Here is a 111,807-nt window from a genome sequence, read left to right on the forward strand (position 1 = left end):
TTGACGTTGGCGATGTCGACACCGGTGCCGTCGGACTTGACGCGCACCTTCACGTTGAAATCGACGACCCGCTTGACCGGGACAAGTATCTTCATGGATGGCTCCAGGGATTGAACGAATGAACTGGGTCGAAGAAAAATCAGCGGTGCTTGAACACCGGCTTGCGCTTGGACAAAAAGGCATGCATCCCTTCATGTGCATCCTCGCTGGCAAAACGCGCATGCAGTTGGCGCCGCTCGAAGCCAATGCCCTCCGAGAGCGGGGCCTCCCAGGCGCGGTTCACGGACTCCTTGATCGCCATCAATGCCGGCAGCGAGAAGGCTGCAATGCGGGCGGCGAGATCGATGGTTTCGCCCAGCAGCCGCCCGTCCGCCACCACCCTCGAGACCAGTCCGTAGCGGTCGGCTTCTGCTGCGTCCAGCATGCGGCCCGACAGGCACATGTCCATGGCCTTGGCCTTGCCGATGGCGCGCGGCAGACGCTGGGTACCGCCGGCGCCTGGCAGCATGGCGAGCTTGATCTCGGGCAATGCGAACCGGGCGGATTCGGCGGCAATGATCATGTCGCACGCCATCGCCAATTCGCAGCCTCCGCCCATGGCGAAGCCCGCCACCGCCGCGATCACCGGCTTGCGCACGCGTCGGATGGTTTCCCAGTTGCGTGTGATGAAGTCGGCCTGGTACACATCCATGTAGTTCCAGTCCGCCATCGCTGCAATGTCGGCCCCGGCCGCGAAGGCCTTGTCATTGCCGGTGATCACGATGGCGCCGATGTCTGCGCTGGCGTCGCAGGCCAGCAGCGCTGCGCCCAGAGCGTCCATCAGCGCATCATCCAGCGCGTTCATCTGCTGCGGCCTGTTCAGCGTGATGACGCTGACCCGGCCGTGCGTCTCCACCAGGATGGGTTGTTCTTGCATGACAGGCCGCTTCAATCCACGCTGATGTTCTGTTCCTTGATCAGGGCGGACAGCTGCGCAGTCTCATGGACCAGCAGCTTGCGGAACTCCGCAGTGTCCATCGCGATCGGTTCGGCACCGAGGTCGGCATAGCGCGACTTGACGGCCGGCTGAGCCAAAGCCTTGCCCAGTTCGCGGTTCATGCGGGCCACGATCTCGGGGGAGATCCCGTTGGGTGCCCACATGCCGAACCAGATGTCGAGGTTGGCGCCTGGAAAGCCCTGCTCGCTCACTGTGGGGACGTCGGGGAAGAACGGCGAGCGCTTGGTGCTCACGATGCCCAGCAGCTTGACCTTGCCGGTTCGAATGTGCGCGAAGGCGATGCCCGGGTCGCAGACGAAGTCCGCCTGACCCGACAGTACATCCTGCAGCGCGGGGGCCGCCCCGCGATACGGAATGTGGGTCATGGAGGTCGCGGTGGCCTGCTTGAACAGTTCGCACGCGAGGTGCGGGGGCGTGCCGGAACCGGCAGAAGCGTAGGACAGCGAGCCCGGCTTGGTCTTGGCCAGTGCCACCAGGTCCCGTACGTCCTTGGCCGCCATCTGTGGCTTGGCGACCAGGTACATCTGGGTGCGCCCGACACTGGCCACGGGCGTCAGGTCGCGCGAAGGCAGGATGGTCGACTTGAAGAGCGACGGGTTGGCCGTTTCAACCGAGGTCGGTGCGATCAGGAAAGTGTGGCCGTCCGGCGCGGCCCGCACCACTTCCGAGGCAGCGATATTGCCGCTCGCACCGGGCTTGTTGTCGATGACGACGGGTTGGCCTAGCGAGTCCGAGAGGATCTGCGACAGGATGCGCGCCATGACATCGGTGCTCCCGCCCGGCGCGAAGCCGACGACCACGCGGATGGGCTTCGCGGGCCAGTTGGGGGTCGTCTGCGCCTGCGCGGAACCGGCGACGCCGAAGATGGCGAGAGCGGCGAGCGCGAGGCCTCGGCGTGCGGCCGTTGGGATGGGAATGAACATGGTCTTGTCTCCTTGGATGTGAGGGAAGGTGCGAGGCGTTGTCGTCAGCTCAAGTTCTCGCGCAGCATCTCGCGCAACTTGAACTTCTGGATCTTTCCGGACGGCGTGGCTGGCATCGCGTCGCGCACGACGAGGCGTTCCGGGATGTACTGCATCGCCACCTTCTGCCCCTTCAGGAACTGCACGATCGACTGCAGGTCGACGCGGTGGCCGGGCCTAGGCACCACCACTGCGCAGGCCCGCTCGCCCAGGCGCTCGTCGGGGTAGGCCACGATGGCGGCCATGGCGATGTCAGGGTGCCGATACAGCAGCGACTCGATCTCGACCACCGGAATGTTTTCGCCGCCGCGGATGATCACGTCCTTGCTGCGGCCGGTGATCCGGACGTAGCCCTGGGCATCCATGCGTGCCAGATCGCCGGTATCGAACCAGTCGTCGGCGTCGGTGCCGTTGAGGTGCGAACGCCGCAAGTAGCCGCCGAAGTTCGAGCACGAGCGCACCAGCAGCCGTCCGGGCTGATCGGCCGGCAGCACCTGGTCGCTCTCGTCGACCACCTTGAGTTCGACGCCGGGCAGCGCCAGCCCATCGGTGCTGATCGCGCGCACGTCGTCGTCGTCCAGCTGGATCAGCGTGACGGCGCCGTTCTCGGTCATGCCCCAGGCTGACACGATCTTGGTGCCCAGGACCTGGCGCGCCTGCTCCACCAGCGGGCCCGGTATTGGCGCGCCGGCGCACAGGAAGGTGCGCAGGCTCGGCACCTCGCTGCCTGTCTCGGCCACGGTTTTGGCGAGGTCGGTGAGGAATGGCGTGGAGGCCATCGTGAAGCTGACCCGCTCGGCCCGGATCAATTTGATGGCCTGCTTCGGCTCCCAGATGTCCTGCAGCACGGCGCCGGCCTTGAGCACGATCGGCATCATGAGGCCATACATGAAGCCGGTCTGGTGCGCCATAGGCGAGGCCATCAACACCACGTCGTCAGCGCCGAGGCGCAGGCGCTGCGCATAGGGAATGATGTTGGCCATGGTGGTGTTGGCCGAGTGCATCACGCCCTTGGGTTCGCCGGTGGTGCCGGAGGTGTAGATCATCTGCGTCACGTCATCCGGGCCGGGCCGGCTGCGCGTGAGGATGTCCTGCGCGTCGGGCTCGTTCTCCCATGCCGGGCCGCTGAGCAGCGCTTCGAAACTGTCAGGCCCCGCGCCGCCGACGACAACGATCTGCTTCAGGTCGGGCAAGGCCGGTTGCAGGTCGTTGACCATTCGCTCAAAGTCGAAGCCGCGAAAGGTCTTCGGCACGATCACGACCTTGGCTTCGCCGTGCTTGAGCATGAACGACAGCTCGCGCTCGCGGAAGATGTGCATCAGCGGGTTCATCACGGCGCCGATGCGAGAGCAGGCCAGATAGACCAGCGTGAACTGCCACCAGTTGGGCAACTGGCAGGCCACGACGTCATTGCGGCCCACGCCCAGGCGCGACAGTCCCACCGCGATGCGATCGGCCATGATCGCCATCTCGCGGTAGGTGAAGCGGGTGGTGACGCCCTGCTCCATCTGCAAGGCGGTCAGCGCAAGCTTGTTGGGCAAGTCGGCGACGCAGGCGTCGAGTTCGTCGTTGATGGTGCGCTCGTGCCACAGGCCCTGCGCCACCATTCGGGCGCGGCGCGGCGGCAGCAATACGGCATCGAATTCCATGGTCTTGTCTCCTGGCTTTTCGTCGTTGAGGGTGAGAGGCTCAGGCCGGCACGGCGTCGCGGCCGGCGCGGGTACGCGCCACGATGGTTTTCATGATCTGGGCGGTGCCGTCGCCGATCTGGAAGCCGAGGACGTCGCGCAGACGCTGCTCCATCACGCCGCGGTCATAGCCGCCATGGCCGAACATCAACAGGCATTGGTGGATGGTGTCGTAGGCCAGCTTGGGCGCCCACCATTTGCACATCGCGGCTTCGGCGGTGTGGGGCGCGCCCTTGTCCTTCAGCCACAAGGTCTGCAGGCACAGCAGGCGCGCGGCGGTCACCTGCGTATCGAAATCAGCCAGCGGATGCGACACGCCCTGGAATGCCGACAGCGGCTTGCCGAAGGCTTCGCGCTGTGCCACGTACTCCCAGGTCTCCTCGAGTGCGGTGCGAGCCACTGCCAGTACCTGCAGCCCGATCAGTGCCCTCGAGAAGTCGAAGCCCTGCATCACCTGCACGAAGCCCTTGTTCTCGGCCCCGAGTTGATGGCTCACGGGCACCCGCACGTTCTCGAAGAACAGCGAGCCGCGACCGATCGCTCGCTGGCCGTGGCAATCGAAGCGGTTGCGGGTCACGCCCGGCAGGTCCATTGGCACCAGCAGCGCGGTCACGCCGTGGGCCGCCGATTCGACCGAGCCGGTGCGGCCGAACACCACCGCGGCATCGGCCTGGTCGGCCGCGGAGATGGAAGTCTTCTCACCGTTGATCACGTACTCGTCGCCGACGCGCTCCATGCGCAGGCGCAGGTTGGCCGCGTCGGAGCCTCCGCGCGGCTCGGTCAGCGCGATGGCGAACAAGGCCTCGCCCCGCGTCAGCTTCTGCAGCCACGGCCGGACAACTTCGGGCTTGCCGTGCTGCGAGAGGATCTGGCCATTGAGCGAGGCGAGCAGGTTGATGTAGGACATGCTGAGGTCGGCCCGCGCGATCTCCTCATGGATCACGCCGGCGGCCAGGCAGCCCATCCCCTGGCCGCCATGCGCTTCGGGCAACTCGGGCGCGATGAACCCCATCTCGCCCATCTCGCGCATCAGCTTGCGCTCGAGCACGCGGGTCTTGTCGCGTTCCAGGAAGCCGGGGGCGATGCGCTCGGTTGCGAAGCGGCGCGCATGGTCGCCAAGCGCTGTCAGGTCGTCATCAAGATACGGATTCATGACATGTCTCCAGGGTGCGCTGCGCCCCGGCGCAATACCGATTGCGCCGCGCGTGCAGAGGATTGAGGGATTTGTCGGGTCTCTACTTCGCGTACTTGCGGAAGTCGGGCTTGCGCTTTTCCTTCAGCGCATCGACGCCCTCGCGCGATTCTTCCGTGTCGTAGTAGAGCTTGAGTGCGTACATGCCGAGGCCCGCGATACCCGCCTGGTGCGCGGTGTCGGCGTTGAAGCTGCGCTTGGCGATGGCCAGCGCCGTGGGACTGCGCTCGCAGATTTCCTCGGCCCACTTCTGCACCTCGGCGTCGAGCTGGTCGTGCGGAACCACGGCGTTGGCCAGGCCCATGGCCACGGCCTCGGCGCCGCTGTAGCGGCGGTTCAGGTACCAGATTTCGCGCGCCTTCTTCTCGCCAACTACGCGCGCCAGGAAGGCGGTGCCATAGCCCGGATCGACCGATCCCATCTTCGGGCCCACCTGGCCGAAGATGGCCTTGTCGGAGGCGATGGTCAGGTCGCAGATGGTGCAAAGCACGTTGCCCCCGCCGATGGCGAAGCCCTGCACGCGGGCAATCACCGGCTTTGGCACGTTGCGGATCGTGTCGTGCAGCTCCTCCATCGGCAGGCCGATGGTTCCGCGGCCGTCGTAGTTGCCATTGTGCGCGGACTGGTCACCGCCGGTACAGAAGGCACGGTCGCCGGCGCCCGCCAGCACGATGGCACCGACGCCGCGGTCATAGCCGGCACGGTTCATTGCCTTGATGATCTCGTCGCAGGTCTGGCCGCGAAACGAGTTCATCTTGTCGGGCCGGTTGATCGTGATCCAGGCCACGCCGTTGCGTACTTCGTAAAGGATGTCTTCGAATTCCATGGTGTTCTTTCCTGTGGGTTGAAGGGCAGAAATGCCGAGCTCAGCCGTTCATCGTCAGGCCGCCGGAGACGCTCAGCACCTGGCCGGTGACAAAGCCGGCGTCGTCGCTGGCGAAAAAAAGAATGGCGCCGGGCAGGTCGTCCGGCTGGCCGATGCGACCCAGCGGAATCGAGCGCGTGAACGCTTCCATCAGCTTCTCGGGATTGCCGGCGCCTTCCTTGTAGTCGGCGAACAAGGCGGTGTCGGTCGGCCCTGGGCACACCACGTTGACCGTGATGCCGTGGCGCGCATGTTCGCGGGCGATGGTCTTGGAGAACGCCACCAGGCCGCCCTTGCATGCCGCGTACACCGCTTCGCCCGAGGATCCGACGCGCGCCGCATCGGACGCGATGTTCACGATACGCCCGGCCTTGCGCGCCGCCATGCCCGGCAGCACTGCGTGATGCATGTGCAGTGCACCCGTCAGGTTGATCGCGATTAGCTTGTCCCACTGCGCCGGCTGGGTCTTGGTGAACGGCGTGAACACGTCCCAGCCGGCGTTGTTGACGAGCACGTCGATCGTGCCCAGGTTCTGCTGCGTGGCCTCCACCGCCAGGTCGACGCTTGCGCGGTCGGTGATGTCGCAGCGGAACGCCTGCGCCTGCCCGCCCGCATCGCGGATACCGGAGGCGACCTTCTCGGCCGCCTCCAGGTTCATGTCGTACACCGCGACCCTGGCGCCTTCGCGGGCGAAGCGCCGGCAGGTTGCCCCGCCAATACCGCCGCCACCGCCGGTGACCACCACTGTCTTGCTTTCGAATCTCCGCATCAGGCTCTCCATCAGGTTTTAAGCTTGCTATCGTCGACGCATCGTTGCTCGAACGTCGCTGACCATATGTCAATGTGTTGACGTATTATGCGGCGACGGGCATCACATACGCAAGGCATTTCGAAGAGAGATTAATCTATGGTTTACCCTGATAAAGCAGAAGAAACTACACGGATCGAGCTGGCCAACCGGGTGTTCTTCCGTCTCTATCAATGTGCCAACATGTTGCACAAAACAGGTACAAAGGCCGTCGAGTCTGAGGGCCTGACGACGCAGCAGTGGGCGGTGCTTGGTGCGCTGTCCAGGCCGGCTGTGAGCGGAGGCATGAGCGTGGGCGATCTGGCGCGCTACCTCAAGGTCAGCAGGCAGAACCTCTCCGGTCTGCTCAGCCGCATGGAAAGGGATGGGCGAATCACGACTGCGGCCGACGAGCGCGACCGCCGGTCGCGTCTCGTGTCAATGACGGCGGCAGGGATGCGCGTGTGGCAGGACGAGGCCTTGCCGAAAATTCACGGCTATTACGCGCAGGTGCTCGAGGGCTTTTCCGTGAACGACATCACCCACACCCTGCACTACTTACTCAAGCTTCTGGACAACATGCAACTGGTTGACGATCGGCAAGGAGGTGGCGACGAGGCAGTTGAAGACCGCTGACGGGGCCGTAACCAACGCGAACGACCGCGATCCGTCCTACTCTGCCCTTCGCGAGCGACTGTCGTATGGCAGGTGTGGTCTAGGGTTGTCCGACACCTGTCCGTGCACGACGACAGCGCCGAGCTCGCCAACGGCTTGAGGGCAGGTGTTGGACAAGCCTCCATGGAGGAAACCGCGGAATGCGCCACTGAGGCCTGAGAAGGCTACGAAGCTATGGGGATTCGGTCGGTGTGAGTCGGACTCGTGGCGGCGACGCAGGTCAAGAGTTCGGCCGATGGCGTGGTTGAGGCGCAGCGGATCGATCGCGGCGCACTCAGTTGCCCAGCGACGCCACCGGCGGCGATGCCTTCGTCGAGTGCGAAGGCAAGACTGCGCATCGGCCCAGAAGGATGAAGGGCCGAAGCTCGGAATGGACGCTGATGCAGATGTGCACTCATGGTGCCCGAGCCTGCTGAGGCGGCGCGCGGATGGGTTGCCCACGAACGAAGGTCTGCAGGATGATCATCTGGCCGCCGCAGTGCGGGCAGAAGAAGGTCGGTCGCACGGGTTCGGGCTCGGAGTCAACATCCGATGTGCGCGCAGCGGCATCGACTTGCAGCAGCAGCAGCTCGCGAATGCGTGCGAGGCAGGCGGTTCGATTGCCGTTGGCCAGGAGCCCGTAGTGGCGGATGCGGTGGAAGCCGCCCGGCAGGACGTGCAGCAGGAAGCGGCGCATGAACTCGTCGGCATCGAGCGTCATCGTGTTGCGGCGTGTGCGGCCCTTGGCCCGGTAGTCCTTCCAGCGGAAGGTGACGCCTCGTTCGTCCATGGCCAGGAGCCGGCTGTTGGAGATGGCAACCCGATGGGTGTAGCGCGACAGATAGGCCAGCACTGCTTCGGGTCCGGCGAACGGGCGCTTGGCATAGACGACCCATTCGCACTTGTGCAGCGGTGCGAGCCAGTCGGCGAAGGCGTGCGCATCAGCCAGGGCGGCGAACTCGCCGAAGAACTGCAGCGGACCGGCGCGATGAACGTGTTCGAGTTGTTCAAGGAAGCGGCGTCGGAACAGCCTCGACAGCACGCGCACGGACAGGAAGAAGCCGGGCCTGCAGGCGATCCATCGCTCGCCGTCGGGCGACAGGCCACCGCCTGGCACGATGCCATGGACGTGAGGGTGATGCGTCAGCGTTGATCCCCACGTGTGCAGCACCAGGGTCACTCCGATGCTGGCACCCAGGCGCTTCGGATCGGCCGCGATGGTCGTCAAGGTCTCGGCGGCCACGTCGAACAGCAGCGTATAGATTGCGGGCCTTGTTGTAGTAGGCGAACGCACTGATGGGCGCCGGCAAGGTGAAGACGACGTGGTAGTAGTCCACCGGCAGCAGATCGGCTTTGCGAGCGTCTAGCCAACGCCGCGCGGCAGCGGCCTGGCACTTCGGGCAATGCCGGTTGCGGCACGAGTTGTAGGCGATCTGATCTTGACCGCAGCCCTCGCAACGCAACACGTGGCCCCCCAGCGCCGCGCTGCGGCACTGTTCGATGGCCGACATGACCTTGAGCTGGCCCAGGCTCAGGTGACCCCGCTGCACCTTGCGCCAGGCGGGACCGTGGGTGCGGAAGATGTCGGCGACTTCCAGGGCGCAGTGCGCCATGGAGATGCCCTATGCGGCCTGCAGCTTCTCCAGCGGGCTGACCACTTCGTGCAGGATCTCGGTGGCCACGTGCGTGTAGACCGATGTCGTCTCCAGCTTCTTGTGGCCCAGCATCACTTGGATCACGCGGATGTCGACCTTCTGCTCCAGCAGGTGCGTGGCAAAGGTGTGGCGCAGCGTGTGCATGGAGACGCGCTTGTCGATCTTGGCCGCCTCGGCGGCGTCGTGAACGGCGCGGTTGAGTTGGCGTGCGGTCAGCGGGTCGACCGGATTCATGCCGGGGTCGTCGTGCACGGTGCACTCCTTTGGGCTACCTGAGTTCGTTCGTGGCGACGTGCGCCGCGTTGGAACGTTCGCTCCGTGCAGGATGCAGGCTGACTGGTGCGCTGGACGGGGTGGATGGTGGTTGGCTCGCGATGATGGGCCGGCCCATGGCCATGGCTCCATCGTTGGCGCGGCACTCGCTGCGGCGCTGATCGTCGAGGAGAGATTCGAGAATCACTGACATGTCATTCTCCTGGCAAGAGTTGCCTAGTTCGACATCTAACTGGGGCAAAACCATCTGCTAGTCAGATGAATATGCATTGCCGACTTCCGGATCGGATTAGCGACTTGTTCAGACCTTCCATAGCACGCACAGCAGTCTTTGTCGATCTCAGAACCGAGTTCGCTCGGAGCCTTTTAGGCCTAGCATTTCGCGGGCTTCTGCCGGCGTGGCGATCTCGAGACCGTGGTCCTCCAACATTCGCTTCACTTTGAGGACCTGCTCGGCGTTGGAGCTGGCAAGTTGCCCTCGCCTAATCAACAGAGAGTCCTCGAGACCAACTCGCACATTGCCGCCCATCGTGGAGGCGGCAACGGCCAAGTCCATCTGCGACGCTCCGGCTCCGAGTACCGACCACCGATATCCATCTCCAAACAGGCGATCGGCAGTGCGCTTCATGAAAACGAGGTTGTCCAGATCTGCGCCGATGCCCCCCAGGATCCCCAGGACGAACTGGATGAACACTGGCGGCTTGAACATGCCCGTGTCCATGCAGAACTTTAGGTTGTAGAGGTGCCCAACGTCATAGCACTCGTGCTCAAACTTGACACCCTCGCCTTCTCCCAGCTCCCGAGCCACCATGGCGATGTCCCGAAACGTATTGCGGAAGATGTAGCTGTCGGAGTTCGCCAGGTAGTCGCGCTCCCAGTCGAACTTCCACTCGCTGTACTTCGCTGCCAACGGGTGCATCGAGAAGTTCATGCTGCCCATGTTCAGCGATGTCATTTCTGGAGAGACCCGCTTGGCTGGTGCGATACGCTCGGCCACTGTGTTCACCAGGCTGCCGCCGGTCGACAGATTGATAATCGCATCTGTGGCTTCCTTGATCTGCGGCAAGAACGCCATGAAGTGTTCCGGATCTAGCGACACAGCTCCGTTCGCGGGATTTCTGGCGTGCAGGTGAAGGATAGCCGCGCCGGCCGCGGCGGCATCAATCGACTGGCGGGCAATGTCTTCAGGCTTGTATGGCAGCGCCTCGGACATGGTGGGGGTATGGATGGCGCCGGTAATGGCGCAAGTGATGATCACCTTGCGGGCGGGCTTCTTCATGCTACCTTCTCCTTGAATGTGCGTGCGCAGCTATGAGTTGCCGCTGCAGCGTGAACTTTTGGCGAAGCTTGATCGCTTCGGAGCGGCGCCGAATCAGCCCGCCATCCGTTTTCAATGGGCCGCATCGTCCCGAGGACTCGACCATCATGATGTTGGCGATCACATCGAAGAGCGCCGCCTCAGCGCCAGAAGCGGATGGGGCCGCTAGGGCGCAGGCAGTTGGTTGCTCATGCGTCGCTCTAATCGCGGGCTATTGCGGGGTGATGCCGCTGCGCACCGCGATTGTCCGCAGCTTGTGCAGTTCCGCGCGATAAAAGTCGGCATGCTCGGCCAGCGTACTGGGCTTCACGGGCAATGCGGCGGCGTCTGCGAGGAAGCGCTGGTACTCTACCCCGCGCAGCACGGCATTGACCTTCTCGTTCAGCTGCTTGGCAACAGCCTCTGGCACCTCGCTGGAGCAGAAGATGCCCGCCCAGACGCTGTGCCTAAAGTTGCCCAGCTTCCCGCCGCTTTCCGCGACCGTGTGCACACCCGGCAACTGGCTATTCCGCTGGGAGTTCGCCACTCCGATGGCTTTGATCCTGCCGTTACGGATCAAGTCCACCGTTGCGGGAGACAGCGGAACGAACGCGAAGTCGATTTCGCGTGACAGAAGCGCCTGCGTCACTGGTGCGGCACCTTTGTACGGGACTTCCAACACCCGCACTCCGCTTGAGAACTTGAAGTCGGAACTCACCAGCGACGGAGCCGACCCTGGCCCCCAGGTTCCAAACGTGAACTCCCGTTGCGGTGCTGCGGCCACCATCTCTTCGACCGATTTGACCGGGACCGAATCGTTGGCCACCAGGACGAAGTCGGTCGACAACAAGACCGATACGAGGCGAAATGCTTCAGGCTTGTAGCGCGCGCTGGACAGCGCGAGCGGCGCCAGGATCAGGTCATTGCCGGTCGTTACGAGAACCACTTGTCCGTCAGCGGGCGCCTTTAGCACAGATGCGGCGCCAATGGCCCCGCCCGCGCCGGGAAGGTTCTCCACAATGGTGGGCCCGCCGAGCGCGCCGCCCAGCCCCGCCACCAATTTCCTCGCTGCCACGTCGGCAGGACCGCCGGCCGGATACGCCACCCTCATCACGGTCGTCTTGCTACTTTCCGCCTGGACAAACTGGGGGGCAAGCATGGCGGCGGAGCCACCGACAAGCAGTTGGCGGCGCGTCAAGGTCGAATTCATGATGTTCTCTTGGTGTGGGTTGCGGCAGTCAGTCGGACGACGCCCTTGCGGCCGTCGTGGAGTTACCCTTCTTCAATACGCCCGCCAGCGTGAGCTCATCAATCGCGCTCGCGCTGAGGCCGAGTTGCGAGAGCACTTCTTCGTTGCTCTCGCCCTGGAAATAGGGGATGCCCGGTGGGGGAAGTTCCGACTTGCTGAAATGCCACGGCGCACCCGGCATTCGGAAAGACCCTCCTGCACGGTCATCGACATCAACAACGGCTCCCCACTCGCGCGTCCATTCAGACTCAGCAAATTCCTCAAGCGTGCGCAGTTGTCCGACCGCAAGCCCCGACTCGCTCACCTGAGCCTGCAGCTGGTCCAGATCGGTGAACGACAGAACCCACGCCCGGACCTCCTTATAGAGGTGCTCCAGGTTCAGCTTTCGCAAGCTTGCGGTTGCGAACCGAGGATCCTTGAGCAGGTCGCTCCGGCGCATCATGGCGCAGTAGCGCACAAATATTGGAGAGAACACGGGACTCGCGGCGATGGTGACCGAGCGCCCATCGGGTAGCTCGAAGATCGGCGACTCGTTCGCACTAAGGGCCAGAGGTTCGTCCTCGACATCGATGCCGCTGAGAATCGCGCCCGCTCGCTCATTGACCGAAAGCATAGTCGCCGCCATCGCAACATCGACGTGCTGGCCCTCGCCCGTTTGTGACCGGTATTGAAGTGCGGCGAGCACCGCGATCACCCCGTGCAAGCCGGTGTACACATCCGCGTGGCTGCACGCATCGTTTTGTGCCCGTGCGAGAACACCGTCATAGTGATTGTGAACAATGTTCGTGTGACCGGTCTCGGCATGGACAGTCGGCGCGAACGCGGGCCGATTCTTCCAGGGTCCCGTCTGCCCATAACCACTGATCGAGACATAAATGACGCCAGGATTTGTGGCAGCAACATCGGCGTACGCGAGTCCGAAGCGGCTCAACGTTCCGGGTCTGAAGTTCTCTACGATCACATCCGCGGATGCGCAAAGCTTCTTGACGATTTCGCGCGCTTCGGGCCAGTTCAGGTCCAAGCACAGGTTGCGCTTGCCTGCGTTCAGCTGGGCATAGTACGTGGACATCCCGGACACGTGAGGCACACCGACGCGGCCTAGGTCTCCAGCAGGTGGTTCGATTTTCAACACGTCCGCACCGAGGTCGCGCAGCGCCTTGGTACAACCGGGGCCGGAGAGGACTCGCGTGAAATCGATCACCCGTAGGCCTTCGAGAGGGGCGTTCATTTAGGTCCCCTCGAACACAGCGGAGCCGGGTGAACCGGTGGCCGAGAATGCGGCAAGCCCACGCGCCTGATCGCCGCTCTTCCACATCATGGAGTTAACAGCTTCCTGCATGCCGTCGGCGCCGCTAGCACCCGTGGCAGCGGTTGCATTGGCCAGAACCTTGATGCCCTTGATCGCAACCGTAGCTCCCGCCGCGAGTTGCCGGGCCCACGACATGGAAACGGTGTGGAGCTCCGACTCCGGCACCACCTGGTTGATGACCCCCCAGCGCTCGAGCGTCTTCGGATCCTGGCGGCGACCGAGCATCGCCATCTCCTTGGCTCGGGCAAGACCTGCCCGCTGCACCACACGTTGAACGCCGCCCAGCAGTGGAAGCAGGCCGAGTGACACCTCCGCCATTCCGAACGATGCTGTGTCGGCCGCGAGGATGATGTCGCACATGAGGGCCAACTCAAAGCCACCGCCAAGTGCCGCCCCATGCACTGCCGCCACGGTCGGGATCGGTACGTTTTCAAGCGATTCCCAAATCGCTTTCAGAGCGTCCTGGTCCCAGGTACCGCCGGCGATCGTGCCCAGGTCTGCGCCGGCGCAGAAATGGCGCATGGAACTGCGCAGGAGCAGGGCGCGACAGCCTTCGCCAACAGCCCGGGCATAGACACTTGCGAGCTCATCCAGCATTGCGTTATCCATGAGGTTGTGCGGCGGCTTCGCTAATATCACGATGCCAACTGCGCCATCCTTCTCGTACACGATTGAAGTCATGTAAATGTCCTTTTGATGGCCCAATGGTAAACGGTGTTAACTGCCTTGCTATCAGTGTTAACCCGTAGAGAATTTTTATCGCGTATAGATGGGGCGTCTAAAATCAGAACGTGAAATCCCGCACTTCCAATCTTCCTAAGCCCCGGCCGCTTCCTGCCCGCGCCGCGGTCATCAAGCGAGAGCCGGGCAGCCTGCACACACGGCTGATCGAAGAAGGCCGAAAGATGTTCGAGGAGAATGGCGCTTCCGAACTGAGCCTGCGCGAGCTCGCGCGGCGCCTCGGCGTCTCGGAGGCCGCACCCTCAAAGCATTTCAGAGGCAAGGAGGAGCTGCTCGCCTCGATCGCTGTGACTGGCTTCGAGGAGCTCGCCGAGGAACGCGTTCGCATCGCTGCGCTCGAGACCAGCCCTGTGAAGCGGGCGCGGGAGATGATGACGAGCTACGTTCGTTTTGCGCGCGCTCACCCCGGCATCTTTCACCTCATGACCGGCCCGCGGCTGCTCGAGGAGTTCGTGCGCGGCGACATCGAGGCAACGAGCAACGTCTCCTACCAATTCTTTGCCCAGTCGATATACGACCTGGCTCGGGCAAGTGGTTGGCCGGAGAAGCAGATGGAGCTGGCCGCGCATGCTGCGTGGTCTATGGAACACGGCTTGGCGACCCTCATTCTCTCTGGCCGCGCTCCGCGCATCGACAGCGACGTCGATCCGGAGATGATGGTTGACTTCGCAATCAACATGTTCCTCGCTGCGGTAGTGGCCGGGCCCGAGGCCTTCAAGAAGGCACTCGGGTTACTCAAGAAGTAGCTGTGCCCCCCCAACTGCGTCGCCTTCACTGCGCCCTACTCGCGCCTGCCGCCGGTGCACGACCTGGCGGCATGCAGCTCGTTGTTCCTAGTGCGAGCTCCTGCTGTGGCACGGGTTGGGTGGGCAGCTTTGACGCTGCCGCCGCAGCCGCTGGTGGAAGCGATTAGAGAATGAATTGGTGGGCCAGGCGGTGCTGCATGCCGACGGCGTCCCAGTAGCGATGCTCGACCCCAGCGCAAGCAAAACGCATAAAGCGCATGCGCGATCTGTGGAGCTACTGCAAGATGGGCTACGCCCTGAACCAGTCGGCAGCCTTGAGCAGCCATACGCCTACGCCTACCTGAAAGGCGCGATCGGACGCTTGCCGACGCAGCCAGCCAGTCGCGTCGGCAAATTGCTGCCGCGTTGCTGGCGCCCTGGGGGCCAACAGCCGGCGCATCAAGACCGGGGCGGGATTGCGGCTCAGCGTTGTAGCTTCGCTTCAGAGCGCCTGTGCGGAAGCCAGATGATGGACAAGGGCGCTCATCATCTGGCCCATTCCCGGGCCTCCGAATGGGGCCATCAGAACCGGTAACCGACTCCCAGGGTAAACACGTCCGGATTGACCTTGGCGTCGACGGTCCGCACGACGTTGACGTTACCCCCGGGTGTAGGCGTCACCGTGGTGAAGGAAGCCGTTGTCTTGATCCAATAGCGCAGATACGAGAAATCGACGACCCAATTCTTGGTGATCGGATACTCGAGACCAAGCCGCGCCACCGGACCCCAGGAGGACTTACCCTTGACCGAAGTGCTGGATCCTCCCACCGCGCTCGTGTATGCGGAAGTAGCTTGCTCATCCGTGAAGCGGGTGTAGTTCACGCCAGCGCCCACATACGGCCGGAAGCCCAAAAAATTGGTGAAGCTGTACGTAGCCATCACGGCAGGAACCCAAATCTTGGCCGAGGCGACCTCCCCGAGCCCAGCCGCAGTGCCAGCCGCAGTGAGGTGAGCATGTGGCGGTTTTGCCCCCTGGAACATGACTGACCATTGATCGGACAAGCGCCGCTCATAACTCAATGCCAGCAGATCGACATCTTCCAGCTTGGCCTTGATCCCCGGAGGCGTGAAGGGGCCTGACAGGTCGCCGGACCGGGTATTAAAGTTGGCACGGGCATAGCCGATTTTCACCGTATTCTCGAGCTCTTCGGCTCGGACGCCTGCGCCTGCGAAAACGATCGACAGGCCTGCGGCCACGGTGGTGAGGGTTTGGTTTCCTTGCATCATTGTCTCCGGTTGCTGTGATTACTCGTACTAAACATCTCGAAGGCGCCGCCCGCGATCGCCACTTCGCTTCCACGGTCAACTAAACCCGCATGGCAACGCCGATAGCCACACCGCCCCTGCGTTGTTTGGCATTGACCGTGCTGAACACGCCGAGCGGCAGGTCCTAAACGGGAAACTCGATGGCAGGCGCGTATGCGCTGGTGAACTACATCCGAACGCTTAGGTCAGCGTGCGATCGACTTCTGAAATCAGGGCGATCACCACCCATTTCCCCGCGGCCGACATGGTCGGCTGGTGCGTCCGTCGACGCCGGGGCGAGGACCACTAGGGGATTCTCTGGCGCGTGCTCGACCAGCATGCCGGCCGCAATGGCGGCCTTGATCCCTTCCGCACTCTTGCCCGGACTCGCGACGAGGCCGTTCGTCACTGCCGTTCTGCCGAACATTCGCGATCATGCCGTTTGAGCAGATCCAACGCCACGTCCACAATCATGTCCTCCTGCCCACCGACCATGCGGCGGTGACCCAGCTCGATCAGGATGTCTACAGTTTTAACGCCATACTTATGGGCGGCCGCTTCGCTGTGGCGTAAAAAGCTCGAATACACGCCGGCATAACCCAGGGCAAGCGTCTCTCGATCCACCCGAACAGGACGATCTTGCAGAGGGCGGACGAGGTCATCCGCTGCGTCCATTAGCCGAAAGAGATCGGCACCATGACTCCAGTTCATCCTGTCAGCCGCAGCGATGAACGCTTCGAGTGGTGCATTGCCGGCGCCTGCTCCCATTCCCGCCAGCGACGCGTCGACGCGGTCGCAGCCTTCCTCCACGGCGACAATGGAATTCGCGACGCCAAGAGACAGATTGTGGTGCGCGTGCATGCCCGTCTCGGTCTTCGGATCGAGCACCGCCTTCAAGGCGCGGAAGCGCTCCCGCACATCTGTCATCGTCAACGCACCACCCGAGTCCACAACGTAGATGCAGGTCGCGCCATAGCCCTCCATCTTTTTCGCTTCGACGGCCAGACGATGCGGCGTCGTCATGTGGCTCATCATCAAGAAGCCGACCGTGTCCATACCTAACTCACGGGCGTATTCGATGTGTTGTTTTGAGATGTCGGCTTCAGTACAGTGCGTAGCCACCCGGACTACACGCGCCCCGGCGTCGTAAGCGGCCTTGAGGTTGTGAATCGTGCCAATGCCCGGTATCAGCAGCGTCGCGATCTTGGCGTGCGACACCACATCAGCGACGGCTTCAATCCACTCCAAGTCGCTATGAGCTCCGAAACCGTAGTTGAAGCTCGAACCTTGAAGGCCGTCGCCATGCGCGACTTCGATGCTGTCTACTTTAGCGCTGTCGAGTGCTTGAGCGATGGTCCGCACCTGCTCGATCGAATATTGATGACGGATCGCATGGCTACCATCGCGCAGCGTGACATCGGAGATGTATATTTTTTTGGTCATGCTGTTTCCTGTTCTTAGGCATTCGCAACCGAACGCACGCGCGATGCCATCGACTCGGCGGTATGCAACGCCGCACTGGTCATGATGTCAAGATTGCCAGCGTACGCAGGAAGGTAGTGAGCGGCGCCCTCGACTTCGAGAAAAATGGAGGTTTTCAGGCCGCTCATACGCTCACCAACGCCTGGAATGTTGATAGGCTGGTTTGTCTCTATCCGGTCAAACTGAACTGCTTGCTTCAGACGGTAGCCTGGCACGTAAGCTTGCACCTCAGCGACCATGCGTTCTATCGAGTCAGCGATCAATTCCTGATCAATGAAGTCACTGAGCGTGTAGACCGTATCGCGCATCGTAAGGGGCGGTTCAGCCGGATTCAATACGATCACAGCCTTGCCTCTGCGAGCACCACCGACCGCCTCAATGGCTTTCGACGTTGTCTCAGTGAACTCGTCGATGTTGGCGCGCGTACCCGGGCCAGCGCTCTTACTCGAAATCGATGCGACGATTTCTCCGTAGTGCACCGTGGCGACGCGCGAAACAGCCGCGACCATTGGGATAGTGGCTTGCCCGCCGCAGGTGACCATGTTGACGTTGGTCGCATCTAGGTGCGCCGCGCCGTTCACGACGGGAATGCAATATGGACCAATGGCTGCCGGCGTAAGGTCAACCATAATGATGCCGGGTTTGAGTGAGCGCAGGAAGGCATCGTGCTTGACATGAGCGCTCGCACTGGTCGCGTCGAAGACAAGGTCGATCTCATCGAACACCGGCAGACGTGTGAGACCTTCGACGCCCTCGTGTGTCGTCGCCACGCCGAGACGCGCGGCTCGGGCAAGGCCGTCGCTCTCCGGGTCGATGCCAACCATGGCCACCATCTCGATTTGACGACCGTGACGCAGGATCTTGATCATCAAATCTGTGCCAATGTTGCCGCTGCCGATAATGGCAGCTTTGAATTTTCGGGTCATGATGTTCCTTAAGTCAGTGTTTGTTTCGCGTTCGGGTGAACGCCCAAGCCTGTGCGAATCAGCTAAGGTTCATCCCACCCGATTGCACTTGCAGGACGCCGCCTTACTCTTTTGCGAACGCCGCGGTTACGGAACCCAGACCGGCAATGCGCACGTCAAATACGTCACCTTTCAACACCGGCACCATGGGCCCGAGCGCACCGGAGAGCACTGTGTCACCGGCGCGCAGTGGATAGCCGGCTCGGGCCATGACTCTCGCCAGCCAAAGTGTGGAATTGAGTGGCGATCCCAGGCACGCCGATCCAGCACCAGACGACACCAAAGCACCGGACCTCCCCATCGTCATGCCTGCATGGCGTGCGTCGAGATCGCATAGCCGCGTGGGCTTGGACCCCAACACATAAAGTCCGGACGATGCGTTATCCGCAATGGTGTCCGTGATGCGAATGTCCCAGTTGAGTACCCTGGAACCCACGATCTCGATAGCTGGCACCGCAAAATCGATGGCCTGAAACAGGTCGGCCACCGTCAGCTGATCCCCGTCAAGATCGCGTCCGAGAACGAACGCAATCTCTGCTTCGACCTTTGGCTGAAGCACGTCCTTGAGCACGATCTCCTCGCCTTCAACGCGCGCCATGTCAGCAAATAGCATGCCGTAGTCCGGCTGCCCTACGCCAAGCTGCTTCTGGACGGCCACGGACGTCAAACCGATTTTTCGACCCACGAGGCGGCGGCCTGCCTCCAGTGCCCGTCGCGTGTTGATTTCCTGCACTGCATAGGCCAGCTTCAAATCGGTTTCTCCGATTAGAGACCGCACCGGAGGTATAGCCGCCCCCTTGAGCTCGGCCTCGTGAAGAAGATCGGCGGCTTCAAGTGCTGTGCGAGCGAACGTAGTGTCCGGTTGATTCATTGAATCCTTCTTGATAAGTTCCTGGTTTTGAGGATCGCCGCGCACGGAATTGCGCAACATCGGTGATGGCAAGCATCTTCTGTCGTGACGCCGAGCCAGGCGATCACGCCGGTGCCTTGGAAGCCACACAGGGCTTAGCCGTAAGAAAACGTTGTGTTCTATATACGACCGACGAACTTGTGTCCCCAAATGCTGATACGGTCGTAGCGGACCACGGACCAGCCGACCTCCACATCGCGAGCGCCCCAGCCAAACTCGACCGCGAAGCCCGATGGCGTCGCCCCATAAAACGAGAACATGTGATCGTTGGTATGGCAGCCGAGCGTCGTAACGAGGGCACCTACAGAATCAAACCGGTCGTAGGCGAAACCGACATCGTTCATCTCCTTGCTTTGCAGCATGAAGTGATGGAGCTTTTTCGCCCCCGGCAGTTTGGCCAAAGCGAGGGTGTGATGACGGCCGTTGCAATGCAGAAAATAAAGGGTGGTGCCCAGATCAGCGTTGATCTTCCAGTCAATGATGTCGGAGAGCTTCATGCCCATCGCATCGGTGTAGAAACTGAGCGCAGCGTCCATGTCCTGAACGTTCAAGACATAGTGACCGAGGCCCTGGTCCCCGGTTTGGAATCCCGATCCGCCGAGCGGAGATGCAAAAGGTTGCTCGAATCGCTCCGTTGCACCGTAGTAGATTTCGACCCGGTTTCCGAATGGATCGGCGCAGGAAAGCAAGCCGAGCACGCCCCGCTTCTTGACCAGCTCGGCACCTTCAACCTTGACCTCGACCCCGTGCGCCTCCAGGCGTTCCTGCACTCGGTAGAGTGCTTTACCATCTTCGACCTCGTAGCCAGCAAAGAGATAATCATCGGAGGGGCCTTGGGTCACGGAGAGCCGCCAGGCGCGCGAATCGATCCGGAACAGCGCCTGCGCTTCGGTGACAGCGCCCTCCATTGCGCCCAGTTTGTCCGTGACGAACGAACGCCAGGCAGACACATCCGTTACTTCGAATCCGAGATACCCGAGGCGTTGAATGCTCATATCCGTGCTTCCTGCTTAAATGAAATGCTTGTCGAGTTGTGCGCCAAGATTCGCGCTGAACAAGCCGCGCGCCCCCATGCCACCGTCATAATTCAGCACGCTGCCCGTCAACGACACGGTGTCCTCGCGCGTCGCGAAGAAGACATAGGCTCCGGCATATTCGTCCGCCGACGCGACGCAACCGGCCGGCAGAACCGGTCCGAGTGCGTCAGCAAGCGGCACTGCCTTGATACTCGTATCCTGAAGATCCAACGTCTTGGGGCCGCGCAAATCGGTACCAAGCACGCCTCCTGGCGCGATGCCATTGACACGGACATGAGGGCCCCACTCGTGGGCGAGTTGCTTGACCAAGCCGATCACGGCCTGCTTGCTGGCGGTATAGAGAACTCCGCCTCCGCCAGCGTAAAACGCGGCACTTGATGCGGTAAAAATCGCGCTGCCTTTGCTTTTGTACAGAGCGGGCAGCGCGGCTTTGGCTGCCAGCACATAGCCCTTGACGTTTACGGCGAACATCTCGTCGAAGGCCTGCTCAAGGCGGTCAGCAGGGATATCCACCAGTTGAGTCGAGAAGTCCCAGACGCCGGCATTGCCGACCAGACAATCGAGCTTGCCGAACGCCTCCGTGCAGCGCGCCACGGCTTCCTGATGACTAGCAAGAAGGCGCACGTCACCCACGATTCCAACCAGCGCGTCGCCATGTTGGTTTCTAAGCTCCTCCAGCCCGGACGCCGATTTGTCCAGCACCGCAACACGAGCCCCTTCGGAGATATAGCGGTTCACGATTGCCCGCCCAAGGCCGGCACTGCCACCGGTGATCAATGCCACTTGTCCTTTGAGTCTCACGCTGCTTCTCCTTGATGTACGCGCAGAAAATCGCGCATGTTGATCGATAGATTCCCCAGTTGCGCCTTGTCGACAGCTGCCCGTGCTTCCACCAGTCTTGTAGCTACAGCGAAGTCGCGCGGCGCGTCCATTGCGACAACGGCCTGGAGCTTCCCGTCTGAAAGACGGAAAAGCAGTGCCGCACCGTCACCGAGGGTTCCGCGCACGATGAACTCGCCCGGTCCTTCGATATCCCCGGCCATCTGCATCCGATGCCCGGCAATCTCTGTCCAGGAAACAGGCACCTGCGGCGCGGGTCTCGCCTTTCCCAGGATCGCTGCAGCCACCGCTGCTGCCTGCCGTTCTGCATTCAGATAAGTCTCGAGTGAGCGCCGCCCACCGTTACGCAGCGGCCAGCTGGCTACATCTCCAACAGCGAAGACACCTTCAGCAGACGTGGCACCACGGTCATCCACGATGACGCCCCGGTCGCAGGTTAGACCAGCCTGCCGCGCCAGTTGGTCCGCCGGTTCGGCGCCGATGCATACAAGAGCGTTGTCGGCAGTGAAGCGGCGTCCATCACTGGCTGTCACAGCATCGAGCCGCTGGGTTCCGGAAAATTCTGCTACGCAGGTACGCAATTCAACCTGCACTCCCATCGCTGAAAGTGCCTCGCGCAGCCGCGCGCCCACACGCCGCCCAAGCACGCGAACCAGCAGCTCGTCTGCAGCCTCCAGGATGGTCACTTCTATACCGAGCTTGCGCGAAGTTGTCGCGACTTCGCATCCAATCAGACCGCCCCCTACGATGACCAGCCGCGTTCCGGCCGTCCAGTTCCGACACAACGGCTGCACATCGTCATAGGTTCGAAGCGTGAGGACGCCACGCAACTGGCTTCCCGGAAGCGGCAGTCCTCGCGCACAACTGCCGGTCGCGAGAACGATGGCATCCGCGGCAAGCGTAGCCCCGTCGTCGAAGCCGATCCTGCGAGCGGCTGCGTCCAGTCTGCTGACAGTCCGGCCGGTCAGTAGCTCGATGCGAGCCTCATCGAACCATTCGGACTCGGCCAGGACCGGAGGGCGCTCCAAGAGTCCACCCAACACCGCCTTCGATAGCGACGGACGGTCGTAGGGCAAATACGCCTCGCTTCCGATTAGCGAGATACGACCGCCGAAACCATCAGCGCGCAGCGCCTGCGCCGTCGAAAAGCCGGCAACGCCCGCGCCAACGATTGCGACATGGGACGTCATTGCTTGACCTCGCCAGCTTCAAGATCGACATGGACCCCGCCCGCTTCCACCTTGATTGGAAAGATCTTGAGCGGCTTGCAGGTCGGCAAGGCCTTGACCTTCCCGGTCCGCACACAAAACTTCCCAAAATGCAGTGAGCACTCGATCACATCGCCATCCAGGTAGCCCTCGGATAACGCCCAGTTCCCATGCGTGCAAGTGTCCTGCACGGCGAAGAATTCGCCGCCGACATTGCAGACCATCACTGGTTCCGGGCCGCCCTCATGGCGTTGCATTTCGCCTGGCGGCAGATCCGACTGCTGCATGACGTACGTCCATGCCATACATTTGCCCTAGAAGAAGAAGCTGAGGTTGTTCGCCAGAATCGTGCTCTGGTCGATCAGGATGGTCCGGTTGACGATTTCGAAGCCTGCGTCGGCGTCCGTGCGGCGCAGGGTATCGCGCCGCTCGCCGGCGAAAATGTCGGTTTGGCGTTCCAGGCGATTTCGATACACGATGAAGGCGCTGGAGATCTCGTATTCGCCGGCGGACGCCCCATTGAGAATCATCACGTTGCTGACGAGATGGCGGGTACGTGACGCCGGATTTTCCGACCAACCGACGTCCGAGACGATTTTCTTCAACCGCCCCTTCATCGTCGCTGCGTCCTCATCGAAATGCGCGTACTCGTTGGCTTTCGAATATTCCTGGGCAGCGTCACGCATGATCCTCGTTGTGCGGATCGGCATGAAGTACCGGATGTCTTTCGCGAGCAGGGCAAACCACTCTTCAAATCGACGATCATTGAGCAGCTTGGCTTCCCAGTAGTAAAACTGCTCGATTTCCTGCTGTAGATCGGGCGGAACAGGTACGGGCTTCCTGGTGAAGATGTCGGCTTTCGTTACGGGATCAGACATGACCATTTCCTCTGATTGTTGATGGCAGGATCGCTGGATCAGACAGGGCTCGAGACCTGGCGCCGGCCCTCAACTGCCGGCCTCGAACCGTGGCGTCGACCGATTCAGCGTGTAGCGTTCAGTGCGGCCCAGTCCGGGGAGATCATCATCCGCGCCCATTGGGTGTAGAGCCCGCGCGCGGCCTCTTCGCTATAGACATAGCTGATTTGCCCGGGGTATTCGGGATCACCTTCCGTGACCTTGCCAAGCCCCATTTCCATATTGAAGGGGCGACTACGCGCCTTGGTACCGCGCAAGATATGCTGGATCTCCACCCAGTTTTCTCCGTCGTCCTGCTCGAATACCCCCCCTGCCGAGAAAGTACGCGACGACTGGCGGCGGAACTCTTCCTTGATATCGTCGGGTGCGTCCGCGTCGACGATCGTGAACGCCCAGACTTCCACCTCGTTCGGCCCACGGGGATGCCATGTGCGAATTGTGTTGATCCCAGGGAGGAAGGAGCAGGTGGGAAAAACGGTCATATGCTGCGCCATGACCCGGGTCCCACGCTCAACACTGCCCAAGCGTTGAGCAGCCTTCTCGGCCGCGGGACCTTGGGTCCAGTAGCTCGCGATTTTCGGCCCCGAGATGGCAATCAGAAGATTGGGATCGCCAATATAGAAGCCTGAACCGTGCCCCCCCCACTTGGCCCGGTACTGCTTGCCGACCGTCGGCGGTGCAAGGTCTGCAAGCTCAACGCCCTCGGGTAAGCCGGCGAGAATGCCGGACAGGTGCGAAGTCGTGCCTGCGTGATACATGTCGCTGCAGAACTGTTCTGCCGCGAATTTCCAGTTGCACGGAATGACCCACTTCTGCACACCTGGAATCGCTTCGGTACCTGCCTCGGTGCGATCCAGCATGTGGTCCATATAGAACCTGGAATCACCCAGATATGTGATCAGGTCGGGGGCGTCGTTGTCCCAGTTGGCGAAGATTAGCCCCTTGTACGTCTCGACGCGCGCCTTCAGCGGGCTCCACTCCTTTTTGTCTAGACACGACGAAAACGCTTCCTCTTCAAAGGGGACGTTGACCAGATTACCGGCCGTGTCGTAGGCCCAGCCGTGGTAGCTGCACGTGAATGCCTTCGCGTTTCCGGAATCCGCGCGGCAAATACGCATGCCGCGGTGGCGGCATTGATTCAGGAAGACGGCAATGGTGCCGTCCTTCTGACGTACTACCAGGACCGGGTCCTCTCCCATGTAGTTGGTGATGTAGTCCCCCGGTTTGCTGATCTGGGTTTCGTGCCCGAGCAACAGCCACGAGCGACCAAAAACCCGTTCCAGCTCTAGCTGGTAGAGATCTTCATCGGTATAGATGCGCGGGTCGAGGCGACCGGTGTCATCGCGTACCAGTGCCTGAATGTCACTGTCTCGCCATGTTTTCTTCAGCTTGATAGGTCGTGTATCGTTGTGACTCATCGTCGTCTCCTGGTTTACTGTCAACTTACCGCTCACCAAATCATTTCGAAATCGCAGAGGACCCGACGTGCGCATTCACTCTGCGGAGAGAAAATTCTCGACCTGGCTGATGAATCCTCGTGTTTGCTCAATCTGCACCCAATGCCCGCACTTGCCGAAAACATGCAGTTGGGACGACTTAAGGAGCCGATTCAGCCGAATCGACGTTTCCACCGGGATCACTTGGTCTTCTCTACCGTGCACCAACAAGGTTTCGTGCGGGATGGTCTGTAGCTCGTGGTCGGGGATTGAGAGTTCATCAAGCCGCACCTGCCTCGGGCTCGGGAACATGGCAGCAAATGACTCCTGATGTCCGGGTCTGACGCTGGCTTCATAGCGCAGCTTGGCCAAGTCATCCGTAACCCGGCTACGGTCGTACGCGAGGTAATCCAGCACGACCCGCATATTGGCCACGGACGGTTCATAACCCCACACTGCCTCCAGCCCCTCGGTAATCGTGCTCTTGGGTCCACCGGAACCCATTAACACTAACCGGCGAACCCTCTGCGGAAACTTGATGGCGAGCGCGAGCGCTACGGCACCGCCGAGTGAATTTCCAACCAGATCCACACGATCGAGTTCCAGCGCGTCCAAAACCCCGATCACGTGGTCCACCCAGGTTTGAAGGCCGTACGAGATTCCTGCCGGCCGCTCGGTAAACCCAAAGCCCACGAGGTCTGGAGCGACAACTCGGCGGGTCTTCGACAGTTCCGGGAGGATCGTTCGCCAGTTCGCCCAGGCGGTGACGCCAGGACCCGAGCCGTGAATCAGGACTACCGGCTGGCCGCTTCCGACATCGTGAAGATTGGTGCCGATGCCACCGGCTCGCACCGTGGTGCCAATTTCTGCATTCGCGTTGCCCATCTATCAACTCCCGTTTTGAACTTCAAATTTGCGAGGGTGGAGAAGCCCGGTAGCGCAGTACGCTAGCGAGATGGATGCGGCGGGATATGGTGTGAATTTCCGACGCGGGCACGACCTGGCTGATGACCTACCAGTGCTCGAGCGTGCTCGGATCCTGTAGCGGCCCAGCATCGCCATTTCCTTGGCTCGGGCAACATTTGCCCGCTGCACCACACGTTGAACGCCGCCCAGCAGTGGAAGTAGGCCGAGTGACGCCTCCGCCATGCCGAACGAGGCTGTGTCGGCCGCAATCGGGACGTTTTTGAGCGACTCCCACGTCGCTTTTGAAGCGTCCTGGTCCCAGGTACCGCCGGCGATCGTTCCCAGCTCTACGCCGGCGCAGACGTGGCGCATGGAACTGCGCAGGAGCACGGCGCGACAGCCTTCGCCGACAGCCCTGGCATAGCCACTCGCGGGCACATCCAGCATGGCGTTGTCCATGAGGTTGTGCGGCGGCTTCGCCAATAACACGATGCCAACTATGCCGTCCTTCTCGTACACGATTGATGCCATGTGAATGCCCTTTCGATCGACCAATGGTAAACGGTGTTAGCTGCCTGGTTATCGGTGTTAACCCGCAGAGATCCTGCTCATCGCGAATGGACGAGGCGTCTAGAATCAAAACGTGAAATCTCGCACTTCCGACCTCCCTCACCCCAGCCGCTTCCCGTGTGGCCAGCGCGCGCCGGATCGAATCGACGGTTCTGCTTCCCTCCCAGAACCCTGCGCGGACATGGCGCACGCGCGCCGATCCGTTGACTGAGGTGTGGACGGTGGAGGTCGTGCCGATGTTGGAGGCGGCCCCGGGGCTGATGGCGGTGACGGTGCTGGAGGAACTGCAGCTTCGATAACCACAGCGCTTTTACGGCGCGGTTTTGCGCACCCTGCAGCGCAGAGTGCGGCAGTGGCGCGCCGAGCACGGTGGCGATCGCGAGATCTTCTTCGCCCAGGAGCATCAGCCTGGCCGGCTCGGCCTGTCGGACTTAACTGTGTGCGACGAGTTGGCCATCACCATCGTCGGCGTGGTCTTGCCGCACCGGCTGTACCAGTTTGCGTTCGCGCACAGCGGCTGGCGTCATGCGCGCATCGTGCTTGGCGGAGAGAGCTTCCAGGCATTGGCGAGCGGGCTTCAGGAGGCGCTATGGATGGCCGGCGGCGTGCCCGAAGAGCATCGCACCGACAGCCTGTCGGCGGCGTTCAACAACTTAGCCGAGCAGGAGGAACTCACCGCCCGCTACCGCGAGCTGTGCGCGAGCCGCAACAATCCGGGCGTGAGCCACGAGAATGGTTCGATCGAAGCGCGCCAGGGCAGCCTGAAGACCGCACTGGATCAGTCGCTGCTGCTGCGCGGCACACGTGAGTTCGCGAGCATCGAGGGTTACGGTCAGTTCGTCGCAGATACCGTGCGGCGGTTGAACGCGCGTTGTGCTCGGACCTGGGAGATCGAGCGTGCCAGCCTTCGTCCTTTGCCCGCTCGACGGACGGTGGACTTCGAAGAGGTCGACGCGCGGGTCAGCAAGTTCGGCCTGATCAGCATCAAGGCCGCCCACTACAGCGTGCCGTCCAGGCTGGTCGGCCATCGGCTGAAGGTACGGCTCTACAGCGCGCACCTCGAAGCCTGGCTGGGTGGCGTGAAGGTGTTCGAGTGCGAGCGGTTGCGCAGCAGCATCCAAATCAAGCATCCCAAGCGCATCGACTGGCGTCACATGCTCCCGTCGCTGCGGCGCAAGCCCGGAGCCTTCGCCCGATGGATGCTGCGCGATGCAATGTTCCCGCGCAGCGAGTACGCCCAAACCTGGGAACGCATGAGCCAGCGACTGAGCGAGCGGGAGGCTTGCCGGTTGATGGTGAATCTGCTCGATCTGGCTGATCGGGCCAATGTGGTGGCCGAGCTCGCCGCGATCCTCAGCGCCCTGGGCGAGCGCAACGAACTCCCCGACATCGATGTGCTGCGGGCGCAGTTCGCGCCCCGTCCGGCACTGATGCCGTTCGTGGAGGTCATGCTTCCGGCCACCGCGGTGTACGACGACCTGCTGGAGGTCGCATGAACACGATCGCATCCACCCGGACCGCGGCCGATGCAGCGCGCCTGCCCCTCATGCTGGGAGAACTGAGACTTCCCACGATGAAGCGGCTGTGGGCCAACCTGGCCGAGCAGTCCAACCGCGAAGGCTGGCCGGCGGAACGCTTCCTTGGCGTGCTGCTCGGGGCAGGAGGTCAACGAGCGCGAGACGCGCCGGCTTGCTCGCGCACGCATCGACAACCAACTGCCACCGGACAAGAGCTTGGCCTTTTGGCGCCAGCCGAAAATTGACCCACCTGTGAGAGTTGTGCCGCTTCCAATTTGACCCGGGTGTTCAGCCTACCCTGCTGCTTTTTTTAGCGGTGGGGGTATGAGGAGTGATCACCATGGCCATGATTGGCAAGGTCCTGCGGATGCACCACCGCGAGAAGAAGTCGGTGCGCGAGATCGTGAGGTCGACGAGCCTGTCGCGCAACACAGTGCAGCAAGTACCTGCGCACCCCCGCGGCGGAGCCGCCGAAGTACCGACGCAAGGCGGCATCGACGAAGCTGGCACCGTTCGTCGAGACGGTGAAGATGGCGTTGTTGGCCGACGCGCGCCGCGCCCGCAAGGAGCGGCGAACCGCCAAGGCGCTACTGCAGCAGATCGCCGAGGCTGGCTACGAAGGCGGCTATATCCAACTGACCGACTTCATCCGTGCGTGGCGAGCGCAGCAAGGCGGTGTGGCGGTCGGCAAGGCGTTCGTGCCGCTGACCTTTGAGCTGGGCGAGGCGTTCCAGTTCGACTGGAGCGACGAGGCGCTGGTGATCGGCGGGATCTACCGCAAGCTGCAGGTCGCGCGCATGAAGCTGGTGCGCGAGCCGGGCGTTCTGGCTGGTGGCCTACCCGAGTCAGGGCCACGAGATGCTGTTCGATGCCCACACCAGGTCCTGCGCCGCGCTGGGCGGTGTGGCGCGCCGCGGGATCTACGACAACATGCGCACCGCCGTGGACAAGGTGCACAAGGGCAAGGGCCGCACCGTCAACGCACGCTTCTCGGTGATGTGCGCGCATTACCTGTACGACCCTGACTTCTGCAACGTGGCCTCGGGGTGGGAGAAGGGGGTCGTCGAGAAGAACGTCCAGGACAGCCGTCGGCGCATCTAGATCGACGCGCGTGAGCGGCGCTTCGCGAGCTTCGACGAGCTCAATGCCTGCGCAGGCTGTCGATCACGCTGAGGCTTGGCACGGGCCGCAGCTGCCCAGGCTCGCCTCGCACGAAAGTGCCGCAGCCGTGCCGGCGTTCGACCAGGCCGAGCGCCGCCAGGTCGCCCAATCGGTCGCTCGATATTGCCCCCGATCTTTGGCTGACCAATATGGCGATGGGGTTGCTCCATGTGGCCGAGCAGCGTCCGGAACAGGGCATAGCTGAAATCAGGCGTGCCGTAACACTATCCGATGCATCCCGCGCCTGGTCTGTGCTGGGCGTGCAGTTGGCGCATCTTGGGAAAACCGGAGAGACTCGGTTGATCCTGAACCAGTTGTTGGATGAATCCAAGAGGCGATTCGTCGCACCGACGTCGATCGCATCGTTGCATGCGGCACTCGGTGAGGTGGGGCCGGCGCTCACGGCCCTGGAGCAGGCTTTCAGAGCGAAAGAAACCCGTGTGGCTTTTTTGAAAGACGATCCCCACTGGACAGGCTTGCGCGCGGAGCCACGCTTTGCGGCACTCGTGAAGAGCTCAAGCTGGATCGCTATGGACCTGGTCTGTCACCTGTGTGATGCAAACGCGAGAACAAGCATTCATCGTGAAGCGACGCGCTGGCGTTTCGTGTGTGGTCGGCGGCATACACCGACGGGCAGCGCCGGCCATCGTCCGCTTGGGAGCGCGGTGAATGTCTCTAGTGGGCCCATTCCTGCCCGTCAGCGGAAATCATGATTGCCAGAAAGCGGTCGTCGGCTGCGCCAGCCCCAAGTGCGATCCCGGGGATGGCGGACAACGTGTTTTCGAGTGGCGCTCAAGAGCCAACCGGCAACTCAATTAAAGATGCACTGCAAAGAAGCCAAGAGAAATGAGATCGTCCATGCAGCGGTGGTTTGCAATGTTTGTCCAACTAGCACTTATCTTTGCGATTGCATTCGCGGTTGGTATTGGGGTGCTTAGGGCGCTCTGGCCCCCCTTCCATGGCTGGCTCATGACTGATACTTGGCGGTGGGAGCCGTTTAGTACTTGGCTGCGCTTTGTGCTCTTGTGCCTACCGGGAGGTGTCATAACGGGTGCGTTCTTGACGAACTACGTCTGGTTGCAGCAAACACATGCTCCATTGTCCAGAAGGGTTTGGGTCACAGCTTTGGTTGTCACCTTGGCAATTGCGCTAGCGGTTGTCTCGCGCGAATATGCTGGACGCATGCTCCCCGGTTAACAATCGTGTCGCCAAAGCATGAGCATGAGCCTCTGAAACCGAACTGACACTGACACCCGCGACCAGGTCATGCGGCCGGCAACCGAAAAATTCAATCTATGGTGAAAAACTCGCCCGAAAATTCAAAGTGTGGTGAACAGCGGGTTCGAGGTAGCGTGCGGAACCGGCGCCTAACACCTTGATGCGCAACGATCGGCGGTCCGTCATGGGCGCTGATCGACATCGGTTTTCAACCTACCTTGAATTTTTTGCAGCTTAGTTTGAATTCGCGCCCGCCCGGCGCGCACCGGGCGGCGGCGGGCCGCTGTGGGCGAGCAGCCTGGTCGCCGCGTGCACGCCTGCGGACCATGGGCGAAGCCGAGCATGCGAAGGTGTTTTAACGGCTAAGAATCCGCAGGCTCCCGGCGATCGGATCACGCTCGGCGGCGAATACCTCGAATCGAGGAGAGAAGTGCCGGGGGCGGGGCCCTCCGATCAACTGACCCATCGCGATTGCCAAGTTTTCGAGCCCCTGGCACTCGAAGGATCGTGCTATGGACGATCACACCGTGGGTCAGAACCCAGCGGCACAGACGTCGAATGAGGGTCAGTTCTCGCTGGTGACAACAGGTGGAGAGTTGTACGACTTCGACTGCCCAGCTTGGCCGTCGGGCAGGTCTTCTTTCTCAAGCCAGGAAAGAAGGACGCGATCTGTTCGATCGACAGGTCGACGAACTTGCGAGGCATGATTAATGGGAGCCGCTCACGCGGCGATCTTGTAATTCCGTTCACGCAGATTGCCCATGGCCGCTTCCTTTTCGAACCTCGCCGAGGCCAGCGCCTGGAGCGTCATCGTTTCCGTCAGCCGCAAGTGCTGCTCCATCAGCGCGGAGGTCGTTGCGATGTCCCTCCGAATGGCGGCATCGGCAATCTCGCTGTGCTCATCTCGCAAGTCGCGACTCTCTGGAGACATGTGCAAGTTGATCCACCGATAGCGTTCGGCTTGCACGAAGAGCTGCTCGCGCACCTGCAGAAGCCACTTGCTGTCACAGGCTTGCACCAGAGCCCGGTGAAATTCCGCATGGACGCCAGCCCAGGCCTCGTCGACGGGGCCCGGCTCTGGATGCGTTCGGACCAGCTGGTGGACAGCCGCAAGGATGTTCGCTTCCCAGGAGACGTCCCCCCGCTCCAGTGAGCGGCGCAGGCACACCATCTCAATCTCGATACGCGCACGCGTGAGGTCCTGGACATCCTCTGCCGTGATGGGCGTCACTCGGAAACCGCGTTGAGGAGTCGCGATGACTACGTTCTCCGCAGTCAGCCGCGACAGCGCCTCTCGGACCAGCGAGGGGCTCACGCCCAGTCGCTGTGCCAAGTCCTGGATCTTCAACTTCTCGCCGGGCGGAAGCCGGCCGGCCAGGATGTCGGCACGCAGCTGTCTATATGTGGAGTACGTAAGGCTCCCGGTGTCATCGTTCCCACTGGACAAAACTGCTGTCATGCAAGGAGCATACCATTTTTCTACATTACCTACTTTGTAGAAAAATATTGATTTTTCGCAATCTCGCCGATATTATTCGATCCGCGTTGAGGAATCTTCAGCTTTTGATGTGCGCAGCCGTCCCGACGGGCCCACAGAAGAGCTCGGTATCTCTGGACTTACACAGCTCATCACTCACCTGCCAGGAGGCAACATGCCGCTCGTCCGAATCTCTCTCATGAAGACCACCACCGAACGTGCTCAACAGATCGGTCGATGTGTGTACGACGCGATGCGCGAGATCATCGGGATCCCCGAGGGCGACAACTTTCAGGTCATCAACCACTGCGGCCCTGGCGAACTCATCTACGACCCCAGCTGGCCTGGGATTGAACGTACAGACGGGTACATGTTCATCGAGATCATGCTGGGACGGGGCCGGGAAACCGCGGTCAAGCAGGCGTTGTTCGCCCGCATCGCCGAACTACTCGAAGAGCGGTGCCAGGTTCGACCGGACGACGTGATGATTGGTTTGGTGGGACTCGGGCTAGACGACATGTCGCTTGGTCAGGGGCGTGCCCAGTTCGTGGAGAACCCGCCCGCCCGGCTGCAATCGCTGACCGCCGACGACGATCGCTAGGGCAGGGCCGCGCCATGACCAGAGGTCCCGCTGACACCTCACACCATCGCAGCCGTGCGCATCGACAACTACGGCGTGTGGATGGCCACCGTTTACCTCGCCGCCCTGTTCCTTGTCTCCCTCGCAGCCTGTCCATGAGCCGTGAGAAAGCGCGGACGGGTCTGCTCACCAGCCCTGCTGCGCAACCGCAGTCCGCAGTCCCTTTCCCCTACTAACCCACAGAAGGAGTTTTATGCCGAATTACCAGTTCACCGTCACGGCCGGATCCACGAGTGCCCTCCGGAAGAAGGAGATCGCTGAGGCCATCACGGAGGCTCACTGCAGGGTCACCGGCGCACCTGCGAACTATGTCAACTGCACCTTCGTCGAGGTGCCCGAGGATTGCCTGTGGCAGGGAGGCAACCTCCTCCCCGGCGCACGAATGGTCGGGCTCATCCGAGAGCGCCCTGAGGCAATGAAGAAGGAGCTGCTGCTCGCCCTTGGCCACGCGTGGGCCAAGGCCACTGGCGAACCGTTCGAGGCTGCGGCGATGGGACTGGTCGCTGTCCCCGGCTACCAGACTCTCGAAAACGGCGCTCTTCTGCCCGAGGCAGAGGACGACTGATAGATGCCGCGGCGTCGGCGAGACCCCAGCGACACCGACTGTGGTCGCTCATGTCGTGCCGATCGCCTGCGATCCCAGCGCCACTAGAAAAGAAGAGAGGCTTCATGAAGATCGTTCGGCACCGCACCGCGAACGGGCCCGCCCTGGCCGTCCAACTCGACGAAGAGACTATCGCGGACATGCCTCACGGGCTGGAGCTGGCCGCACTTCTGGCCACCGACGGCTTGATCCACGACGTCGGTGACCAGGCCCGTCGCACTGGGAAGCGCCGGTCGCTGGCGGATGCCCACTTGATGGCGCCCTTGGACCCACCGACCTTTCGGGACTTTTCCACTTTCCCCGAGCACATCGTGGGCGGTATGAAGCTGCTCGACCCGACGGCCGGACTACCGCCGGAGTTCTACGAGATCCCGACCTTCTACTTCTCTAATCCCTACGCGATCACCGGGCCGCACGACGACGTCCCCGTTCCCCCGGGCTGCAAGCTGTTCGACTACGAGCTCGAAGTTGCCGCTGTGGTGGGACGTGCCGGGTCCAACCTCACCACGGAGGAGGCCGAGGACCACATCGCCGGGTACGTGGCCCTCAACGACTTCTCCGCTCGCGATGTCCAGTTCCACGAGATGCGGATGCACCTGGGGCCCGCCAAGGGCAAGGACACCGCCACTGCTTTGGGCTCTGTGTTCGTCACTGCCGACGAACTACGTCCCTACCGGGCGGGGCCGTCCTTCGATCTGGAGATGCAGGTCTGGGTCAACGACGAGCTCCTGGGGAGCGACCGCCTCAACAACATGGCCTGGTCCTTCCCTGCCTTGGCCGCATACGCCTCCCGTGGCACCGTCATCCGACCTGGGGACCTCCTGGGATCCGGCACCTGCCAAGGCGGGTGTCTGGCTGAACTCTGGGGCCGACACGGTTGGGGACACCTTCCCCCACTGCAGCCTGGCGATGTCGTGACCACGAAGGTCGAAGGCCTCGGCGGAACCCGCAACCGCATCGTTGCAGGCCCCCCGAGCCACCCCATCCATCCGCACGGATATGAGAAGGGCCCGGGTTAGGGAAGGATTCCCTGCCCCGGCAGCCTCTAACCACTTTAAGGAGACATCATGAGATTTTCTAGCATGCGCGCAATCATCGGGACTTTGCTCGTCGCCGCTGCGGCATCCTCCGCGGCCCAAGTTGGCAGAAGCGGCACACTGGTGATGGTCCTGCCAACCCCACCAGGAACCCCGTACGATGTCACGGCCAGAAAGTTGCAACCGGAACTTGCTGCCGCCCTCAACCAGCCAGTGATTGTTGAAAACCTGGGCGGCGGTAGTGGTTCAATTGCAGCGCAAAAGTTGCTGCAGAAGGACGGCGCTAAGAGGGTGCTGTTCGCTTCCGCTCAGGAATTGGTGATGGCACCATTGCTTATACCGGGACTGCGCTACAAGCCGACCGATTTTAAGCTTGTGGCGAAGACCGGCGACGCGCCATTGAACGTGTTCGCCAGGCCTGGCCTTCCGGCGAACGACATGCGCGAGCTGCTTGCGTTAGCAAAGCGATCGGGCAGCGCGCCATTGTCGTATGGAAGTTCTGGGAACGGGTCCCTCTTTCATCTGGTGGGTGCCAGTTTTGCGAAACGCCTGGGAACAGAGATGACTCACATCCCGTACAAGGGTGGTTCGGCCGCCGTCCAGGACCTGATAGGAAACCAATTGGACATCGCCTTTCTCCCGATGACGCCGGGCTACCAGCAGATGGTCAAGGCCGGGCAGCTGAAGCACCTTGCTGTGTTGACGCGCGACAGGCTTCAAACCTTCCCCGGAATCCCGGCAATTGCCGAGTTTGACGGCTTCAAAGACTTCAATTTCTCGATCTGGGGCGGATTCTTCGTCACGGCCGACACGCCCGAGAAGGAGGCAGCCGAACTCGGGGGGACCATTTATAGCGTGGTGACTTCGCCGGCGTTTGTCCAATGGACCATCGAGCAGGGAATTTCGCCGGCGGTGCGCGCGACCCCAAACGAGATTGCCACATTCTGGGCTGAAGAAACGAAGAGGTACCTTGACCTTGCGAAAGGTCTTTGACGCCGGCGTTGAACGGTAGGCGAGCTGCCGACGGCTGGACGGCTTGGCGGCCTTCTTAGAAGCCCTGAGTGCACGGCTCGACGTAGCAAGAACACAGGCAGCGCTGGAGTCGGCGATCGTAGCAGCGACCAAGAGAGCTGCAGAGCTTTCCAGGAGTATCGGCAATTGAGTGAGCCGCCGAAGGCGATTGCGCGATCGATGTCTGCATTGGGGACCATTCCAGCCCGCCAGCGAACACCATGATTGCCGGTAAGCGGTCGTCGGCAGCGCCAGCCAGCCCGCAACCAGGTCGTGCGGCCTGGCAACCCGAAAATTCAATCTATGTTGAAAAACCCGCCCGAAAATTCAAAGTGTGGTGGACAGCGGGTTCAAGGTAGCGTGCGGAACCGGCGCCTAACACCTTGATGCGCAACGGTTGGCGGAACGATCATTGGCGCTGATCGACACTTGAATTATTTGCAGCTTAGTTTGAACTCGCGCCCGCCCGGCGCCGCTCGCTGAGCCTGGCCCCCCTCCAGGTACGGGACTCGATTCACCTGTCACTACTCGCCGGTTGCCCAGCCGCCGCTGTGGGCGAGCAGCCTCGTCGCGCGCGTGCACGCCCGCTGCCCATGGCGAAGCCGGGCAGGCGAAGGAGTTTTAGCGGCTAAAAATCCGCAGGCTCCCGGCGATCGGACCACGCTCGGCGGCGAACCATTCGATCGAGGAGAGGAGGGCCGCGGGCGTGGGCCTCCGATTCAAAGGCGCGCGCAAGGCAGAATGCCGCCACAGCCGGTAACGGCCAACACCAGACCTTTGGCACCCACTCCAAATCTCAAGCGCTATGCCCACGCCACTAGATGTTCGCGACCTCGACGGCGTGCAAGCCCTTCGGATGTTCATTGCCGGGAGGCCCTTGCAGTGCCATCGATGCCGCGCTTTGCTCGAGCCAATCCCCGCGGACGCGGTAGGAGCGAACGTGCTCGGCCTGAAGTGCCCAGTCAGTAGCAACCACTACCTCGTCTATGGCGAGCCAGAAGCAGCGATGAAGGCGATGCGGGCTGGGATGCGCGAAATTTCGAAAGTCTCGGGATAGAGTGCTTGCGTTGAGGCTTCTAGCAGCGACCGGCAGAATCCGGCCATGATCGACGTGTAGCTTCACCGGCGGCGCGCGCGGCGCGCCGCTCCTCAACTAAGGCCTGCCGTCCGGAACGGAAGTGGACGACGCTTTAGACATCGCCGAACAGCTGGACGATCATGGACGCCTTCGTGCGGCGCATCGAGTGCGTCCCATAGGAAGACGAGTCCAGGCCAATGCCTTCAACCCACCCGTGCACGATCCTGGCGTACTGGCGCGTGCCGAGATGCGGTGATGCACCTACTCGGCTAGTAAAGAGAAAGTCATCGGATCGCAAGTGTCCGCGCTGGATCCATGCCTCAACAGATTCTCGGGTCGTCTGCGTGATCTCGCGAACTGAACGGGCCTTTGGGTCTTTCGCTGCATGACCATCGCACGAGTGGTAACCCGATCCCCGTGGCAAACGTCCCGAACGCGCACAGCGACAAGGTCACAGCCGCGCAACTTGCTGTCGAAGGCTAGATTGAACAATGCAAGGTCCCGAATGCGCTTCACCATCTGCAGGTGCGTACGTATGGCCCAAACCTCCTTCGCCTTGAACGGGGCCTTCTGGCCAATCAGCTTTCCCTTGTTCCACGGGCCACTGGTCCTGATGTGCGTTTCCATGTTGCACTCCTTCTCGAACGGACGGCTTTGGCCATCCCCCCAACGAGGCTGCAGCCACCCGCGGTTGCCTACTGGAGCATCAACCTAGTTGAATGCTATGGAACAGCGAGACCTCGTGCCTTACCAAGGTCGTATACAGGTACGTGGGCCACCACACCGCTTGATCCGCCGGATCAGCGGATAGGCTGCCCTCTGCCAGAAGCGGCCGTGCGCGGAGGTTCGCCGCGGCACCGTTTGATTGGAGCCGAACGAGATTTCCGGCACACTGGCGGTCTTCCTTCAAATGGGAGGTGCGTGTCATGGCAAAGCTGGCCGTCATCGGAACAATCGAGGTTCAACCAGGTTCTAGAGCAGAGGTATTGCGCGCTGTCCTTGCTCACCGCGATCGGTGCCTGAAGGACGAACCGGGAACTCTCCAGTTTGAAGTTCTAGTTCCATCTGAGGACTCGGAGAAGCTCATGCTCTACGAGCTCTACGCTGACAGTACCGCCTTCTCGGCCCACATGGACGGCGCGAGCGTGGCGAAGGTGCGTGAGGAAGTTGGAGCCAAAGTCGTAGGTCTTACGGGTATCCGTTGCACGCCGGGCACAGAGTTTTCTGGTTGACGGCCCGGCGCTGCACCAAGACAGCATGGCCAACTGCAGACATCGTTCGACTGTCACTGTTCGTGTCGCTACGTCCGGGCCGGGAAGGCCATGGCGATCACTTCGTCCGCGCTGAGCCGGGAACCCTCGTTGCGAAGGCGTCCGAGCGCCTCGGTGTCGAGACCCGTCTTGATGATGGCGAGGGCGTCTTCGTAGCAGCGCTCTGGCACAGGGGGCAAGCGTTCGTGGTCGGACCCCAAGCAGTTGTCAATGTAGGCCATCGTCTTCGCTGCTTCGAAGAAGCGGCCGTGACGCGCGAGCAGCTGCGCGATCTGGCAAAACAACCCCAGAGTCGGACCTGTCGTATGCGTGATCATGATCGTCGCGGTCCTCAACGAGATCTCAGCCGCTTCGAGATTGCCGAGACCAACGAGCGCGATACTCCGCCAAGCGAGGATATATGCGCGGTTGTAGGTGCTTTCAATCACCGTTGACCCGCCAAGAAGATCGTCACATCGATGCAATGCGGACGCAAAGTCGCCCGCCGCTAGGTCGTAAAGTGGAAGCATGCTTTCACACGCGTCCCCGAAAAAGCTGTCCCCTCGACGATGGCTCTGCAGGACAGCGTTGACGAGTTTTCGTGCCTCCTCCGGCCTGCGCTCGATGAGGTATTCGCAGAATGCCTTGCAAAGGGCGATGAGAAATTGCAGCCACGACGGCCAAGCCGGATCAAGCAGCGCCTCCATCTCGGTCAGCGCTCTTTCCGCCGCAACACCGTCGGCGAGAAATGCGAATGAGGGCACGGTTGTTGCCAATGACCTGAACACCCAGAATCGATCGCCCAGGCTGCGAAACAACTCGGCGGCCCTGAGTCCCGCCTCGGCCTGACGCTTCGTGTCGGTCCACATTCGCAGATTTGCGACAACGAACCAGAAACGTGCCGCCAGTCGAGGCGGCGTCGCTTCGTCCACCCAGGGCTCGACGGCCCGGTACAAGCGCGCACCTTCGTCGTTGCAGCCCTGAGCATCCCAGAGCCTCTCGGTGGCAGCGGCGAGCGCCACGGCGATCTGACGATCGCCACCGTCTCCCATCGCCCAGATTGCGGCCGCGCGGACGTTGTCCAGATCGGGCGCAATGCGGCGCATCCGCGCCAGCGTCTCCTCGAAGGGATCGTCACCGGTCAAGGTGTCGGCGATCGCCTGTGCATGGCGCCTGCGGATCGCTTCGAGCGACCCTGCCGCGGCCAGCCGCTCCAGCGCAAAAGCCCGGCTGCTCGAGAGCAGCCGATAACGCTTTATCTCCCCACCCTCAACGAGGACCAGCGACTTGTCCACCAGGGAGGCCAGGTGATCGAGCACCGCCCAGGTATCGATCGCCTCGTCGGCCGCCACGAGCTGTGCCGCCTCCAGCGAGAACGTGCCCATGAACACGCCGAGCCGATCGAACACCGTCTGCTCCGCTGCCGTCAGCAGCCCGTGGCTCCACTGCAGCGCCGCTCGCAGCGTCTGATGCCGCGGCAGCGCTGTGCGGCTGCCCGCCGTCAGCAGCTTCAACCGCTCGTCCAGCCGCTGACGCACCCCGCGCACTCCCAGCAGCGACACCCGCGCCGCGGCCAGCTCGATCGCGAGTGCCATCCCATCGAGCCGCCGGCAGATCTCGACCACGTCGTCCACGTTCCCGGAGTCCACGGCGAAGCTTGAATCGACGTCCTGGGCGCGCGCGACAAACAGCTGCACCGCGCCGTAGCTGAGCGCTGCACTCGCGTCAGCGCTCGGGGGCACCGCCAGGGCATTGAGCCGACTGATCTGCTCTTGAGCAATGTGCAGCGGTTCCTGGCTCGTGACGAGCAGCCGCACGCCCGGGGCGCCCGCCACGATCTGCGCGGCCAGTTCGGCAACCGCTTCAAGCAGGTGCTCACAGTTGTCCAGCACCAGCAGCAGCCGCTGGTCCCTGAGCACCTGCACCAGGGACGCGAGCGCGGTCTCCTTCACCGCCATGGGGTGCCCGAGCACCCGCGCCACCGTGGGCACCACCAACTGTGCATTTGCCAGCGGAGCCAGTTCCACAAGCCAGGCGCCGTCGGCATAGGTGCCGCGCACGGTGTGGGCCACCGCCTGCGCCGCCCGGGTCTTGCCGATACCTCCAGGGCCCACCACGCTCACCACGCGATGAAGCTCCAACAGCCGGGCCAGTGCCGCGACGTCCTCCGCGCGTCCATACAACGGTGGCAGCTGCGCCGGCAGATTGCCCGAGGCCGGGGCCGATGTGGTTGCCGAGTGAGGCGCTTCCCTCGCAATTCCTGAGTCCGGCGCCACCGCCCCTTCGATGGGGAGTCCAAACGCATGCAGCGGCTGCCCGATGTTGCGCACCGCATGCTGGCCCTGGTCCACGAAGCGATGAGCGGTCGGCTCGCCCAGCGTATTGCGCACCGAGTCCGATACCGAGATGCCGCCCTCGAGCGCCAGCGCCTGCATGCGCGCTGCGACGTTCACCCCGTGGCCGTAGACCGAGCCGTCGGGCTTCTCGATGACGTCGCCCAGGTGGATGCCGATCCGAAAGCGCAGATGTGCAGCCTCGGGTTGGCCAGTGCCCGCGTGCGCAAGCTGTCGCTGTATGGCCACGGCCGCATCCACTGCACCGGCGACTGTCTCGAACACCGCCAGCACCGAGTCGCCTGCCGTGTCGACAATGCGCCCGCGATGTTCGGCGACGCGCTTGCGAAAGACCTGGCGGGCCGCATCGAGCTCGGCAACCGTGGCGAGCTCGTCCTGCGCCATCCGGCGCGAATACCCCGACGCGTCGGCGCAGAGAATCGCCATCAACCGATGCCGCAAGCCCGAATCGTTCACGAGGCACCCCCCCCGTATGCGGAGCAGCATCGTAGTCCTCGCATGGGGCCGTGTCACCCCTGCAGCGCGCGCCGCCCGCCCGGCCGCGCCAGGCTGGCAACGACGCCGGCACGCACCGCGCCGGGTTTAGCCACCGTCACAACGGGTGTCGTGGGACTGGCGGTCATCACGGCGCGCGCCGCCGGACCGGCTCGCCACGACGACAGGATCAACAGCAAGGCGTGTGGATTCGGCCAGCCACGGCCCTACATCGGTGGCTCGCGCGAACCCGGAAGATGACACGACATTGAGGGACCGCTTTCTGGCAGCAAATTCGTCGCCTCGGTTGACCGGGTTGGGCCCCGAGCGGTCAGACGTCCCAAATTGAAGCGGCCGTTTGAGCGGCATCTCATTGCCCGGCTGTACGTCGAGGGGTCATGCGCCAGATCGCCGCCGTGCAGGCGGTGAATCATCTCCTCAACGACGGCGCGGTCGAGTGACGCGTGCGCGCGCGCATGAGTCACTGGCGCTCGCTCTCTTGCGGACCGCCATTCGAGCTCACGAACGACGGCAATGACTTCGGCGCGCACCGTTGCAACGTGCAGTTGGTCGAACTGCCAAACGCTCCGCGCCCACTGGGGGCCAAGGGATCCGGCTACCGGTCGCGCTCGACCATCCGCACTCAGTCCAACCCGATCTGGCGCAGGCAGTCGATCAGGTGCTCGCGACCCTGCAGAAAACGAAGATCGTCTCCCTGGACCATGTTGGTGACGCGGCCGGTGTCAAGACCAGGTGATCGGGCCAGCGGCACGGCCAGAATCGCGCGACCCTCGCCCGGGCGGCCGGCGGCCACCAGGGCGGCGGCTAGCACCAGTGGTGGCATCGGAAGGTGCGGATTGGCCGCTTGGCCCAGACGCGCAGCATGCGCCGCTTCTTCGTAGCGCGCCGACATGAAATGCGCAGTAGCCACGAGGCCGTGCCAAACCCCAGCGCGGAAGTCACTCAGGCTCAGCCGCGCCGCCTGCTGGGCTGCCGCGATGCACTCGTCGAACCGACCCAGGCCCAAAAGCGCCTCACTCTTCATGTAGTGCGCTGTCGGGTTGCCCGCGTTGCGCTCGACCAGCATGTCGGCCAGAAGCAGCGCTGCCGCCCACTCGCCGCGGAGCTGGGCGGCTTTGGACCGCGCCAGCAAAGTCAGCGTGTCCTCCGGGTATTGTTGTTCGAGCCGCTCGGCGGCCTCGAGCGCCCGTCTCCGGCATGCCTCGGGATCAACGGCCCATTCGAAGTCCACATGGCAGGCATTGATGAGACACACCCCGCCCCAGCCGCGAAGCGAGTGCGGATCCTGTGACACGGCCTGTTCGAACCATTGCAGCGCCGCCCGGAGATTCTCCGGACTGATGCCGCGGTACACCGTCCCCCAGCCGAGCATCGCCAAGTCTTCGCCGGACCTGGATTGGCGCTGGGCCGCACGCTCTCCGGCCGATCGGTGCATTTGCACAAGGATTCCCCTGGCGGCCTGAGCGACGAAGTCGTTGATCGCCGCCTGCGACGGCCGCTTGCGATCGAGCGCAATCTGGCCCGCCCAGTGCTGCTGGCCGCCGTCTGCGTCGATCATCACCATCAGTAGCTCCGTCCGGCCTGCATGCGCCCGAAGGTTGCTGCATACGACGTGCCGCACCCCTAGCGCCATGCCGATGTCACGCAGATCAACGTGGTGCTCGCGGTACGTCTTCAACGCGTCGTAGGCGATCACACGCCCACCCGTCAATCCCGATCCGATGGCCAGCGTCAGGTCGGCCACTAAACGGTCGGCCCACCGCCGGGCATCGGCAGACCCTTCCGCCTCGGCTGCCGGCAAGATGGCGATGGACAGCGCTGGCGCTTCAGAGCTTGGTACGTCGCTGCCCTCGGCCTGACTGTCCCACTCGTCGGGTACAAGCATGTAGCCCTGCCGCTTGACGGTTCGCAGCCACCGTTGCTCCTTGTCTCCCAGCGCCTTGCGGATGTCGGCAACGGCCTGCACGAGCGAATCGTCGCCTACGATTACTGTGGGCCAGACACGCTGCATGAGGCTCGGCTTGTCAACCACATGGCCCGCCCGCTCACCCAATACGAGGAGGACCTTCAGCGCTTGGCGGCGCAATGGGACGAGGTTGCCATCGGGGGAGCGCAGTTCGCTCGCATGTAGGTCAAGCACGTGCAGGCCCAGCGGCAACCGGTATCTGGGGCAATCAACGGCGACATCTCGGTCCATCGAGACCTCCGAGTGGACAACGGCATCGTACGTCTTTCGTGGCAGTTTCGGGTTGCCATCAGGACACGGCACGCGATCGGCGCGAGCATGGTGTGAGACCCGTGCAAAGGACGCCATGATGCGCACGACGTTGCTTGCAGTGTTGATCGCGATTGCCACGACCACCGGAGGCGCACAGACCCTCCACGAAGACGATCGTCCGGACCCAGACGTTGCCCAAGCCGGGCTGGCGTGGCTAATCGGCGACCACGGCAAGGCGCTGCGGCATTTTCAGGCTGCCGCCGCGCGCGGTAATGCTCATGGACAGTACAACCTCGCCATGATGCTGCTGCTGGGTGAAGGCACGGCAGCGCAGCCGCGGCAGGCAGTCGCGTGGCTACGCAAGGCGGCCCAGAACGGGCTGGCACGCGCCCAGTACGAACTCGCTGAACTGCACTTCGAGGGTCGGCACGTGCCGCGATCTCTGTCTCGGGCGGCCTGGTGGCACGGCAAGGCTGCGCGGCAAGGCTGGTTGGACTCTCAGCTCAAGCTCGCCGACATGCACATGCGGGGCAGTGGCGTACGCCGCGACCTGCGTGAGGCGCTGCAATGGTACGTCCTGGCCGCCGCCCAAGGGAATGCATACGCCCGGGACAAGGCACTTGAACTCGGGCGACGGTTGGAGGACATCTAGCCACCGCCTGAGAAGCAATCGAGTTCAAGTCGAGTTCTAAATGTTCGTATCGACGGACCGCTCTGCGGTACATCGTCGAGTGTCGCGTTATGGCCGACAACGGTAGTACGCGAGCAAAAGCGCAAGGACTGCTCCCGCTGCAGACCTGCCGCACTGCAGTTGATGGCGACAGGCAGGACTGGGCCCAGACCTGCTGTTCCCATTTCTACGTAGCTGACGTTCAACCCCGTCGTGCACCAGCGTACGGGTTCGCTCCACTCCGTCGGCTCACCCTGGACCAGCTGGCAGGAGGAGTGGTGCGGCGACTGTGCTCTCGCGAAGTTGGGTGCAAGTGGTCGCCAAACGCATGGCCCTGCATGTGCCAGCAGCGGCTGGCCGAAGTTCCGGCGCCCGAGATGTGGGCCTCCCCCCGACCATCTTTATTGTTGCCGACGCACTTTATTCTTCCGCCACAACTGGTCGAGGAAGTAGAGCTCGAGATCGGGGTCTTGGATGGGGGGCAACAATGCGCAGAATTGATCGTCCACCATGCCCACGCCATACCGGCGCATCGATCCGGGTGGCGCATCTTGTCGCCTTTTCAGGTCGTGCGGCGACGATCTGAGCGGTTCGATTCTTGCTGCATTGCACAATCACAAGCAACGAGCCAAGAAATGTCAGAAATATCAAGAAGGATGAGTGAGGTGTCCATCGACCGATCGTCGCCGGTTCCATCGACGATCCCTCGCAGCAACTCGAATCGCGCGCGGCTCATCGTGATCGGCCTGCTGAGCACATGGGTCGCGGCTTGTGGCGGTGGGTCGTCGGGCACTTCGACACAAGCGCCCGTTGCAGGCGCACCCGCACCCGCACCCGCACCCGCACCCGCACGTGCACCTGCACCCGCGTCCGCACCCCCACCTGCGTCCGCACCTGCGCCGGCACCTTCGATCACTACAGCCCTCGGCAAGCCCGGCCGGCTCCTCGTGGGCCTCGGCGCGGCCAGTACTTTCGAGGACATGAAGGCCCAGCAGATCGCTCCGGACATCATCGATACCTATCTCGTGGCGGTCACGGGTTTCAACTCTGGCGGCGGTAACGCATGGCCTCATTGGCTATACGGCGCTCCGGACGGTGGCGTCGTGACAAAATTTTCCAACGACGTCGCGGCCATGGGCGCCGTACCGATGTTCACCCTGTTCCAGATGCCTTCCCTGCGGGGTGGCGACGTCACCGTCATCAACGACGCGCCGTTCATGGCCGCCTACTGGGCGCAAGTCAAGTTGATGTACCAGAAGATCGGCGAGACCGGCCGCCCCACCCTGGTCAACCTCGAGCCTGACTTCTGGGGCTTCGCAGAGGGCAGTGCACCCGGCGGCGACCCGGCGAAGTTGCCGGCGCGCGTGAGCACGGTGCCGGAATGCGCCAGCCAACCGAATACGGCCGTCGGCGTCGTCGGTTGCCTGTTGACGCTCGGACGGACGTACGCGCCCAAGGCGAGGATGGGCTTCCCCCCGTCGTTGTGGGCGGGGGATGCAAACGCCACCGGCAGCTTCATGGCAAAACTCGGTGCAGACAAGGCCGACTTCATCGTGGCGCAGACCAGTGATCGCGATGCAGGTTGCTTTGAAGACCCGATGCCCGTGAAAGAGTGTGCGAATCGCGGCCCCGGCCCGTTCTACCTGGACGAGAACAACATCACCACACCGAATTTCAACCAGAGCCTGGACCAGTGGAGCACGGTGCGACGCCACCTGGGCGGCCTGCCGATCCTCTTCTGGCAGACCCCCATGGGCGTGCCCTCGACGACCCCCGGCGGAACTCCAAAGCACTATCGGGACAACCACGTCCAGTACATGCTGACGCATCCAACGCAGTACACGGGCAACGGCACATTCGCGATCGTCTTCAGTCCCGGGGACGCCACGTCGGCGGACATCACGACCGATGGCGGGCAGTTCGCGCGCCTGTCCCGCGCCTACCTGGCGAACCCGGCTCCGTTTCCCCCCTGAGCTCAACGGCAGAACAAAGAACCGCGATTCTGAGCCGGTCGTCACGCCACCCGCTTCGTGATGGTGCGTACGGGGATCGGCTCGAACTGTGGTTCGCTCAAGCTTGCCGAGCCGCGGCCAATAGCAGAAGCAATGTTCCGCCGCTGTGGTGGCCCTGCAGGATGGAGCGGCAAATGAAGGCTTTCTCAACCTCAAGCTTGGACCGCGGCTGGAGTGGCTCAATTTTGAAACGGCGCCAACAGGGCCCATCACCCGTTCTGGTGCGTGGCGCCCCAGCACTGGATGGCTGCGGCCAGTCGGCCACCACTTGGACGGTGTCTTGTATTGTCTTCACGCCGGACATTTCCTCGTCTTGCCTCGACTTCGAGCGGCGCCACGATGGTATGCGAACGGCGTCGCGTCGGCCCGGTAGACCTCCCGTTAGCGGTCGTCACCGAAGGTCAGCAACTGGCCGACACCAGCTAAGCAGATGGACATCCTTCTTCGTCGACCAAAGTCCAGCTGAGTTCTACACGATGCCGAGCTTTCAGCTCTTGTTCGAACTGAATAACTTTCATTGGGTGCGTAGCCTTGCAAGTCACAATCAGAACCTTACTCGGCTTGATCCGAACCAGTTCATCCACAACGGGTGTGGCAAGCGCAGATTTGACCTCGCCGACTTGATAGGCAGCCGGGGTGTTGCTGGGCCCGCCCGATCACCGATGCTCCTGGCCGTCAGCGGCGCTGACGTTCCATCGCATCAGTGGATGCGACAAACCCTAGTTTGGCAAAGAATTCCGGTGCACCGCTACGGCCGGCACGCAGGACCCAGGTAATGCCAGGCTCCGTACCGACGATGTGATTTACGAGCGCCTTGCCGGCACCTCGCCGCCGATGTGCGTCGGCGACAACAACCATCGACAGGTATCCGTTCGATATGCCGTCCGTGATTGCGCGAGCAAAGCCGACGACTTCGTCGTCGAGTAACGCGACCACTGTGCGTTGCGAAGCAGCGACAAGTCGTAGCAGGTGTTGAGCACTTGAGATGCGATGGCTCCAGCCGCTTGAGACGAGGAGTTGATAAGCCGCATCAAGGTCAGAGGCCGCAAAGTCGCGAACCTGCATCAGACGTCTCCTTTTGGCCCGCATTCTGCCTTCTTAGGTGTGCGCGCATCAGCCCTATGGCCTGAGCCCTTTTTGCATGGGCAGTCCCTCGATGCCGAACGCCCGAACCGGGGGCCCTTGAGCAACGAACCCGTTGCGGAGGTAGAACGTTCGCGCTGTACGTGTGCTCTCCAGGTGCAACACCAGGACCCCAGCTTTGGCCGCCTGCTCTTCGATTGCTGCGAGTAGTGCCGTACCCACCCCCGCGAAGCGCACGGAAGGCGCGACGTAGCACAGCGTCACCTCACCGGTTCCCAAGGCCGACGCGAATCCAACCATTTGCTCGCCGATGCTGGCGACAACGGAGAACGCGTTCGGCGCGAGGATGACCCTGCGCACGAGCTCAGGCGTCTTGTTGCGCAGCCATCCGTCCAGCACCGTGGCATCGCCACGGTGGTCATCCTCACAGCACTCGACGATTGAACTCCGGATGACATTGCAGGCGCCAAGTGCGTCGTCTTCCGTCGCGGGTCGGACCTGAATATCCATGGGCTCCTCAAATGTCGCCTCTTGGCCGACTGTAGCCAATCGAGGGTTTGGGCGGTTCGGGGCCCTAAGCAGCGGTTCATCTGCCCCCAAAGCGGACGCTCGCGAACCGTGTCCGCCAATTTGTACCGACCTTTAGAGTTCCCGGAATCGTGTGGTTAGCTGGGCACCCAAACCAGTGCCTTTCGCTCGCTGACCGCACGTTCACTGAACTCCCGAAGACACCTGAAGCTATCCGGAAAGAAGGATTCTTCGTCATATTCCTCTTCGACATGGTGGCTCAGTTTCCAGTCGTACCAACGCTGTCTAATCGTTGTCTCGTCCAGGGCCTTCAGCGCTGAAAGAAGCGCATTGACATCATCGCTGTTCATCGCCACAGCTTCATCGGTGAGGTACTGGTGCAAGTAGTCGAGTCGGCGAAACCAGGTCTCAAAGACGCCGCATGGGCCGCCGACAAAATCGGTTGTCCCATTCAGAATGAGATGGAATGTCTGCACGTTCAAGTGATTGGGCCCTGGGTAGCACACGTCATCTGCTTGAGTTCGAGCATCGAAGTACTCGGTGACAAGGGCGGGGTTGCCTCGCAGCAAAGGCAGGTCCGCATCCTCCACCAGAAAAAACCCCATATTGGTTGACACGCAGTTGCTCTCCTTTTTCTCATCGGTGATGCGGCCAACCGCCGTTGGCCGCGTGCTGACGAAGCAGTCGACCTAGTCGCTAGCTTCCAGTGCGACTGGAATACTTGAGGACTGCTTCAGTGTGGCCCATGTTCTGGGCAGCGAGCTGCAGCTCTCGCCAGAATTGTGGCGGAGCCTCGCAGATGTCACCCAGCGCTTCCGCCTCCCGCAGCGCCATGCCCAGTTCGTTGTGATGCAGGTAGTGCGCGAGCTCGCGTTCTGCCGCTAGCGCTTCTTCATCGAGAAGCTGCTCCGGTAGATAGTATCTGCACACGGCTAGGTGCCGCAGTGTGATAGCCCATGATTGCACTAGCTCACTACTTGCCATGACATTTGGTTCTGCTTAGATTTTGCTCCGCATCGGGTCTGCTCATGGCCGACTGTTGCCTGTGGCTAGTACACAAAGAGGAAGTAGCCGATGACGGCGCAAGCAAGAGCGACGACTGCCCAGTAGGCCAAGCCCTGTCCCTTCGACAGTGAGTCATACCGCTCCTTGCTCATGTTGGGAACTCCCATCGGGCTCTCCAGGTTGTGTGTTCTGTATGGATTGGGCGGGAGGCGGGAAGGTCCAGTCTTGGCCGATTGTTGCCCGCCGCGTGGTCAGTGCGCACGCGCTTCAGAAGCCGCTTTCGAACGATAGATTTTGGCCGGATTCTGCCGCAGCTATTGACGCTCCGGCGTCGCCTCATTGGTCCCGAAGTGTTTGGCCGCGAGCTCCTTGGCGCGGCGCAGCCCTTCCTCAGTCAGATAGACCGACTCCTGCAGGCCGTGGGGCTCCGTGATGAGCCCCTTTTCATGTAGACCATCCATGGTTGCGAAGTCATAGCGCTTCCAAACGCGTCCGTTCTCGAACTCGAAGACGCCAAGCAATGCCAGAAGCGCCTCTTCGACTTTGGCCATGTCGTATTTCATGGCATCGCCCCCAAGGTTCAGCACGACGATGAACCGTCTGCAAGGGCCCACCACTGATTGGCTGCTGCCGCTGCACGACGGCAGCTGGCCCTACGATAGTACTTTGGTCATCCGGCCTCAACCCAGCCAACATGGTCTGCCCGCCGGGCGGGGAACCTACGGGCTTAGTTTCGGCAGCGTACAGAGATGAAAGCAAGCAAGTCCCAGAAGTCCGCATCCTGGAGCGACGTCAAGGCGAGACTGACTCACTTCGACCACGACGGTCTGGTCGGCCTTGTGCACGACCTGTACCGGGCCAACAAGGACAACCAAGTATTCCTTCACGCCCGTTTTGGGCTGGGGGAAGATGCCCTGGAGCCGTACAAGGCTACCATCAGCCGTTGGCTCTGGCCCGACATGTTCCGGAAACAGAACGCGTCCGTCGCCGAGGCAAAAAAGTCCATTGCGAGCTACAAGAAGGCCATTGGCCAACCGGAGGGCTTGGCAGAACTGATGGTCTTCTACTGCGAGCGCGCGTCAGGTTTCAGCGTCGAGGTCGGCCTGGAGGATGAGGGCTTTTTCGTCGCATTGGTGCGAATGTTCGAGCAGGCATTGCAGGCTATTTCGAGGCTGCCGGATGCGCAGCAGCGCTTGCTCATGGAACGTCTGGCTGCCGTGCATAACATTAGTCAGAACATTGGCTACGGAGTCGCCGATGCCATGAGCGACCTACTGGTCGAGTACGGCACCTACGATTGACGACGACGTTCACTGTCGGCTTCTGGCCGCATTCTGCCGTCGGCGGTTCAGGCGCCGTCTACAAGGTGCGCCACGTCACCACTTGGAGCGAATCCCCCCTCCGCGACGAGGCGTCGAACGCACCGAACTAGGTGGTAGGAGATGTTGCTGTCCATGGTCTCCCCATCGAGCGGCAGGCGAAGGAGGCTCTCAAGGTCGGGCGCGACCGCGACAAGTGAGCCGATAGGCGCGAGGGAAAGGTAGTACGCGGCCTCCATGCGAGGGTCGTTCGTATAGGCGTCGAACGGCTTGCAGACCTCGACGAGGTCACGGACAAACTCCTGGTCGCCAAGCCGGCCGCTCATTCTTGACGCGACGGTCTGGTCGGAATGTAGCGAAGCAATCAGGTCGTCACGGAGGCTGTTGAGGCTGCTACTCATGTGGCTTCATGTTCGAATTGGACGACATCGTCGAATGTCTGGTACTGGCCGAATCCGGGTTTCCGTACGCGCGGCCTACCCGTCTTTGGTCGCGCGCTTGACGGTGGCCAGAAGAGCGCCCGCGCCGATGAAAGTGAAGCCCGATAACTGGTTGAAGGCCTTTGCCCTGCCCTTGACTCGCAACCACGGAGAGAGGCGCGAAGCGAACGCCGCATAGGACATGAGCCAGAACAACTCGAAGAAGACGAAGGTGCCGCCAAGGATGGCGAACTGGTACAGCTGAGGCGCAGCCGGATTGATGAACTGCGGGAAGAACGCAGTGAAGAAAAGCAACGCCTTCGGATTGCTTGCCCCCACGAGGAAGCCCTTCGCGTAGAGCGCCTTCCTGCTGGAGCGGCTGGCCGTGCCGGAAGGAATGTCGAAACTGGTCGTCGTGGAGCGCAGCGTCGCGATACCGATGTACAGCAGGTAGCCGACGCCGAACCACTTGACCGCGTGAAAGAGCGTCTCAGACGCGGCGAGAACGGCACCCACCCCGACAGCGGAGCAGGCCATGATGCCAACTACGGCGGTTACGCTGCCAATGGCTGAAAAGAACGTGCGTTGGAGCCCATGATTCACTGCGTTGGTAACGCACATCAGGACGCTCGGACCGGGCGTGACAGTCAACACGAAGACAGCGACGACGTACAGCAGCCAAGTTTCCAGGGACATGAAGATTCCTAACGGGTAGCCAGACATTGTGAGGGAATTAATGGCACGGCCAGCGCCTCCATGGCTACCGATGTGCGCGCCTCGAATGCCCGCTCCTCAGCGAATTCAGCAGCGCGGTCGACCGGCCGGTTCTGGCCGATAGTACGCGTCCGCGCCGGCGGGACCAGATGTCTGAAGTCAGTCTGGTCTTGAAGTTCGTCAGCATCTCATTCCCAAGCCAGTCGCCTCAGTGAGCGGGTCGTGGAAGTCTGCAATGCGAACCAGTTCAAGCTGAGGTCCAGTGCCGCGAACATCACGGCAGCCGGCCGAAACCTGGCACTCGCAAGGCCAGATCGAGACGTCGATGCCGAAGCCCAGGCCCAGCAAGTTCAGTTCCAAGCCCTCGTCGCGTGCCACCGTCACGCCCGCCAGTCCCATCAGCGACAACTGCCAGCCGGTGCCGCTAGGAGCGTGGTCGATGAAGGTGGTCGAACCGAGATAGTCTTTGCCGATTGCCGTGGGTGGCAGGTCCAAGCGCAGGGCAGGCACCTGCCGGGCCACCCAGGCCACGAAGGTGTTGCTGTTGGGGCCGGGCCAAAGGCGGTACGACGCGCGCCAAGGGTAGGCCGCCACGGCCAGTTCAATCTGATCGATCAGGGCTTCTGCTTGGGCACCCCGGTGGTCCACAAGCAACTGCGGATAGGCGCCGAACCAAAGCATGTCCGGGGCGTCCACTATGCTGGTGACCAAGGCATCTCCGCCGCGGCGGGCCCGCCAGCCGACGATGTGATAGGTGGTGTAAAGCTCCGAGCCGGCGCGTTTGACCGCGATCCAGGGATGAATGCCAAAGGCGCCGCGCCATCGCACAATGCGGGCGCCATAAATCTGCACCACTGCACCGCGCTCGGCTGAAGGGTCGGGCGCCTGCCCGGTGCTCTCACGACTCGTCATGTGCCATGGTGTGTATAAGTCCAGGTTGCCGGAGGCCAGCACGCCGATTGGGCCGAGCAATAGCACCGCAAGAAGGCACAAGAACCCCAGCGGCCAGCGCGACCAGCGCGGCACGCGTCTCCGGACCAAAGGCAAAGATGGAGCATCGGGCATTACTCCCAGTATGCCCTCGGGAGCGGCCCGACATGGTCAAGTTTTGGAGGGCGCTGCAACGGCTCCTCGGGATGACGGACGTTCGCCCCAAGAGCTGCAACCAGAAAGGCAGGTCCAGGCGATATCGTCGCCGCAAACCAGTAGCGATGCTTTCCAAACATGCAGTTGCCTCCAAAATTTGGCGGCACCGCGCCCATTGCCCACACGCGGAGGATCCTCCAGCAACCGCCCCGGGGCGCTGATCTCGCATTTCAAACGCTACTTGAAACATACTCGCGCCGTCAACGGCGACTTGCTGGCGCCAGCGATGTTCCGTCACCGCTTTGGTTTCGGGACCAATCCTGAACGGCCCGGTCGCCTCGAGTTTGTCGTCGACCGGCCTGAGTTCGACCTCCTGCTCTTGCCCGCTCGTCAGCAGGGTCACCTTGGCGCTGGCCTCGCTTAGATGACGGGCTTGCCGCGATCGCTGCGCGACCAGTTCTCTCCGTGACGGCCGGGTTCGGCGTAGAGCCGACGTTCATCCAAAGGATCGCCAAGGTCGGCTTTCGGAAATCACTGTCGTTCCGGCGCGAAAGGGCGACCGCCGCAATCGGTCTTCTTGCCGCGCTCGAGGCGTTCTACGCACAGCACAGCCCGCCCGCGGGAGTGCCTAGTTCTAGGGCCGAGCCCCCGCGGCGCGGAGCAGAATCGGGAGGTCTCGTCGAAACCAAGGGGGCTCATGGCGCCGTTGGCGGGCCGGCGGGTCTTCTTGATCAAACCGGGGGACCACCATGCATGACAGCGACCCTGAGGGCAAGCGCCTTCCCATCAAGCTCGACAGCACCTCGAATGGCGAGTTCGCACCGGTGTCGCTGTGGCCGGCGAACATCGAAGCCAACCGCCTCGCACACGAGGCCGCGGCAACCAACGCGAAGCGGCTGGGATGCTCGAAACGAGCGTTCCTGACCTCGTCCTGTGGCGCGGCCAGCACGCTGCTGGCCTTCAACGCGGCCAACGCCGCGGCCGGAAGGACCGGCGGCTTCTTCGAGCTGCCCCGCGACGCCGGGCTGGATATGCAGCTCGCGCGCGCGCAGGTCGGCCCCGCCAGGCAGGAGTTCATCCTCGACGTCCAGGGCCACTTCATCGACACGCCGAAAGGCAATTCGAAGAGCGCGGAGGTCTTCCTCAAGGACGTGTTCATGGACAGCGACACCGACGTGATGGTGCTGTCCTTCGTGCCCTCCGCTCGCGACGCCGAACCGGTCACGATTCAGGCCGCCGACGAGGTCCGCAGGCTGGTCGACAAGCTCGAGGGAACGCACCGGCTGCTGCTGCATGGACGCGTCAACCCGAACCAGCCCGGAGACCTCGAGGGCATGGACGAGTTGCACGAGAAGTGGGGCATCATCGCCTGGAAGACCTATACGCAGTATGGTCCAAACGGCAAGGGCTACTTCCTGCACGACGACGTCGGCATCCAGTTCATCGAGAAGGCTCGCGCACTGGCCGTCAAGAACATCTGCATCCACAAGGGGCTGCCGTTCGGACCACGCTCCTACGAGCACAGCCAGTGCAGCGACATCGGCGTCGTCGCCAGGCGTTACCCGGACGTGAACTTCCTGGTCTATCACTCGGGCTTCGTCAGCACGGTGACCGAAAAGGCCTACGACGCGAGCGGTAAGAGCGACGGCATCGACACGCTGATTACGTCCTTGCGCAAACACCAGGTCAAGCCGAACAGCAACGTCTATGCGGAGCTGGGCAGCACGTGGCGCTTCCTGATGCGTGACCCCGAACAGGCGGCTCACGCCCTGGGGAAACTGATTGTCGCGTGCGGCGAGAACAACGTGCTGTGGGGCACGGATTCGATCTGGTACGGCTCACCGCAGGACCAGATCCAAGCCTTCCGGACGTTCCAGATCTCGGCGGAACTGCGCGAACGGCATGGCTATCCCGAGATGACACCTGCGCTGCGGGCCAAGATATTCGGTCTCAACGCCGCGAACGTGTACGGCTTGACGCCGACGGAAGTGAAGCGATACACCGCCCGCGACTCGGTCGCCCGAAAGCGCATGGCCTACCTGGAGAAACCCGATCCTCACTTCAGGACCTACGGGCCAAAGACGCGACGCGAGTTCCTCACGGTGTTCGATCCAGCTGGCTGAGCAGCGCAGGGGAGACTGTTGGCGGAAGACACTCTCACCCGGTACGTCTCAACGACTGGTTTCCGCTCGAACCGTCGTTCGACCGACGCCGCGCGAGTGGCCGCAATCAGTCAGTCTAAAGCGGTAGTCGGGCCTTGCCGCGAAACCCAGCACGATGGCTTCGTCGATCCCATCGCTGGGGGCCGTGAACTCTGTACAACCATACGACTTGGCGGCCTAGGTTCGGACAACTGTGACTAACCGCGCAGCGTAAACACGACGGACAGGTAAGACACCGGCTCCACTTTTACGGCCTCGATCCCATGCAAAGCCGTGGCGTCGAAGAGAAGTGAATCCCCAATTTTGAGTTGGACTACCTTTGTCCCATACCGATAGCTCACTTCGCCCGACAGCAGGTATACGAACTTATGACCGGGGTGCTGGAAAGTGACATAAGGCTCGGCGCCAGGCAGAAGGGTCACAAGGTAGGGTTCGACGAAGAGGTTCCCAGAAAGGATATGACCGATCAGCTCGTAGCGGTAATTCGCAACAGAGCCGACGCGATCCACGTGCACCCCCCTGCCCGCTGGCACATGGGAAAAGTCGGTTCGGCTTGGCTGATCGCCAAAGAATCGCGAGATCGGAATGTTCAGTCCACGCGCTATGCGGTAGAGGGTATCAACCGAGGGAGACACCAAGCCCCGCTCGATGCGAGACAACATGGATGCAGAAATGCTGGAAGCAGCTGCAACCTTGCCAGCCGAGATCCCCACCGCCAATCGCAGTGCACGTACCTGAGCGCCGACCTCGCATGCAGCAGCGTTGCGCTTTGGTTCGATCTCGTGATCAGCACGGCCAAGTGGCGGCAAGACCGGCGGCTTCAGAGGGCGCTCGGTCGGAAAGGGGGATGCGACTTGCCTAAGACTCATATCAGTGTTCCAGTCCGCGATCGAAGCGTCGCGAACAAGCGGCCGCATCTTGCGGCCGCGCCCCCGTCCGCTCCATCGCGAGAAAGCCCAATGACGTTGACTCGTCGGATGTGCTCTTGCTTTTCAGACCGAAAGGCGGACCGCGGGTAAGTCAAAGAGGGCAGGGTTTGCATTGGCAATGTTATCTATAGACACGTGTCTTTTGTCAACAGCCACGCCAAAGTCATGGGCAATGCGACCCAGCCGCAATGCGCTACTCCTTGAAGCTCTTGGCCTTGTGCTCAAGGAGCGAAGGCTTGAACTCGGCCTTACACAGGAAGACGTAGCGGGGGAAGCCGAGATCGATCGCCCATTCATTACGCTGATCGAGGTTGCGCGAAAACAGCCCACTGTCAGCGTTTTCTGGAAGCTCGCGGCTGCGTTGCAAATTGCGCCGGGCGACTTAGCGTCGCGCGTGGATCAGCGCTATTTGAAAATCTCGAAGCGCTCAGGTTGAATGCCAGTGCCGATTCCCGGGCCTTATCGCGAGTTAGCCCAATGAGGTAGGCGAGCGTCTGGCGCACACGGCGTTGCTTGACGCCGAGCACGGTCCGTCAGAGACCCGAATCCCTTGGTTCTAATCGCCAGGCCTAAGCGATTGACCAGTTCGCTCGCGGAACTGCCGTGCGACGGGGCTGTCCTTCCAGACCACGGCCCCGCCTTCGTCGACGGCTTCGCGCCCATAGACGATCCATGCGTCACAGATGGCACCAATGGGCTCGATCACCTCAAAGCGCTCAGCATGTGCTTCCGCGAACGACTCGAAGACGATGCCTGCTTCGTAGCGTCCTTCGGCGAGGCCGGCCTGGACCGCCAAGACAGTGGGCTCGTGGACGACCGTCGGCCAGGCGGAAAGGTCGGCATAGCTCTGCGTGGCGGGTTGCACGCCCACCTTGCCGGTGCCTTCGCCGCTTCCCATGGCGCGTACCAGCGCCATGGGGCGGCTCGGCGAAATGAAGGCGTCGACCACCGCCATGGCTGTGCGATAGGTTCCCGTGATCTCGGCGGCCGCGGGATGAACGGCGCATTGAAGCAGGTAGTCCGCCTCTCCGGCGATCAGCGCTCGAGCGCCGGCGTGGAAGTCGTCGAACAGCACGATGCGAGAGGCTTCCGCAATGCCATGTGCGGCGAGGTATTGCTGGAGCACGAAGTGGTGGTTGCTGCCCTCGAGGCCCAGCGTCGAGAAAGTGAGCATGTGCTTGCTTTAGCGGTAGAGCATGACATTTCAGAGATGGTCGACTTCGACGACCGCCGTTGCAAGGTCCACGGCGTTCGCGAGCCGCCGGCGATGCCTCGACCGGCTCTCGTCTGAACTGAAGATGCGCGGCTTCATGCAGGCGTTGCAGGCACGCCGATGATCTCATCCTCAAGGCGGCAGGTCTCCGTGATGATCAGCTCGTAGAGCGCACGCAGGAACACCGGGCTCATACCGTGCTCCGCTGCAAAGGCCGCCGCACGTTCCTGCACCACCCCGATGCGGTGCGGCTGCATCATCGGAATCGCATGGTCGCGCTTGTGCTGGCCGATTCGGCAGCAGCAGTCAAGCCTCTGCCGCAGGGTCTCGAGCAGCATCCTGTCCAGACCGTCGAGCTCGTCGCGCAGCACCTGCAGGACCTGGTGGGCTTCCTCGTTGCTACGGGTTGCGGCTGTGTCCCCGCCTTGCGTTGCTCGGGTTGCGTCATTGGCCGCGGCCTTGGTTTCCTGGCACCCGTCGGGGCGCGGTTGTTGCGGGTTCATGCTGTTTCTCCCTACTCGAGCTTGATGCCCTGGCTCGCGATGATCTGGGTGAGCGCCGCCGTGTCCGCCTTCATCCGGCGGACCAGCGCCTCGCCCGATATGCCGGCTGCCTCATAGCCATGCTGGAAGAACTTCTGCCGCACCTCGGGGGAACGGATGACTTCCGAGAGGACCTGGCTCAGGCGCTGGACGATGGGGGCAGGCAGGCTGGCAGGTGCCGCCGCCGCAGTCCAGATCTCGAGCTCGAAATCCTTGAGTCCTGCTTCCTGCAAGGTCGGGTATTCCGGCACGAGCGCGGAGCGGCGCGCCGAGGTCACGCCGATCGCGCGGAGCTTTCCGGCCTTGACCTGCACGTCGGCGAGGCCCGGCGGCAGGAGCGCCAGCTGCAACTGGGCGCTGGCCAGGGCGGTGATGACCTGTGGATTGCCCTGGTAGGGCACATGCACGGCGCCGATCCCTGTCCGGGCCTTGAGGAGCTCCATGCCGAGATGGCCGATCGTGCCGACGCCGGGCGTCCCGTAGCTCCAGGCGCTACCGGCAGCGCGCGCGGCGTCGAGGAAGCTACGGCCGTGGGCCTTTGAGACCTCTGGCGTCGTGGCGAGGACCAGGGGCGCCGTGCAGATGATGCTGAGTGGCACCAGATCCTTTTGCGGGTCGTAGGGGGTCGCCGGATTGAGGACCTTGGCAATCGTCATGTTCCCGTTGATGAGGATGCCCACCGTGTGTTTATCCGTGGACTTGGCGACGATGTCCGCGGCGATGTTGCCGCTCGCGCCCGGATGGTTCTCGACGACCACCGGCGTACCCAACGCCCTCGCCATCGGGATGGCCAGGGCACGGGCCACGAAGTCCGGCGACGAACCGCCGCCGAAGCCGACGATGAGACGCAGCGGTCGCGTCGGCCAGTTCAGGTCCGCCGGCGGGGTGCTCGAAGGGCCCGGCGAGCTGGCATCAGTGCGACTCGCACCGGACGATTGCGCGAAGGCGACGCCGGCGCAGGCGAGCGCGCCGAAAACGCACAGCGCTCGTGCGGCAAATGATCGAAAAAGGAGGATGGACATGGCAAGAGAAGTTGGAAATCGGAAGCCAAGTCTTTCTTCGACAAGGCGTCGAATCAACTCCTGCTTGGGGCGCAAAAAACCTCTGTACTGGCTCCGCGACACGCAGGCCCGACGTGACGAGGGGCGCACGCGTTCAGAACGTCGTCGCACTTGCTTGGCATGCAAGAACGCTGTCGAGCGTCGGCGGCGCGCTGCTGCGCCGCAGGCGTGTCGCTGCACGCACGCGCGACGATTCTTGATGTCTTCGCGTTCGCTGAGGCCAGCCGCTGATCGGGCAAGAATGTGGGTGTGCGGGTTTTCTGCCTGAATGATGCCGAGCTGGTGGCCTTTGAAGCCAGCCAGGACTTCGAGGCCTTGCTCGTTCAATCGGCGCGCGAAATGGGCGCCTTGAAGACGCGCGTGGCGGACACCTGCGTCCCGGCAGCTCGCAAAAAGTACGGGCGTGTCGCAAGTCGGGTCTGCCGAATTGCCTGGTGAGGCGTCTCAGCGCGCACATTGCCGCGTGCCTACCAAGCACATCAGGCCTGAAACTCATAGCCCAGGCAGCGGCTCTGGCATGGCTTGGCGTGCATGCGCCACTTGACGGTCTTCGTGACATCCCAGAGCGCTCACGAGATCCAGTCAGGCTGAGGTGAGCGTCGGCTTCAGGCAGATCGATCGTCTGATCGGCCCCGTCAATTCTGGTAGTGCCGCCCTGCCGGCCGCCTCGCTGTAATGCGATCACTTCGGACAAGAAGGATCGCACATGGAATTCATCACTGGCACCGCCGATGCTCTCCCGCCAGGCATGCTGTTCGAACTCGCCCACTACCGCCACCGGGTCTTCGTGCAAGGCCTGGGCTGGAATCTTCCTGCCAGACAACGCATCGAACTCGACGAGTTCGACCGGCGCGACACGCAGTACGTGATCGCGCTGGACAGCAAGCGCAAGATCGTCGGCACCGCCCGGCTGCTTTCGACCGAGCGGCCCTACCTTCTGAAGGACGTGTTTCCCGAACTGCTCGGGGGCGCAAGATTTCCGAATTCGCCGCAGATCTGGGAGCTCTCGCGCTTCGCGGCGATGGATCTTGAGTCGACGCGGCTCGATCCCTACCGCGCGCTCGCCTCGCCGCTCGCGCTGCAAGTCCTGGAGGCGGCCATGTGCTTGGCGGCCACGTGCGGCGCGACCCAGCTGATCAGCGTTTCGCCGCCGGCGATCGAACGTATCCTGCGCGCAGCAGGCCTGCGCGCACAGCGCGCCGGCCCACCGGTGCTGGTCGACCGCGAAGTGCTCGTTGCCTGCCTGCTCCAGGTCGATACGGACTGGCGCGCGCCGGTATCCTGCTGCGTCACGCGAGGCGAGCCCATCGCCGCCTGATTGCGGCCAAGCGCGTTGTCGCACTGGCAAGCATGTCTTTTCACGCGGGTGCGCGGGCATGAACGCGAACGGGCCCACGCGCACCCTCGCTGCGCCGGCAAGACCCGAAAGTGCGGGCTCGCCTCAATCCAGCAGGCCGAGCTTCGACGAGCGCGCGACCGCGGCGCTCTTGTTGGCCACGCGCAGCCGAACAATGGCATTCTTGATGTGGAAGTTCACGGTGTTCGCCGAGATCGAGAGGATCAAGGCGATCTCCTCGCTCGTCTTGCCGTCGGCCGTCCATCGCAGCACCTCGACCTGCCGGCGCGTGAGCGGCTCGTGGAGGCTGGCCTGGGCGCCGCCGAGATGGCCGGCGAGCGTCAGGTGCGCCATGTTCACGAGCCATCGCATCAGCGGTTCGTGCGCCAGAAGCTCGCTGCGGGTCAGCCTGTCGTTCGAACGCGCGAGCGTGAGCATGCCGATGCGACCATGCGGATCGAGGCAGGACTGGGCCCAACCCACTCGAAGCCCGAAGGAGCGCGCCTCGTCCCACATCTGTGGCGCGCGCTGGAACAGCTTGTTGCTCCACACCACCGGCTGCGTACTGCGCGTGCCATGCGCGACGGTCGGATCCGTTTGCAGGTAGCCCGCCTGCAGGTAGCGCTCGCTCCAGCCGCGGTCATAGCTCGAGAGGATCAGTGTCTTCGGCTTGGTGAACGACAGCGGAAGCCGCAGGCCATAGGCGCAATACTCGAAGCCAAGCTCGCGTGCGCCAAGCGCGATCTGCGCGAATGCGTCCTCCGCGCTCTGCGCGTCGCTGAGCCGTCGCGATACGTTCTGGGTCCACGGTGCCATCGAAGAGCCCCTTTCGATATCCCGGGGCGTAAAGGCACTCACGTCCCGACGGTGGAAATGCCACCTCCGGCTGCCTGAAGTCTCAAGCACGTCCTCCAGCAGCAGCCGTCAAGTCTAGAAGTGCACACCCCTCCGCAGGAGACAAACTTCCCCCCAATCCCGCCAGCGCCCTCCCCCATTGGTCGAAGTCATCGGCCAGTCACAAGCCGCTAAAGTGCGCACGCGCGCCGCCCGCGCTCATGGCGCGGGGTTCGCTCATCGGAACAAGCACTCTCGAGCATGCAACGTGTCTGGTTTCTGCTGCTGCCCGGCTTTCCCGTCGTCGATGTGGCGGGTGCCATTTCCGTTTTCGAGATCGCCAACGCTGTGCTCGGCGAGCTCAAGAAGAAACCTTTCTACCGCGTGCGCCTGATCGGCGCACAGGCGGGTGCCGTGTTGTCCTCGAGCGGCGTGGCGCTCGCCGCGGAGGCGCTGCCGGCGCGCATCCAGGGCAGCGTCGCCAAGCTCATCGTGGCGGCGGGCCCCTGGCTGCGCACGACCGGCGACTCCGATGCGGGCCGGGCGGTGGTCGAATCCTGGCTCGCCCGCATGGCCCCGCATATCGGCTGCGGCGCGACGATCGGGCAGGAGGCCCGCACGCTCGTCCAGGTGGCATCCAGCGCGGCCGGTGCCACCGCATCGGCACGCACCGCAGCGGCTCCCGTGCACTGGAGCGCGGTGAGCGTGACGCATGGCGTCGATCTCGCGATGAGCCTCGTGGCCGCCGACCTTGGCGGCGTGATCGCGGCGGCGATCTCGGCCCGCATGGCCGCGCCCTTCCAGCGCGCCTACGGCTTCGGCAGCCGCAGGGGTGAGAGCACCATCGAGGTCCAGCGCGACCCGCGAGTCGCCGAGCTGCATCTGTGGATCTCGATGAACCTGCGCAGGTCCTTCAGCGTGGCTCAGCTCGCCGAACGCCTCGCCATGTCCGAGCGCACCTTCGCGCGGTTCTACCGCGGCGCAACCGGCTCGACGCCTGCGGCAGTCGTGCAGCAGCTCCGCGTGGACGCAGCGTGCCGGCTCCTCGAGGGCAGCCACCGCTCCGTAAAGGCGATCGCGTCCCAATGCGGCTTCGCCTCCTCGGAGGCCATGCGCCGCGCGTTCATCCGCAGCCTGCGGCTCTCACCTCAGCAGTACCGGCAGATACAGGCCACCCCGCGCGGGCACGCCGAGCCCGCGCACAGGTGAGCGCCACGGATGAATGAGCGGACTGCCGATCGAAGAGAGGGGTTGGCGGCGTCGCGCGCGGCCTTGCTGCCCACGAACTCGCTAGCCTCAATGGAATGGATTCGTGCGCTGCCAAAGTCTTGATGAATCATTTTGAGTCGCCATGGTTCAACCATGATTCGAACCGCTGCTACACCGGCCACGAAGGTCATGACGGGTCATGTACCGTCGAGCGCTGAATCAAAGCGGCGTGCCGGTGCAGGTGAGAGCCAGTGTCATTGGAGCTGACCCAACCAGGTCGTCAGCACCGCTGCAGCCGCCGCGCGCGAGGTGGACCCCAGCGCCGCGCTCTGGGCGCGCAGCGCCGGTATGTCGATGCCGGCCTGGGCAAGTTCGCAGGCGTGGCCGATCAGCCAGGGCTCGATGCGCGCAGGATCTGCCTCGGGGTGGAACTGCAGCGCCAATGCATGGCGGCCACGGCTGAACGCCTGGTGCGGGGTGGCCGCCGTGCGCGCGAGCAAATCGGCGCCTGGCGGAACGTCGAAGGTATCGCCGTGCCAGTGCAGCACCGGCGCACCGTCCAGCGGCGCGAGGCATGATGCCTTGCCCGCCTCGTTCAGCTCGACCGGCGCCCAGCCGATCTCCTTGCTCGCGCACGGGTAGACGCGCGCACCGAGTGCGCTGGCCATGAGTTGGGCGCCCAAGCACAGCCCCAAGGTCGGACGCTCCAGTGCCAAACGCTCGCGCAGGCCGGCGAGCTCGTCGTGCAGCCAGGGATAGGTCGCGGTGTCGTACGCCGCGATCGGCCCGCCGAGGACGACGACCAGCTCGGCGCCGCGCCAGTCGTCGCTGGTGAGAGGAGAGACGCCGGCTTGCCGGTAGTCGACCTCATAGCCGGCGTTCGCCAGCACCTCGGCGAACAGGCCGAGGTCTTCGAAAGCAAGGTGCTGCAGCGCGATGCATTTCATCGCGCGACTACTTTCGATCTGCACGGCCACGGCAGCCGCCTTCGTCGCAACGGTCGCCGCCTGCCGATGGCGCTGCCGCTGTTTCAACCGATGGGTCGGCCCCAAGGGACGTTGTGACCTCTTCGGCGAGCAGCTGGCCGATGGCGGCGCCGAGCGCCATGTCGTCGAGCATTCCGAAGTGACTCAGCCGGATGCGGCCCTGCCTGTCCAGCAGCACGATGCTGGGCGTGCCCTGCAACTGGTACTCCCGCATCGTGGCGGGAATGCCGCCCGGCGAGGGCTTGTCGATGCCGATCGGAAACCTGTAGCGGTACTCGTGGACGAACGCCTCGAGTGCCGCCGGCGTCATGACGTCGTGGTGTTCGAACACCGTGTGCAGCCCGATCACGGCGACGTCCCTGGCTGCGAAGAGCTGTTGCGTTTTCCTGGCCTGCGGGAGGCCGTGCGATACGCAGGCCGGGCAGAGCATCTGGAAGGCGTGCAGCAGCACCACGCGCCCGCGCAGCGACGCGAGCGTGACGGGGACATCCGTGTTGAGCCATTGGCCGATCTGCAACTCTGGTGCTTGCGGGTAGTACTTCGACATGGTGAATGCTCCAGTGTTGGCTCGTCGGGAGCTCGGCACGCAGCCAGCCCCTCCCGGCACCTTTGATGACGCGCGATCAGGCGGCTGCGCGCAGCTTCACTCCCGGAAAATCGACCGGCACGTCCAGGGCCACGTTCACATAGTTGGTGAACAGGTTCAGCGCCACGTGGGCAACGATCTCGACGATGTGCGCTTCCTCGAAGCCTGCGGCGCGCAGCGCCTGCACGTCGGCATCGCTCACCTGGCCGCGTGCATCAACGAGCTTGAGCGCGAAGCGCAAGGCTGCCGCGGTCTGCGGGTCGGAGGAGTTTCCTGCCTGGGCGGCCGTCATGTCGGCGGCGGAGACCCCGGCCTTGCGACCCAGCGCGGTATGCGCGGCCAGGCAGTAGTTGCAGGCGTTGCGATCGGCAACGGCCACCGCGATCTGCTCGCCGAGCCGCGCGGAGACAACGCCGCCACCCAGCGCGCCGAACGATCCCCACATGCTCCTGAGGGCCGCCGGGGAGTTGGCGACGGCCCGGAACATGTTGGGCGTCGCGCCAAACGCGGCGTGAATTTCAGAGAGCAGCGCCCTGGTTTCATCGGTGGCTGCAGCGTCGTTGACGAGTTGGATGCGAGACATGCTGGTTCCTTCAAAGTGATGTCGGTGAAAGAAGTGTCCTCGCGTTCGCCGTATGATTTGAGCGCTTTTATCCACCAAAGATACCTTTTCGTCCAATGCCGAGCTTGCCTCCCATCGACAGGCTGTCAGCGCTGCTCGAGCGCTTCCGTGTCCGGGCGCACCTGTTCCATGCGGGCCCGTTGTGCGGGGTCACGACCTTCGCGGCCAAGGAAGGCCGCGGCTTCCTGCACGTGTTGCGCCGCGGTGAAATGGTCGTCACGCATTCGCCGCGCGCCGGCGCGCCGCGCAAGGTCGTCGTGAACGAGCCGAGCCTTCTCTTCTATCCACGGCCGCTGGCTCACAACTTCCACAATGCCCCGGCGGAGGGATCGGATTTCGTGTGCGCAACGCTCGATTTCGATGGCGGCGCGGCGCATCCGCTGGTGCGCGCGTTGCCTGCGCTGATCCGCCTTCCCCTGCACGCGGTCGACGGCCTCGAACAGTCGCTGGGACTGCTCTTTGCGGAGACCACACGGGTGCAATGCGGGCACCGTCTGCTTGCGGATCGCCTGTTCGAAGTGGTGCTGATCCAGCTCCTGCGCTGGCTTCTCGATCATCCGCAGGAGAGCGAACTGCCTTCCGGCCTGCTGACGGGCCTCGGAGATCCGCAGCTGGCACGCGTGCTGGTTGCCATGCACGAACGTCCCGGTGAGCCGTGGATGCTCGAGCAGATGGCCGGGGTGGCGGGCATGTCCCGAAGTGCCTTCGCGTCTCGCTTCAAGGCGGTGGTGGGCGCAACGCCGGCGGACTACCTGGCCAGCTGGCGCCTGACCATTGCGCAGGCCGAGCTGCGCAATGGTGCATCGGTCAAGACAATCGCCGACGAGCTCGGCTATGCCAATTCCTCGGCGATGTCGAGGCTCTTCACACAGAAGGTCGGTGTCTCCCCGCGCGAATGGCTTTCAAGGCAGCGATAGGGATCGAGGGTTCGCGGCCACCCACGCACAGGTACGGGGTCCCATCGCCGACGGAGCCTACTGCCGACCAGCCTGAGCGCTGATGGTCGAGCACCTGACCCACGTCGAGGACACGCAGCGGCTGGAGAGGCCTGCCGGCGAGGACGTCGACTTGAAGGCGGTGTTCTCCCGACGCGTTTGTTCGGCGTCTTTGCCGCCGATTCACCCGCGCATCACTTACTCGTGGCCCTCGCATTTGGCCTAAGCGCCACGCGCCAAATCAATGCGGATGTCTCGGTAGTGCACCTCTTGTATGGCTGAGATTCTCTGCCCGACGCAATACTTTGGCATTCACTTCGTCTAATGTGAAATTTTCCCATATGGGAGCTTTTGGCTTATAGTGCGTCGTTTTTCGAACAACGACGACGATGAGGAGCATCCAAGCATGCAAGCGGTGACGCAGAGCGAGGCCACAGTTCAAGTTGAAGCCTATCTGGAGCCGGCCAGGACACCAGGGCCGACGGCGCCATTGCGCGAGCTCCTGATCGAGGCCATCCTCATCGGAGCAGCCGTTCTTGCGGTGGTACTCACTGTCGTTGCGTCCGGCGGGTACTAGGTCTCGCACCACGCACCTGGCGAAGGTCGCATGGTCACATCACCAGCAGCAGAAGGCGCTCCACGTCCTATGCGAACGCGTGAGCAATGGATAAGGCGCATCGAGCGATTGGCGACGCGCGAGCGCGGAGCAAACCGGCATCCACAGCTTCAGAGGACTGAAGAGGAGCCGAAGACGGGCAGCCGCGGCTGGGACGTCCAGCAGGCGTGCGAAGTGAACCGATAGAGGCTTCGGCTGGCGCCTCATGCGCCCAAACCGACCCATTGTGCAAGCGGTCGAGCGCCTCGCGCGTACACGGCTGAGGGTTGGCACTTCACTGTTGCGCGGGCGCTGATCTGGAGTCGGCGCAGGCGGAACTCAGGAATTGGGAGTGCGCGGGGCCCAGCGATTCGGCCCAGGGGCCTGCGAGTCGCGACCTTCCACAGGGTCGGGCGCCGGGGAAGTAAGCAGCGGATCAATCCCCCGCATCAAGCTGCGGCTTTGCTCCAAACAGTCAGCGCTTCTTTCAAGCAGTTCAAGCAGCCTCGGCGGGACTTTCGCTGGGGCACCTGACCTCGCGAGGTCGTCGACATGCGCGCGCTGCTGCTCGACGAGCGCATTTGCTTGAGCGTCAAATGCATTCAACTCGCCAGAGCGGATTGCGCGTCCCATTTCGGCTGAAGCCCCTCGAATCAAGTCTTTCGTGCCGGCGTTTCTTCGAGCGTTGAAACCACCTCCCTAAGGGCCCGCAAGCGATCATTGGCTGGCTCGGGAGTACGCTGCGACGCGCGGCCAGTCAGGCCGGCCCAGCGCGCGGCTTTGATGCGCTCTTTTCTCGAGTCCAGCGAGTTCAGCATGCCGGTGATGCCCAAGCCAATATACGAAGCAAAGGCAACGATAAGGGAGGCGACCATTGCCAGCACTTGAAGGTCATGCGGATCGAAGCCCATGCCCTGCCCACTGCTCGCCGCTGATGCATAGGGAGGGGTGGTCTCGGGCGGGAGCAGGACCTCCATGCCGAAGAAGCCAAGCACCAAAATCGTCGCGATCACAGCGGACCAGGCGAAGAACCTCAGATACCGTCCGCGCACCCCTGTTGCTGAGCCCACCATGGCTACCTCCGGAAACAAAACTGTCAAGGTTGTCGTCCGTCGTTGCGCCTTGCTATGTCAGACGGTCTCGCACGGTGTTGTGCGCAAGGTGGCAGTTGAAGGTCGGCCTTTGCCTTCGTCTGCAACGCTGGCGGGCGGCAGGGACTTTTGGCAAGGGGCTGCCGCACTGGTGCATATTTCCTCAATCGGCGTTCGATGGTGACTCGGTGCAGCCGCAGGTGCGCCTTCACAGAAATCGCCGCGTCATTGACGCACACGCGCGGATCCGCTAGGCGAAGTGTGGGAGGCCGAGGTCGTGCCGATGCGGGAATCAGCACCCCGCGCTGATGGCGGTGACGGTGCTCGAAGAGCTGCAACGTCGCCATCCCGAACGCTTCGACCAGGCGGTGCCTCGCACACTGCAACGTCGTATCCGGCAATGGCGCGCCGAGCATGGTGACGAACGCGAGATCTTCTTCGCGCAGGAACACCCGCCGGGCCGCCTTGGCCTGTCGGACTTCACCGTCGCCGATGAACTCGGTGTCAGCATCGCGGGCGAGATCCTGTCCCACCGGCTGTACCAATTCGTGTTTGCGCACAGCGCGCTGGCGACAAGCCTCGACGCAAATGGAAAGCCCGCAATCTTTTGCTAGCAGGCCTTTCCTTTATTAGTCGTGGCAATCGCGTGGGAGCAGGCCCAACGCCCGCCGAGAGCGTAGGCGTTTAGTTATGCCTGACGACCGATCAAGTCAGGCGTTCTATCCTTCTCAAATAGGGGCTCAACGCCCATGTTCGCGTTTGCCCACATGTCTACATTCGGACCCAAGCAAGCCCACCATTGGAATTGGCCAGGCGGGACTGTGGACGAAAGCAACCAGGAGTTCTGTATGCGATGTGTCGTCTTGGGTTCGGACGTGATTCGATTCCGCTGTGCGTTGAAATCTCATTCGAGCAGGCCGGAGTTCTACCGATGACCCCCAGCGCAGAGTTCAACACTTCCATCGCGTCGCGCGCAGCGTATTTCGGGAAGAGTGGTTCCGTCTAACCGAGGGCCGCGCCGATCTGGGCGACCTCGAAGATTTGGCAATCGAACTCTACCCAACCCATTGGCGCCGCCATCCGGTAGAGGTGGCCCGCGAGGAATGGCACGGGTCAACGCAACAGGCGTGAGATCGATGTTCAACTTCCATCTTCCCAGACGAGATCTACGTTTCGACTCGCTGTCTGTGAGAGCTTTGTAAAGCCGGGACCGTTCCTGGCGACGCACGATCTGCAGGGATGGTCGGATTCGGTCATACGCCAGTCCTTCAGGCCGTCGATCGGCTGGCCTGCGATACGCTGGTGCACGTTATGCCGCGGCATGGCTTGCAGATGGCGCCGGTCGATCTCACGCGCGACCGCGTCCTGCCGCCGCGACCAGCAGAGCAGAGGCGACCGAAACCACGACCCCGCCAAATGCGAGCACGATGATCACAAGATTGAGGTTGTGGATGATCGCCGCCGCTGTCGCTGCGTCGGCGGTCCGTAGCGCGTCGGCGCGTGTCAGCGCTGCCATCGACAGCACCGCCGGCGGCAGCAACCCGAGCAGCAGGAATGCCACGAGCATGTGCGTGTGCACACGCATCCGCGGCGCGCGCACAGGGCTCAGTTCGCCTCCTGGAATCAGGCGCGGCAGTTCGTCGCGCATCGGGCGTTCGCTGCCAAAGAAGACGATCGCGGCAACGAACCTGCCGAGCACGGCCAAACTCCGAATGGGGGCACCGCGGGTCAAGGTTGAGGAGAACAGGTTTGGCGGATCCGGCACCGCTTTGGCGCCGCAGCAATTCTGCGGACGTCGCCAGGCGCAGGATAGGTGCGGCAATCGACGCGCGCGGGTTCGAGATCGCGGGCGGCATGGGGTGCGTGCCGGCTGCTTGGACAAGCAGGACCTTCCGCTGCCCTGTGGATGGCGTCAGAATTGCGGCGAACGCTCGCTTCCAGGCGATGCGGTTCGGAACCGAGGCCATGAGACGCTGGTTGACCGCCCTCTTCGTGTTGCTGCTCGCCGGCTGCACAACGTTGCCGCCGCGCATCGCGCAGCCTGCCAGCATCGCCATCGCCGATACCGGCGACACGCCTCTCGGGCGCATAGCTGCGGCAAGTCTGGCTGAGGCGCCCGGTGGCAATTCGGGCTTCATGCTGTTGCCGAGCGGCGAAATGGCCTTCGATGCGCGCCTCGCGCTGGCCGAGGCCGCCACACGCTCCATCGACGCGCAGTACTACCACATCCATGACGATACCGCCGGCGCAGCCTTCCTCGGGGCGCTGCGCGATGCCGCGGTGCGCGGCGTGCGTGTGCGGCTGCTGGTGGACGACTACCACGCCGGCGCTCTGTACCCCATGCTTCGGGGCCTGGCCGCGTTTCCGAACGCCGAAGTGCGCCTGTTCAACCCGCTGCCCGAGCGCTACGGCACGCCGATCCGTCGCTTGCTGCTGTCGCTGCACGAATTCACGCGCGTCAACCGTCGCATGCACAACAAGCTCTTCGTCGCCGACAACCAGTTCGCCATTTATGGCGGGCGCAATATCGCCGACGAATATTTCACGCGCCACGGCGAGGCCAACTTCATCGACCTCGACGTGCTCTCCGCCGGCACCGTCGTGCGCGAGCTGTCGGCAAGCTTCGACCGCTACTGGAACAGCGAACAGGCGTGGGCGCTGGAGCAGAGGCTGCACGCTTTGGAACGCGCCTCCAAACCCGCCGAGCGGCGCGCCGACTTCGACGTGCAGCTGAAAAGAATCGCCGGCCCACCGCCAGACGTGCCACCGCTGGACTACCTGGGCCAGAGGACGGTTCGCGTGCAGATCGCGCAGGGCCGGGTACGACTGCTGGCCGGCAGTGCCCGCGTGCACGCCGACCCGCCCGACAAGGTGCTCCAACCCGTGGACCCGAACAAGGCCAGCCCGGCGATGCGCGTCAAGCTCGACGTGATCGCCGCCGCGCGCGAGGAGGTGGTCGTCGTCAATCCATATTTTCTGCCCGGCCCGGTCGGCCTGCGCATGATGCGGGAGGCACAGCAGCGCGGCACGCGGGTGCTCATCGTCACCAACTCACTGGGCTCCACCGACGAGCCACTTGTGTACCGCGCCTACTCGCGCTACCGCCCCGAGATGCTGAAACTGGGCGTACAGCTGTACGAGTTCGGCCCCGACCTGGTGCGGCGGTCGAACACCTTCGGGGTCTTCGGCAAATCCACGCCGCGCCTGCACGCCAAGGTGGTGGGCGTGGACCGGCGCTGGATGGTGGTGGGCTCGGTCAACCTCGATCTTCGCTCGGCGGTGCTGAACACCGAGTTGGGCGTCACCATCGACTGCGCGGCGCTCACGCGTCAGGCGCTCGGCCTGCTGCGCGCCGATGCCTTCGCCAGCATGTACCGGCTCCAGCTTGGTGAGGACGGCCAGACGGTCGAATGGCATCTGCGCGACGACAGCGGCAAGACGCAGGTGCGGCACGACGAGCCGCACGCGAGCCCATGGCAAGGCATTTCGCTGTGGCTGCAATCGTTGCTCGTGTCCGAGAGCGACTTGTAGCCGGCCCCGGCCAGGGTCCCTTGAATCGGAGGTTCATCAACGCGCGATGCGCACGATGCGCGCCGCGCCAATGGCCGTCACTGCCATCGGCTGCTTCGTATCGAAGAAGGCGGGCGCGCGCACGACGGTCGATGTGCCAACCTGCTCGACCTGCACGGTGCCCAGCAGCACGAGCAAGAGCTCGCCGGCGCTCACCTCGGCGCGCTCGCCGGCGGCGAGCGGCCGGTGCTGCCCCGCGTCGACGACCGCCAGCCGCGCCGCGCGCTCCATCGTCTTCCACGTCGGCAGGCCACGCACGCAGTCGTCGAAGCGCCGCGCCGCGAAGTTCTTCCAGAGGATCTCGCTCAGTTTCGGGTGCGCTTCGAGGATGGAGAACAACGCCGCGCGCGAAATCTGGATGAGCAGCGTGGCGGTGGCGGTGCGCAGCGAGGCACTGCGCCGTTCGCCGCTGAGCATGGCGATCTCACCAAACATGTCGCCGCTGGCCAACTCATCGATGATGGCGTCTTCGCCTTCGCCATCGGCCAGCACATAGACGGCGCCGCGCGCAATCACGTAGAGCTCGTCGCCGGGGTCGCCGGCACGAAAGACGGTCCTTCCCGCGGGAAGCGCAACGATTTGCGCGCTGCGTGCCAGCGTGGCCAGGCTGGGTGCGTCGAATGAGCCGAACAGTGTGGTCGTCTCGAGGCGCCGGACGACCTCGGCCGGGCGCAGCAACTGGCGGCCGATGGGCAGGCGGTACAGCGTCGCCGTCAATCCCTCCCTGCGCCGCGCGTAGCGCTCGGCGAAGAAGGTCGAGATCATGTGCCAGAGGTTGTGCGGGTCGATCCTGACCAGGGTGACGAGTCCGTCGCCTTTGCCGTAGCCGGGATTGGCCTCGATGAAGAAGCGCGCCGCGGGCTTGTCGCATTGGCGCCAGTAGTAGCGCTCGACCTCGGAGTCGCGCGTGATCCAGTGCACCTGGCGAGTAAGGGGGTTGTCGGAGGTCACGCGCTCGAGGCCGAACGAGTTCGCCAACTCGTCCATGACGTCGACCACGGCCGGCGGCGGCGGATGCCGGGTGCTCGGCCAGATCACGTCGAAGTGCTTGGCAAACAGGCAATAGCTCGAAGGGTGCACCAGCGAGCCGAGGTAGTAGACGCGCCGCCCGGGGTAGCGCAGCAGGTAAGGCACGCCGAGCTTGAGGCCGAAGCGTGTGTTGGTATTGCCACCCCGGTAAGCGCGCAGCGTACCGGCCTCGGCACGAAAGATGGCGCTCGCCTTGCCGGCCAGTTCACGCTCGAAGATGTGCAGCGCGAAGTAGCCGACGATCTCGCCTGCGTCGTTGCGGTGCACGTTGATCCAGGTGTGCTCGGCCGGGGACTCGACCACGTACTTCGCAAACGAGTCGCGGCTGACGCCGTCAAACACCTCGCAATGGACCTTGTAGAGCGCATCGATGAACTCTTGCCGCGCGGCGGGGTCGAGCTTGCTCGGGACGACAATGGCGGATTTGATCTTCGGCATGGGTGTCGGGCGCCCTGCGGACCACCCGTCGAACCGCCGGAAATCCGAAGGCCGGCGGGTTCCACGCGTGGCGGATGGGACGAACGATTTTGCCTCACGGCACGCCCGACCCGATCACCGAGGCGCCCTCGCGCCGCGGCATACTGGCGGCCATGCTTGCCGAACCGCCGCCCCTTTGCAGCCGCCGGACGCTTCCGGCCGAGGCGCTCGCAGTCCTCGCCGAAGGTTGCGGGTTCCTGCTGCTCGGCGTGCTCGCCGCGCCGATTGCCCTGCCGATCGAGAACGTCGCGCGCCGGGACGCCCTGGTGCCCGGCGTCGCGCGATGACGCCTGCGCTCGCGCTGCACCCGCTGTTCGCCGGCATTTCGTCCGAGGCGCTCGCCTCCCTTGAACGACACCTGCAAACGCGTCGCTTCGAAGCGGGCGACATCATCCTGCGCGCCGGCGTGCCGTCGGCCGAGCTGTTCGGGCTGATCGACGGCGCTGTGCGCGTCGAGCTGGCCGGAGGTGGCCGGCGGCTGCTGCTGTTGCCGCCCCAGTGCTTCGGCGAGCTGTCGGCGCTGACCGGCGATCCGGTCTCGGCCAACGTCGTCGCCCAGCGCGATGTGCGAACCTGGGTCCTCTCGGCCCCCGTTCTCTTAGAGGCGATGGCGCAGGAGGTCGCGTTCTTCCGCAACGTCGCGACCTTGCTGGGGCTGCGCCTTCGCGAGCGGACGCGCCGTGCGCCGGCGGCGCGGCCGCGCGTCGTGCTGGTGCCGACGGGGGAGGAAGGCGACCCGATCCTGCTGGCGGCGCTTGCCCGCGGTTTGCAGCACTACGCGCCCGGCTCCGAGCACGACGAGTCGCGCGACGACGCGGCAAGCGGCGCGCAGCGCATTCGCCGCTGGCGGGACGTTGGGCCGAGCGACGCAGTGCTGCTGCTCGGTACCGGCCAGGCCGGCAGCGCGGCGTTGCTGGCGGAGCTCGATGCCGATGACGCGTTGCTGGTCACCGCAGACGATCTGCGCCGCCTCCCGGATACGCACGCCGCCCCCGTCGTCTGGCGCCCGGGTGCGCTCTCCGGGGCGGCGGCACTGCAGCGCTGGTGCCACGCGGTGCCGCGCGAGGAGATCGACGCTGCGGCATCGGGCGGCGACTGGTCGCGGACGCGCCAGCCGGCGCTCGATCACCTCGTGCGGCGGCTTTGCGGCCGGGAGGTAGGCGTGGCCATGAGCGTGGGCGCGGCTGCCGGGCTGGCGCACCTGGGGGTGCTCGAGGTCCTGGAAAGCGACGGGCTGCCGATCGACTTCCTTTGCGGCTCGAGCATGGGGGGTGCCGTAGCACTGGCCTTTGCCCGATTCGGCAGCGCGCGCGCGGCGACCGAGAACGTCCTGCGCGTGGTCGCGGACTTCGCGCGCGCCAGGGGCATGCAATGGCTGCCTCGCGCCTCGCTCATCTCCGCATCGCGCATGACGACGCTCACCCGCGAGCTGTATGGCGATGCCACGTTTGCGCAGTTGCGGTTGCCGGTCGCGGTCGTCGCGGCCGACCTGACGATGGGCAAGCGTGCCGTGCTCGACAGCGGCGCCGTGGCGCCGGCGGCACGGGCCACGGCGGCGATCCCGGGGGTGTTCGCCGCGGTCCGGCTCGGCGACTCGGTACTCGTCGACGGTGCGGTCGTGTCGCGCCTGCCGGTCGACCTGCTCGCCGCGCGCGGCTGCGGCTTCAGGTTTGCCGCGCTGGTCCGACCCACCTATCCCGAGGCGCCCCCCGATGCTGCGCGCGCCGCCGATCGCTTCGAACAGCGACTGCGTCGCCCGTTCGGCCTGCGCGCCGCGATGGGCGGTGCCTGGCGCTTGCAGGGCTGGTGGGACGCTGCCGCCCAGGCCGATCGCGCCGACCTGTCGCTGACCGTTCCGATCCCGGTCGGCGAAGGCTTCAACTTTGCGGCGGCCGAGGCCATGGTCGACTGTGGCCGGCGCACGGCGCTGGAGCGTCTGCCGCAGATCCGCCTGGCGATGCAGCAGGTGCTGGCGCCAGGGGTGCCTTGACAATACGCAGCCGGGCGTGGGTCACCGGCACCCAGTAGTTGACCTGCGCCATAGACCGGTCAACCTCAACAAAGCTTCCGGGCAAAGTTGCCTTGATCGCCGGCAGGCAAGCCGGAGCAAACAGTAGCCGGCGGCAGTGAGCGTCCATAGGTCGTCTGTAGCTACCCTACTCCAACGGCAACGTGGCCAGTTGCGCAAATACTGGCAAGTGCGCGCGACTGGCCTTTCTGCCCTCGTGACCCGCGCGCCGTCTATCACCGAAGCTGTCAGTTCCGCCCCGGGCGTACGCGCGGACGATTAACCGACTTGCAGTCATCCGCCAGCGTCTGCTACTGGGCCGCATTCTGGCTTTTGCGGGCCCTCATTCGTAGCCACGGCCGGCGCACAGGAACTCAGCGAACAGGCGCCAAGGATCGCCGGTTTCGGGCCCCGTAGCACCGAAACCTGAGTCCGAAAGTGCCGAGCCGTCGGTGGCATCCGGTGAAGCCTCGTGGCCGCGCTCCAAGAGGTGTGGCCCAGGAGACCACGCGTGAACCTCACGGTCATGCCTTGGCACTGGGCTTGAAGATGTGGATGGTCTCGCCGCGCGCGAGCTTCTCCACCAGCTGGGCGATGCGCCTGGCGCGCGTCTCGGCCTTCACGGCCGTCTGTATGCGCCACAGCACCGCGTAGCGATTGGCCGCGTTGATTGTTGCAAAGAAGGCCTTGGCCCTCGGCTCGGCTTCCAGCGCCGCCAGCAGGTCCTCCGGCACCGCGGACGTGCGCGCTCCGTCGTAGGCCTGCGCCCAGCGTCCGTCGGCCTTGGCGGCCTCGATCTGCGCGTAGCCCGGCGCCTGCATGCGGCCCGCCTCGATGAGCGCCGCGACCTTGTCGACGTTGATCTTCGACCAAATGCTGCGCGCGCGCCGCGGCGTGAACCGTTGGAGAAAGTGCTGGTCGTCGAGGCCCTTCTTCTGGCCGTCGATCCAGCCCCAGCAGAGCGCGATCTCCACCGCCTCCGGATAGGTGACGCTGGGTTCATTGGCACCCCGCTTCGCGATCTTGAGCCAGAGGCCGTCGGAGATGGCGTGATTCTTCTTCAGCCAGGCCTCGAAAGCCTTGGCGCTCTTGAACAAGGTCGGGGAGGAGTCGGGTTGGATGGCTGATTTGGCGGCGGGCATCGCATGGAGTGTGCCGCAGAGAGCCAGCGCGGTTCGCTGCACAGTGGCATGGGCCTTGGTGCGTTGTCACGGCCTGGAAAGGCCGGCTTGGCCAGCGCTCCCGCGGCAATCGCGCAGCTCACTCGACGGCGTTCGGTCGCGCTACCCTGCGCGCCTGCGCCTCGGCATCCGGCCGCAATGCCAGCGAGGAGTCGGCCACGAACGGCTTGTCTTGGCCGGCTGTAGCCGGTCGGCGCCCACAGATTCAGCAGTATCGTGAGCCATGATGATTCGTGTGGAGTGCTGCGCCGGCTATCGCGGTGAACCGGAACCATCCGCTTTCTGGCTCGGCGAGCGCCGACTTGCCGTGCGTGGCATCGTTGACCGCTGGTTTGGGCCCGCACAGCGCTGGTTCAAGGTCGACGCAGATGACGGGCATCTGTACATCCTCCGGTGCGACGAGAACACGGGAGACTGGGAGCTTGCTGCTTTCACAAATGGGGCTGGCTAGGTCCGGCAGCTACGCCGTCGCCCGAGGCGTTTCTCGTCGCCAGCTTGCAAGATTGAGCTGCAGCTCCTGGTGTCTGCTCATGGCCGCATTCTGCCTTTTGCCACCTCGCCCTCGCCCTAGCCGGCGGAACGCGGAAGCCCGCGCGTTCTCAGCCATGCTTGTTTGGACAAGCGATAGAGGACATGCCTTGTCAGCTGGTGACCGGCCGGAACGAGCGGATGGTCGAAGTCGTCGGAGGCAGTTCGTACCATCCCGAGCTTGGCCATCACAGCACGAGAGCGTGCGTTGCTTGGCACGGTCAACGCCACGATTTCGGGTGGTCGACGGTTTTCGAAGCCGAACTGCACAACGTCGCCCCTTCAACATGCGTGTAGTCGAGTTCCACGTGCTCGTCGAGACCGAAGGAGTTGAGGCCGGCGCTAAGGCCATCCAAATTGGGCGCAGTCTCCCGCAGTCCAGCAGCCCGGCCGCGCCGCTCGCAGGGTTGTTAGGCCCGGGGCTCCGAGGAGAGTCGAAGCCTGCGCGCCGCCTCCTCCGCCCGTGCATCGTCGATGTCGCGCATGACATTTCCAAGGTCGACGGCTCCGCTCGCACTCACGTAGGTGCCGGTCAACATCGACTCGGGACGCAGTCCGCCGCTTGCGTACAGCGCCCACATCTCTTCGCCGTAGTGCGTGCCCAGCAGTTCCGTTGCGAACTGCCCGAAGAAGCCGCGCAGGTTGTTCACGTCTCGCAGCAGCATGCGCTTGGCGTGGTTGTTTCCTGCGGCGTCCACCGCCTGCGGCAGGTCGATGATCACCGGGCCGTCGGCGGCCAGCAGCACATTGAATTCCGAAAGGTCGCCGTGCACGATACCGGCGCAAAGCATGCGGATCACTTCCTTCAGGAGGGTCGCGTGGTGGAGGCGCGCCTGTTCGGGTGTGAAGGCGACGTCGTTCAGCCGCGGCGCCGCATCGCCGTCGGCATCGGTGACCAGTTCCATCAGCAACACGCCGTCGCAGAAGTTGTGGGGCACCGGCACGCGCACACCGGCGGCGGCAAGGCGATAGAGTGCATCGACCTCGGCACTTTGCCAGGCCGCTTCGGTCACTTCGCGGCCGAAGCGGGTGCCTTTCGCCATCGCTCGCGTCTCGCGCGAGTTCCGGACGCGGCGGTTCTCGGTGTAGTCGACCGCCTGACGGAAGCTGCGCTTGCTGGCTTCCTTGTAGATCTTCGCGCAGCGCGTCTCGTCGCCACAGCGCACCACGTAGACCATGGCTTCCTTGCCGCTCATCAGCTGGCGCACCACGGTGTCGACGAGGCCTTCGTCAACCAGCGGCTGCAGTCGTGCCGGCGTTCTCAACGGCCAGCACCCGAGCGCACCGGCCCAGCATGGGGCCGTAGGTGACGGCAACCGTCGCACAGCGTGGCGTCGGCGCGTTTGATCACGATAAACAGGGACCTCTCGAAGTTCATGGTGCATTGTCCCCTGCCCGCTTGCTCCACGCGGCCCCCTTTTATACGGGAACCCTAAAGTCGCGTTTCGCGCGCTCTGCGCGCGGCAACCTTGCGACCGACTCATGGCTTGGCCCTCGGTCGCTGTCAGGCCCCGGCTGAGCGTCAACGACTGTTACGCGGCCTGCAGGACGGCCGAGCCGGATCGCCAAACTGACCGCAGGATTGGCCCGCCTATGACGCGTCCGCGCCCGCAAGCCTGCTTTGATACCGTTCGGTTAAATGGTGTGACTAGTTGCCATTCACACCGCTCGAGTTGACGAAGCGCAGCCTGTCGCTAAGGCGATCGGTGCAGGCGTGGCGCGGAGAGCGCGTCGAAACTGTTCTGGATCGCCTCGTTGACGTCGCGCCATCGCGCCGACAGGTTGCCGGCCTCCAGCGCGGACTGCAGCGCGCGCACGTCCTTCGCGCTCGGTGCCACCTTGATTTGAGCGATCGCCGCCGTAGTGTTGCCGGCCTGCAGCAGCACCAGGACCTTTTTCACCCACTCGTTCTGTCGTGCCATGAGTTCCGCTAGTTGTGCATCGGGCGACCAATGTACATCTGCGCTGCGATGCTGGCTTCGTCGTCCCCGGCTGCGGTGCGAGCAGCCGACAAGTCGGGATACCGTTTCGACTTGCCCACCTGCGGCAGAATCCGGCCATGACCGGTCATTCATGTCGCTACGGCCTTATGTCTGCTTCAGGCGTGCGGATTCAACCGGTCGATGCAACACACTAAAAGCTGCGTAGGCAGAAGGAGTGTTGCCATGAAGCAAAGGACGCGGATCTACTACAGCGATCCCCAGAAGGCTCTGATGTGGGAGCGCTGGAAGGCGGGCGACAGCCTTCAACAGATTGCCCAGCTGTTCGATAGGTCGCATTCGTCGGTCGAAGGGATTCTGTCTCGAACAGGCGGAATACCGCCGCCAGAGCGGTGCCGGTCCTCCTTGGCACTGAGCTTGGCCGAGCGCGAGGAGATCTCGCGTGCCACGGTGGCTGGCTTCTCGATTCGAGCGATCGCCAGCATCCTCGGGCGAGCGCCATCGACTGTCAGCCGGGAGATCAAGCGCAGCGGTGGTCGACAGGGCTACCGGGCTGCTCAGGCCGACCAGGCGGCGTGGGACCGCGGGCACCGTCCCAAGAGATGCAAACTGGCAGGGAACAGAGCCTTGGCGCGCATCGTGGCTGCCAAGCTCCAATCGCTGTGGGCGCCCGAGCAGATCGCGGGGTGGCTCAAGCATAGTTATCCTGGCGACGAGGACTTCCAGGTGTCACACGAGACCATCTACCGCAGCCTGTTCATTCAAGCCCGTGGAGCCTTGAAGAAGGAACTGCTGCAGCATCTGCGACGCACGCGGGTCATGCGCCGTTCGCGCCATCACACGCAGAAGACCGATAACCACGGAAGAATCCTTGACACCGTATCGATCAGCGAGCGCCCGGCCACGGTGGAAGATCGAGCAGTGCCTGGTCATTGGGAAGGCGACCTGCTGTTCGGGGGCACGAGCAGTCAGATTGCCACCCTGGTCGAGCGCCAAACGCGCTACGTGATGCTGGTGAAACTTGGGGGCACGGACACCGAGACCGTCGTCAACGCGCTGATCAAGAACGCTCGCAAGCTGCCGCAGGAGCTGTACAAGTCGCTGACCTGGGATCGAGGCAAGGAGATGGCGGGCCACAAGCGCTTCACCCTGGCGACCGACATCCGGGTCTACTTCTGCGATCCGCACAATCCTTGGCAGCGCGGAACCAACGAGAACACGAACGGCCTGCTCAGGCAGTACTTCCCTAAAGGGATCGATCTCTCGAGCCATTCGCAAGCCAAGCTGAATGCCGTTGCGAGACAATTGAACGAGCGACCAAGGAAGACCCTCGACTTCCGCACACCGGCTGAGATGTTCAGCCAGATCGTTGCATCGACCGGTTGAATCCGCAGCGCAATAGCAGTCATCTGAGTACCTGAGCCGTCGGTTGAAGCTGCGTCAGCCAGCCATCTCGGCCGCTGACGTGACCACCACCGTGTTGCAGGAAATCGCGAGGCCTGACGGGGATTCTGGAAAGACGGCTCCTCATGAGGGATTCCCGTGACGGTGACAGGCGAAGGCCGACACACCAACCGACGTGAACATCATTGCGCCTGCGCCGCGGCCGATACCGCGGCACGCAGACCGAGCAGGTAGCTGTCGACGCCAAATCCGCAAATCTGTCCTTTTACAATCTCCGCGAACACCGAGTGATGGCGGAACTTCTCGCGCGCATGGATGTTCGACATGTGCAGTTCGACGACCGGTACCGTAAGAATCGCCAGCGCGTCGCGGATGCCGTAGCTGTAGTGCGTCCATGCGCCGGCGTTGATGAGCACTGCGTCCACGCCCTCGACGAAGCCGTGGTGGATGCGCTCGCACATCGCGCCTTCGCTGTTGGTCTGGAAGCTCTCGACCTCGGCGCCGAGTTCCTTGCCGAGTGTTTGCAATTGCGCGTCGATCTCGGCCAGCGTCATCGTGCCGTATTGCTTCGGGTCGCGCTTGCCGAACATGTTGTGGTTGATGCCATGCAGCATGAGGATCTTCATGGGGGTGCCTGCGTCTCGTTGCGTCAGACCAAAGGGATGGTCATGCGGTCGATGAGGCTGCGCGTGTCGGGCCGCACGCCGCGCCACCACACGAAGGCCTCCGCGGCCTGCTCCACGAGCATGCCGACGCCGTCGGCCAGCTTGGGCACGCCGGCGTTCTGCGCCAGGCGCAGGAAGGGCGTCAGGCCCTTGCCATAGGCGAGCTCGTAGGCCAGTTGTGCACCCTGCAGCGCCTCCGCGGGCAGGGGCGGCAATTCGCCCCTGAGGCTAGCCGAGGTGCCGTTGATGACGATGTCGAATTGCCCTCCTTCCAGGTCGTCGTAGCCGCAGCCTTGCACATGGCCATGCCCGGCAAACCGCCTTGCAAGGTCGATGGCCTTCGTTTCCGTTCGGTTCGCCAGCACCACCATGGCCGGTTGTTGCGCGAGAAAGGGCAGCAGTGCGCCACGCACCGCACCGCCAGCGCCGACCACCAGCATGCGCGCACCCTTGAGCGAGAAGCCCAGGTTGCGCTGGATGTCGTTGGTCAGGCCCACGCCGTCGAAGTTGTCGGCAATGATGCGGTCGCCCTCGAACTTGAGCGCATTGGTGGCGCCAGCAAGTTCGGCACGTTCGAACCGTTCGGTGGCCAGCGCGTAGGCCTGCAGCTTGAAGGGGGCCGTGACGTTCATTCCCCGCCCGCCTGCCTTCCGAAATGCGTGCACGTCGTCGGCGAAACGGTCGAGCGAGCCTTCGATCGCCCGGTAGTCGATGTCCTGGCCGGTCGCTTCGGCGAAGCTGCCGTGGATCATCGGCGACTTGGTGTGTCCTATCGGGTTGCCGATCACGGCGTACTTGTCGGTCATTGCTGTCTCCTCACTTGCTGTAGAGCACGCCATCGGCCTGCATGTCGGCGATCTGTGTCGCGTCGAAACCGAGGCTGGCCGCGATTTCCGCGTTGTGCTCGCCCAGTTCAGGCGCTACCTGCGTGATGGAGGTGTCGCACGCCGACATGCGGAAGGGGAGGTTCGGCAGGCGGATCCTGCCGAGCGCCGGGTGGTCCTGCTCGACCACCATGCCGCGCGCACGGATCTGCGGATCGGCCAGCACTTCGTCGATGCGTTGAACCTTGGCCGCCGGCACATCGATGCCGTCCAGCATCTTCAGCACCTGAGCGACAGGTTGCGCCGCGACCCACGGCTTCACCACTTCGAGGATCTCCGTGCGATGGGCATTGCGCCCGGCTGAAGCGTGCAGCCGTGTGTCGCTGCCGAACCCCACAGGGCCGCTGTCCTCTTCGACCAGTGTGGCAAAGCGCTTCCACGCGTCGTCCACCTGCGCGGCGATCACGAGGTCACCGTCCTGTGCGCGGAACACGCCGTAGAGCGTGGAGTTGGGCATGTCGTGCCCGGTCTGAACCGGCACTTCCTGTCCGTTGGAGAGCGTGTAGCACTGCACTGCGTACTCGTGCATGGACACCAGCGTGTCGTACAGCGCCATGTCGATGTGCTGTCCGCGGCCGGACTTCACGCGCCCCAGCAGCGCGGCGTTGATCGCGGCGACCGCATGGATGCCGGTGTACATGTCGCCAAGCGAGATGCGCAACAGCGGCGGGGCCTCGCCCGGATTGCCGACCATCTGCATGATGCCGCTCTTGGCTTCGGCGATAAGGCCGAAGCCGGCCCGGTGCGAGTCGGGACCGGTGTGGCCGTAGGCCGAGATCGAGCAGTACACGAGGCCGGGGTTGGTTTGAGCGAGTTCGGCATAGCCTAGGCCGAGCTTGTCGAGCGCACCGGGGCGGTAGTTCTCGACGAACACGTCGGCACTGTCGACCAGCTTCTTCATCAATGCCCGGCCGCGTGGATCCTTCGTGTTCACGCTGAGCCCTTTCTTGCCCATGTTCTGCTGCAGAAAGTAGCCGCTGTGGTCGCCGACGAACCACGCATGCTGACGCCCGGCATCGCCCGTGCCGGGGCGCTCGACCTTGATGACTTCCGCACCGAGCGCGGCGAGGCAGCGCCCAACATAGGGGCCAGCCAGGAAGTGGCTGTAGTCGATCACGCGGAAGCCGACCAGCGGCAGCGCTTGTTGTGGCGCGGCGCTCATGCCGGCTTCCTCGGTACCATCACGCGGTGCTCGCCCTTTTGCACGACTTCGTCGCGCTGGTTGATGAGTTCGGACGGCAGCACGAGGATGCCCCAGCCCGGCTTGCTCTTCGATTCGCGCTTACTGCCGACGTGGAATTTCACGCGCACCGTGTCGCCGAGCTTGATCGGTCCGACAAAGCGCCATTCCCAGCCGAGGGACATGCCCGGCATGAAGCGCATGTCGCTCTTTGTCTTGAGCCCGTCAGCCACTGACAGGCCGAACAGTCCGTGCGCCACGCGTGTGCCGAACGGTGTAGTACGCGCATAGGCTTCGTCGGTGTGAACGGGGGTGTGGTCGCCGGTGAGGTCTGCATACGCCATCACGCGGGCTTCTGTCACTTCGTAGGGCGGGCTGATGCACTCCTGGCCGACAACGGCGTCGTCCCAGTATTTGTCTTCAATGGTCAAGGCGGTCATGGCGTGTGTCTCTCTATGCATTGGGTGACGGTTCTTCAGGCGCGGGGATCGATGGCAAGAGCGCACGCCACGGCGCCAGCGCTGGCCTGGATGAATTCGACGGCCAGGCCGTCCGGCAGGCGCAGCCAGTTGCGGCCTTGCGGCATCTCGGTCACGCCGAAGGCCTGCGCAGCGGTGAGTGCGGCTTCGAGGTCTTCGCACATCACGCCGAGATGGCCGAGGCGGCCTTCAGGCCCTGCGTAGTCCGGCTTGGCCATGAACTGCATGCCGCCGAGGGTCCAGTACTGAACGGGCTCTTCGAGCGTGCCCTGTACTTCGCGCATCGTCATGCCGCAGACGTCGTGGAAGAACTTGATATGCCAGTGGATGTCTTTCACCCAGATGGCGACGTGCTCCACATAAGCACGCGGCGTGCTCATTTCGCCTCCAGCCGGCGTTCGATGCCCTTGATGGCGGCAACCAGCGTCTGGTTCACCGGCGTCGGCACGTTGTGCCTGAGCCCGGCGCGCACCACCGAGCCGTTGATGAAGTCGATCTCGGTGATGGAGCCTTTCTCCAGGCTCTGCAGCATGGAGGTCTTGAATTCGTAGGGCAGGCCTTCGGCGGCCATCACCCATGCATCGCGCGGGGCCTTGATCGACAGCTTCACGCCGATGGCCTGCGCGACGGCCATCGCCTCGGTCACGGCCGCGATGGCCGTGGCTTCGATCTCGGGCACCGCGTAGAGGCTGCCGTACACCTGGCCTGTGATGCCGCTCAGTGCCCCGGTCGAGACGTTGATGAGCAGCTTGTCCCACATCACGCCCATGATGTTGTCGCTGACCTCGCAACGCAGCCCGGCGCGCTCGAACTCGGCTGCGATGGCCCTGGCGCGTTCGCTCACGTAGCCGTCAAGCTCGCCGATCACCGTGCGCTTGCCACGCGTGCCGGCAATGACGTGGCCCGGGCCGAGCAGAACGCCGCCAACGTAGGTCTTGCCGGCCAGCACATGCGCGCGGCCGGCGACGTCGGCCAGGATCTCCTCATGGCCCATGCCGTTCTGCAGCGACATCAGCGCGGTATCGGGTCCGATGATCGACAGCGCGCCTTCGATGGCGGAGCGCGTGTGGAAGGACTTGACCAGCACGATCACCAGATCGGCTGGCGCCAGACCCTCGAGGCTTGTCGATGCGCGGACCTTGACGCGGCGTTCCGAGTCGCCGTCCTTCATGAGGAGGCCGTCGCGATGGATGGCGTCGACGTGCGCCTGGAATGGATCGATGAGCGTGACGTCCGAGCCGCCGGCGGCAAGCGTGCCGCCGATGGCACAGCCGAGGGCGCCAGCGCCCAGGAAGTAGATTTTCATGCGTGTCTCTCGAAGAGCTGTCTCGAAGCAATGCCTTGAAAGATAGGTTTCGACGAACATTTCGTCCATGACATGAATCGAATGGTCTACATTTCATTTTGAAATGAATGCAGACGACGACAACCTCGACACGAGCGCGGGCTTGCTGAGCCTCAAGCTGCTGCACTTGTTCGATCTGATTTACACCACGAAGAGCGTGACGCGCGCAGCCGACCAGCTCGGCCAAAGCCAGCCGACGGTGAGCAACTGGCTGGGCCGGCTGCGCAGGCATCTGGGCGACGAGCTGTTCGTGCGCACCGCGGCGGGCATGCAGCCGACGCCGCGCGCGGAAGAGCTGATCGTTCCGGCGCGCGAGGCACTGGCGGCGCTGCGCCGTGTGGCCGCGCCGCCCGAAGCGTTCGACCCGTCGAGCGCGACGCGGCGCTTCCGGATCTGCATGACGGATGCCAGCCACATCACGCTGCTGCCGCAACTGCTGGCGCACGTGCGCGCCGTGGGCCCCGGCATCCGACTGGAGGCTGCGCGCATCGACGAGCAGACCGGCCAGGCGCTGCAGTCCGGCCAAGCCGACCTTGCGATCGGACTGGTGCCGTGGCTCGAGTCAGGCTTCTATCAACAGGTGCTGTATCCGCAAGACTGGGTGTGCCTGGTCAATGCCCGGCACCCGCGGGTCGCGGCAAAAGGCATGGGCTTGCGGGACTTCAAGGCCGAAGCGCATATCGGTATCGTCGGCGGCACGGGCGTTCAACTGTTGGAGGCGGCGCTGCTGCGGCACCGCGTCGAACGACGCATATTGCTGGAGTTACCCGGCTTCCTGGGACTGGCCGCCATCGTGTCGACCACGGACCTTGTGGCCACGGTGCCCCGCCAGATCGGCGAGACGCTGGCTCGCACCAACGGGCTCGCTGTCTTTGATTGCCCGGTCCCTGTGCCGCCGTTCACCGTCAAGCAGCACTGGCATGCACGCTATAACCAGGACCCCGCGAATCGCTGGTTGCGCGGCTTGTGCGAGCGGCTTTTTGCCAAGAAATCGAACGCGCGTAAATAGAGGATCGAGCTTGTCGCCCGAGAGGGTCGCCGTACCCTACGGCGGCCGCTTCTTCAACGCAAAGCGGACTTTCGGGGACGAGAGGCAGAAGTCAACAACGGGCCCATTGCTGGCAATCAGCAACTCAGCGCGAAGGACCGCAACTTGCTCGAAGCAGTCATCAGAAGGTTGCAAGAAAAGCTCGAACTTGCATGCACGAAGTCTTTTATGCGCCAGATGCATCAATCGTTCTAAATCTTGCAATTCACTTTGTTCTGCCAAGGCGCGAGACTCGTTCGCAAGGGTCCTCAGAAGCAGGAGCCGCAACCGGAGACAAGTGAGTGGCCCTACAAGCTGAAGAACTTCGCGCCTGGATCGGGCGCAGCGAGACCATCCGGGACGCCATCAACCCGACGCCCGTCATCGCGCTGACGGCTACGCTGGATCACCCTTCGACGCCCGTCGAGACTGGTAGCGCCTTGCCGTACCTTTGGCATTGGTTGTATTTCCTGCCGATGCATCGACAATCTGACATCGGCGCCGATGGGCACGCCAAGCGCGGCGGCTTCCTTCCTCCGGTGCCGCTGCCTCGCCGCATGTGGGCCGGCAGCCAGTTCGAGTTTCGCTCGCCCATACGAGTCGGTGACCGGGTCGCGCGAACCTCGACCATCGACGACGTGACCGTCAAAGAGGGCCGCACCGGCACGCTTGTGTTCGTCAAGGTCAGGCACGAGGTGCGCTGCAACGACAGCAGCGATCCGGCGCTCGTCGAGTTCCACGACATCGTCTACCGCGAGGCGCAGGGCCCGAACGATGTTGCGTCACCGCCTCAAGCCGCTCCTGCGGAAGCCCAGTGGAAACGCTCCATCGTGCCGGATGACGTGCTGCTGTTTCGCTATTCAGCACTTACCTTCAACGGCCACCGCATCCACTACGACAGGCAGTACGTCACCCAGGTCGAGGGGTATCCCGGCCTGATCGTGCACGGACCGTTGATTGCAACGCTGCTGATGGACCTCCTTCGGCGCCAGATGCCGCAAGCCGATGTGGCCAGCTTCCGATTCAAGGCGGTGCGCCCGACATTTGACCTGCATCCTTTCCACCTTCAGGGACAACTCGAGGCCGACGGCAAGACCATCCGGCTCTGGGCCTCCGATCACGAAGGCTGGCTGACCATGGACGCGACAGCGGTCCTGCGCTGATCTTCATCAACCCACCCACCCTCAGATAGAGCAACACATGCAGCCACTCAAAGGCCTCACGGTCGTCACGCTGGAGCATGCGATCGCGGCGCCTTTCGCCACGCGCCAACTCGCTGACCTCGGCGCACGCGTCATCAAGATCGAACGACCGGGCTCGGGCGATTTCGCCCGAGGCTATGACGAGCGCGTGCACGGGCTGGCGTCGCACTTTGTCTGGACCAACCGCTCCAAGGAGAGCCTGACGCTCGACGTCAAGCATCCCGAGGCGGCCACGATTCTGGAACGCCTGGTGGTGGAGAAGGCAGATGTCGTCGTACAGAACCTCGCTCCCGGCGCCGCTGCGCGCCTTGGCCTCGGCTATGAAAAGATGTCCGCCGCAAAGCCGGGGTTGATCGTGTGCGACATCTCAGGCTATGGCGACGACCCGATCAACCCCGGCCCGTATCGTGACAAGAAGGCCTACGACCTTCTCATTCAGAGCGAAGCGGGGTTCGTCTCGGTCACCGGCACGCCCGATGAGCCGTGCAAGGCTGGTCCGTCGATCGCCGACATCGCCGCAGGCATGTACGCGTACAGCAGCATTCTCGCGGCGCTGTTGCAGCGCGGCCAGACCGGCAAGGGCCAGCGCATCGACATCTCGATGCTGGAGTCGCTCGCCGAGTGGACCAGCTACCCGCTCTATTACGCCTTCGAAGGTGCGGCACCACCTCCGCGAACAGGCGCCAGTCATGCAACGATCTACCCCTATGGCCCGTTTCCCACAGGAGACGGCAACATGGTGATGCTGGGCCTTCAGAATGAGCGCGAGTGGGCCAGTTTCTGCGAGAAGGTGCTGCAACGACCGGCGCTGACTACCGATCCCCGCTTCACAGCCAATTTCAAGAGGGTGGCCGAGCGCGACGCGCTGCGCGGGATCATCGTGGAGGCCTTCTCGTCCCTGACCAGGGCGCAAGTGGTCGAGCGGCTCGAGCTGGCGCAGATCGCCAATGCCCAAGTCAACACCATGAATGATGTCTGGGCCCACCCGCAACTGAAGGCGCGCGGGCGTTGGACCGAAGTCGGCTCGCCGAACGGCCCGTTGCCTGCCATGCTGCCGCCCGGCACCTGGGATGTGGGCCCGCGCATGGACCCCGTGCCGGCACTCGGTCAGCATACGGAGGCGATCCTGGCCGAGCTGGGCTACGGCGCGGCCGAGATCGATGCGCTGCGCGCATCCAAGGCTGTCTGAGGTGGGCATCATGTCCGTTCCTTCCAACATCCCTCGCACCTACCTCTTCGTTCCTGGCACGCGGCCGGAACGCTTCGGCAAGGCGCTGGCGAGCGGCGCGGATGCCGTCATCCTGGACCTTGAAGACGCAGTCGCAGCGGACGACAAGGCGCTCGCCCGCCACGCGATCGCAGATTGGTTCCGTACCGCATCCGCGGACGATCAGTCGCGCACCGTGGTGCGCATCAACGACGCCGCATCGCCGTGGTTCGCTGACGATCTGTCGGCGCTGCGCGAGGTCGGGGCCAGCTGCGTTCTGCTGCCCAAGGCCGAGTCTGCGCGGCAGGTCGCGGCCACGCTTGCCGCGCTGTCTGGGGCCAGCGTCCTCGCATTGATCGAAAGCGCGCGCGGGGTGGCCGGAGTCGACACCGTCGCCGCGGCGGGCGTGTCGCGCCTGGTGTTCGGCACATTGGACTTCGCATTGGACCTGGACATCGAAATTGAAGACGACGTCTCGGGTCTCGCCTATGCGGCCAGCCGCATCGCGATTGCCTCGCGCGTGGCAGGCCTGCCGGCGCCGGTCGCCGGGGTCACGCCCCAGCTGAACGATCGCAAGCGCCTTCTGGCCGACCTGGCTTCTGCGCGTGCTCTTGGCTTTGGCGCCAAACTGTGCATTCATCCGAGCCAGGTGGAGCCTATTCACACCGCGCTAAGACCCCCCGCAGAAGCACTGGAGTGGGCGCGGCGAGTGCTGGCAGCCGATGCCGCGTCCCCGGGCGCTGCGCGGCTCGATGGCCGCATGGTCGATCGACCTGTGGTCCTGCAGGCACAACGCACGCTGGCCCTGGCCCGCGACTGAACCTACCCTCAACATCCAGCCCAGAAAGATCCAAACCCCATGGCCTCCACCATCATCGACTCGCGCATCTTTGGCGACATGTTCAGCGACGCCCGCATGCGCGACGTGTGGTCTGACGAGAACCGTACCGCGAAGTACCTCGACATCGAACGGGCGCTGGCCAAGGTGCAGGGCGAACTCGGCATCATCCCCAAGGATGCGGCGGACGAGATCGTCCGCAACTGCGAGCTATCTCAGATCGACTGGGCGAAGCTCAAGGCCAGGACCGAGCAAATCGGCTACCCGATCATTGCTGTCGTCAACCAGATCAACGCCAACTGCCGCGACAAGCTGGGGGAGTATTGCCACTGGGGAGCTACCACGCAGGACATCACCGATACGGCCGCGGTGCTTCAGATGCGCGAGGGCCTCGCTTTGGTCGAGCAGGATCTGGACGAGATCGGCGACGCGCTGGCCACGCTGGCAAAGAAGCACCGCGATACGCCCGTGATCGGCCGTTCCAATCTGCAGCAGGCCACACCGATCACCTTTGGCTACAAGATGGCAAGCATCCTGGCCGGTATCGACCGTCACCGCGAGCGCCTGCAGCAGCTCAAGCCACGGGTGCTGATGGGGGAGTTCGGCGGCGCGTCGGGCACGCTGTCTTCGCTGGAGAAGGGCGCGATGGAAACACAGGCCGGCTTGATGAAGGAACTCGGCCTTGCCCAGCCGCTGATCTCCTGGCACACGGTGCGCGACACCATCGCGGAGGTGGGCGCCTTCCTAGGACTGGTGGGCGGCTCGCTCGGCAAGATCGCGATGGACGTCAAGCTGATGATGCAGACCGAGGTGGCCGAGGTGTTCGAGCCTTTTGCACCCGGCCGCGGTTCGTCGTCGACCATGCCGCAGAAGCGCAACCCGATCTCGTGCCTGTACATCCATGCCAACATTTCCGTGGCGCGCCAGCATGTCGCTGCGCTGATGGATGCGATGGTGGCTGACCACGAGCGCTCGACCGGCCCCTGGGAGATCGAGTGGGTGTCCTTGCCGGAGATCTTCTGCCTGATGTCCGGTGCGCTGAAGCAGACCAAGTTCATCCTCAAGGGCCTGGAAGTCGACGCCACGCGCATGCGCGAGAACATCGACCTCACCAACGGCCTGGTGATGTCCGAAGCCGTGATGATGGGACTGGGCCCCTACATCGGCCGCGAGTACGCACACGACCTTGTGTATGACCTGTGCCGCGAAGCGATCAGCAAGAATCGCCCGCTGATCGAGATCCTCTCTGCGCATCCGGAGATCAGCAAGCACGTCACGCGCGCCCAGCTCGACGCGATGTGTGACCCTGTCAACAACCTCGGCCAGGCCGGCGTGATGGTCGATCGGGTACTGACGGCGCGTCGCTGAGCCTTCAGGCCGACGCGCGCTTTCTCCCGGCCTGGACGCGCTTGCCCTTCATTTCCGAGAAGAACTCGAAGAACTGCATGGCCGCCGGAGAGAGGGTGCGGCCTTTGCGCCGGATCAGGCCCACCCTGCGACTGACGACCGGCTCGACCAACGGCACGCTGACCAGCAGCGGATGATCGGGGCCAGGCATGGCGATCGACGGAACTGCTGCGACCCCGAGCCCGGCTTCGACCAGGCCCAGCATCGTCGTGACGTGCTGCGCCTCGTAGATCGCCTGCGGGCGCCCTGGCAGACCTGATAGCGCCTGGTCCAGCAGCAGCCGGTTTCCGGATGCCTTGCTCACCGAGATGTAGTCGTACTGCGCCAGTTCCGTCCAGCTCACCTTCCGCTTGCCCGCAAGAGCATGGTCGCGCCGACATGCGGCGACGAAGCGCTCCTCCATCAGCGGCTTGAACTCGATGTCGGGTTCCTGGCCCCCAATGAAGTTCAGTCCGAAATCCGCCTCGCCGCGCGACACGGCGGCCAGCACCTCGTTGGCGCTCGCATCGAAGACTTTGACCCGAACCTTCGGATAGCGCTCGTGATAGCGCGAGATCACCTGCGACACGAAGTAGTAGACCGTCGATGGCACGCACGCAATGGTGACCTCGCCCATGCGTGTTACCGCCACGCCGCGGATGCCCAGCAGCGTGAGGTCCAGATCGTCGAGCAGTTGCTGCACCTTCCGGTCGAAGTCGCGCCCGACCGCGGTCAAGCTCACCCGCCGCGTGGTCCGCTCCAGCAGCCGCACCCCGAGCGCTTCTTCCAGCTTCTCGATGCGCCTGCTGAACGCAGGCTGCGATACATGCAGCGCTTCGGCCGCCTTGCGAAAGCTGCTCAGTTCGGCGACGGCGCGGAACGCCTGCAGGTCGTTGAGGTTGAAGTTGATCGCCATCGTCTCGTACCGCAAACATGTTTGACTGATCGACAGTGTGCATCAATCGATCCTAAACATGCAATTCACAGCAAGCATTGAACCGAAGACCATAGGTCCACGGTCAAGGAAGCGACCTTGAGCCAATCTTTCAACTATCGGAGACATCAATGCAATCTCGTAACGCACCCGTCCTGTGTGCCCTGGCTTCGGCGGCCGCGCTCTTCTGCAGCAGCGCGCTCGCCGCCTATCCCGAAAAATCGATCACCATCGTCGTTCCGACCGCCGCCGGCGGCGCCAACGACGCCATGGCGCGAGTCATCGGCCAGGCGATGTCGGCTGCGCTCAAGCAACCGGTCGTCGTCGACAACAAGGCGGGTGCGAATGGCGCAATCGCCAGCGAGTTCGTGATGCGCGCCGCGCCGGACGGCTATACGCTGATGCTGGGCTATGTCGCAACCCATGCGATGAACCCCGCGCTGCAGAAGTTGCGCTACGACCCGGTGAAGGATTTCGAGCCCGTGGGCATGGTCGGAACGTCCGCAACGCTGATGGTCGTCAACCCTTCCGTGAAGGCGAACGACGCCAAGGAGCTCGTCGCAGCGCTGAAGGCCGCGCCCGACAAGACAAGCTACGCGTCTGCCGGCAACGGGACCGCACCTCATTTCGCCGCCGAGATGTTCAAGCTCTCGACCGGCACCAGCATGCTTCACGTGCCGTACAAGGGATCGGCGCCTGCGATCACCGACACCATCGGTGGGCAGACACAGGTGATGTTCCCGAGCCTCTTCACTGCCATGCCTTACGTGAAGGCCGGCAAGCTCAAGGCGATCGGCGTGGCGGGCAGCAAGCGCTCGCCGCAGATGGCGGACGTGCCGACGCTCAAGGAGCAGGGCGTCGACAACGTGGATGTCTCGCAGTGGTACGGCATCTTCGCGCCGGCCAAGACTCCGAAGCCCGTGATCGAGCAACTCAACAAGGTGCTCAACGCGGCATTGGCCGACAAGAGTGTCGTCAAGAAGCTGGAGGACCACGGCGCCGAGGTTGAAACCATGACTTCCGAGCAGATGCGCACCTATGTGCAGCAGGAGCAGGTCAAGTGGAAGAAGGTGGTCCAGGCCGCAAAGCTTTCGGCCGACTGAGATGAGCAGGACCATTCCCTGCGTGCTGATGCGTGCGGGTACTTCGCGCGGCCCCTTCTTCCTGCGGGAGTGGCTGCCTGACGACGACGAGGAGCGCGACCAGGCGCTGATCGGCGCGATCGGTGCCTCCGATCCGCTGCAGCTCGATGGCGTGGGCGGCGGCAGCACCCTCAACAGCAAGGTCGCCATCGTTTCCCGTTCAAAGGAACCGGGCTGCGATCTGGATTACCTGTTCGCGCAGGTGGGGGTCGGACACCGTTCCGTCGACACCCGGCCGAACTGCGGCAACATGCTGTCGGGCGTCGCGCCCTTCGGGATCGAGCAGGGGCTGGTCGAGGCGCAGGACGGAGTCACGCGAGTACGCGTCTTCAACGTCAATACGCGATCGCGCATCGACGTCACGGTCAGAACACCCGGCAAGCGCGTCACCTACGAGGGAGACGCGCGCATCGATGGCGTGGCCGGTACCGCTGCACCGATCCTCCTGAACTTCCTGGACGCTTGGGGCGCCGTGACGGGCAAGGTCTTTCCGACCGGTCGGCGCATCGACACGATCGACGGCTTCGAGGTGACGTGCATCGATGCGGCGATGCCGCTGATGATCGTGCGCGCTCGTGACCTCGGTGTCACCGGTGGCGAAAAGCCCGCCGCGCTCGATTCGAATTCGGCGCTGCTGGAGCGGCTCGAGAAGCTGCGTCTTCAGGCCGGCCTGTTGATGGGGCTCGGGGATGTCTCGGGCAGCGTCATTCCCAAGCCGGTGCTGGTCAGCGCGGGAGACTCGCCGGACAGCATCACTTCGCGCTACTTCACGCCGCGCCGCTGCCATGCGTCGCACGCCGTGACGGGTGCGATCGGCGTTCTCAGCGCCTTCGCGCTCCCGGGCACAGTCGCAAGCGGCGCTGCTCGCGAGCCAGGTCGTCACAACCTGGTTCTCCTGCACCCGGCAGGACAGATCGACGTGGAAGTGGAACTCGAGGGTCGGGCGGAGGATGCAACAGTGAAAGCGGCGGCGCTGGTGCGTACCGCCAGAAAGATCATGCAGGGTGAGATGCAGTTGCCCGACTATGTCTTTACGCGGCCCGAGGCCATTGCGCGTCAGTCGGCCGCGTTCCCGCGCAAACCGATCACCATCATCGTGCCCACCCGTGCGGGCGGCGGCAACGACACGATGGCCAGGATCATCGCGGCCGAACTGAAGCCGCTGCTCGGCCAAGAAGTGCTCGTAGACAACCGAGCCGGCGCAAACGGTGCCATCGCGAGCGAGTATGTGGCCAGGGCGGAACCGGACGGCCACACCCTCATGTTCGGCTACGTGGGCACCCACGCCATGAACCCCGCACTCCAGAAGCTGGGTTATCACCCGGTCAAGGACTTCGAGCCGGTCGGGCTGATCGGATCGTCGCCGACCCTGATGGTGGCCAACCGGCACGCCGGCTTCGACACCGTTCGCAGCCTCCTGCAGCGTCTGCGCAGCGGGCCGGGCAGCATCAGATACGCGTCGGCCGGTGACGGTACGCCGCCACACTTCGCGGCGGAGCTGTTCCAACTCAACACGGGCACGAGGATGGAAGGCAGAACCCATGAGGGTGCAGCGCCTGCGATCGTGGACACACTCGATGGACGCTCGCAGGTCATGTTTCCGAGCCTGTTCACCGCGCATCCCTTCATCCTCGACGGCCGGCTGCGCGCCCTCGCCGTTGCGGCCCCGGCGCGTCTCGAAGCGTTGCCTGCGGTGCCTACGCTCTCGGAATCAGGCATCGAAGGGGTCGATGTCTCGCAGTGGTATGGGCTGTTTGCCCCTGCACGCACCTCGCCCGCGGTGGTCGCGCAGATCAACCGCGCCCTCAACGAGGTTCTCGCCAATCCGCAAGTGGTTGCCCGATTCGAACGCCAAGGCGCCAGGGTCGAGGCCGGTGCGCCCTCTGCACTGCGAGAACGCGTTCGGCACGAGTTCGGTCGTTGGCAGGACGTGGTGGACGAGGGCGGCCTCGCGCCGCAAGACGTCCGCCTGCTTGCGGCGGACTGATCGGCCGAATCACCCAGACCCGGCACTCGTTGCCGAACCATCTTGCGGCACGTTGCCGCATCCACCGCCGGCGTTGCGAGGCGCCGGTAATCCTTGTCCGTCCCTTGGAGACACTTGCTATGCGTAAGTCCTTGATCACCTTTGCGGCGCTGGCTGCTTCGGGCGCTGCTTCGGCGCAGTCGTCCTTGACGCTTTTCGGCGTCGCAGATTCAGCAATCAGTCACTACAGCGTGAAGAGTTCCTTCTACAACAACACCGGGACGCTCCCGTCGCCATCAGCTCTCGCCGTGGCAGAAGCAACGCGCTCCCAAACCGTCCTGTCGAGCGGCGCCAACTCGTCGAGTCGTGTCGGCTTCCGTGGCACCGAAGACCTGGGCGGCGGACTCGCGGCAGGGTTCTGGCTCGAGTCAGGCATCACCCAGGACAGCGGCGCAACCGCTTTGACGTCCTTCAGCCGTCGCTCAACGGTGAGCCTGTCCGGCGGATTCGGTGAACTCAGGCTTGGCCGAGACTATGTTCCGACCTACTGGAACGAGAGCGTGTTCGATCCGATGGGCGCAGTCGGCGTCGGCGAAAACCTCATCAAGAGCATCAGCGGCAACATCGCCACTGCGCGCGGCCCGGGCTCCACCATTGCCGCGAATGACAATGCGATCCGGGCGTCCAACAGCGTGGGTTACTTCCTGCCGCGCGACCTCGGCGGCTTCTACGGTCAGGTCATGTACGCCCTTCCTGAGAACGTGAAGTACAGCTACCTGTCCGATAGCCCGTCGCAACGTGGCCGCTACTACGGCGCGCGGTTCGGCTATGCAAGCGGCCCGCTCGATGTGGCGGTTGCCTACGGACAGAGCACGGCAGCCGACACCTTGTTGATCAGCGAGACCGGGGTCGTGGCGGGCACCCGGCTTTCCGAGAAGCTGCGCACGATCAACTTGGGCGCGTCCTACGATTTTGGTGTCCTCAAGCTGATGGGCGAGTTGTCGCAGGTCAAGGACAAGGCTGAGAGCACCACCGCTCCCTTGAGTGCCGGCAGACTCACCTTCAAAGACAATGACGAATACAACGGCGCCATGATCGGCATGACGGTCCCCGTCGGTGCTGGCGTTCTGAAGGCGTCGTACGCTCGCGTCAAGTTCAAGAACGACCCGGGTTCTGCCGCGCCGACGTTGTTGGCACTGGACCGCGACGCGTCGGTGAACAAGCTCGCGCTCGGCTACGTGCACAACCTGTCGAAGCGGACCGCGCTCTACGCAACGGTGGCTCGCGCCCGGATCAAGAACGGACAGAACAATCCTGCAATCATGGGCGTCGGGCTCGGCGGCCCAGCCTTCTTGTCTACGGGTTCTGGGGTGGCGGGTTTGGCGCCGCGCACCGCAACGGGCTACGACTTCGGGCTGCGTCACGCATTCTGAAGTCGAGCGGCAGCGAATATGGGGCTCTGGCTTGAGCCCCATCGCATCGATCGATACCAGAAGAATGACGTTGGCAGGCACCTGGAGGATGTCTGCCATACAACCCCAAGCAGCCATTGAAGAATGAACAGCGAATGCCCGCAACTGGCCGTTACCGGATTCGCAAGAAGCGACACCGATCTGATCGACCTGGCTAGCCATGCAGACTACGGACTGCACCCAACATTTCGTGGGTGTCATGAGCCATGACTGCGAGAAACGCCAACAGGCCCAGGTAGTAGACGCAGTAGGTCAAACGGGTCTCGGCCGTAACCGTGTAGTACGCCTGGTTGGCAGGATCCTCCGGATCGTATTTCCATGCGCGGATCACCTGGGGCGCCGCGAGCACGGCGACGAGAATGAGCAGCGGACTCGGCCGCCAGAGAAAGACCGCTACCAGGACGGGAACTCCAACTAGCCACACGCGCGGCGTAAGAACTGCGGTGATCCGACCGCCATCCAGCGGAGAGATGGGAATCAGGTTGAAGAGGTTGATGAAGAACCCCGCGTATGCCAGCGCAAGCAACAAGGTGCTGCCCGCCTCGCGTGCAGCGAAATAACAGCCGAGCGCGGCCAGGCTACCCAACAGAGGCCCGGCAAAACCGACCCATGCCTCCGTTTCGACGTCGTGCGGCTGATCCTTCAGCTCGATCCAGGCCCCCACGAACGGGATGAAGGTTGGCAGCCCAACATCGAGTCCGCGCTGGCGCGCGGCAAGGTAGTGGCCCATCTCGTGGACGAAGATGAGTCCCACGAAGCCAACAGCGTACCGCCAGCCGAGGATGAGCGCGTATGCCACGACCGACAGCAGCATCGAGCCGCCGGTGAGCAGCATCTTGCTGAACTTGCCCGCCGTCAGCAGCAGGAGAACCAGCTTCATTGCCCGGGGGGCCTAGCTCTTGGGAGATGCCGGGTTGTCACTGATGGGAGCAGCCGCATCCTCAGGGAGCTGTGCCGTCGTGACAGGAGCTTTTGCCTTCTTCTTGAAAATCTTTGTCGCGCCCCACGCAGCAGCAGCAACTGCAAGAACGCCTACCTTTGCAAACTTCGCGATGAAAGCAAGCAGCACTGCGAAAAGGCCAAACTTCTTCGCCGCCGCCCCAGCCACCAGCGCCGCGAGACCGTAGGCCGCGACCTTGTCTGTTGAGCTGTTGAAGTCCGCATACTTCTTGCCGTCGTTGTACTCGAGCGCTGAAAGCAGCCTGAGTGCGTCTGGCTTGTATGTCTCGATGGCCTTCGCGTCGGTCACCAGGTTCAGGCTGATGTATCCGTCGCGCCCCAGCGCGTACGTGTTGTAGTTGACGCCTTGCTCGCCTGCCGGAGCGCCCTTGTCGATCGTGAGAGCGGACCACACGAGGCGATGGCTCGACGCGTCGTAGTGCGGCTTCTGCGCCCAGCCAACCACGTCCATAGCCGGTATGCCGCGCTTAGTGCGTTCTTCGTTGGCTGCCTCAGTTCCCTCCTTCAGGCTCTTCAGCAGATCGTCGGCATTCCAATCCTTGGCGTCGTCGTCCTTTATGTAGCCCTCCTTGACGACGCTCACGACAGCGAACCAAGGCGCATCGTTCGCGGGAACGATCGCCCCAACGAACCCGTCGCCAACGCGATTTCCCATCGCTGCCAACAACTGTGTCGCAGCAGGATTCGGGATCCAGACATACCCGACCGGCAACCTCAGATGTGCTTGGTCTCGTACGGGGACATCAACCGGCCCGAGCTGCTTGCCGGCCTGCGCGGCCGCGAAAGCAGCTTGGCGCTCGGCTTCGAGTGAATTGGCCGAAGTGGTGTTGGGTGAAGCGCCGGCAACGGCGGACCACGCGATCAGGAATCCCGTAGCGACGCGGGTAATACGACGAATCATGCTCACTCCTCAGTTTTTTTGATTTTTCCCATCTGAGAGTCTACCGAGCGGCCGCAGGTGGAGAATGTGAATTTCTAGGCGGATTTGGACACGTTTTCGCGGCACCAATGGGATGGCAGGGGCGCTATAGCGGCGTATGCGCTGCGCACCTACAAATTCCGGGTGCCTGCGAAGTGTCCGCATTTGGGAGAAATTCGTGGGTATGGCGAGCGCTCGAGCCAGTGCTCGGACGTGACCTCGGATCAGGATGCATCACCCATGCCACGCCACTGTCTCACCCGCTCAGCAACACGCAGGTGCCGCCATGAACCACCGCCCATCGATTCGTTGATCAAAAAGGCTTGACGGACGAGTCCTCATAGAAGCGGTCGTTAAGCGCTAGTGCTTGTTGTATTCAATACTGGCTTTCAGGGGAGGCCCCGATTAGCTTACGCATCTTGCTCATCCTCACTTCCGTTATTTCGTCCTCGGTCGGCATGAATTCAATGAAGGGCGGCTGAAATGACTTGTTTTCAACTTCCCCCTTAAACCATTGTTCAAACAAGTGCGTCGGCGCCTCGACAACTGCTTTTGTCTGGCCTGGGTAGCTGGTTCGAATTTTCATGTGAGGTCCTTTGGCTAGGAAGCCCCGATGCTTTTCGAATGTCCAAGCAAAGGAAAGACCGGTTGTGGCCGTGATGAGTCGGCGAGGCGGCCGGGCGGGCCAAATGAGGTTCAGGGTGCAGCCGTGCAACCTTCGGGCTTGAACACCCGCGTGGTCGAACCCGGGTACTTCTCAAGCTTGGCCGGCGACCGCGAAGGACGCGGGAGCAATTCACCGCCGCAGTTTGGGCACGTCCCGGCGAGGCGCCGATTTGAGCAATCGCTGCAAAACGTGCACTCGAAGGAACAGATGCGGGCATCGGCTGAATCCGGCGGCAGATCTCGGTCGCAGCACTCACACCCTGGGCGCATTTGAAGCATGGCAGAACGTCAGAAAGCTAGGTCAGTGGAGCTTAAACGAAGGCGAACTGGGCGACGCCATCGAGCGTCAGGACCTGGCCGGATTCTGACATCACGCACTAGGCGAGGTACCACCGCATGAATGCGAAAAAGCTCGGCCAGTTCGGCGCCGTACCGTCCGCGAAATCGCCGCTACTGGCGAGGCTGAAGTCCCAGACCGCCTCGCTTTGAATCGAGTAAAGGTAGGCGCCTTCGCCCTCTACCGAAGAGAAGCAAACTAACTCCTGCTGGACGCTCCAGACTTCATGAACGAACCGCGTTGCCCGTGCCACCTGTGCGCTGGGCTCGGCGACATCCAGGAGTTCACTGACGAAACAGAGCTTCCAAGCGGAGATGCTTGGTAGCTCCGATAGAAGCTACCAAACTCGCAATCAGAAGCGATGCCGAGCGCCGTGAGTTCGGCCTCCACACCCTCAGCTTGGGTCCGCAGAACGTCACCCTTTTGCCGCCGAACCAGGTCGTCAAGGTCTGATGGAATCAACAACATCTCCTCATTGGACGACGACTGGCAACGTCCGGTGTTGGCCGGATTCTGCCCCACACCACCTGGCCGGCAGGTGCCTGATCGGACATTTAAAGAAGTGAGCTAGTTCCGCAAGATCTTTTCGATCGACTTCCCTTTCGCAAGCTCGTCGACCAGCTTGTCCAGGTAGCGGATCTTTTGCATCAGCGGGTCATCGATCTCTTCGACGCGAACACCGCAGACGACTCCCTTGATCAGAGAACCGTTTGGATGCATGGCCGGGGCATGAAGGAAGAACGTCTCGAAATCGTTCTCCTGTTCGATCTGCAGCTGAAGTCCCGCCTGGTCATAGCCCGTCAGCCAACAAATGACCTGGTCGACTTCTTCCTTCGTACGATTCTTGCGCTCCGCTTTCTGGACGTACAACGGATACACCTTCGCGAACGGTGTCGCGAAAATTCGATGCTTTGGCATCGTCATTTCTCCTGCGTGCCGGCCGGAATGCCCGATTCTGGCCGTTAGGCCCCGTGAGTCTCGATTCCCAGCGCCAACCCCTTCATCACAAATTCAGACCCTGAGCGAGGCTCTGAATTCTCGCGCCGCATAGTAGGACTGAGCGCCGTTGTGATACACGAAGACCTTGCCGTAGCGCCTATCGCCAAACAGAGCCCCACCGAGTTTTCTAACGTCGGGTGGCGTTACCACCCAACTGGACGTCTTCATGTCGAACTCCCCGAACTGTTGAAGTTTGCGGTACTGCGCCTCCGTCAATAGCGAGACACCCATGGCCTTGGCCATGTCGACAACGTTGTTCTCCGGCTTGTTCTCTTTTCGGGATTTCAGAGCTTCTGCGTCGTAGCACAGGCTCCTGCGCCCCTGCGGACTTTCAGTGGCGCAATCGCAGAAAAGATAGGCGCCGTCGTCATCGTCCGCGGCCCCGATGACATCGGGTTCCCCACCCGTTCTCTCCATCTCATGAAGCGACATCAGTTTTTCGGGACTGCGTTGCAAGCGAGCATGGACGTCGGCCCAGTCCACTCCTGCGTGCCGATTCATGTTCTGCTCGAACCGCAACTTCAATGTGTTGAGGAGGGCTTCGCGCTGTTCTGCCTTCATGTCCCTTGCTCCTGTTCCTCTACGCCAAACGGTGTGTGCGTACCGCGAATGTCGACTATGGTGCAAATTGAGCCGGGTCGCCGATGGACGGGTTCTGGCCCGACTGTAGCCGTTCTTGCGACTGGAGCAGCGGGAACGAAGGAGGCCTTGGGCGCTGTCGTAACCGGACCTCCATCACCGCGTGTCATCGAGGTCAACTGACGGCATGGGTCTGAATTCACTATGAATTACGGCGGCCATGCGATCCCATTCATCAAACAATGAAAGGTTGCCCCGCGGTACGCCATTGTTGTTCAGGCACCCGACAGATCATCGGCGCTCTTCGCACCTTTACTCCGCAGCACCGATGCAAGCTCTTTATGGCGATGAGTGTGTGCGACGTCTAGCGGCGTGCGGCCGCCATCGACCCATGCTTCTGCTGCAGCAACCAGACTTGCTCCATGCTCGATGAGCATAACGGCGATGGGAATGGCATTCGCGGCACAAGCCCTATGAAGGGCTGTGAAGTCTGGAAACCCCCTGGCCTCAGCATCTGCACCACGCAACAGTAGAAGCTCAAAGAGCGAAAGAGAGACTTTTGGTGAGCTTTCGAATAGCTCTATGGCGGTGTGAAGTGCTAATCGACCTTGATCGTTTAACTGGTTCGGATCCGCGCCTAGATCAAGCAGCAACTTGGCTAAGTCGCACATCTCATAAAAGATTGCTTGCTCAAGCGCGTACTCGGATGACGCGGTGTCTGCGACGTTCACCAGTTCAGGATTTTGTCGAACGAACGAGATCACCTCTGCCTCGGGACGCTCCCGCAGCATGTTTGCCCAAGATTCGATGGTTTTCATAAGACGCCTGAAGTGAGGTGGGTCCAGCCTCTCGAAGGCCACGCTCGAGCAGTTCTTCTTGACGGAAGGATCGGAGAGCGGCCGAATCGTCCACGAGCCGAAGAGACCATTGTTGATGCACAGGATGTCAGTGCGCACACGCTTGTGGGAGCGCCCCACGCAATCTCGATCCAAGGTGGCCGCGCCCCCAACCACGCAAGCCGAGGGCCGCGCCGGATGTCCAAAACCAAAGAAGCGCGCTCAGACCCGCGTGAACGAGCCAAACGCACACAACGGCTGCGCGCCAGTTGTTCATTGGAACGGACTTTCGATTGAGGTGAACGGTTGCGCGGACGTCCGCAGTTGGCCGACTTTAGCCGGTCGCGGAGGTCCTTTGGGCCCAAACGCGACTTCGCGCTTTCTACAAAGCGGACCTTCGGGGGCTCACGTCTTCTCGTCGTCCGTGAGCGTCCGGCGCACCCACCTTGAAATGCACGCCTGCGGCGGCCGGGGCGACGGCTGTGCGTCGCTTCGTCCGCGCCGGCAGCTGCGCCCTGTCAGCCCGCCGGTAAAGGGGCGGCGTTGATCGCCAGTTGCGCGGCGAACGCCCGCTGGTAGGCCGGCCGCGCTTCGCCGCGAGCGACATAGGCGGCCAGGCTGGGAAACTCGTTCAGCAGGCCGGACGGTCTCAGCCGGAGCAGCACTGACACCATCAGCAGGTCGCCCGCGCTGAAGCCGCCGTCCAGCCAGTCTCCATCGCCCAAGCGGGCGGCCAGCTGGTTCAATCGGGCACGCACCCGGTCCTCGACGAGGGGCAGGCGCTCGGCCTTCCAGGGCCTGTCGCCTTCCGCCAGCTTGACGGTGACGAGTTCGAGGATGGGAAGCTCGACCGTATTGAGCGCCGCGAACATCCACGTGATGGCGCGCGCCCTTGCATTGGCATCGGCGGGGAACAGGCCCGGGTGGCGCTCGGCGACGTGCAGCACGATGGAGCCGGTCTCGAACAGCGCGAGGTCGCCTTCCTCGTAGGTGGGGATCTGGCCGAAGGGATGCAGCGCCAGATGCGCGGCCTCCTTCATCGCGCGGAAGGACACCAGGCGCACCTCGTAGGGCAGGCCGGCTTCCTCGAGCGCCCAGCGGACGCGTGTGTCGCGCGCCAGACCCTTGCCGCCGTCGGGCGACCGTTCAAAGGCGGTGATGGTGATGGTCATCGTGAGTGTCCTTTCGCCTTTCGAAGTGCGGTAATTTGTCATGAGCGTTGAAATTGACGGGACACGGTGAAGGTCGGCTTCTATGAGGACTTGTTTGTCAAGCCGTTGTGATCAACGATTCGATGGGTCGTAGTTCATGGCGGCACCTGTGTGTTGTTGGGCGAATGAGACGACGTGGGCATTGGTGACCGGCGCGCCCCTTCTTTTGGGTCGGTCACTGCGCAGTGACCCGCCGACCTTGCGGGCGCGTCGACCTTCGATCATGATGATGCGTTCCTTGGCCGCGTACTTCAAGCGCCTGTTCGCCGACCTGGATGCCGTGGTTGATCCATAGCTCGTGGAACTTGCGCCGCGCGTGAGCCATGCACCCAACCTCGATCACTCTCAGCTCGAAGCAGGCCTTGTAGCCGCTGAAGTCGTCTGTGACGAGCTTGCCCTGCCAGCCAGGCTTGGCGGTGGTTCCGCTCAGCTTGAGGAAGTCACGCACGTGCTGGCCACCCCGGCTGTCGGCGAAGTCGAACACGACGCCCCGGATCGGGTTGAACTGCGTCGTGCAGTAGCTCCACAGGTATGCCCGGTGCGTCTTGCCCGCTCCGAGCTTGAGCATTGCCACCGGCGTCTCATCGGCGTGCAGGACGTCGTGTCACGCAGCTCTGCTGCCAGCGCGTCCACCAGCGGTTGCAGTTGCATGCCGCACTCACCCACCCACTGTGCCAGCGTCGAGCGGGCGATGACGTGGCCCGCACGCTCGAAGATCGCTTCCTGCCGGTATAGCGGCAGATGGTCCAGGTACTTGGCGAGGACCGGCGCCCCGCCGACCACAACCTCCAGCGACGCATCGGGCTGCTTGCGATCTAAAGCTCGAGGCTCGGGAAAGCCCATCGCGAGTTGCGCTTCGTACATCGCCTGCGCGGCAATGTGCTCATCGGAATCGGACGCAATATCATCGGCCGGCGGCGTTGCCTCTTCGACTTCGAGGAGCCTCACGCGAATCTCGTCGCCAAAGTCGAGGGGCAGTTCCTGAATCCACTCGACGTGGGATGGGCGGTGGTTGCCAAGGTCTCTCATGCCTCGCATATCGAGCTCGTTATTGACGTGCACGCTAATGGAAAGGGAGAGGAGCGCCGCGTCCTCTATGCCCCCCACCACTAGGCGCCGTCCGTTGCGCAGAATTTCGAAGGCTCGCACGGGTCGGTCAACTTGTTGAATACTGGTCAAGCGGACGCCACCGTCGCCATTCCGCTTCTGGCCGGGACCGGCCTGCTCACACATACTCGAAGAGGATCTTCACAAGCGCTTCTGGAGCCAGCCGCGGAATATCGTGCGCGCATTCGACGCGGTGCGTGGCCCATCCAGGATCCAGCCGCAGACGCTCGTACAGGTCGATGAACGGACTTCCTTCCCAGCCGAACGCGGCGATGAAGGCTTTGCTATGGACGTTGCGCCAGTCGCCGTTCAACTGAATCGCCTGCAGGAAGGTGGCTATGGGATGGGGCCTGCATCGCTTGTCGAGGTGGGCCGCCGGTGCGCAGTTCAAACCATCCGCCGCCACCCCCGCTATGAAGCGCTCCCGATAGTTCGGTGTAGTTAGCGACCAGACCGATGCGCCGTTGTCCGGTACGTAGGCATCGGCGTAGACGAGCGCCCTGACGCGCGAGGGGTCCTTATCTGCTGCGCCCGTGATGACCATTCCTCCATACGAATGACCGACAAGAACGGCACCGGTATCGCGCGCCCGAATCGCTTGAACCACCTCATCGATATGGCGTTCGAGGTTGGCGCCATTCGCAGGACTGTCACCTAACCCCGAGAGAGTGAGGGCCTGGACCTCGTGGCCCACGCTCGATAGCGCATTGCTGACAGTTTCGAATACCCAGCCTCCATGCCAACCACCCGGTACCAAGACGAATCTTGCCATCTGATTTGCCCTCTCATAGCCACGGTGGCCGATTGAAAAAGTTCTGCCCGCGAACTTACATCGCCGCCGCTGCCAACGGCCGCTTCGGGCCGGACTATGCGAACATCCCGAATGTCGGGTCGTAGCCATCCGACGACGCTCCGGCTGCTGCCGTCCATCTATGTGCCGGCGTCCAGTTCGAGCCAGTCTTCCGTAAAGCGGTGGCGCCACAGCCCGACTGCCTGAAACTCATCTGACTGTGTGAGACGCTCAATCCCAAGAAGCTGCAGCGCCTCGTTGATTGGCCCGATTTCGCCGCGCCTAGGGCCATAGGCAACCTGGCCGCCCCTCAACACCACGGAACCTTGATCGCCAGTACCGCCGTGGTACTCGGTTTCGAAATACGCCATGCACCGAGAGGCGTCGCAGGAACTCCATAACCTGTGGCGACAAGTAGGTGAACTCTGCCGGCCCGCGGTCCTGAGAGGGTGGAAAGATTTCATCGATGAGGTCATCGGATAGCGGAAACAGTACCGTGCCTTGCTCCAAGCTGACCCCTCGGAGGCGTGGCTCAGCAACCAAGAGCACGAGCCGCCGTTTCCGAGGGCGTGATGAAGCCGGTGACGGAGTGACCCATAGAAGTGGCTTGGTTAAATGGATTGGGAGCTCGCCTCGAACGTCTGGATCTGGCCGCATTCTGCCTTCTGCGCCGGACTTCCGTTCGCAGGCGGTCAGCGTCTCGGGCGCTCCATGGCGGTCGTTTGTGGCAGGGGGCGTAGCTCAGACAGTAGAGCCTCGGGATCCAGGAAATTTCCTCCACTCGAGGAGCTTGGGGTCGATCTTGAGCTTCTCGAGATTCGTGTATGCCACCGGGTTGCGGCTTCCTTCCCATGCGTTCGGGATGGCCAAGAGTGCGTACTCGCCAAACGCAATGACGTGCCGGTCGCCCGATTCCAGAATCTCGGAGATCTTGCCGATCATGAACGCCGTGCGGTGGCCGACACCTCCGCGGTCCCCCGCGCCGTTCAGGTTCCGAACTGCAACAACATAGGGACAGGCCGACGCACGGTCCTGGTTCAATTTCCAGGGGCCACTGCCGCCCTCGCTGAGGATGGTTTCAAGCGACTTGTCCGTCAATACTTTGATGACGCTTTCCACAAAGTCCGATCAGAGTCTGGGGCTTCACGTTAGCGCTTACGAAACTGGCTGCCATCCGACGTTTGGGGGAGACATCGGCATCGCGGTGATCGCACCGTCGAGCGTCGGACCGCATGCGCTTGGGCGCGAGCCGGCGCAGCCACTCCATGTTCGGATCCAGGACCACGCTGGACCACCCGGACAGTGGAGGGCCATCGTGCAAGCCTCGGGCGGCAATCGGACAAGTGCCCATGTCCCAGAATGGCGTCTCCACAATAGGCCGCACCGACGGCACGGAGACAGCAATGGCACAGCGCAAGAATCGAACCGCCACCTTTATGCTTAAGACGACCGCCCTCGCAGTGGTTGTCGCCCTGGCGCAGGGCTGCGCGCAGACCCCAGCCCAGCGACAGGCGCCTTCGGACGCCACGGTCGCCGCACATGTTGCGGCCGCCACGCGCGCCGCCGGAGCCGATCTGACGGCGCTGTTGACTCTCTGCAAACCTGCCCCCGCCACGCGGCCGCCCCAGGCCGAGCTGGACAAGGGCCTTGCCGCCTTCATCGCCAGGCCCGCACCGCCGCCCGGCCAGGCTTTCGACAACCTGTACTTCGTGGGCGCCGACTGGGTCAGCGCCTGGGCGATCAAGACCTCGGACGGCATCATCCTCATCGATGCGCTCAACACCCAGGCGGAGGCCGCGGCACTGATCGAAGGCGGCATGCGCCAGCTGGGCCTCGATCCGGCGCAGATCAAGTACGTGATCGTCACGCACGGCCACGGCGACCACTACGGCGGTGCGCCATACCTCGCGCAGAAGTATCGTGCGCGCGTGGTGATGAGCGACACCGACTGGACCATGACCGAAACCAGGCTCGAATTCGCCACGCCGATCTGGGGCGCGCCGCCGAAGCGAGACGTCTCCGTGAAGGACGGTGAGCGCATCACGCTCGGAGATACCACCGTCGCGCTGTACATCACGGCGGGCCACACCATGGGCACGATCTCGCCAGTGTTCGACGTGACGACCGGCGGCAGGAAGCACCGCGCCATGCTCTGGGGCGGCACGGGCTTCAACTTCGGCAAGGACGTGCCGCGGCTGGACAGCTACATCGATTCAACGCGGCGCATGAGCACCGTGGCTCAGGCTCAGCGCATCGACGTGCTGCTGTCGAACCACTCGGGCATCGACGGCTCGCAGGCCAAGCTGGCTGCGCTGCGCCAGCAGCCGGCCGGCGCGGCCAACCCGTTCGTGACCGGCACGCCCGCCGTGGAGCGCGCATTGAACGTGATGGGCGAGTGCGCCCAGGCGCAGCGCGACAGGTTCGCGCTGCAGTAGGGCCGGCTCAATCCGGCGTGAACTTCCTGTTGAAGATGTCCACGTCCGATGCCAACTCGAACGTCGCCACCTGCCCCATCTTCCCGTCGCTGAGGCGGCAGGCGGAAAACAGGCTGTAGCGCCCCTTGAAGTAGAACTCGTCCATCACGATCAGTGCGTACGGATACGGCACGAAGACCTGGTGCTCGAAGACGACGCGGTGAACGTTCCTGGGCGAAGGAAAGAGCTTGTAGTCGCCGGTGTCGATCGACTTTGCAGTGGCCATCGTGTGCTCGCTGCTTCTGTGTTCAGGCAGCGTCGCGCACGTCGGCCACGGGGTTGTCGCCGAAGTCCTCGCGCGCCAGACACTTGGGCACCTTGGCTGGCGAGAGCGCGAGCCGCGTTCCCCGGTAATGCCGCGTCGCCAGAGGCTCGATGGACAGGTTCATCTGATAGGAGCCTGGACGTTCAGCTCTTGGGCAGACCCTGTCTGTCGCTCTCATTGGGAATGATCTCAGTCGTTGACACGTTGGTACTGCTCGATCTGGCAGGCATAGCTACCAGGCTGCGTCGAGCATATCGAATAGCCCGGCGGCGCGGTGCTTGCACAGCCGGCCAGGACGCATAGAAGTACTGCGCTCGCGACCTTGAACATGAAGCCTCCGAACGACTGACCTGACAGTGGCTCCCGGCTGCATTCTGCCCGGCAAGTTGCAGCGGCGGCGAGCGTCGGGTTCCGCACCGTATCACGTCATGCGGCCGAAACATCGTGCCAGAGATCCGATCTGTCGGCCCCACGACCCAAGGACGGATGGTGCGCCAAGCGCAGACCCTCGCTCGTTCTGCGAGCGCCCTACCCTTCGCATTTGCCGGTACTTCTCGGCTCGGCCGCGACGGCTGAACAGGCTGAACGGGCTGATGCTGCCGGTCGAGCAATTCACGCGATAGTGGCGGGCGCGCGCAGCTTGGGAACAGCGCTTCGGATTCCTTGCGGTTGTGCCGCTTGTGCGGGAACTCATGACCTAAAAAGCGCATCGCCCCCTGGCGCGTTGGGGATGGCGCTGCCCAACAGCAGACGACGGGACGCAGCATGGCCGCAATGGCCGCGTGTTGCTCGCGAACGATCCTCCTCCCATGCCACAAGATGGCCACCGGCAAGCACGGCGCCGAGGCGCTGCCCCTTGCCGCTATCAGGTGTGCTGTCCCGCAAGCACGAAGCGACCCAGATGATTCGAGCCCTCCTCTGTCTACTGCTCGATCCCGGTCACAGCCCCTGCGCAGCCACGAAGCTCAGCGACGGCGACAGCTCGACGACCGGGCTCTCTTGGCTTTGTAGGTTGAGCCATGCTGGATCCCCTACAGATCCTCTCCGGTAAGAGGCCCTGCCTCGCTCGGAAGTAGGAAGAATTCCTACGTCGCCTACCGAAACGTCCAAGAAAACTCGCGCGCTCTGGAGGTCATGACGTGGTTGATTTCGAACGATATGCGGTACTCAGCGCGGCCGCGGTCAAGACGACCGACGCCCACCAGCGGGCCATTTGCGACGCGCTTGCGGACTTCGAGGCCTCCTGCAGAGAAGGCCGGGCCGATGCGGCCGCCGAAAGCAAGGAGCGAATCGCGAGGCTCGCAGAGGCAGATGCGCGGGCATGGGGCGAATACCTTGCGCAAGTCCACCAACTGAGCCAGTAGGCGATACAGCCGCCGGACTGTGAGCCCGAGCGGCTCATCCCACAGGATCCGAAAAAAGCCCCGGCCGTTGCCGGTCGGGGCAAGAAGGTCGGTGGTCGACCTTGGAGAACCACAGTAAGCGCTTAGGCAGTCCGAGTTGTGCCTGAGTTCCTTTCCAGAGTCCCACCGTCGCGGGCTGCGGTCGGGGCGCGACCCGGGCGTTGCGCGCGGCGACGCCTACGCCATCTCCGATCCGCCTCACGGCACGGCGCCGGGCGCCCCCCTGCGGTCGACGAGACGAAGGTTCTCGCCTCCCAGCCCAAGGCCGGTGCAGTTCGAATGCTCGTCCGCAACCGCCACAGGCACCCACTTGACGAGAAGTAGTCGCTGTGGAGCTTCATGGTGGAGGCTTGTTCAGGTCGGGCTCATGGGCTCATCGCCCGAGTCGGAATCCCAGAACTTCCACCAGGGCCGCCTGGTGTTCGCAACCAGCGGACCACGAAGTGTGATCATCTGGCTTGCGCGAATGCGCCCTCGCCTTTCGACTTCGAGCACGTGGGCGACTCCAAACGCGTCAGACTCACCTCGCGCAGCGCGAGCGCGCCAAGCGTGAGCCAACTCCTCGAGTTCGGCATCATCGAGCTGGGCCAGTTGCGATGGCGTTGGAATGGCGGTCATGACCTCTTGAAAACGAATTCGAGTGAATGCCGTACGGAACAGGATTCGGGCGCTAGCCGTTGGCGCTGTGCGCCCTGACTGGCCGGCATGTCCATTATCTCTATAATTAGTAATTATGATGTGACATCAGTCACGGCTCGTGCGCTGGGAAGCGGCCCTGCCTGGCAACGACGATGCTCAGGCGCTTCTGCCCTTGAGCATCGATTGCACGCACGTTCCACGCTGGCCGACAGATGGCCGCAATCGAACCGTTCGACTTCATGAGGCTGCCTATCGCTCAGCGAGAGATGCGGTTGACGAGGGGCGCCATCCAGGTCAGCGGGACCGGGGCATCAGCCGAGCGGAGGCCGCGAATCCGGATCGTCCGCCGTGTCCTTTGGTTCCGAGGGCTCAGGTGCGAAGGCGTCAGCGACGGCGGCAGCGACCCTGGCCCAGATCAAGTCGTTCTGCAAGGCGGGGAAACCGCTTCGCCAACTTGCCTGATCGCACGCCGTCGCGCTCGCGCGCCGAACGGGTGATCGCGTCCACATCAGCGGCCGGTCCCTCGATGATTTCCATTTACTGCCGCGCGCGCCTGCGGCCGTGTATTCGACGTGGCGGGTAAGGTCGAGAAACCGCCAAGCCGGCCGAGCATCTGCGTAAGCGTCGAACGGAAGTTCAACAGAACCCCGTCCGGTGGTTGCTCGGGCTCCCTTGTGAAGCTGTACCGGTCGGCATACCTCCTACCCAGAAAACGCTTAGTTTTCTCACGTCGCGCATAAAACGATCTGCCTCGAACGTCACGCGCTTTCACGTGCCCGATTAAAAGCTGGACAGTTTGGCCCGGTCCCACAGGTGTGCAGGCGCTCGCTGCATCTTGCCACGCTAGCCCGCGATGCTGGGATGAACGCGTTCCAACAGAAGGAGCGGATCTCCGAGGGACGCAAGTGTCGGGTAACAGTGCGAGATCTCGCGCTGCCCGCCGTCCCCACGGCGGGTTGGGGCCTATTGCGGGCTTCGTGCCGTCCCGCCTCCGCTTCCGCTTCCGCTTCCCAAGCAGAAGCGGTCGTGGGGAACGTGTGCTCAGGAATGAAACCTCCGAAAGCAGTCACCGGCGACGAACGCCTGTCTTTTGAGGTGGTGCATTGCCCTTGGGGCTTTTGTCGCGCTGACGGACCCACCCCGGTTCTGATAAATCTCGACGTCGGGGCCAAGCCAACCCCGGCGGGGCGTGGTGGTGCCCTGCCGGAGAGCGCGCGTTCCAAACTGCAATTGCAGGTAAGTTGAGAATGGCAGAACGAAATGGTCGGCGCGCGAAAGGATGAGGCCGCCCAACACGTCCGACGAGGAGCCGGAAATTCCGTGAAACATTGACCTCCCGATTTGCGCGACCGCAGGAAATGATTTTTTCCAACTGTGACAACAACTTATGAGGGAGTCTTCACTGGAGCAAGAAATTGTTTCACGGAAATCGCGCCCAAGAAGGCACTTTGGCGATAGCGGGCTGATAATTCGGTTATTCAGTAACCAAATCCTTCAGGCGTGGCGCATTTGTCTTCCTTACCCATGGATCGTGCTTCAGAACAGGATGTGGATCTCGGGGAATTCCGCGATGCCGCATGGCCGGAAATCAGCAGCGTCGCGGACCTCGGCCGCATCCTGGTCATCCTGCATGGCGCCAGCGCGCCCTCGGAAGCGATGCTCAAGAAATGGAGCGCAAGCGGCGAATTCAGGGAATGTCTCATCGCCTCGCGCGGGGAGGCTGACCCGGCCGGCCAGGAGGGCGCGAGCGTCAAGGGCACCGTGCTGCCAGGCAAACCAGGGCGGCCAGGACTGCGCCTGGCCACGGACAAGGCAATCGCACGGGTCTACGAATTGTGGCCGCAGCTTGCGGACTCGGATCCGAAAGCCGTGTTCGAAGAAGCCGTGGCGCGCACGGCCCGCCAGCTGTCTGCCGTGCTGCGCCCTTTGATGCATGACCAGGCGACGCCTGTCGCGCCCGCTCAGCGGCCTTTTGAGGCGGCGCCCTCGGCCGCGCCGCCCTCGGAGGAACTCGGGGAGTGGCAACGGCGTATCGAGCAGGTGCTCGTGACGCTGGGTGACGACGTGCGAGAAATGCGCCGCGAAATGGCCCAGTTCGCTGCGCTGCGCAACAACCTCATCACTCGCCTTGACGAGGTGGTGGCGCGTTCCAGAGAGACGTTGCTTGCCACCGCACGAGCGGACGGGGGCGGTGCCAACCCCATTGTCGAGGCCCGGCGCGACAGGGACATGGGGGTTCTGAAATCGACGATCGACCAGATCCTGTCGTCACTCGAGCGGCTCGAGGCGTCTCGAGGCTCGCAATCCTGAGGGACGGCGGAATGCCGTCGCCCGTTCCGGGGGGTGTAGTACGGTACTACACCGCGATCTACACCGCGATTCAGGTCGACGACTTCCCTAGCGAGGTCGCTTCGATCCGGGGTGTAGTACGGTACTACACCCTTCCGACTCGGGAGATTCGAGCAAACAAAAAAGGCGCCCCAGGCGCCTTTTGCTTGTCCGCGGCTTCGCTCTCATCCTTCCGCGACAAATTGCTTGAGCAAACGGGCGAGCTCCAGCTGACGCGCCGCGGTCAAGCCGACATGGATGCGGATGGAGGGTTTGGCTTGCCCGTCGACCTTCATCGTCGCGATCGTCGTGCCCGCCTTCTCGAAGGTCTGGATCGACGGATGGGACGGGGCGCGCATGGCCGCCGCCTGCGGCGAGGTCAGCCGGGCGAAGATCTCCTTTGCACTCAGGGTGCCGCGGTCCGCCGCGATCTCGGCCGCCCGGGCTTCCAGTCCCACGGGGTCGCTCTCCAACGCGGCCTTGAACGCCGTCGACCAGCGAAACTGCAAATCCAGCGGTGACGCGAAGGCCTGCAGCACCGTTTGCGGCAGCCGCGCCAGCACCAACGCCTTCGAGAGATTGGTCGGATCCACGCCGATCGCGGTGGCCATCTGACGCAGGGAAGGATAGAGGCCGCGGTCCAGCGCACGCGCGTACATCACGCCCTGCTCCCACGCCGACAGATCGGCACGCTCGCGATTCTCGCGCTCCATCTCCTCGAACAGCGCGCGATCGTCCAGGTTGTCCACGAACGCCAGAACCTGCAAGCCCAGTTGCAGGCACGCCTCGTGGCGGCGATGACCGAACACGATCTCGTACTTCGGCCCTTCGCCAGGGCTCGCGATCGGTCGCACCTTGATGGGCTGGATGTTGCCTCCGGCTTCCTTGATCTCGCGCTTGAGATCCTCGAAGCCCTCGAGTCGGAAACTCGACTCGTGGCGGTTGGCGTAGTCGCTGCGCTTGATCTCGCGTGGATCGAGCAGCCGCGTCGCCTTGGCACCGTCCCAGGTCTGGAGCTCGGTCACAGCGTCGTTCAGCCGCCCCTCGAGTTCCGCCGCGCGCGCGGCCTGCCCACGCAGCAGGTCGTTCTCGCGCAGGAGCTCGGAGCGCTGGTCGTTGGCCAGCGCCATCATGGCGCCAGGCGCCGTCTTCGGCTTGGTGACGTCGGGCGTCGGCGCCGCCACCGGCATCAGCGATGCGAAGTCGATCTTGGAGGCCTTGTCTTTCAGTCCCATGTCAAACCACCGTTTCCAGAACCTGCCGCTGCGCCACCTGATGCGCCCACACCGCCTCGATCTGCTGCTCGATCAGCTCGCACATCCGATCGTAGGCAACCCGCGCCCGGGAAAACGTCTTGGAGTTCACCGAGCCGCGCGGCAGGTCATAGACGGTTCCGAACTCCGCGCTCGCGGTGGCCGCCACCGCGGTCTTCGGAATCTCGATCGGCAGCACCTTGTCGCCGTAGCCCTCCAGCACCCACTGGCGCACCACGGAGCTGGCCGTGTCCGAGGCCTCGACCCGCGACAACAGCACATCGATGAATTCGAAGCTCTTGTCCTGGCCGCGGCTTCGAACCAGCTGATTGCACAGGTCTGAGAACAGGTCCCAGAACTGGGCCGAGCTCGCGAAGTCGAGCGCGGAAGGCGGCAAGGGCATGATGACGCCGTCGGCCGCCATCAGCGCATTGATCGTCACGTAGCTCAGGGACGGCGGCGTGTCGATCACCACGACGTCGTAGGCCTCGCGCGTCAGGTCCAGGCCGCGGTCGAGCACGCGCCAAAATTCGAAGCCCGCGTCCCGCGCCTGCCGCGCCGGCAGGTGGAACTCCGCGCCATAAAGAAGCGGCGCCGCGCAGACCAGGTCGATGTTCGGCCAGTAGGTCGGGCGGATCGCATACTGCAGGTTGTCCTGCTCGCCGGTGAAGAGCGACATCGCCGTGTGCTCGGTCTCGACCTCGGCGTCCGGGAGCACCCCGAACAAGGTAGTCGCGGAGCCTTGCGGATCCAGGTCCAGCAGCAGCACCTTGTGCCCGCGCATCGACAGCCCCTGGGCGAGCGTGACCGCCGAGGTGGTCTTCGCCACGCCGCCCTTGAAATTGGCGACAGTGATGGTGATGCCCGCGGCGCCTTCCGGGCGCAGATGGTCGGCGCGCAGCTCGCGGGCCCAGACCTGCGCCTCCGCCATCGTCCATTCACGACTGTTGCCATGGATCTCGCCACTGGGGAGGTCGCCGCGCGTGAGCCGGTAGGCTATCTTCGACTTGTCGACCCCGCACAGCTCGGCCAACTGCACGGCCTTGAGGGTCGGCGCCGTCTTGATGGCGGTCGGCGCCAGCATCGCCGCCCGAATACGCCCCATCATGCCCGCGACCTTGTGCGCCTGGTGCTCGATGTCCTCGAGGTTCTGGCGCCGGATAGTTTGCTTGATGTCCACGAAGTCTGCCCCGGAAGTTAAAGAGTGCTGCGATTATGCCCATCACCTTCGCAAAAACGAAGAATCTTCAGCAATCGTTCGGCACGCGCGCCGCTCTATGGGGCCTTCCTGTTTTTCTCCTTTTTCACCCTCTCCGAGATTAAAAAGTATTCAATACCTTAAAGAGATTAAGCCATCCGCAAACTCATTTTTCTCTTTTAAAATCAACGAGTTACGGCCGTCTATTCGCGTTTTGCGTCCAAGTTCCCATCGCTTGCGTCCAGCTTCTAATCGCATCCGTCCAGGTTCTGATCGCCAAATGTCCAGCCGGTGTCGCGATGCCGCGCAGCTTATCCACAGCTGTGTAGAACGCCCAGAATGTGCCCGTTTTCCGTCACAAGAGGGCATCGTCCAGGTTTTAATCGCCTGATTCAGCCCCGTCAGAAGGTGCTTCGAGGCGAACTGTCCGGGTTCTGATCGGGTCGGCTGAAGCGCTGGAAGCCATGAAGTTGGCTAAGTGTCCACCTTTTAATCGGGGCCTCGCGCGATTGTCGATCCTGCGCGCAGCGCGCTGAGAGAGGCGCCCGCTGGACGGATGGTTCTGCTTGTGTCCAATCGGAGTTGGACATACGATCAGGTCCTCATGAACAGTCAGAAGAACGTCGCGGCGCCAGATGCCGACGAAGCGCTTGAGTTGCGCAAGCCGCACGAGATGATCGTGATGATGCCGCGCTCGGCGCGCGTGACGCTGACTGGCCGCCGCATCTACACGGCACTGCTGCAGATCTCCCAGACGCGGCTCGTGGCCATGCCGGCCATGCCCTCGGCCGACTTCATGTTCGAGGCACCCCTGGCGGCGGTGCTGCGCACCACCGGCTCCAGCGGCAGCGAGCGCACCGCGGCGAAGCGCTATCTGCTGGAGATGCGCAGCCTCGAGGTCGACTGGGAGTCGACAGCGCCCGGGGACGGCGTGAAGTGGCGCGGTTTCTCCATGCTCTCGGAAGTCGCGCTCGAAGTGCGCCGCGGCGAGAACTGGGTCAGCTGGTCGTAT

106 protein-coding genes and 8 pseudogenes (1 of these 114 only partly in view) are annotated in these 111,807 nt (G+C 63.3%); 37 read left to right on the forward strand and 77 right to left on the reverse strand.

The window, feature by feature from the left end; translation table 11 throughout:
- From AC3A6B_RS18740 to badH, 7 genes and pseudogenes are all read right to left on the reverse strand, one after another.
- Positions 1 to 95, reverse strand: a pseudogene (locus AC3A6B_RS18740) (electron transfer flavoprotein subunit beta/FixA family protein); the annotation flags it as partial.
- A 44-nt stretch (positions 96 to 139) separates the two neighbouring features.
- Positions 140 to 916 carry an enoyl-CoA hydratase gene (locus AC3A6B_RS18745; protein ID WP_487838178.1) on the reverse strand — a complete coding sequence of 259 codons (777 nt, stop codon included), beginning with the start codon at positions 914 to 916 and terminating at the stop codon, positions 140 to 142.
- Positions 917 to 927: 11 nt separating this feature from the next.
- Entirely contained in the window at positions 928 to 1,920 is a 993-nt protein-coding gene (locus AC3A6B_RS18750; protein WP_487838179.1) for a Bug family tripartite tricarboxylate transporter substrate binding protein, read from the reverse strand.
- 44 nt (positions 1,921 to 1,964) lie between these two features.
- On the reverse strand, positions 1,965 to 3,608 hold the full coding sequence (aliA, locus tag AC3A6B_RS18755; protein ID WP_487838180.1) for a cyclohexanecarboxylate-CoA ligase: 1,644 nt from the start codon (positions 3,606 to 3,608) through the stop codon (positions 1,965 to 1,967).
- Positions 3,609 to 3,648: 40 nt separating this feature from the next.
- Entirely contained in the window at positions 3,649 to 4,800 is a 1,152-nt protein-coding gene (gene aliB / locus AC3A6B_RS18760; RefSeq protein WP_487838181.1) for a cyclohexanecarboxyl-CoA dehydrogenase, read from the reverse strand.
- An 82-nt stretch (positions 4,801 to 4,882) separates the two neighbouring features.
- Positions 4,883 to 5,665: a 2-ketocyclohexanecarboxyl-CoA hydrolase gene (badI, locus tag AC3A6B_RS18765; RefSeq protein ID WP_214698411.1), complete on the reverse strand. Its 783-nt coding sequence runs from the start codon at positions 5,663 to 5,665 to the stop codon at positions 4,883 to 4,885.
- A 40-nt stretch (positions 5,666 to 5,705) separates the two neighbouring features.
- Positions 5,706 to 6,473 (reverse strand): 2-hydroxycyclohexanecarboxyl-CoA dehydrogenase, encoded by a 768-nt coding sequence (badH, locus tag AC3A6B_RS18770; RefSeq protein ID WP_487838182.1) that lies wholly within the window; start codon positions 6,471 to 6,473, stop codon positions 5,706 to 5,708.
- 138 nt (positions 6,474 to 6,611) lie between these two features.
- On the opposite strand from badH, the gene AC3A6B_RS18775 reads away from it, so the two are divergent.
- On the forward strand, positions 6,612 to 7,127 hold the full coding sequence (locus AC3A6B_RS18775) for a MarR family winged helix-turn-helix transcriptional regulator (protein ID WP_487838183.1): 516 nt from the start codon (positions 6,612 to 6,614) through the stop codon (positions 7,125 to 7,127).
- A gap of 433 nt (positions 7,128 to 7,560) precedes the next feature.
- On the opposite strand, the pseudogene AC3A6B_RS18780 reads toward AC3A6B_RS18775, so the two are convergent.
- The 7 genes and pseudogenes from AC3A6B_RS18780 to AC3A6B_RS18810 all read right to left on the reverse strand — a co-directional run bounded on the left by AC3A6B_RS18780 (position 7,561) and on the right by AC3A6B_RS18810 (position 13,609).
- Positions 7,561 to 8,758 (reverse strand): annotated as a pseudogene (locus AC3A6B_RS18780) (IS91 family transposase).
- Between the two features lie 9 nt (positions 8,759 to 8,767).
- Positions 8,768 to 9,040: pseudogene (locus tag AC3A6B_RS18785) on the reverse strand (tyrosine-type recombinase/integrase); the annotation flags it as partial.
- Between the two features lie 28 nt (positions 9,041 to 9,068).
- Positions 9,069 to 9,266 carry a hypothetical protein gene (locus tag AC3A6B_RS18790; RefSeq protein WP_487838184.1) on the reverse strand — a complete coding sequence of 66 codons (198 nt, stop codon included), beginning with the start codon at positions 9,264 to 9,266 and terminating at the stop codon, positions 9,069 to 9,071.
- Between the two features lie 147 nt (positions 9,267 to 9,413).
- Complete coding sequence (kce, locus tag AC3A6B_RS18795) at positions 9,414 to 10,352, reverse strand: 3,5-dioxohexanoate:acetyl-CoA acetone transferase (protein WP_487838185.1); 939 nt, start codon at positions 10,350 to 10,352, stop codon at positions 9,414 to 9,416.
- 250 nt (positions 10,353 to 10,602) lie between these two features.
- Positions 10,603 to 11,580: a Bug family tripartite tricarboxylate transporter substrate binding protein gene (locus AC3A6B_RS18800; RefSeq protein ID WP_487838186.1), complete on the reverse strand. Its 978-nt coding sequence runs from the start codon at positions 11,578 to 11,580 to the stop codon at positions 10,603 to 10,605.
- 28 nt (positions 11,581 to 11,608) lie between these two features.
- On the reverse strand, positions 11,609 to 12,847 hold the full coding sequence (locus AC3A6B_RS18805; RefSeq protein WP_487838187.1) for a CaiB/BaiF CoA transferase family protein: 1,239 nt from the start codon (positions 12,845 to 12,847) through the stop codon (positions 11,609 to 11,611).
- Positions 12,848 to 13,609 (reverse strand): enoyl-CoA hydratase/isomerase family protein, encoded by a 762-nt coding sequence (locus AC3A6B_RS18810; protein ID WP_487838188.1) that lies wholly within the window; start codon positions 13,607 to 13,609, stop codon positions 12,848 to 12,850.
- A gap of 110 nt (positions 13,610 to 13,719) precedes the next feature.
- Between AC3A6B_RS18810 and AC3A6B_RS18815 the strand changes: the two genes are divergently transcribed.
- Positions 13,720 to 14,415: a TetR/AcrR family transcriptional regulator gene (locus AC3A6B_RS18815; RefSeq protein WP_487838189.1), complete on the forward strand. Its 696-nt coding sequence runs from the start codon at positions 13,720 to 13,722 to the stop codon at positions 14,413 to 14,415.
- Between the two features lie 561 nt (positions 14,416 to 14,976).
- On the opposite strand, the gene AC3A6B_RS18820 is transcribed toward AC3A6B_RS18815, so the two are convergent.
- From AC3A6B_RS18820 to AC3A6B_RS18875, 12 genes are all read right to left on the reverse strand, one after another.
- Positions 14,977 to 15,678: an OmpW/AlkL family protein gene (locus AC3A6B_RS18820; protein WP_487838190.1), complete on the reverse strand. Its 702-nt coding sequence runs from the start codon at positions 15,676 to 15,678 to the stop codon at positions 14,977 to 14,979.
- 426 nt (positions 15,679 to 16,104) lie between these two features.
- Entirely contained in the window at positions 16,105 to 17,142 is a 1,038-nt protein-coding gene (gene dmpG / locus AC3A6B_RS18825) for a 4-hydroxy-2-oxovalerate aldolase (protein ID WP_487838191.1), read from the reverse strand.
- A 14-nt stretch (positions 17,143 to 17,156) separates the two neighbouring features.
- The gene (locus tag AC3A6B_RS18830) at positions 17,157 to 18,107 is read right to left on the reverse strand and encodes an acetaldehyde dehydrogenase (acetylating) (protein WP_487838192.1); all 951 of its coding nucleotides are present in this window, start codon (positions 18,105 to 18,107) and stop codon (positions 17,157 to 17,159) included.
- A gap of 103 nt (positions 18,108 to 18,210) precedes the next feature.
- Complete coding sequence (gene todJ / locus AC3A6B_RS18835) at positions 18,211 to 19,017, reverse strand: toluene degradation hydratase TodJ (RefSeq protein WP_487838353.1); 807 nt, start codon at positions 19,015 to 19,017, stop codon at positions 18,211 to 18,213.
- 158 nt (positions 19,018 to 19,175) lie between these two features.
- A complete protein-coding gene (gene bphC, locus AC3A6B_RS18840) occupies positions 19,176 to 20,051 on the reverse strand; it encodes a biphenyl-2,3-diol 1,2-dioxygenase (RefSeq protein WP_487838193.1) in 876 nt (291 codons plus the stop codon).
- A gap of 15 nt (positions 20,052 to 20,066) precedes the next feature.
- Positions 20,067 to 20,894 carry a 3-(cis-5,6-dihydroxycyclohexa-1,3-dien-1-yl)propanoate dehydrogenase gene (gene hcaB / locus AC3A6B_RS18845; protein WP_487838194.1) on the reverse strand — a complete coding sequence of 276 codons (828 nt, stop codon included), beginning with the start codon at positions 20,892 to 20,894 and terminating at the stop codon, positions 20,067 to 20,069.
- Positions 20,891 to 22,123 (reverse strand): NAD(P)/FAD-dependent oxidoreductase, encoded by a 1,233-nt coding sequence (locus AC3A6B_RS18850; RefSeq protein ID WP_487838195.1) that lies wholly within the window; start codon positions 22,121 to 22,123, stop codon positions 20,891 to 20,893. Before AC3A6B_RS18850 ends, hcaB begins: the two co-directional genes overlap by 4 nt.
- The gene (locus AC3A6B_RS18855; protein WP_487838196.1) at positions 22,120 to 22,428 is read right to left on the reverse strand and encodes a non-heme iron oxygenase ferredoxin subunit; all 309 of its coding nucleotides are present in this window, start codon (positions 22,426 to 22,428) and stop codon (positions 22,120 to 22,122) included. The genes AC3A6B_RS18850 and AC3A6B_RS18855 overlap by 4 nt, the downstream gene beginning before the upstream one ends.
- A gap of 27 nt (positions 22,429 to 22,455) precedes the next feature.
- The gene (locus AC3A6B_RS18860) at positions 22,456 to 23,019 is read right to left on the reverse strand and encodes an aromatic-ring-hydroxylating dioxygenase subunit beta (protein WP_487838197.1); all 564 of its coding nucleotides are present in this window, start codon (positions 23,017 to 23,019) and stop codon (positions 22,456 to 22,458) included.
- 104 nt (positions 23,020 to 23,123) lie between these two features.
- Positions 23,124 to 24,476, reverse strand: coding sequence for an aromatic ring-hydroxylating dioxygenase subunit alpha (locus AC3A6B_RS18865; RefSeq protein WP_487838198.1), 1,353 nt, complete (start codon positions 24,474 to 24,476; stop codon positions 23,124 to 23,126).
- Positions 24,477 to 24,551: 75 nt separating this feature from the next.
- The gene (locus AC3A6B_RS18870) at positions 24,552 to 25,379 is read right to left on the reverse strand and encodes an alpha/beta fold hydrolase (RefSeq protein WP_487838199.1); all 828 of its coding nucleotides are present in this window, start codon (positions 25,377 to 25,379) and stop codon (positions 24,552 to 24,554) included.
- Between the two features lie 3 nt (positions 25,380 to 25,382).
- The gene (locus AC3A6B_RS18875) at positions 25,383 to 25,931 is read right to left on the reverse strand and encodes a Clp protease/crotonase-like domain-containing protein (protein WP_487838200.1); all 549 of its coding nucleotides are present in this window, start codon (positions 25,929 to 25,931) and stop codon (positions 25,383 to 25,385) included.
- 158 nt (positions 25,932 to 26,089) lie between these two features.
- Between AC3A6B_RS18875 and AC3A6B_RS18880 the strand changes: the two are divergent.
- The 4 genes and pseudogenes from AC3A6B_RS18880 to AC3A6B_RS18895 form a co-directional block, all read left to right on the forward strand.
- Positions 26,090 to 27,466 (forward strand): annotated as a pseudogene (locus AC3A6B_RS18880) (Mu transposase domain-containing protein); the annotation flags it as partial.
- Positions 27,463 to 27,732 carry a hypothetical protein gene (locus AC3A6B_RS18885; RefSeq protein WP_487838201.1) on the forward strand — a complete coding sequence of 90 codons (270 nt, stop codon included), beginning with the start codon at positions 27,463 to 27,465 and terminating at the stop codon, positions 27,730 to 27,732. The pseudogene AC3A6B_RS18880 and the gene AC3A6B_RS18885, both read left to right, overlap by 4 nt.
- Before the next feature lie 95 nt (positions 27,733 to 27,827).
- A pseudogene (gene istA, locus AC3A6B_RS18890) lies at positions 27,828 to 28,657 on the forward strand (IS21 family transposase); the annotation flags it as partial.
- 146 nt (positions 28,658 to 28,803) lie between these two features.
- Entirely contained in the window at positions 28,804 to 29,361 is a 558-nt protein-coding gene (locus tag AC3A6B_RS18895; protein WP_487838202.1) for a tetratricopeptide repeat protein, read from the forward strand.
- A gap of 1,226 nt (positions 29,362 to 30,587) precedes the next feature.
- Here the strand turns inward: AC3A6B_RS18895 and AC3A6B_RS18900 are convergent.
- Positions 30,588 to 31,325: a GntR family transcriptional regulator gene (locus AC3A6B_RS18900; RefSeq protein ID WP_487838203.1), complete on the reverse strand. Its 738-nt coding sequence runs from the start codon at positions 31,323 to 31,325 to the stop codon at positions 30,588 to 30,590.
- 217 nt (positions 31,326 to 31,542) lie between these two features.
- On the opposite strand from AC3A6B_RS18900, the gene AC3A6B_RS18905 reads away from it, so the two are divergent.
- The 4 genes from AC3A6B_RS18905 (at position 31,543) to AC3A6B_RS18920 (ending at position 34,617) form a co-directional block, all read left to right on the forward strand.
- Positions 31,543 to 31,944, forward strand: a complete 402-nt coding sequence (locus tag AC3A6B_RS18905) for a tautomerase family protein (RefSeq protein ID WP_487838204.1) — start codon at positions 31,543 to 31,545, stop codon at positions 31,942 to 31,944.
- Between the two features lie 232 nt (positions 31,945 to 32,176).
- Entirely contained in the window at positions 32,177 to 32,548 is a 372-nt protein-coding gene (locus AC3A6B_RS18910; protein WP_487838205.1) for a tautomerase family protein, read from the forward strand.
- A gap of 104 nt (positions 32,549 to 32,652) precedes the next feature.
- The gene (locus tag AC3A6B_RS18915) at positions 32,653 to 33,606 is read left to right on the forward strand and encodes a fumarylacetoacetate hydrolase family protein (protein WP_487838206.1); all 954 of its coding nucleotides are present in this window, start codon (positions 32,653 to 32,655) and stop codon (positions 33,604 to 33,606) included.
- A 48-nt stretch (positions 33,607 to 33,654) separates the two neighbouring features.
- Complete coding sequence (locus AC3A6B_RS18920) at positions 33,655 to 34,617, forward strand: tripartite tricarboxylate transporter substrate binding protein (protein WP_487838207.1); 963 nt, start codon at positions 33,655 to 33,657, stop codon at positions 34,615 to 34,617.
- Positions 34,618 to 35,849: 1,232 nt separating this feature from the next.
- Here AC3A6B_RS18920 and AC3A6B_RS18925 read toward each other — a convergent pair.
- Positions 35,850 to 36,340 (reverse strand): annotated as a pseudogene (locus AC3A6B_RS18925) (tyrosine-type recombinase/integrase); the annotation flags it as partial.
- A gap of 299 nt (positions 36,341 to 36,639) precedes the next feature.
- On the opposite strand from AC3A6B_RS18925, the gene AC3A6B_RS18930 reads away from it, so the two are divergent.
- The gene (locus tag AC3A6B_RS18930) at positions 36,640 to 36,945 is read left to right on the forward strand and encodes a putative quinol monooxygenase (RefSeq protein ID WP_487838208.1); all 306 of its coding nucleotides are present in this window, start codon (positions 36,640 to 36,642) and stop codon (positions 36,943 to 36,945) included.
- Positions 36,946 to 37,013: 68 nt separating this feature from the next.
- Here the strand turns inward: AC3A6B_RS18930 and AC3A6B_RS18935 are convergent, their stop codons facing one another.
- From AC3A6B_RS18935 to AC3A6B_RS18945, 3 genes are all read right to left on the reverse strand, one after another.
- Complete coding sequence (locus AC3A6B_RS18935) at positions 37,014 to 39,773, reverse strand: adenylate/guanylate cyclase domain-containing protein (RefSeq protein ID WP_487838209.1); 2,760 nt, start codon at positions 39,771 to 39,773, stop codon at positions 37,014 to 37,016.
- Between the two features lie 53 nt (positions 39,774 to 39,826).
- The gene (locus AC3A6B_RS18940) at positions 39,827 to 39,991 is read right to left on the reverse strand and encodes a hypothetical protein (protein WP_487838210.1); all 165 of its coding nucleotides are present in this window, start codon (positions 39,989 to 39,991) and stop codon (positions 39,827 to 39,829) included.
- Positions 39,992 to 40,434: 443 nt separating this feature from the next.
- Positions 40,435 to 42,009 (reverse strand): winged helix-turn-helix domain-containing protein, encoded by a 1,575-nt coding sequence (locus tag AC3A6B_RS18945; protein WP_487838211.1) that lies wholly within the window; start codon positions 42,007 to 42,009, stop codon positions 40,435 to 40,437.
- Positions 42,010 to 42,127: 118 nt separating this feature from the next.
- Here AC3A6B_RS18945 and AC3A6B_RS18950 point away from each other — a divergent pair, with 118 nt between their 5' ends.
- On the forward strand, positions 42,128 to 42,682 hold the full coding sequence (locus AC3A6B_RS18950; protein ID WP_487838212.1) for a tetratricopeptide repeat protein: 555 nt from the start codon (positions 42,128 to 42,130) through the stop codon (positions 42,680 to 42,682).
- Positions 42,683 to 43,680: 998 nt separating this feature from the next.
- On the forward strand, positions 43,681 to 44,673 hold the full coding sequence (locus tag AC3A6B_RS18955) for a hypothetical protein (protein ID WP_487838213.1): 993 nt from the start codon (positions 43,681 to 43,683) through the stop codon (positions 44,671 to 44,673).
- Between the two features lie 714 nt (positions 44,674 to 45,387).
- Here the strand turns inward: AC3A6B_RS18955 and AC3A6B_RS18960 are convergent.
- The 5 genes from AC3A6B_RS18960 to AC3A6B_RS18980 form a co-directional block, all read right to left on the reverse strand.
- Positions 45,388 to 45,777, reverse strand: coding sequence for a GNAT family N-acetyltransferase (locus AC3A6B_RS18960; RefSeq protein ID WP_487838214.1), 390 nt, complete (start codon positions 45,775 to 45,777; stop codon positions 45,388 to 45,390).
- A gap of 54 nt (positions 45,778 to 45,831) precedes the next feature.
- Positions 45,832 to 46,305 (reverse strand): GNAT family N-acetyltransferase, encoded by a 474-nt coding sequence (locus tag AC3A6B_RS18965; protein ID WP_487838215.1) that lies wholly within the window; start codon positions 46,303 to 46,305, stop codon positions 45,832 to 45,834.
- A gap of 155 nt (positions 46,306 to 46,460) precedes the next feature.
- On the reverse strand, positions 46,461 to 46,940 hold the full coding sequence (locus AC3A6B_RS18970) for a hypothetical protein (protein ID WP_487838216.1): 480 nt from the start codon (positions 46,938 to 46,940) through the stop codon (positions 46,461 to 46,463).
- 79 nt (positions 46,941 to 47,019) lie between these two features.
- The gene (locus tag AC3A6B_RS18975) at positions 47,020 to 47,253 is read right to left on the reverse strand and encodes a hypothetical protein (protein ID WP_487838217.1); all 234 of its coding nucleotides are present in this window, start codon (positions 47,251 to 47,253) and stop codon (positions 47,020 to 47,022) included.
- Between the two features lie 389 nt (positions 47,254 to 47,642).
- Complete coding sequence (locus tag AC3A6B_RS18980; RefSeq protein WP_487838218.1) at positions 47,643 to 47,891, reverse strand: DUF6429 family protein; 249 nt, start codon at positions 47,889 to 47,891, stop codon at positions 47,643 to 47,645.
- A gap of 186 nt (positions 47,892 to 48,077) precedes the next feature.
- Between AC3A6B_RS18980 and AC3A6B_RS18985 the strand changes: the two genes are divergently transcribed.
- On the forward strand, positions 48,078 to 48,629 hold the full coding sequence (locus AC3A6B_RS18985) for a hypothetical protein (RefSeq protein ID WP_487838219.1): 552 nt from the start codon (positions 48,078 to 48,080) through the stop codon (positions 48,627 to 48,629).
- A gap of 47 nt (positions 48,630 to 48,676) precedes the next feature.
- On the opposite strand, the gene AC3A6B_RS18990 is transcribed toward AC3A6B_RS18985, so the two are convergent.
- From AC3A6B_RS18990 to AC3A6B_RS19000, 3 genes are all read right to left on the reverse strand, one after another.
- The gene (locus AC3A6B_RS18990) at positions 48,677 to 49,048 is read right to left on the reverse strand and encodes a hypothetical protein (protein WP_487838220.1); all 372 of its coding nucleotides are present in this window, start codon (positions 49,046 to 49,048) and stop codon (positions 48,677 to 48,679) included.
- Positions 49,049 to 49,123: 75 nt separating this feature from the next.
- Positions 49,124 to 49,762 (reverse strand): LysE family translocator, encoded by a 639-nt coding sequence (locus AC3A6B_RS18995; RefSeq protein ID WP_487838221.1) that lies wholly within the window; start codon positions 49,760 to 49,762, stop codon positions 49,124 to 49,126.
- A 198-nt stretch (positions 49,763 to 49,960) separates the two neighbouring features.
- Entirely contained in the window at positions 49,961 to 50,758 is a 798-nt protein-coding gene (locus tag AC3A6B_RS19000) for a DUF3750 domain-containing protein (RefSeq protein WP_487838222.1), read from the reverse strand.
- Positions 50,759 to 51,615: 857 nt separating this feature from the next.
- Between AC3A6B_RS19000 and AC3A6B_RS19005 the strand changes: the two genes are divergently transcribed.
- The gene (locus AC3A6B_RS19005; protein ID WP_487838223.1) at positions 51,616 to 52,989 is read left to right on the forward strand and encodes an amidohydrolase family protein; all 1,374 of its coding nucleotides are present in this window, start codon (positions 51,616 to 51,618) and stop codon (positions 52,987 to 52,989) included.
- A 236-nt stretch (positions 52,990 to 53,225) separates the two neighbouring features.
- Here AC3A6B_RS19005 and AC3A6B_RS19010 read toward each other — a convergent pair whose 3' ends face one another.
- On the reverse strand, positions 53,226 to 53,807 hold the full coding sequence (locus tag AC3A6B_RS19010) for a helix-turn-helix domain-containing protein (protein ID WP_487838354.1): 582 nt from the start codon (positions 53,805 to 53,807) through the stop codon (positions 53,226 to 53,228).
- 322 nt (positions 53,808 to 54,129) lie between these two features.
- On the opposite strand from AC3A6B_RS19010, the gene AC3A6B_RS19015 reads away from it, so the two are divergent.
- A complete protein-coding gene (locus AC3A6B_RS19015; protein WP_487838224.1) occupies positions 54,130 to 54,393 on the forward strand; it encodes a helix-turn-helix domain-containing protein in 264 nt (87 codons plus the stop codon).
- Between the two features lie 120 nt (positions 54,394 to 54,513).
- On the opposite strand, the gene AC3A6B_RS19020 is transcribed toward AC3A6B_RS19015, so the two are convergent.
- The 3 genes from AC3A6B_RS19020 to AC3A6B_RS19030 all read right to left on the reverse strand — a co-directional run bounded on the left by AC3A6B_RS19020 (position 54,514) and on the right by AC3A6B_RS19030 (position 56,734).
- Complete coding sequence (locus AC3A6B_RS19020; protein ID WP_487838225.1) at positions 54,514 to 55,131, reverse strand: hypothetical protein; 618 nt, start codon at positions 55,129 to 55,131, stop codon at positions 54,514 to 54,516.
- Between the two features lie 134 nt (positions 55,132 to 55,265).
- On the reverse strand, positions 55,266 to 55,673 hold the full coding sequence (locus AC3A6B_RS19025; protein ID WP_487838226.1) for a chorismate mutase family protein: 408 nt from the start codon (positions 55,671 to 55,673) through the stop codon (positions 55,266 to 55,268).
- A gap of 11 nt (positions 55,674 to 55,684) precedes the next feature.
- Positions 55,685 to 56,734 (reverse strand): Bug family tripartite tricarboxylate transporter substrate binding protein, encoded by a 1,050-nt coding sequence (locus tag AC3A6B_RS19030; protein ID WP_487838355.1) that lies wholly within the window; start codon positions 56,732 to 56,734, stop codon positions 55,685 to 55,687.
- 745 nt (positions 56,735 to 57,479) lie between these two features.
- On the opposite strand from AC3A6B_RS19030, the gene AC3A6B_RS19035 reads away from it, so the two are divergent.
- Positions 57,480 to 58,091 carry an acyl-homoserine-lactone synthase gene (locus tag AC3A6B_RS19035; protein WP_487838227.1) on the forward strand — a complete coding sequence of 204 codons (612 nt, stop codon included), beginning with the start codon at positions 57,480 to 57,482 and terminating at the stop codon, positions 58,089 to 58,091.
- Positions 58,092 to 58,214: 123 nt separating this feature from the next.
- On the opposite strand, the gene AC3A6B_RS19040 is transcribed toward AC3A6B_RS19035, so the two are convergent.
- The gene (locus tag AC3A6B_RS19040) at positions 58,215 to 58,925 is read right to left on the reverse strand and encodes an autoinducer binding domain-containing protein (protein WP_487838228.1); all 711 of its coding nucleotides are present in this window, start codon (positions 58,923 to 58,925) and stop codon (positions 58,215 to 58,217) included.
- Positions 58,926 to 59,204: 279 nt separating this feature from the next.
- Between AC3A6B_RS19040 and AC3A6B_RS19045 the strand changes: the two genes are divergently transcribed.
- Positions 59,205 to 60,152: a GlxA family transcriptional regulator gene (locus AC3A6B_RS19045; protein ID WP_487838229.1), complete on the forward strand. Its 948-nt coding sequence runs from the start codon at positions 59,205 to 59,207 to the stop codon at positions 60,150 to 60,152.
- A gap of 254 nt (positions 60,153 to 60,406) precedes the next feature.
- Here AC3A6B_RS19045 and AC3A6B_RS19050 read toward each other — a convergent pair whose 3' ends face one another.
- The 3 genes from AC3A6B_RS19050 to AC3A6B_RS19060 form a co-directional block, all read right to left on the reverse strand.
- A complete protein-coding gene (locus tag AC3A6B_RS19050; RefSeq protein WP_487838356.1) occupies positions 60,407 to 61,099 on the reverse strand; it encodes a glutamine amidotransferase in 693 nt (230 codons plus the stop codon).
- A 7-nt stretch (positions 61,100 to 61,106) separates the two neighbouring features.
- Positions 61,107 to 61,685 carry a redoxin family protein gene (locus tag AC3A6B_RS19055; RefSeq protein WP_487838230.1) on the reverse strand — a complete coding sequence of 193 codons (579 nt, stop codon included), beginning with the start codon at positions 61,683 to 61,685 and terminating at the stop codon, positions 61,107 to 61,109.
- A 76-nt stretch (positions 61,686 to 61,761) separates the two neighbouring features.
- Positions 61,762 to 62,307 (reverse strand): carboxymuconolactone decarboxylase family protein, encoded by a 546-nt coding sequence (locus AC3A6B_RS19060; RefSeq protein WP_487838231.1) that lies wholly within the window; start codon positions 62,305 to 62,307, stop codon positions 61,762 to 61,764.
- 95 nt (positions 62,308 to 62,402) lie between these two features.
- On the opposite strand from AC3A6B_RS19060, the gene AC3A6B_RS19065 reads away from it, so the two are divergent.
- Positions 62,403 to 63,263, forward strand: a complete 861-nt coding sequence (locus AC3A6B_RS19065; RefSeq protein WP_487838232.1) for an AraC family transcriptional regulator — start codon at positions 62,403 to 62,405, stop codon at positions 63,261 to 63,263.
- Between the two features lie 1,266 nt (positions 63,264 to 64,529).
- Here AC3A6B_RS19065 and AC3A6B_RS19070 read toward each other — a convergent pair.
- A complete protein-coding gene (locus AC3A6B_RS19070) occupies positions 64,530 to 64,976 on the reverse strand; it encodes a hypothetical protein (RefSeq protein ID WP_487838233.1) in 447 nt (148 codons plus the stop codon).
- Positions 64,977 to 65,160: 184 nt separating this feature from the next.
- On the opposite strand from AC3A6B_RS19070, the pseudogene AC3A6B_RS19075 reads away from it, so the two are divergent.
- Positions 65,161 to 65,530: pseudogene (locus AC3A6B_RS19075) on the forward strand (IS21 family transposase); the annotation flags it as partial.
- A gap of 785 nt (positions 65,531 to 66,315) precedes the next feature.
- Here the strand turns inward: AC3A6B_RS19075 and AC3A6B_RS19080 are convergent.
- Positions 66,316 to 66,666 (reverse strand): hypothetical protein, encoded by a 351-nt coding sequence (locus tag AC3A6B_RS19080; RefSeq protein ID WP_487838234.1) that lies wholly within the window; start codon positions 66,664 to 66,666, stop codon positions 66,316 to 66,318.
- 50 nt (positions 66,667 to 66,716) lie between these two features.
- Between AC3A6B_RS19080 and AC3A6B_RS19085 the strand changes: the two genes are divergently transcribed.
- Entirely contained in the window at positions 66,717 to 68,498 is a 1,782-nt protein-coding gene (locus tag AC3A6B_RS19085; protein WP_487838235.1) for a phospholipase D family protein, read from the forward strand.
- 36 nt (positions 68,499 to 68,534) lie between these two features.
- Here the strand turns inward: AC3A6B_RS19085 and AC3A6B_RS19090 are convergent, their stop codons facing one another.
- On the reverse strand, positions 68,535 to 70,004 hold the full coding sequence (locus AC3A6B_RS19090) for a cyclic nucleotide-binding domain-containing protein (RefSeq protein ID WP_487838236.1): 1,470 nt from the start codon (positions 70,002 to 70,004) through the stop codon (positions 68,535 to 68,537).
- A 74-nt stretch (positions 70,005 to 70,078) separates the two neighbouring features.
- Here AC3A6B_RS19090 and AC3A6B_RS19095 point away from each other — a divergent pair, with 74 nt between their 5' ends.
- Both AC3A6B_RS19095 and AC3A6B_RS19100 read left to right on the forward strand, forming a co-directional pair.
- Positions 70,079 to 70,330: a hypothetical protein gene (locus tag AC3A6B_RS19095; protein WP_487838237.1), complete on the forward strand. Its 252-nt coding sequence runs from the start codon at positions 70,079 to 70,081 to the stop codon at positions 70,328 to 70,330.
- On the forward strand, positions 70,327 to 72,033 hold the full coding sequence (locus AC3A6B_RS19100) for a patatin-like phospholipase family protein (RefSeq protein WP_487838238.1): 1,707 nt from the start codon (positions 70,327 to 70,329) through the stop codon (positions 72,031 to 72,033). The genes AC3A6B_RS19095 and AC3A6B_RS19100 overlap by 4 nt, the downstream gene beginning before the upstream one ends.
- Positions 72,034 to 72,575: 542 nt before the next feature.
- Here AC3A6B_RS19100 and AC3A6B_RS19105 read toward each other — a convergent pair.
- Complete coding sequence (locus AC3A6B_RS19105) at positions 72,576 to 73,193, reverse strand: YdeI/OmpD-associated family protein (protein ID WP_487838239.1); 618 nt, start codon at positions 73,191 to 73,193, stop codon at positions 72,576 to 72,578.
- 262 nt (positions 73,194 to 73,455) lie between these two features.
- Here AC3A6B_RS19105 and AC3A6B_RS19110 point away from each other — a divergent pair, with 262 nt between their 5' ends.
- Positions 73,456 to 73,683, forward strand: a complete 228-nt coding sequence (locus tag AC3A6B_RS19110) for a hypothetical protein (protein ID WP_487838240.1) — start codon at positions 73,456 to 73,458, stop codon at positions 73,681 to 73,683.
- 487 nt (positions 73,684 to 74,170) lie between these two features.
- Here the strand turns inward: AC3A6B_RS19110 and AC3A6B_RS19115 are convergent, their stop codons facing one another.
- Both AC3A6B_RS19115 and AC3A6B_RS19120 read right to left on the reverse strand, forming a co-directional pair.
- The gene (locus AC3A6B_RS19115) at positions 74,171 to 75,025 is read right to left on the reverse strand and encodes a PA4780 family RIO1-like protein kinase (protein ID WP_487838241.1); all 855 of its coding nucleotides are present in this window, start codon (positions 75,023 to 75,025) and stop codon (positions 74,171 to 74,173) included.
- Positions 75,026 to 75,454: 429 nt separating this feature from the next.
- Positions 75,455 to 75,682 carry a hypothetical protein gene (locus AC3A6B_RS19120; RefSeq protein WP_487838242.1) on the reverse strand — a complete coding sequence of 76 codons (228 nt, stop codon included), beginning with the start codon at positions 75,680 to 75,682 and terminating at the stop codon, positions 75,455 to 75,457.
- Between the two features lie 243 nt (positions 75,683 to 75,925).
- Between AC3A6B_RS19120 and AC3A6B_RS19125 the strand changes: the two genes are divergently transcribed.
- Positions 75,926 to 77,086: an IS30 family transposase gene (locus AC3A6B_RS19125; protein WP_487838243.1), complete on the forward strand. Its 1,161-nt coding sequence runs from the start codon at positions 75,926 to 75,928 to the stop codon at positions 77,084 to 77,086.
- Positions 77,087 to 77,286: 200 nt separating this feature from the next.
- Here the strand turns inward: AC3A6B_RS19125 and aroQ are convergent, their stop codons facing one another.
- The 6 genes from aroQ to AC3A6B_RS19155 are packed head-to-tail and all read right to left on the reverse strand — an operon-like array spanning position 77,287 to position 81,618.
- A complete protein-coding gene (gene aroQ, locus AC3A6B_RS19130) occupies positions 77,287 to 77,730 on the reverse strand; it encodes a type II 3-dehydroquinate dehydratase (RefSeq protein ID WP_487838244.1) in 444 nt (147 codons plus the stop codon).
- 23 nt (positions 77,731 to 77,753) lie between these two features.
- Positions 77,754 to 78,575: a shikimate dehydrogenase gene (gene aroE, locus AC3A6B_RS19135; protein WP_487838245.1), complete on the reverse strand. Its 822-nt coding sequence runs from the start codon at positions 78,573 to 78,575 to the stop codon at positions 77,754 to 77,756.
- A gap of 10 nt (positions 78,576 to 78,585) precedes the next feature.
- On the reverse strand, positions 78,586 to 79,815 hold the full coding sequence (locus tag AC3A6B_RS19140; protein ID WP_487838246.1) for a CaiB/BaiF CoA transferase family protein: 1,230 nt from the start codon (positions 79,813 to 79,815) through the stop codon (positions 78,586 to 78,588).
- Positions 79,812 to 80,264, reverse strand: a complete 453-nt coding sequence (locus AC3A6B_RS19145) for a MaoC family dehydratase (protein ID WP_487838357.1) — start codon at positions 80,262 to 80,264, stop codon at positions 79,812 to 79,814. The genes AC3A6B_RS19140 and AC3A6B_RS19145 overlap by 4 nt, the downstream gene beginning before the upstream one ends.
- Positions 80,265 to 80,308: 44 nt before the next feature.
- Positions 80,309 to 80,692 carry a VOC family protein gene (locus tag AC3A6B_RS19150; RefSeq protein ID WP_487838247.1) on the reverse strand — a complete coding sequence of 128 codons (384 nt, stop codon included), beginning with the start codon at positions 80,690 to 80,692 and terminating at the stop codon, positions 80,309 to 80,311.
- Entirely contained in the window at positions 80,689 to 81,618 is a 930-nt protein-coding gene (locus tag AC3A6B_RS19155) for a ketopantoate reductase family protein (RefSeq protein ID WP_487838248.1), read from the reverse strand. The genes AC3A6B_RS19150 and AC3A6B_RS19155 overlap by 4 nt, the downstream gene beginning before the upstream one ends.
- Before the next feature lie 103 nt (positions 81,619 to 81,721).
- On the opposite strand from AC3A6B_RS19155, the gene AC3A6B_RS19160 reads away from it, so the two are divergent.
- The 5 genes from AC3A6B_RS19160 (at position 81,722) to pcaB (ending at position 87,299) form a co-directional block, all read left to right on the forward strand.
- On the forward strand, positions 81,722 to 82,666 hold the full coding sequence (locus AC3A6B_RS19160) for a LysR family transcriptional regulator (protein ID WP_487838249.1): 945 nt from the start codon (positions 81,722 to 81,724) through the stop codon (positions 82,664 to 82,666).
- A gap of 320 nt (positions 82,667 to 82,986) precedes the next feature.
- Complete coding sequence (locus AC3A6B_RS19165; protein WP_487838250.1) at positions 82,987 to 83,847, forward strand: HTD2 family dehydratase; 861 nt, start codon at positions 82,987 to 82,989, stop codon at positions 83,845 to 83,847.
- A 37-nt stretch (positions 83,848 to 83,884) separates the two neighbouring features.
- A complete protein-coding gene (locus AC3A6B_RS19170; RefSeq protein ID WP_487838251.1) occupies positions 83,885 to 85,075 on the forward strand; it encodes a CaiB/BaiF CoA transferase family protein in 1,191 nt (396 codons plus the stop codon).
- 10 nt (positions 85,076 to 85,085) lie between these two features.
- Positions 85,086 to 85,913 (forward strand): HpcH/HpaI aldolase/citrate lyase family protein, encoded by an 828-nt coding sequence (locus AC3A6B_RS19175; protein WP_487838252.1) that lies wholly within the window; start codon positions 85,086 to 85,088, stop codon positions 85,911 to 85,913.
- Between the two features lie 39 nt (positions 85,914 to 85,952).
- Positions 85,953 to 87,299, forward strand: coding sequence for a 3-carboxy-cis,cis-muconate cycloisomerase (gene pcaB, locus AC3A6B_RS19180; protein ID WP_487838253.1), 1,347 nt, complete (start codon positions 85,953 to 85,955; stop codon positions 87,297 to 87,299).
- Between the two features lie 4 nt (positions 87,300 to 87,303).
- Here the strand turns inward: pcaB and AC3A6B_RS19185 are convergent, their stop codons facing one another.
- On the reverse strand, positions 87,304 to 88,233 hold the full coding sequence (locus tag AC3A6B_RS19185; RefSeq protein WP_487838254.1) for a LysR family transcriptional regulator: 930 nt from the start codon (positions 88,231 to 88,233) through the stop codon (positions 87,304 to 87,306).
- A gap of 149 nt (positions 88,234 to 88,382) precedes the next feature.
- Here AC3A6B_RS19185 and AC3A6B_RS19190 point away from each other — a divergent pair, with 149 nt between their 5' ends.
- The 3 genes from AC3A6B_RS19190 (at position 88,383) to AC3A6B_RS19200 (ending at position 92,792) form a co-directional block, all read left to right on the forward strand.
- Entirely contained in the window at positions 88,383 to 89,354 is a 972-nt protein-coding gene (locus AC3A6B_RS19190; protein ID WP_487838255.1) for a Bug family tripartite tricarboxylate transporter substrate binding protein, read from the forward strand.
- Position 89,355: 1 nt separating this feature from the next.
- The gene (locus AC3A6B_RS19195; protein WP_487838256.1) at positions 89,356 to 91,380 is read left to right on the forward strand and encodes a 4-oxalomesaconate tautomerase; all 2,025 of its coding nucleotides are present in this window, start codon (positions 89,356 to 89,358) and stop codon (positions 91,378 to 91,380) included.
- A 119-nt stretch (positions 91,381 to 91,499) separates the two neighbouring features.
- A complete protein-coding gene (locus AC3A6B_RS19200; protein WP_487838257.1) occupies positions 91,500 to 92,792 on the forward strand; it encodes a porin in 1,293 nt (430 codons plus the stop codon).
- A 193-nt stretch (positions 92,793 to 92,985) separates the two neighbouring features.
- Here AC3A6B_RS19200 and AC3A6B_RS19205 read toward each other — a convergent pair whose 3' ends face one another.
- The 12 genes and pseudogenes from AC3A6B_RS19205 to AC3A6B_RS19260 form a co-directional block, all read right to left on the reverse strand.
- Positions 92,986 to 93,711 (reverse strand): site-2 protease family protein, encoded by a 726-nt coding sequence (locus AC3A6B_RS19205; RefSeq protein WP_487838258.1) that lies wholly within the window; start codon positions 93,709 to 93,711, stop codon positions 92,986 to 92,988.
- 12 nt (positions 93,712 to 93,723) lie between these two features.
- Positions 93,724 to 94,692, reverse strand: a complete 969-nt coding sequence (locus AC3A6B_RS19210) for a DUF2167 domain-containing protein (RefSeq protein ID WP_487838259.1) — start codon at positions 94,690 to 94,692, stop codon at positions 93,724 to 93,726.
- A 394-nt stretch (positions 94,693 to 95,086) separates the two neighbouring features.
- Positions 95,087 to 95,296, reverse strand: coding sequence for a hypothetical protein (locus AC3A6B_RS19215; RefSeq protein WP_487838260.1), 210 nt, complete (start codon positions 95,294 to 95,296; stop codon positions 95,087 to 95,089).
- A gap of 110 nt (positions 95,297 to 95,406) precedes the next feature.
- Positions 95,407 to 95,655 (reverse strand): DUF1272 domain-containing protein, encoded by a 249-nt coding sequence (locus tag AC3A6B_RS19220; RefSeq protein WP_487838261.1) that lies wholly within the window; start codon positions 95,653 to 95,655, stop codon positions 95,407 to 95,409.
- A gap of 625 nt (positions 95,656 to 96,280) precedes the next feature.
- On the reverse strand, positions 96,281 to 96,631 hold the full coding sequence (locus AC3A6B_RS19225) for a DUF2200 domain-containing protein (RefSeq protein WP_487838262.1): 351 nt from the start codon (positions 96,629 to 96,631) through the stop codon (positions 96,281 to 96,283).
- A gap of 93 nt (positions 96,632 to 96,724) precedes the next feature.
- Positions 96,725 to 97,273 (reverse strand): DUF4256 domain-containing protein, encoded by a 549-nt coding sequence (locus tag AC3A6B_RS19230; protein WP_487838263.1) that lies wholly within the window; start codon positions 97,271 to 97,273, stop codon positions 96,725 to 96,727.
- 293 nt (positions 97,274 to 97,566) lie between these two features.
- Positions 97,567 to 98,109 (reverse strand): ankyrin repeat domain-containing protein, encoded by a 543-nt coding sequence (locus AC3A6B_RS19235; RefSeq protein ID WP_487838264.1) that lies wholly within the window; start codon positions 98,107 to 98,109, stop codon positions 97,567 to 97,569.
- Positions 98,110 to 98,645: 536 nt separating this feature from the next.
- Positions 98,646 to 99,299, reverse strand: a complete 654-nt coding sequence (locus AC3A6B_RS19240; RefSeq protein WP_487838265.1) for a glutathione S-transferase family protein — start codon at positions 99,297 to 99,299, stop codon at positions 98,646 to 98,648.
- A 292-nt stretch (positions 99,300 to 99,591) separates the two neighbouring features.
- Positions 99,592 to 100,166, reverse strand: a pseudogene (locus tag AC3A6B_RS19245) (IS66 family transposase); the annotation flags it as partial.
- 397 nt (positions 100,167 to 100,563) lie between these two features.
- Positions 100,564 to 101,217 carry an alpha/beta fold hydrolase gene (locus tag AC3A6B_RS19250; RefSeq protein ID WP_487838266.1) on the reverse strand — a complete coding sequence of 218 codons (654 nt, stop codon included), beginning with the start codon at positions 101,215 to 101,217 and terminating at the stop codon, positions 100,564 to 100,566.
- A gap of 158 nt (positions 101,218 to 101,375) precedes the next feature.
- Entirely contained in the window at positions 101,376 to 101,606 is a 231-nt protein-coding gene (locus tag AC3A6B_RS19255; RefSeq protein WP_487838267.1) for a hypothetical protein, read from the reverse strand.
- 370 nt (positions 101,607 to 101,976) lie between these two features.
- Positions 101,977 to 102,354: a hypothetical protein gene (locus AC3A6B_RS19260; RefSeq protein ID WP_487838268.1), complete on the reverse strand. Its 378-nt coding sequence runs from the start codon at positions 102,352 to 102,354 to the stop codon at positions 101,977 to 101,979.
- 317 nt (positions 102,355 to 102,671) lie between these two features.
- On the opposite strand from AC3A6B_RS19260, the gene AC3A6B_RS19265 reads away from it, so the two are divergent.
- Entirely contained in the window at positions 102,672 to 103,670 is a 999-nt protein-coding gene (locus tag AC3A6B_RS19265; RefSeq protein ID WP_487838269.1) for an MBL fold metallo-hydrolase, read from the forward strand.
- A gap of 7 nt (positions 103,671 to 103,677) precedes the next feature.
- Here AC3A6B_RS19265 and AC3A6B_RS19270 read toward each other — a convergent pair whose 3' ends face one another.
- On the reverse strand, positions 103,678 to 103,935 hold the full coding sequence (locus AC3A6B_RS19270) for a hypothetical protein (RefSeq protein WP_487838270.1): 258 nt from the start codon (positions 103,933 to 103,935) through the stop codon (positions 103,678 to 103,680).
- Between the two features lie 22 nt (positions 103,936 to 103,957).
- A complete protein-coding gene (locus tag AC3A6B_RS19275; protein ID WP_487838271.1) occupies positions 103,958 to 104,098 on the reverse strand; it encodes a hypothetical protein in 141 nt (46 codons plus the stop codon).
- Positions 104,099 to 105,113: 1,015 nt separating this feature from the next.
- Between AC3A6B_RS19275 and AC3A6B_RS19280 the strand changes: the two genes are divergently transcribed.
- Positions 105,114 to 105,338 (forward strand): hypothetical protein, encoded by a 225-nt coding sequence (locus AC3A6B_RS19280; RefSeq protein WP_487838272.1) that lies wholly within the window; start codon positions 105,114 to 105,116, stop codon positions 105,336 to 105,338.
- Positions 105,339 to 106,400: 1,062 nt separating this feature from the next.
- On the opposite strand, the gene AC3A6B_RS19285 is transcribed toward AC3A6B_RS19280, so the two are convergent.
- Positions 106,401 to 106,553, reverse strand: a complete 153-nt coding sequence (locus AC3A6B_RS19285) for a hypothetical protein (protein WP_487838273.1) — start codon at positions 106,551 to 106,553, stop codon at positions 106,401 to 106,403.
- Between the two features lie 987 nt (positions 106,554 to 107,540).
- Here AC3A6B_RS19285 and AC3A6B_RS19290 point away from each other — a divergent pair.
- On the forward strand, positions 107,541 to 108,326 hold the full coding sequence (locus tag AC3A6B_RS19290; protein ID WP_487838274.1) for a hypothetical protein: 786 nt from the start codon (positions 107,541 to 107,543) through the stop codon (positions 108,324 to 108,326).
- A 203-nt stretch (positions 108,327 to 108,529) separates the two neighbouring features.
- On the opposite strand, the gene AC3A6B_RS19295 is transcribed toward AC3A6B_RS19290, so the two are convergent.
- Together AC3A6B_RS19295 and AC3A6B_RS19300 are read right to left on the reverse strand one after the other, a co-directional pair.
- Positions 108,530 to 109,534 (reverse strand): ParB/RepB/Spo0J family partition protein, encoded by a 1,005-nt coding sequence (locus AC3A6B_RS19295; RefSeq protein ID WP_487838275.1) that lies wholly within the window; start codon positions 109,532 to 109,534, stop codon positions 108,530 to 108,532.
- 46 nt (positions 109,535 to 109,580) lie between these two features.
- Complete coding sequence (locus AC3A6B_RS19300; protein ID WP_487838276.1) at positions 109,581 to 110,777, reverse strand: ParA family protein; 1,197 nt, start codon at positions 110,775 to 110,777, stop codon at positions 109,581 to 109,583.
- Between the two features lie 622 nt (positions 110,778 to 111,399).
- Here AC3A6B_RS19300 and AC3A6B_RS19305 point away from each other — a divergent pair.
- A protein-coding gene (locus AC3A6B_RS19305; RefSeq protein ID WP_487838277.1) for a hypothetical protein crosses the window boundary here: on the forward strand, positions 111,400 to 111,807 show its beginning. 945 nt of this gene lie beyond the right edge of the window; only the first 408 of its 1,353 coding nucleotides appear in the window; its start codon is at positions 111,400 to 111,402; its stop codon lies beyond the right edge, outside the window.

The sequence above is a fragment of the Variovorax sp. Soil_C_33 genome (genome assembly GCF_057656935.1).

Coding starts and splice junctions, on each gene's coding strand:
- AC3A6B_RS19060 (WP_487838231.1), bottom strand. CDS start 62,307: ATGTCTCGCATCCAACTCGTCAACGACGCTGCAGCCACCGATGAAACC.
- AC3A6B_RS19105 (WP_487838239.1), bottom strand. CDS start 73,193: ATGCCCGCCGCCAAATCAGCCATCCAACCCGACTCCTCCCCGACCTTG.
- AC3A6B_RS19110 (WP_487838240.1), top strand. CDS start 73,456: ATGATGATTCGTGTGGAGTGCTGCGCCGGCTATCGCGGTGAACCGGAA.
- AC3A6B_RS19125 (WP_487838243.1), top strand. CDS start 75,926: ATGAAGCAAAGGACGCGGATCTACTACAGCGATCCCCAGAAGGCTCTG.
- AC3A6B_RS19025 (WP_487838226.1), bottom strand. CDS start 55,673: ATGAACCCGCAACAACCGCGCCCCGACGGGTGCCAGGAAACCAAGGCC.
- AC3A6B_RS18950 (WP_487838212.1), top strand. CDS start 42,128: ATGCGCACGACGTTGCTTGCAGTGTTGATCGCGATTGCCACGACCACC.
- AC3A6B_RS18960 (WP_487838214.1), bottom strand. CDS start 45,777: ATGCAGGTTCGCGACTTTGCGGCCTCTGACCTTGATGCGGCTTATCAA.
- AC3A6B_RS19095 (WP_487838237.1), top strand. CDS start 70,079: ATGGGACGAACGATTTTGCCTCACGGCACGCCCGACCCGATCACCGAG.
- AC3A6B_RS19205 (WP_487838258.1), bottom strand. CDS start 93,711: ATGAAGCTGGTTCTCCTGCTGCTGACGGCGGGCAAGTTCAGCAAGATG.
- AC3A6B_RS19020 (WP_487838225.1), bottom strand. CDS start 55,131: ATGCTCACTTTCTCGACGCTGGGCCTCGAGGGCAGCAACCACCACTTC.
- AC3A6B_RS18860 (WP_487838197.1), bottom strand. CDS start 23,019: ATGTCTGATCCCGTAACGAAAGCCGACATCTTCACCAGGAAGCCCGTA.
- AC3A6B_RS19100 (WP_487838238.1), top strand. CDS start 70,327: ATGACGCCTGCGCTCGCGCTGCACCCGCTGTTCGCCGGCATTTCGTCC.
- AC3A6B_RS18965 (WP_487838215.1), bottom strand. CDS start 46,305: ATGGATATTCAGGTCCGACCCGCGACGGAAGACGACGCACTTGGCGCC.
- AC3A6B_RS19250 (WP_487838266.1), bottom strand. CDS start 101,217: ATGGCAAGATTCGTCTTGGTACCGGGTGGTTGGCATGGAGGCTGGGTA.
- AC3A6B_RS19045 (WP_487838229.1), top strand. CDS start 59,205: ATGCAACGTGTCTGGTTTCTGCTGCTGCCCGGCTTTCCCGTCGTCGAT.
- AC3A6B_RS19150 (WP_487838247.1), bottom strand. CDS start 80,692: ATGAGCACGCCGCGTGCTTATGTGGAGCACGTCGCCATCTGGGTGAAA.
- AC3A6B_RS19215 (WP_487838260.1), bottom strand. CDS start 95,296: ATGAAAATTCGAACCAGCTACCCAGGCCAGACAAAAGCAGTTGTCGAG.
- AC3A6B_RS18995 (WP_487838221.1), bottom strand. CDS start 49,762: ATGTCCCTGGAAACTTGGCTGCTGTACGTCGTCGCTGTCTTCGTGTTG.
- pcaB (WP_487838253.1), top strand. CDS start 85,953: ATGGCCTCCACCATCATCGACTCGCGCATCTTTGGCGACATGTTCAGC.
- dmpG (WP_487838191.1), bottom strand. CDS start 17,142: ATGACCAAAAAAATATACATCTCCGATGTCACGCTGCGCGATGGTAGC.
- AC3A6B_RS19040 (WP_487838228.1), bottom strand. CDS start 58,925: ATGGCACCGTGGACCCAGAACGTATCGCGACGGCTCAGCGACGCGCAG.
- AC3A6B_RS18870 (WP_487838199.1), bottom strand. CDS start 25,379: ATGGGCAACGCGAATGCAGAAATTGGCACCACGGTGCGAGCCGGTGGC.
- AC3A6B_RS18985 (WP_487838219.1), top strand. CDS start 48,078: ATGAAAGCAAGCAAGTCCCAGAAGTCCGCATCCTGGAGCGACGTCAAG.
- aliA (WP_487838180.1), bottom strand. CDS start 3,608: ATGGAATTCGATGCCGTATTGCTGCCGCCGCGCCGCGCCCGAATGGTG.
- todJ (WP_487838353.1), bottom strand. CDS start 19,017: ATGAATCAACCGGACACTACGTTCGCTCGCACAGCACTTGAAGCCGCC.
- AC3A6B_RS18820 (WP_487838190.1), bottom strand. CDS start 15,678: ATGCAAGGAAACCAAACCCTCACCACCGTGGCCGCAGGCCTGTCGATC.
- AC3A6B_RS18855 (WP_487838196.1), bottom strand. CDS start 22,428: ATGCAGCAGTCGGATCTGCCGCCAGGCGAAATGCAACGCCATGAGGGC.
- AC3A6B_RS19270 (WP_487838270.1), bottom strand. CDS start 103,935: ATGGCCACTGCAAAGTCGATCGACACCGGCGACTACAAGCTCTTTCCT.
- AC3A6B_RS18900 (WP_487838203.1), bottom strand. CDS start 31,325: ATGACAGCAGTTTTGTCCAGTGGGAACGATGACACCGGGAGCCTTACG.
- AC3A6B_RS18915 (WP_487838206.1), top strand. CDS start 32,653: ATGAAGATCGTTCGGCACCGCACCGCGAACGGGCCCGCCCTGGCCGTC.
- AC3A6B_RS18805 (WP_487838187.1), bottom strand. CDS start 12,847: ATGAACGCCCCTCTCGAAGGCCTACGGGTGATCGATTTCACGCGAGTC.
- AC3A6B_RS18745 (WP_487838178.1), bottom strand. CDS start 916: ATGCAAGAACAACCCATCCTGGTGGAGACGCACGGCCGGGTCAGCGTC.
- aroE (WP_487838245.1), bottom strand. CDS start 78,575: ATGACCGACAAGTACGCCGTGATCGGCAACCCGATAGGACACACCAAG.
- AC3A6B_RS18850 (WP_487838195.1), bottom strand. CDS start 22,123: ATGACGTCCCATGTCGCAATCGTTGGCGCGGGCGTTGCCGGCTTTTCG.
- AC3A6B_RS18750 (WP_487838179.1), bottom strand. CDS start 1,920: ATGTTCATTCCCATCCCAACGGCCGCACGCCGAGGCCTCGCGCTCGCC.
- AC3A6B_RS18775 (WP_487838183.1), top strand. CDS start 6,612: ATGGTTTACCCTGATAAAGCAGAAGAAACTACACGGATCGAGCTGGCC.
- AC3A6B_RS19255 (WP_487838267.1), bottom strand. CDS start 101,606: ATGGCGTATTTCGAAACCGAGTACCACGGCGGTACTGGCGATCAAGGT.
- AC3A6B_RS19170 (WP_487838251.1), top strand. CDS start 83,885: ATGCAGCCACTCAAAGGCCTCACGGTCGTCACGCTGGAGCATGCGATC.
- AC3A6B_RS18830 (WP_487838192.1), bottom strand. CDS start 18,107: ATGACCCGAAAATTCAAAGCTGCCATTATCGGCAGCGGCAACATTGGC.
- AC3A6B_RS19225 (WP_487838262.1), bottom strand. CDS start 96,631: ATGCCAAAGCATCGAATTTTCGCGACACCGTTCGCGAAGGTGTATCCG.
- badI (WP_214698411.1), bottom strand. CDS start 5,665: ATGGAATTCGAAGACATCCTTTACGAAGTACGCAACGGCGTGGCCTGG.
- AC3A6B_RS19175 (WP_487838252.1), top strand. CDS start 85,086: ATGTCCGTTCCTTCCAACATCCCTCGCACCTACCTCTTCGTTCCTGGC.
- AC3A6B_RS18790 (WP_487838184.1), bottom strand. CDS start 9,266: ATGTCAGTGATTCTCGAATCTCTCCTCGACGATCAGCGCCGCAGCGAG.
- AC3A6B_RS18895 (WP_487838202.1), top strand. CDS start 28,804: ATGGGGTTGCTCCATGTGGCCGAGCAGCGTCCGGAACAGGGCATAGCT.
- AC3A6B_RS19290 (WP_487838274.1), top strand. CDS start 107,541: ATGGATCGTGCTTCAGAACAGGATGTGGATCTCGGGGAATTCCGCGAT.
- kce (WP_487838185.1), bottom strand. CDS start 10,352: ATGAAGAAGCCCGCCCGCAAGGTGATCATCACTTGCGCCATTACCGGC.
- AC3A6B_RS18810 (WP_487838188.1), bottom strand. CDS start 13,609: ATGACTTCAATCGTGTACGAGAAGGATGGCGCAGTTGGCATCGTGATA.
- AC3A6B_RS18920 (WP_487838207.1), top strand. CDS start 33,655: ATGAGATTTTCTAGCATGCGCGCAATCATCGGGACTTTGCTCGTCGCC.
- AC3A6B_RS19285 (WP_487838273.1), bottom strand. CDS start 106,553: ATGGAAATCATCGAGGGACCGGCCGCTGATGTGGACGCGATCACCCGT.
- AC3A6B_RS19295 (WP_487838275.1), bottom strand. CDS start 109,534: ATGCCGGTGGCGGCGCCGACGCCCGACGTCACCAAGCCGAAGACGGCG.
- AC3A6B_RS18980 (WP_487838218.1), bottom strand. CDS start 47,891: ATGAAATACGACATGGCCAAAGTCGAAGAGGCGCTTCTGGCATTGCTT.
- AC3A6B_RS19220 (WP_487838261.1), bottom strand. CDS start 95,655: ATGCTTCAAATGCGCCCAGGGTGTGAGTGCTGCGACCGAGATCTGCCG.
- AC3A6B_RS19015 (WP_487838224.1), top strand. CDS start 54,130: ATGCGACCCAGCCGCAATGCGCTACTCCTTGAAGCTCTTGGCCTTGTG.
- AC3A6B_RS19160 (WP_487838249.1), top strand. CDS start 81,722: ATGAATGCAGACGACGACAACCTCGACACGAGCGCGGGCTTGCTGAGC.
- AC3A6B_RS18990 (WP_487838220.1), bottom strand. CDS start 49,048: ATGAGTAGCAGCCTCAACAGCCTCCGTGACGACCTGATTGCTTCGCTA.
- AC3A6B_RS19055 (WP_487838230.1), bottom strand. CDS start 61,685: ATGTCGAAGTACTACCCGCAAGCACCAGAGTTGCAGATCGGCCAATGG.
- AC3A6B_RS19090 (WP_487838236.1), bottom strand. CDS start 70,004: ATGCCGAAGATCAAATCCGCCATTGTCGTCCCGAGCAAGCTCGACCCC.
- aliB (WP_487838181.1), bottom strand. CDS start 4,800: ATGAATCCGTATCTTGATGACGACCTGACAGCGCTTGGCGACCATGCG.
- AC3A6B_RS18800 (WP_487838186.1), bottom strand. CDS start 11,580: ATGAATTCGACCTTGACGCGCCGCCAACTGCTTGTCGGTGGCTCCGCC.
- AC3A6B_RS19155 (WP_487838248.1), bottom strand. CDS start 81,618: ATGAAAATCTACTTCCTGGGCGCTGGCGCCCTCGGCTGTGCCATCGGC.
- AC3A6B_RS19140 (WP_487838246.1), bottom strand. CDS start 79,815: ATGAGCGCCGCGCCACAACAAGCGCTGCCGCTGGTCGGCTTCCGCGTG.
- AC3A6B_RS18910 (WP_487838205.1), top strand. CDS start 32,177: ATGCCGAATTACCAGTTCACCGTCACGGCCGGATCCACGAGTGCCCTC.
- AC3A6B_RS18955 (WP_487838213.1), top strand. CDS start 43,681: ATGAAGGCCCAGCAGATCGCTCCGGACATCATCGATACCTATCTCGTG.
- AC3A6B_RS18945 (WP_487838211.1), bottom strand. CDS start 42,009: ATGGACCGAGATGTCGCCGTTGATTGCCCCAGATACCGGTTGCCGCTG.
- AC3A6B_RS19200 (WP_487838257.1), top strand. CDS start 91,500: ATGCGTAAGTCCTTGATCACCTTTGCGGCGCTGGCTGCTTCGGGCGCT.
- AC3A6B_RS19005 (WP_487838223.1), top strand. CDS start 51,616: ATGCATGACAGCGACCCTGAGGGCAAGCGCCTTCCCATCAAGCTCGAC.
- AC3A6B_RS19185 (WP_487838254.1), bottom strand. CDS start 88,233: ATGGCGATCAACTTCAACCTCAACGACCTGCAGGCGTTCCGCGCCGTC.
- AC3A6B_RS19275 (WP_487838271.1), bottom strand. CDS start 104,098: ATGAACCTGTCCATCGAGCCTCTGGCGACGCGGCATTACCGGGGAACG.
- AC3A6B_RS19065 (WP_487838232.1), top strand. CDS start 62,403: ATGCCGAGCTTGCCTCCCATCGACAGGCTGTCAGCGCTGCTCGAGCGC.
- AC3A6B_RS19240 (WP_487838265.1), bottom strand. CDS start 99,299: ATGACCATCACCATCACCGCCTTTGAACGGTCGCCCGACGGCGGCAAG.
- AC3A6B_RS19120 (WP_487838242.1), bottom strand. CDS start 75,682: ATGGCACGACAGAACGAGTGGGTGAAAAAGGTCCTGGTGCTGCTGCAG.
- AC3A6B_RS19210 (WP_487838259.1), bottom strand. CDS start 94,692: ATGATTCGTCGTATTACCCGCGTCGCTACGGGATTCCTGATCGCGTGG.
- AC3A6B_RS19035 (WP_487838227.1), top strand. CDS start 57,480: ATGGAATTCATCACTGGCACCGCCGATGCTCTCCCGCCAGGCATGCTG.
- AC3A6B_RS19190 (WP_487838255.1), top strand. CDS start 88,383: ATGCAATCTCGTAACGCACCCGTCCTGTGTGCCCTGGCTTCGGCGGCC.
- AC3A6B_RS18885 (WP_487838201.1), top strand. CDS start 27,463: ATGAACACGATCGCATCCACCCGGACCGCGGCCGATGCAGCGCGCCTG.
- AC3A6B_RS18905 (WP_487838204.1), top strand. CDS start 31,543: ATGAAGACCACCACCGAACGTGCTCAACAGATCGGTCGATGTGTGTAC.
- badH (WP_487838182.1), bottom strand. CDS start 6,473: ATGCGGAGATTCGAAAGCAAGACAGTGGTGGTCACCGGCGGTGGCGGC.
- AC3A6B_RS19030 (WP_487838355.1), bottom strand. CDS start 56,734: ATGTCCATCCTCCTTTTTCGATCATTTGCCGCACGAGCGCTGTGCGTT.
- bphC (WP_487838193.1), bottom strand. CDS start 20,051: ATGAGCATTCAACGCCTCGGGTATCTCGGATTCGAAGTAACGGATGTG.
- AC3A6B_RS19265 (WP_487838269.1), top strand. CDS start 102,672: ATGCTTAAGACGACCGCCCTCGCAGTGGTTGTCGCCCTGGCGCAGGGC.
- aroQ (WP_487838244.1), bottom strand. CDS start 77,730: ATGAAGATCCTCATGCTGCATGGCATCAACCACAACATGTTCGGCAAG.
- AC3A6B_RS19235 (WP_487838264.1), bottom strand. CDS start 98,109: ATGAAAACCATCGAATCTTGGGCAAACATGCTGCGGGAGCGTCCCGAG.
- AC3A6B_RS19195 (WP_487838256.1), top strand. CDS start 89,356: ATGAGCAGGACCATTCCCTGCGTGCTGATGCGTGCGGGTACTTCGCGC.
- AC3A6B_RS18865 (WP_487838198.1), bottom strand. CDS start 24,476: ATGAGTCACAACGATACACGACCTATCAAGCTGAAGAAAACATGGCGA.
- AC3A6B_RS19230 (WP_487838263.1), bottom strand. CDS start 97,273: ATGAAGGCAGAACAGCGCGAAGCCCTCCTCAACACATTGAAGTTGCGG.
- AC3A6B_RS18930 (WP_487838208.1), top strand. CDS start 36,640: ATGGCAAAGCTGGCCGTCATCGGAACAATCGAGGTTCAACCAGGTTCT.
- AC3A6B_RS18875 (WP_487838200.1), bottom strand. CDS start 25,931: ATGGCATCAATCGTGTACGAGAAGGACGGCATAGTTGGCATCGTGTTA.
- AC3A6B_RS19050 (WP_487838356.1), bottom strand. CDS start 61,099: ATGAAATGCATCGCGCTGCAGCACCTTGCTTTCGAAGACCTCGGCCTG.